Raw genomic sequence first — 115,343 nt, forward strand, 5'->3', positions numbered from 1 at the left:
CGGATACACCGCGCGCGGGGAGCGACTCGATCGGGTCGGCTGATGTTACCGCCTAGTAGCAGTGCGGAAGCCGGGAGGGAAGACGACGATGGAGAGTCGTACACCCCCGAGTACGAGCACCACCGGCTACAACTTTTCGCAAGGAGACCCCTTGGCCCCGCAGAACGACGGCGCCTCCGGCAAGGAGACCCCGGCACGCGTACGCGTAATCCGTGACGGATTGGCTGCGCACCTGCCCGACATCGACCCGGAGGAGACCGCCGAGTGGCTGGACTCCTTCGACGAGGCGCTGGCCAGGGGAGGCCAGCAGCGGGCCCGGTACCTGATGCTGCGCATCCTGGAGCGCGCTCGTGAACGCAACGTCGGTGTGCCCGCGCTGACCTCGACGGACTACGTCAACACCATCCCCACCGAGAACGAACCGTGGTTCCCCGGTGACGAGGAGATCGAGCGCCGCTACCGGGCCTACATCCGGTGGAACGCCGCGATCATGGTGCACCGGGCGCAGCGCCCCGGCGTCGGCGTCGGCGGCCACATCTCGACCTACGCCTCGTCCGCCGCGCTCTACGAAGTCGGGTTCAACCACTTCTTCCGCGGCAAGGACCACTCCGGCGGCGGCGACCAGATCTACATCCAGGGGCACGCCTCCCCCGGCATCTACGCCCGCGCGTTCCTCGAGGGCCGGCTGTCCGAGCAGCAGCTCGACGGCTTCCGCCAGGAGTACTCGCACGCCGGTGAGGGCGGCGGCCTGCCGTCGTACCCGCACCCGCGGCTGATGCCGGAGTTCTGGGAGAACCCCACGGTGTCGATGGGCCTCGGCCCGATGAACGCGATCTACCAGGCGCGGTTCAACCGCTACCTGCGCGATCGCGGCATCAAGGACACCAACGACCAGCACGTCTGGGCGTTCCTCGGCGACGGCGAGATGGACGAGGCGGAGTCGCGCGGCCTGATCCACATCGCGGCCGGCGAAGGCCTCGACAACCTGACCTTCGTGATCAACTGCAACCTGCAGCGGCTCGACGGCCCGGTGCGCGGCAACGGCAAGATCATCCAGGAGCTGGAGTCGTACTTCCGCGGCGCCGGCTGGAACGTCATCAAGGTCATCTGGGGCCGCGAGTGGGACTCGCTGCTGCACGCCGACCGCGACGGCGCACTGGTCAACCTGATGAACGTCACGCCGGACGGCGATTACCAGACGTACAAGGCCAACGACGGCGCCTTCGTCCGGGAGCACTTCTTCGGCCGCGACCCGCGGACGAAGGACCTGGTCAAGGACCTCTCCGACGCCGACATCTGGAACCTCAAGCGCGGCGGCCACGACTACCGCAAGGTGTACGCGGCCTACAAGTCGGCGCTGGAGCACCACGGCCAGCCGACGGTGATCCTGGCCCACACCATCAAGGGCTACGGCCTGGGCCCGGCGTTCGAGGGCCGCAACGCCACGCACCAGATGAAGAAGCTCACCCTCGACGACCTCAAGCTGTTCCGCGACTCGCAGCGGATCCCGATCAGCGACGAGGAGCTCGAGCGCGACCCGAAGCTGCCGCCGTACTACCACCCGGGCAAGGACTCGGCGGAGATCGAGTACCTGATCGGCCGCCGCAAGGCGCTCGGCGGCTTCCTGCCGGAACGCCGCCCGAAGTCGGCGAAGGCGCTCGTGCTGCCCGGCGACAAGGTCTACGAGGGCGTCCGGAAGGGCTCAGGCAAGCAGGAGGTCGCCACGACGATGGCGTTCGTCCGGCTGGTCCGCGAGCTGGCGAAGGACTCCGAGATCGGCAAGCGCGTCGTCCCGATCATCCCGGACGAGGCCCGCACGTTCGGCCTCGACTCGATGTTCCCGACGGCCAAGATCTACAACCCGCACGGCCAGACGTACACGTCGGTCGACGCGAGCCTGATGCTGGCCTACAAGGAGTCCGAGAAGGGCCAGCTGCTGCACGAGGGCATCAACGAGGCGGGCTCGACCGCGTCGTTCACCGCCGTCGGCACGTCGTACGCGACGCACGGCGAGCCGATGATCCCGATCTACATCTTCTACTCGATGTTCGGGTTCCAGCGGACCGGTGACGGCCTCTACGCCGCCGCCGACCAGATGGCCCGCGGGTTCGTCATCGGCGCCACCGCCGGGCGCACCACGCTGACCGGTGAGGGCCTGCAGCACGCCGACGGGCACTCGCTGCTGCTGGCGTCGACCAACCCGGCGGCCGTGGCGTACGACCCGTCGTGGTCGTTCGAGATCGCGCACATCGTGAAGGACGGCCTCCGCCGGATGTACGGCGAGACCGGCCCGGACGGCAACGGCGAGAACGTCTTCTACTACATGACGATCTACAACGAGCCGTACCAGCAGCCCGCCGAGCCGGAGAACCTCGACGTCAACGGCCTGCTGAAGGGCCTGTACAAGTACGCGGACGCCCCCGAGGGCGACGGTCCCGAGGTGCAGATCCTGGTCTCGGGCGTCACGATGCCGGACGCGCTGAAGGCGCAGAAGCTCCTCGCCGAGGAGTGGGGCGTGCGGGCGGCCGTGTGGTCGGCGACGTCGTGGACCGAGCTGCGGCGCGAGGCCGTCGAGATCGACCACGACAACCTGCTCTACCCGGGCAGCGAGCCGCGCGTGCCGTACGTGACCGAGGCGCTTTCGGGCACCAACGGCCCGGTCGTGGCGGTGTCGGACTGGATGCGCTCGGTGCCGGACCTGATCCGCCCGTACGTGCCGACCGACATGCTGACGCTCGGCACCGACGGGTTCGGGTTCTCCGACACCCGGCCCGCGGCGCGGCGGAAGTTCCTGGTCGACGCCGAGTCGATCACCGTCGGCGCGCTGTCGATCCTGGCCAAGCGCGGCGAGGTCGACCAGGCGAAGGTCCTCGAAGCGGCCACGAAGTACCGGCTCGACGACGTCGCGGCCGCCGGGCCGCAGACGTCGGATTCCGGCAGCGCGTGACCTGGTGCTAGAAAGGGACCCGGCAGACATCCGATGTCTGCCGGGTCCCGTTCGCCGTGCAGGCTGTTGAGGGAGTTGATGAAGGTGACGAAGCGCCGACTGCCGAAGCCGGACGAGCTGAAGCAGCTCCTGCGGCCCAAGCCGATCGTGCTGAACCCGACCGACCGGCGGCTCGGCAACGCGCACACCATCGCCGACCTGCGAATGGCCGCACGCAAGCGGACCCCGCGGGCGGCCTTCGACTACACCGACGGCGCGGCCGAGCTCGAAGACAGCCTGCTGCGCGCCCGCCAGGCCTACCGGCGGGTCGAGTTCCACCCGAACGTCCTGCGCGGGGTGTCCGATGTGGACACCACGCGGGAGATCCTCGGCAAGACGTCGGCCCTGCCCTTCGCCTTCGCCCCCACCGGTTTCACCCGGATGATGCAGCACGAGGGCGAGAGCGCGGTGGCCCGCGTCGCCGAGCGCAACGGCATCCCGGTGGGGCTCTCGACCATGGCGACGACGTCGATCGAGGACCTCGCCGCCGCCGCGCCCGGGGCCCGCAAGTGGTTCCAGCTCTACGTCTGGCGCGACCACGGCGCCGGCGAAGATCTGATGAATCGCGCGTGGGAACACGGCTTCGACACGCTCATGCTGACCGTCGACACCCCGGTCGGCGGCGCCCGGCTGCGTGACGTCCGCAACGGCCTGACCATCCCGCCGGCGCTCACGCTCAAGACGTTCCTCGACGGCGCGACGCACCCCGCGTGGTGGTTCAACCTGCTCACCACCGAGCCGCTGAACTTCGCCTCGCTCAGCCACTTCGACGGCACCGTCGCCGAGCTGCTGAACAAGCTGTTCGACCCGACGCTGAACTACGACGACCTCGACTGGGTGCGCCGCACCTGGCCCGGGAAGCTCGTGGTCAAGGGCGTGCAGAACGTCGACGACGCGCGCGACGTCGTCAAGCACGGCGCCGACGCGGTGCTGATCTCGAACCACGGCGGCCGCCAGCTGGACCGCGCGCCGACACCCTTGGAGCTGCTCCCGGCGGTGCTCGACGAGATCCAGGGCGGCGCCGAGGTCTGGATCGACACCGGCATCCTGTCCGGCGGCGACATCGTCGCGGCCATCGCCCGCGGCGCCGACGCCGTCCTGGTCGGCCGCGCGTTCCTCTACGGCCTGATGGCCGGCGGCGAGCGCGGCGTCCAGCGCTGCGTGGACATCCTCCGCACGGAGATGGTCCGCACGATGCAGCTGCTGGGTGTCCGCACCCTCGCCGACCTCAAGCCGTCACACGCGACCCTGCGCTGAGTCCGGTCAGACCTGCGCCTGGCCGCCGTCGACGAAGAACTCGACGCCGTTGACGAAGCTTGCGTCGGCCGACGCCAGGAACAGTGCCGCGCCGGCGATCTCCGAGGGGGCGCCGACGCGGCCGAGCGGCACGGCGGCCGCCATCCCGTCCAGCAGCTCCTGCTCCGCGCCCGGGTCGGCCAGGCCCAGCAGGCCCGGCGTGTGCGTCGGTCCCGGGCTCAGCACGTTCACCCGGACGCTCTTGCCGGCCAGGTCGAGGGCCCAGGTGCGGGCGAAGTTGCGGACGGCGGCCTTCGTCGCGGCGTAGATGCTCATGCCCGGCGCCACGCGCGTGGACGTCGTCGAGCCGGTGATGATGATCGACGCGTTGTCGTTGAGCAGCGGCAGGGCCTTCTGCACGGTGAAGACGACACCCTTGACGTTCGTGGCGAACGTGGCGTCGAGCTGTTCCTCGGTGATCTCGCCGAGCAGCTGGCTCACGCCGCCGCCGGAGTTGGCGACGACGACGTCCAAGCCCTTCCCGCGCTCTTCGACGGCCCGGTAGAGCGCGTCGAGGTCGGCGGGCTTCGAGGAGTCGGCGCGGATCGCCTGCACGCTGCCGCCGATCTCGGCGACGGCGTCGTCGAGGACCTCCTTGCGCCGCCCGGTGATGAACACGTGCGCGCCTTCGGCGGCGAACCGCTTCGCGATGGCGAGCCCGATGCCGGTGCCGGCGCCGGTCACGACGGCCGTCTTGTCCTTCAGTGTGCTGGTCACGATGCTCCCCTGGTCGAGTTCTTGACTGTCTCGTCCAGAACCTACGCCGTTATGGACGAGACAGTCAAGAATGGGTACGCTGAGGCCATGGCACGACCCCGGAGCTTCGACCAGGACGCGGTGCTGCGCGCCGCCAGGGACCAGTTCTGGGCGACCGGTTACGCGGGCACGAAGATCGACGACATCGCCGCCGCGACCGGCCTCGGCAAGGGCAGCCTCTACGGCGCCTTCGGCGACAAGCACGCGTTGTTCCTGCGCGTCTTCGACGACTACTGCACCGAGTCCGCCGAGGCGACGCGCCGCGCGCTCGAAGGTCCCGACAGCGGCGCCCACCAGCGGATCCGCGACTACGTCATGGGGATCGCCGAGTCCACGGCAGCGGACCGGGACCGGCGCGGCTGCATGCTCGCGAAGGGCACCGCGGAGTGCGCGGAGCACGACGAAGCCGTCGCGGCCCGCGCCCAGCGCGTCTTCCGCGAGCTGCGGGAGCAGCTGACGGCGGCCATCGCGGCCGCCCAGCGCGCGGGCGACATCGCCGGCGACCAGGACCCGGCCCACCTCGCGAGCCTGCTGCTGGCCGTCACCCGCGGCATCGAAGCCCTCGGCAAGGGCGGCTCGAGCCCCGCCGAGCTCCGCGCGATCGCGGACACGGCCCTCGCCGTCCTACCCCAGCCGTAACCCGCGTGATCAGAACGCCAACTCGCGTGATTGGCACGCCAACTCGCGTGATTGGGAGGTCGACACGACTCCCGAGCCCGCCTGCGCCGTGTCGACTTCCCAATCACGCGTGTCGACCCTCCAGACACGCGTGTCGACCCTTGGATCACGTGAGGCTCTGACTCGTTGGGCCGTGTGGCGTCAAGTTCTTGACGTAACGCCTGGTTTGTGAGGAGGATCACGGGCACTCCGCCGAAAGGCCGTTTTCGCATCGTGGAAAACGGAGGTCGCCCGTGTTCGTGCAGGCCCTGTTCATACAAGACGTGACTCCCCTCGGCTCGCTGGGCCTGTCCGCGCTCGTCGCCGTGCTGCCCCTGGCCACCGTGCTCGTCCTCCTCGGCGTCGTCCGGATGAAGGCGCACCACGCCGCCCTGATCGGGCTGCTGGTCGCGCTGGTCGTCGGGATCGCCGCGTTCGGGATGCCGATCGTCCAGGCCGTCTCCGGCGCGCTGTCCGGCGCCGCGTTCGGGCTGTGGCCGATCATGTGGATCGTCGTCAACGCGCTGTGGATCTACCGGCTCACCGTGCGGACCGGGCACTTCGACGTGCTGCGCCGCTCGTTCGGCCGGATCTCCGACGACCCGCGCATCCAGGCGCTGATCATCGCCTTCTGCTTCGGCGCCCTGATGGAGGCCCTCGCCGGCTTCGGCGCGCCCGTCGCGATCAGCGCCGTGATGCTCGTGGCCGTCGGCTTCCACCCGGTGAAGGCCGCCGTCGTCGCGCTGGTCGCGAACACCGCGCCGGTGGCGTTCGGCGCCATGGGCACGCCGGTCGTCACGCTCGCCCAGGTCACCGGGCTGCCGCTGGAGCAGGTGTCCTCGATCGTCGGGCGCCAGACGCCGTTGCTCGCCCTGGTCGTGCCGCTGCTGCTGGTGATCATCGTCGACGGCAAGCGCGGCCTGCGCGACACGTGGCTGCCCGCGCTGGTCTGCGGTGTCGCGTTCGGGCTCGTGCAGTTCCTCGCGTCCAACTTCGTCTCGCCGCAGCTGGCCGACATCGGCGCCGCGCTCGCCGGCGCGGCCGCGCTGGTCGCGCTGCCCCAGACCCGCCGTCCGGTGCCCGAAGCCGTCCGCGTCGGGATGGGCGGGACGACGACCACCGAAGCGCCGCCGGAGGATGCCCGCGGCGACGTCGTGAAGGCGTACCTGCCGTACGCGCTGATCATCGTGATCTTCTCGCTCGGCCAGCTGCCGCCGATCAAGGCGCTGCTGGACAAGGCGACCTGGAAGTTCCACTGGTTCGGGCTGAACGTCGCCGCGCCGAACGGGAAACCGGTGTCCGGCAACACGTTCTCGCTGCCGTTCCTCAACACCGGCGGCACGCTCGTGCTGATCGCCGGGATCGTCACGGCGGCGGTGCTGGCCGTGTCCGCGAGCGGCGCGCTGAGCGAATGGCTGGCGACGGTGAAGGAACTGCGCTTCGCGATCCTCACCGTCACCGGCGTGCTCGCGCTGGCCTACGTGATGAACCTGTCCGGTCAGACCAGCACGATCGGCACGTTCATCGCGGCCGCCGGCGCCGCACTCGCGTTCCTGTCCCCGGTGCTCGGCTGGTTCGGCGTCGCCGTCTCGGGGTCCGACACGTCGGCGAACGCGCTGTTCGGCGCGCTGCAGGTGACGGCGGCCCACCAGACCGGCCTGCCCGCGGACCTGCTCGCCGCGGCCAACAGCTCCGGCGGCGTGCTCGGCAAGATGGTCTCGCCGCAGAACCTCACCATCGCCTGCGTCGCGGCGAACCTGCCCGGCGAAGAGGGCAAGCTCCTGCGGAAGGTCCTGCCGTGGAGCCTCGGGCTGCTGCTGGTGATGTGCCTGATCGTGCTCGGGCAGAGCACGCCGGTGCTCAGCTGGATGCTGCCATGACCCCGTGGTCGCGGGCCGCGACGCGTTGCTTGGCCGAGCGGTTCCAGGTCCACCAGCCGTGCACGACCAGCCCGGCGAACACGATGTAGATCGCGGCCGAGAAGTAGAGCCCGGACGAGATCTGCAGCGGCACGCCGATCGCGTCCACGACCAGCCAGACCAGCCAGAACTCGACCAGCCCCGCGCCCTGCGCGCCGAAGGCGACGAGGGTGCCGACGAAGATCGCGGCGTCCGGCCACGGCGCCCACGAGGCGTGCAGCGCGTCGAGGACCAGGGCCATCACGGTGGTGCCGGCGACGAACGTGCCGAGCATGACGAGCCGTTCGGTGAGCCGGCCCTGGCGCACGACAACGCCGAACACCGGGTCCTTGCGGCGCGTCCAGGCCCACCAGCCGTAGACGGAGATGGCGAGGATGGCGACCTGCCGGGCGGCGAGCCCGCCGAGGTGCGCGGAGGCGTAGACGGCGAACAGCAGCACCGTGGCGCCGACCTGCACCGGCCACGTCCACAAGGTGCGACGTTGCGCGAGGAACACCACGGCCAGCGCGAACACCTGCCCGGCGAACTCGGCGATGGAGATCCGCTGTCCGAGCACCCGGAAGCCGTGTTCCAGCAGGTAGTTCACGTGACGCCCCTTTCGTCCTACCGGTCACCAACATGCTCCGGGAGGGGCGCATTCCCTAGGGACTGTGAGGCGCGGAACATCCCACGTCGTGGACGTCGCCGACGCGGACGGTGCCACCGCGGACGACGCGCGCGTGCACCCCGAGCGTCAGGTCGTTGGTGTCGGCGATCGTCTTCAGCAGACCGGGCGCGGCCGCGAGGCCGTCCCACGGCAGGCCGACCATCACGCAGCGCACGGCCCGGCGCAGGATCTCCAGCTCGACCCCGCCGATCCGGACCCGCTCCCCCAGCCAGGCCTCCTCGGCCAGCTCCGGCACCGGACCGGTGTCGAGCAGCAGGTTCGGCCGCAGCCGCCGCGCGTCGATCTCGACGCCGGGAGCGCGCTCGGCCAGCCAGGCCAGCGACGACGTCGTCACCAGGTGGACGGCGGCCTCGTCGTGGTGCGGGATTTCGGCTTCCCGGACCAGCCGGACGTCCGGGCGGCCCAGCGCGGCGGCGATCGCCTCGTGGGCGGCGTCGCCGCGGACCGTGCGCCCGTCCGGGAGAGTCACGACCGGCACGTCACCGTCGTACCGCGCGGCGAACTCGTGCAGGCCCGCCATCCGGCGAAAGCGGCGGGTGTTCTTGCCGCTGCCGAACTTCCCGTCCGGATCGCGGACCGCGTACAGCCGGTCGCCGTCGAGACCGCGAGCGCCGAACTCACCCTCGGCCAGCCGTTCCCCACGCATCGACTTCACCGGATAACGCCACAGCGCCGTCACGACCCCCATGCGCATCAGCGTAACGAAACGGGCCCGGCAGCTTCCTCGTCTGCCGGGCCCGTCTCGTCACTCCGCTGCTCAGATCTGCGGGCGCGGGGTCCCGACCGGCGGGGTCGGGGTGTTGTCGGCGCCGACCATCGCGTGGGGGGCCTCGCTGCGGCCCATCTCGCCCGTGCGCTGCTGCGGCGTCTCCGCCAGCTGCTGCTGCATGTTCGCCATCCAGCCGCGCCAGCGGTCCTGCGCCGGCTTGATCAGGCCGCCGCCGAAGCCGACGACGATGACGCCGCCGATGGTGGCCAGCACGGCGATCAGCACCGGGCCGGTGATCGCGGTCGCGATGTTGACCTGGCCGAGCGCGGCGATGATGCCGAACGCCATGATCAGCCAGTAGGCGCCGGTGGCCAGGTACCGGCCGGCCGGGCGGCCCGACATCGCCGACGTCACGACGTCACGCACGACCTTCGCGATGGCCGCGGCGACCACGATCAGCACCAGCGCGACCACGATCCGCGGCAGGAACGCGATGATGTCGTTGAGCAGCTGGCTGACCGGGTTGGTCGGCCCGAACACGCCGAACGCCAGCTGCAGCGCGATCAGCAGGATGAAGTAGTAGACCAGTTTCACGAGGATCCCAGTCGCGTCGATCTTCTGCTGGCCGATGCTGGCGGAAAGGCCGGTCTTCTCGATCAGCTTGCCGAACCCGACCTTTCCGAGAACGAGGCTCAGGCCCTTGGAGACGGCCTTCGCGATCAGCCAGCCGATCAGCAGGATGATCAGGAAACCGACGAGTTTCGGGACGAACGTGGCCACGAGGTTCCACGCTTGTCCCAGTCCGTCCTTGAGTTGCTGGCCCATGCCGACTCCCTCTTGATGTTTCGCACCGAATCGCGCCGCGATTCGGGTGGTGCCGCTGTTGTGCACCGGATCGTCGATCAGGTACCCAGCGGCGGCAACTCGTGCGCCCCACGATCGAGTGAGACGACTGGCGCGCAAAGATCGTTGGCAGCCATACTGGTTCTACCGGTGGGGACCGGGGAGACGAGGCCGTCCGGCGCAGCGTAAACCGCAAGCGCCGGGCGGCCTCGAGCATGTGGGGGAATCCCGGTGTCACGGGCCGAGAACAAACCGGCCCCCGGACGCCGAAGCGGTCCGAGGGCCGGATGAACAACCGGGAAACGTCAGGCGGCGCGCAGCGCGTCCCGCAGTTTCACCTTCGCGCCACTGCGCATGACGGCGTTGCGGTAGATCCGCGCGGCGAGCCAGATCAGCACCGGGATCATCAGCACCACCAGCCCCACCGACAACACGGCTTCCCACACCGGCACCCCGCCCATCGCCAGCCGCATCGGCATCAGGGTCGGCGCGAACACCGGGATCACGGAAAGCACTTCGGCGAACGTGTTGCCCGGATCCGACGGCAGCACGGAAATCCCGACCACGTACCCGGCGATCACGAACATCAGCGCCGGCATCACCGCGCCGCCGACGTCCTCCTGCCGGGACACCAGCGCACCCAGCGCGGCGAACACGATCGAGTACATGAAGAACCCGAGCAGGTACCAGACGATCAGCCAGACGACCGTGCCGACGGCCGCCGAAACGGACACCGTGAGCACGCCCGTGGCCAAGCCGGCGATCACCCCGCCGGCCCCGATGACAACCATCTGGATCAGCCCGACCACCCCGATGCCGAGCACCTTCCCGGCCATCAGCTGCCACGGCTTGATCGTCGAGAGCAGCAGCTCGACAACGCGGGACGTCTTCTCCTCGACGACGCCCTGGGCGACGCTCTGGCCGTTGATCATCAGCGAGAGGTAGATCAGGATGCCGGCGACGATGCCGAGCACCAGCTGCTGGCCGTTGTAGTCGTACGGCTCTTCCAGCGGCGGGTCCTCGACGAACTTCGCGGCCGAGACGGTGGCCTCGAACTGGGCCGGGTTGCCGCCGAGCGTGGTGATCTGCTGGTCGAGCGCGACCTGGCGGGACAGCAGCTGCAGCACGTTCGCGAGCTTGCCGTCGAGGTCCTTCTTCACCTGGACGTGCACGCTCTTGCCGTCGCCGGTGAGCAGCGCGTCGATCGAGCCGTCGGCCAGCTTCGCGCGCCCGGCGGCCTCGTCGGCGACCTGGGTGACGTCGATGCTCTGGTCGACGGCCTTGCCGGTCGCCTGCAGCGGCGCGCTGAACCCGGCGGTGGCCGGGGTGTAGCCGATCGTCGCGTCGGCGCCCCCGCCGCCCGAGATCAGCTTGATCACGACGATGCCGACGACGATCAGCAGCAGCATGACGACGGTGGTGACGCGGTAGGCCTTGGAGCGGACGCGGGTGCCGATCTCGCGCGAGGCGACCAGCCCGACGGCGCCCGCCGCGCTCATCCGGACGTCCGGAACCGGGGTACTCATGCGGGGACCTCCTCGGTCGTCACGACGGAACGGAACAGGTCGGCCAGCGTCGGCTGCTCGCGGGCGAACTCGCGCACCGGCCCGGTGGCCAGCGCGGCCTGGAGCACGGCCTGGTCGTCGGCGCCGTCGGCCAGCTCCAGCTCGGTCGCGGTGCCCTTCCGGCCGAGCACCTTGACGCCGGCGAGGCCGTCGGCCCAGTCGTCACCGGCTCCGGGCACGTCGACGCGCAGCCGCACCGCACCGCCGGAACGCAGCTCCTCGACCGTGCCGACCTCCACCATCTGTCCACTCCGGACGATGCCGACGCGGTCGCAGAGCCGCTCCACCAGGTCGAGCTGGTGGCTGGAGAACACGACCGGCACGCCGTCGCCGGCCTTCTCCTTGAGCACCTGGCTCATCACGTCGACCGCGACCGGGTCGAGGCCGGAGAACGGCTCGTCGAGCACCAGGATCCGCGGCTCGTGCACCAGCGCGGCGGCCAGCTGGACGCGCTGCTGGTTGCCGAGGCTGAGCTTCTGCACCTCGTCGTCGCGGCGCGCGGCCACACCCAGCCGTTCCGTCCACTTCTCCGCCGACGTCTTGGCGTCGGACGCGGACATCCCGTGCAGCCGGGCCAGGTACGTGAGCTGCTCCCCCACCTTCATCTTCGGGTACAGCCCGCGTTCCTCGGGCATGTAACCGATGTGGCGGCGCGTTTCGTGCGTCACGGGCTCGCCCGCGTAGCGCACTTCGCCGGCGTCGGCGGAAAGGACGCCCAGCGCGATGCGCATGGTCGTCGTCTTCCCGGCGCCGTTGCTGCCGACGAAGCCGAACAACTCGCCCGGCCGGACGTCGAACGTCATTTCGCGCAAAGCGACCACGTCGCCGTAGCGTTTGGAGATCGCGTCGATCTCTAGACCGGTCATCCCGGTGCCCCCATTTCCTCCGCTTGGCTGCGATCGTAGGCAGCCGGTACACGCGCCGCATAGCGACCCGCGTTGCCATCGCGGGCTACGAAAGTTGCGGGCCACGTAGGATCGCGTCGAAATGGCCGAACCCACCACACGGCGTGTGCCGAAGCACCACGGACTGTCCGCGAAGACGCTCCGGCGGCTGGAGCACGCGTCCGGCAGCCTGGCGAGCGCCAGCATCGCCGTCATGGAACAGCGGCTGCCGTGGTTCGCCCGGCTGCCCGCCGACCAGCGCGCGAGCGTCCTGCTGATCACCCAGGCCGGCGCGGCGGGGTTCGTCGGCTGGCTGCGGGACTCCAAAGAGGCCTTGAAGCTCACGACCGAGGCGTTCCGCGACGCGCCGGCCGAGCTGTCGCGGTGGGTCAGCCTGCGCCAGGCCGTCGGCATGGTCCGGCTCGCCATCGAGGTTTTCGAGGAGCAGCTGCCGGCCTTCGCGGCGAACGAGGCCGAGCGGGCCGCGCTGATCGAGGGAATCCTGCGCTACGGCCGGGAAATCGCCTTCGCCGCGGCCAACTCCTACGCCGCCGCGGCCGAGGCGCGCGGTGCGTGGGACGCCCGGCTGGAGGCCCTGGTCGTCGACGGCATCGTCCGCGGCGACGCCGAAGAGTCCGTTCTCTCGCGCGCGACGGCGCTGGGCTGGGACCCGACCGCCGCGGCGACGGTCCTGGTGGGCAACCCGCCGTCGGAGGACCCGCCGACGGTCGTGTTCGAGGTCCGCAGCCGCGCCGCCCGCGTCGGCCGGCCGGTGCTGCTGTCCGTGCAGGGTTCGCGACTGGTGGTCGTCATCGGCGGCGCGACCGAAGGCGGGGTGAAGGAACGCGAGATCCTCGGCCGGATGTCGGTGGCCTTCGCCGACGGCCCGGTGGTGGCCGGCCCGACGGTCCCGACGCTCGCGGAGGCGCACCACAGCGCGACGGAGGCGTTGTCCGGCCTGCGGGCGGTGGTCGGCTGGCCGGGCGCGCCCCGCCCGGTGCGCTCGGCGGACCTCCTGCCGGAACGCGCGCTCTCGGGCGATGCCGAAGCCGAGCGGCTGCTGGTCGACACCATCGCCCGCCCGCTGGAGGAGGCCGGCCCGACGCTGCAGCGCACGGTGGAGGCCTACCTCGAGAGCGGCGGCGTGCTGGAGACGTGCGCGAAGACGCTGTTCGTCCACCCGAACACGGTCCGCTACCGCCTGCGCAAGGCGGCGGACCTGACGGGCTGCCAGCCGACCGACCCCCGGGACGCGCTGGTGCTGCGGATCGCGCTGGCGGTGGGCCGGCTGGCCCGCGCCCGCGGCCTCTGGTGACCGGCTCCCCACGCCGTCCGCGACCCTCTCACGAGAGCCCCGTCACGTGATGGACTTAACAGCGAAAGGTGATTGAACCCGACAAGGCTTCCGGGTTACGCGCGAGGTGGTGCGGCGCGTCTTTGGAGGTTTCCGACAAAGACGCCGGGCAGACACTGTGAGCGTCGGCATCCCGCGAAAGTGCCCGCTCCGTGTTGTCTTAGAGGGTGACGTCAGCAGTGCTCGCTCCCGGCCAGGGATCCCAGGCCCCCGGTATGTTCACGCCCTGGCTCGACCTCGACGGCGCGCGCGAGCGCGTCGCCCAGTGGTCCGAGCGCGCGGGGCTCGATCTGCTGCGCCTCGGCACGGAAGCCGGCGCCGAGGAGATCCAGGACACCGCGATCGCGCAGCCGCTGATCGTCGCGCTGTCGCTGCTCACCTTCGAACACCTCCAGGCCACCGCGCCGGTCCCCGATGACGCGCCGGTCGCCGGGCACTCGGTGGGTGAGCTGGCCGCCGCCGCGATCGCCGGGGTGCTGAAGCCCGAAGAGGCCATCGCGCTCGCCGCCGTCCGCGGGGCCGAGATGGCGAAGGCGTGCGCGATCGAACCGACGTCGATGGCCGCGGTGATGCTCGGGGACCCCGAGCAGGTCGTCGCGTGGCTGGGCGAGCGGGGCCTGACCGCGGCGAACCGCAACGGAGCGGGGCAGATCGTCGCCTCCGGCGCGGCCGACGCGATCGCGAAGATCGTCGCCGAGCCCCTCGAAGGCACGAAGATCCGCGCCCTCAAGGTCGCCGGCGCGTTCCACACGCGCTACATGGCGCCCGCCGAAGAGGCGCTGCGCGCCCACGCCGCCGAGCTGACGCCGGCCGATCCGACCCGCCCGCTACTGTCCAACGCGGACGGCGCCGTCGTCACCAGCGGGGCCGAGTACCTGGAGCGGCTCGTCGCGCAGGTCACCCGGTCGGTCCGGTGGGACCTGACGATGGACGGCCTGGTCTCGCTCGGCGTCACCCGCACCGTCGAACTCGCGCCCGCGGGCACGCTGACCGGCCTGGTCAAGCGGCAGCTCAAGGGCGTCGTCACCACTACCACCGCGCTGAAGACGCCGGCCGAACTGGCGGCGCTGCGCCAGGAGGACGCCTCGTGACCGACCGACCGGCCCTGAGCCTCAACCCGGGCTCCCGCGGCAGCCGCGTGCTGGGCGTCGGCAGCTACCAGCCCGAGCGGATCGTCAGCAACGACGACCTCTCGAAGACCATGGACACCAACGACGAGTGGATCCAGACGCGCGTCGGCATCATCGAGCGCCGCTTCGCCGAGAAGGACGAGCTGCTCACCGACATGGCCGTCGCCGCCGGCACCGCCGCGCTGGCCGACGCCGGGGTCGACCCGTCCGAAGTGGACACGGTCATCCTGCCGAACTGCACGATGCCGACGCAGATCCCGAACGCCGCCGCGCAGGTCGCCGCCCGGATCGGCATCCCGAGCCCCGGCGCGTTCGACCTCAACGCCGCGTGCGCCGGGTTCTGCTACGGCCTGGGCGTCGCGTCGGACCTGATCCGCGCGGGCTCCGCCAAGAAGGTCCTCGTGATCGGCGCCGAGAAGCTCACCGACTCGGTGAACCCGACCGACCGCGCCAACGCGATCATCTTCGCCGACGGCGCGGGTGCCGCGGTCGTCGGCGCGTCCGACGAGCCGCTGATCGGCCCGGTCTCCTGGGGCAGCGCCGGCGACCTCGTCGACCTGATCGGGATGACCGAGGACAAGTTCATCTACCAGGAGGGCCAGTCGGTCTTCCGGTGGGCGACCACCCAGATCGCGCCGATCGCGCTGCGCGCGCTCGAGGTCGCCGGGCTGAAGGCGTCCGATGTGGACGTGCTGATCCCGCACCAGGCCAACCTGCGCATCGTCGAGGCGATCGCGAAGAAGCTGCGGGCCAACGGCGCCCGTGACGACATGGTCGTCGCCGACGACATCAGGTACTCCGGCAACACCTCGTCGGCGTCCATCCCCCTCGCGCTGGACCACATGCGCAAGGCCGGGACGGCGAAGTCCGGCGACGTGGTGCTGGCCGTCGGGTTCGGCGCGGGCTTGTCCTACGCCGGGCAGGCGTTCATCTGCCCCTGACCGTTACGCTCCCGGCGGGCACTCGCCCGCCGGAACAAGAACCCCAAGTAAGACCGAGAAGGGAACTACCCCATGGCTGACAACGCTGAGATCCTCGCCGGCCTCGCCGAGATCGTCGAAGAGGTGGCCGGTGTGGCTCAGGACGACGTCACCGCCGAGAAGTCGTTCGTGGACGACCTGGACATCGACTCGCTGTCGATGGTCGAGATCGCCGTGCAGGCCGAGGACAAGTTCGGCGTCAAGATCCCGGACGACGAGCTCGCCAACCTGAAGACCGTGGGCGACGCCGTCAACTACGTGTCGGCCAACTCGAAGTAAGTCCTCTTCCCTCCTTGAGGAGACACCCATGAGCAACATCGACGTCGTGATCACCGGTCTCGGCGCCACCACACCGCTCGGCGGGGACGTGACGTCCACCTGGGACGGTCTGCTGGCCGGGCGGAGCGGGGTCCGGACGATCGAAGCCGACTGGGTCGAGGAGCTGCAGCTGCCGGTCAAGATCGGCGGCATGCTGGCCGTCGATCCCTCGGAAGTCCTGCCGCGGGTCCAGGCCCGCCGGATGGACCGCTGCGAGCAGGTCGCGATGATCGCCGCCCGTCAGGCGTGGGCCGACGCCGGCTTCACCGAACCGACGGACGAGCACACCGACGTCGACCCCGACCGCCTCGGCGTGTCGATCGGTACCGGCGTCGGCGGCCCGGTCACCCTGCTCACCCAGAACGATCTGTTGCACCAGCAGGGTCTCCGCAAGGTGTCGCCGCTGACCGTGCCGATGCTGATGCCGAACGGCCCGGCCGCGCACGTCGGCATCGACCTGAAGGCACGGGCCGGGGTGCACTCCCCGGCGTCGGCCTGTGCCTCCGGTGCCGAGGGCATCGCGAGCGGGGTCGAGATGATCCGCTCCGGGCGTGCCGACGTCGTGGTCGCCGGGGGTGCCGAAGCGTGCATCCACCCGATCACGCTCGCCGGGTTCGCCCAGGCCCGCACGGTGTCCACGCGCAACGACGACCCGGGGGCCGCGTCGCGGCCGTTCGACGCGAACCGGGACGGCTTCGTCCTCGGTGAGGGCTCGGGCGTGGTCATCCTGGAGCGCGCGGACCTGGCGAAGGCCCGCGGGGCGCGCGTCTACGCGACGATCGCCGGGCACGGCATCACCTCGGACGCCTACCACATCACGGGCAACCACCCCGAGGGCATCGGCCAGATCGCCGCGATGCGCGCGGCGATGAAGATGGCCGGCGTCAGCCCGGCGGAGGTCGGGCACGTGAACGCGCACGCGACGTCCACTGTGGTCGGTGACATCGGCGAGGCGGCGGCGATCCGCAAGGCGGTCGGCGACCACGCGATCGTCACGGCACCGAAGGGTTCGATGGGTCACCTGGTCGGCGGGGCCGGCGCGGTCGAGGGGATCATCACGATCCTCTCGCTGTACCACGGCATCGTGCCGGCCACGATGAACCTGACCGACCTGGACCCGCGGGTGCAGCTGGACGTCGTGTCGGGCGAGCCGCGCAAGGTCGAGCTGACCGCGGCGATCAGCAACTCGTTCGGGTTCGGCGGGCACAACACCGCTCTGCTGTTCACCCCGGCGGCCTGAGCACGCTGACAAAACGAGAAGGGGCCCGGCTTCGGCCGGGCCCCTTCTCGGTTCAGCACTTCTGGTGTTCGGGGGGCGGGCCGTTGTCGACGGCGGCGATCTTCAGCGCGGACTTCTCGATGACCATCGGCAGCACGAGCCGCCACTGGATGCACGGCTCCGGGAACCAGGCCGGGGCGTCTTCGACCGCCTGGCGGCTCCGGAAGCCGACCAGGACCCGCAGCGACGTGCCGGAGCCGCGCTCGATCCGGTAGACGACGGCGTCGCTGTCCTTTGTGGTCTTGATGCCGTCCTTCCACGTGCCGAGCGGCTGCTGCGCCACCCGCTCCGTGGTGACCACGGTCATCCATCTCGAGTACTGCTGGGTGTTGATGGCCGAGAAGTACGTCTCCAGCACCTTGCGCACCTCGTCGGCCCGCGGGTGCGACTGCGCGTCCGGCGTCATCCCGACAATGTCGGCACCGGTCGGCTGGCTGCCGGTCGCCGACTGGGGCACCGTCACCGGCGCCGAGGTGTCGCCGGCGGGCTGGTCGGGACGGCGGTAGAGCTCGCGCGCGAGCAGGCCGCCGCCCACGGTCACGGACAGCACCACGACCACGACGGGCACCAGCCAGCGCTGGCGGGGGCTGGAGGCGGGGGTCGTCACGCGGAAGAGCGTACCGGCCCCGCCACCGGTCCCGTGCTGCCGGAGTCCGGTGTCAGCCGACCTGGTGCAGCCAGGTCACCGGAGCACCGTCACCGGCGTGACGGTACGGCTCGAGCGCTTCGTCCCAGCTCGCGGCCAGGAGTTCGTCGAGCTTGTGCGCCAGCGACTCGCCGCCGCGGGTCATGCTCACGAGTGCGCGCAGCTGGTCCTCGCCCACCACGATGTCGCCGTTGGCGCTGGTCCGTCCGTGCCACAGGCCGAGCCCGGGCGCGAAGCAGAACCGCTCGCCGTCGACGCCCGCGCTGGGCTCTTCGGTGACTTCGAACCGAATCATCGGCCACGCCTTGAGGGCCGCCGCCAATCTGGCGCCGGTGCCCGCGGGCGCGCGCCAGCCGCATTCGGCGCGAAGCTGACCCGGACTGGCCGGCTGCGCCGTCCACTTCAGGTCGACTCGGGCGTTGAGGGTGCCCGAAATAGCCCACTCGACGTGCGGACACACCGCAGACGGCGACGAGTGGACGTACACCACACCTCGGGTGCTGCCACGGGTGCTCACTGCTACCTCCGCTTGCTCGACGAGGGACGTCTTCCCCTACGCCCTGAAATCGAGCTGCGTGGCCTCAGTGCGGCTCCCGAATACCGCCTCCGATGCGTTGTAGCACATTCTGCACCCCAACCGTGCTGTTTGGCCACATGAACACCACAAGTCACCCGCAGCACCACTTTCGGTGAGACGCGGCCGCGTCGTCCCCGTGTCGCGCCTCGGATACGACCGGGCGCGCTAGCGTGATGCTCCGGAACGACGAGCAGGGGAGATTTCGGTGCGACTGGTGCGCCTCGAGCGGCAGCAGTCCCGGGTGGCGGACGACATCCGGGCGGCACTGGCGTCCCTGGGCCGCGGCAGCACCGTCGTCGGCGGGATCGCGCTGATCGGCGTCGGGACGGTGACGGATCGCCCGGTCGAGGCGGTGGTTCTGCTGCCCCACGGCGTGATCATCGTCATCGGCGTCGACCTGCCGGACCCGGCGCTGCGGCTGGAAGCCCCGCTGGGCGCGGAATGGAAGGCCGACGGCTGGCCCTTGGTGGCCGACGACGACGCGATCAACCCGGCGACGGAGGCCCTGGACCTGTCCCAGGTGTGCGAAAGCCGCATCGCGGAACTGGTCCCCGGCACGGCACCGGTGGGCACGATCGTGGCGGTCGGCCCGTACGTCGAGACGGTCGACCAGCCCGCGAGCGACCTGGCGGGCCCGGTACGGGTCCTGCACCCCACCCCGACGACGATGCTGGCAGCGGCCGTCTCCTTGGCGACGGCCCACCGCCCCCGCTCGGTCGACCAGGTGCGCGCGCTGATCCGCGGCCTGGCCCCCGACGCGCCCGACTTCTCCGACGAAATCCTGCTGGGTGAGAGATTCAGCCGGTTCAGTGACGACACGCCGCCGGAGTCCCTTTGGGACACTGCGCCGCGGTCGCCCGGAACCCTGACCACCGCCCGCCAGCCAGCGGGCTGGCGAACCGAGACCCCGGTAACGCCGACTGCAAGTGGCCGAACGCAACTGGCCGACCCACCGGCAGCGGTCGTCGAAACCGATCACGTCCTGGATCACGCGAGTTCCGGCCTGGATCACGCAAGTTCCGCCCCCGATCACGCAAGTTCCGGCTTGGAGCCCGCGGTTGTCCCGCCGGAGGCCGTGGTTGCCAAGCCGGAGCCCGAGAGTTCCGGACCAGACCTCGCGGTAGTCGAGCCGGAGCAAGCGAGTGCCGAACCAGACCTCGCGGTGGCCGAGTCGGACCCCGAGAGTTCCACCCTGAATCAGGCGAGTGTCGAGCCTGATCACGCGACTTCCGCCCTGGATCACGCGAATGTCGAGTCGGAGCCCGCGAGTGTCGAGCCTGATCACGCGAGTTCCGCCCTGGGTCACGCGCCGAGCCCGGGTCTCGCGGCCGAGACCGACACGGCCGCCAACCTCGCCGCAGGCGAAGACCTTGGCGCGCTTGGCATCCCAAAGCCCGCCGAGCCCAGCGTGCCCGCGGATTCCGCCCCGGTGAAGGCTTCCGCGACGGCTTCGGAATCGGCGATCCTTCCCGGCACCACGGAATCCGCGGCCGAGACCGACACTTCGGCTAGTTCTCCCCCGGCACGGACCCTTGCCGAGGCCCAGAACAAAGCGGCGGCGACCAGCACAGCCACTGATCCCGCTCCGACGCAGGTCTCCGCGATGGTTTCGGACACCGCCGCCAAGGCCGGCACCCTCGCCCCGGCGCAGACTCCCGCCGCGGCTCAATACACCGTCGCGGCTGTCGGCGCCACAAAATCTGCCGCCGAGCCCAGCGCCGCCAACGGTTCCGTCTTGGCGCAGTCCTCTGTCGCCGCTCAAAACACGACCGTGGCCCCTGGCGCTGCGCAGGCCACCGGAGCGAGCACCGCACCGGACGCCGCTCAAAAGGTGGCCGCGACTTTTGCCGGCGCCACGGACTCCACGGTTTCCATTCCGGTGCCCACCGCGGCGACGATTTCGAGTGGCGCAACCCGCACCGGCTCCACGAAATCCGCCGAACCCGGGACCTCTTCGGATTTCACCGACTTCGAACGCACCGAGACCCTCGTCAAACCTCCCACGGCTCTGCCCGTCTTCCCCGGAGCCGACCAGATCCCGCCCTACCGTCCGGCTGCGGACACCGAGCGGACCGAATCTCTCGAGCTACCCAGCAGCACCAGCACCGAGACCCTCCCGCGCCCGACGGCTGCCCCGGCGGAGTCCTACCCGCACTCCCGGCCGAGCCCCGCCCCGCGGCAGAAACCCCCGGCACCCACCTCGCGGACCGTCCGGTGGCTGCCGTTGGGGGCGATCGGGTTGCTGGTCGTGCTGGTCGTCGCCGCGGTGGTCGTTGCCACTCGCGGGGATGACACCGCCGCCGCGCCCGTCACCTCGCCGCCCGCTCCCGTCAGCCGGCCGGTCTCGCAGCAGCCGGCCAGTGTCGCTCCCGCGCAAAGCCTGCAGTTCTCGCTGCGCGCCGCCGACGGGGACCAGCGGTGCGCGTCGCACGCCTTCGGGGACGCGCAGGCCAGCCTGCAGCAGACCAGCTGCTCCGGCGTGCGGCGGGCGAGCTACGCCACGACCGTCGACGGGCGGGCCGGCGCGGTGACCGTCGGCATCGTCGCCTTCCCCGACGCCGCGCAGGCCGCCGCCTTCAAGGCCGTCGCCGACACTCCGGGCGGTGGCGGGATCCTCGACCTCGCCGCCGAGACCGGCAAGTGGGGCACGCCGGCGCCGCGGTTCGAGAACGCCGCCTACACCAGCCGGCTCGAAGGCACGTCCGTCCGGGTGGTGCAGGCGGTGTGGGTGCCGGGACCGTCCACTGCGGACGATCCCGGCCTGGTCCGGGCGGCCAAGGCCGCGCTGGACCTGCCCGCGCGGTAGCTCAGAGCCCGTAGGCCTCCAGTAGCCGCAGCCACACCTCGCTGATCGTCGGGAACGCCGGCACCGCGTGCCACAGCCGGTCCAGCGGCACCTCGCCGACGATCGCGATCGTCGCCGAGTGCAGCAGCTCCGAGACGTCCTGGCCGACGAACGTCACCCCGAGCAGCACGTTCCGCTCGGTGTCGACGACGATCCGGGCCTTGCCCTGGTACCCGTCGGCGTGCAGCGACGAGCCCGCCACCGCGATGTCGATGTCGACAACGCGGTCGTTCGAGCCCTCACGGGCGTCCGACAGGCCGACGGAGGCGACCTCCGGGTCGGTGAACACCACCTGCGGCACGGCGTGGTGGTCGGCGGTCGCGGTGAACGGGCTCCACGGCGAGGTGTCGACCTTCTCGCCCTTCGCCAGCGCCGCCACGGTGTCGCCCGCCGCGCGGGCGCCGTACTTGCCCTGGTGGGTCAGCGGGGCGCGGCCGGTGACGTCGCCGGCGGCGAACAGCCAGTCACCGTCCACTGCGGACGCCTTGCCGGTGTCGTCGACGGTGAGCGGGCCACCGGCCTCGACGCCGAACTCCTCCAGGCCGAGCCCGGCCGTGCCGGGACGCCGTCCGGTCGCCACCAGGAACTCGTCGACGACGAGCACCTCGCCGTCCTTCAGCGTCAGCTCGGTGCCGCTCTCGCCCGCGGCGACGCGCTCGACACCCGACATCGTGTGGACGAACACGCCTGCCTCCCGCAGGCCCGCCAGCACGAGGTCGCCGACGAACTCCGCGTTGCGCGGCAGCGGGCGCTCGCCGGTGATCACCAGGTGCACCTCCGCGCCGAGGGTCGCCCAGGCCTGCGCCATCTCGACGCCGACCACGCCGCCGCCGAGGACGCCGAGCCGGGCCGGCACGGCCGAAGCCGACGTCGCCTCGCGCGAACCCCACGGCCGGATCGTGTCGATCCCCGGGATCTTCGGGGTGTTCGGGACGCTGCCGGTGCACACGATCACCGCGTGCCGCGCGGTCAGGACGCGGTCGCCGTCCACGGTGACCTCGCGCTCACCGGTGAGGACGCCGTGCCCGCGGACCGGCTCGATGCCCGCGCCGCGGGCCCACTCGACCTGGCCCGCGTCGTCGCCCTTGCCGGTGAACCAGTCCCGGCGGGCGAACACCTGCGCCGGGTCGACCGCGTCGCCGACGGGCACCCCCGGGATCCGTTTGGCCGCGGCGAGGAGATTTCCCGGCCGCAGCAAGGCCTTGCTCGGGATGCAGGCCCAGTAGGAGCACTCGCCCCCGAAGCGTTCGTGCTCGACGAGCGCGACCTTCAGGCCCCCGCGAGCCGCTCGCTCGGCGGCCACTTCGCCCACCGGGCCCGCGCCGATCACCACTACGTCAAAAGTCTGTCCGGACATGGCATCAGCGCACACCACCACGCGGGATCACGCAAGCCAACGGCTATCCTCGTCAGGAAGCCGCAAGCTGTCGGCGGCCCCGGAGCGTCGCCGGATCCCGGGTGCCGCGCATCACACGTTCGAGTAACGGGAGGTTTGTCGTGGCCAGGAACACGGCTGTGCGGGTGCTGGATGACCTGACCGGCGAGGCCGCTGGGGAGACCGTCGGGTTCGCGCTGGACGGCATCGACTACGACATCGACCTCTCCTTCGCCAACGCCGAGGCGCTGCGCGTGCTCTTGCAGCGCTACGCCGACGCCGGCCGCCGCAGTGGTGGCCGCAAGCGCCGGCCGCGGCTCGTGCCGGGCGCGAAGAAGCCGCGCGCCAAGGCCGTCCCGAAGACCGCGAAGCCGGTCGCCGGACGTCGCACCGCCGTCGTCACGAAGGCCGCTCCGGCACGCGCCACCAAGGCGACGCCTAAGGCCGCCGCGGCCAAAGCCGCCCCGGTGAAGGCGGCCACCCGCGCGAAGACCACGGCCGCCGAGCCCGCGAAGACCACTCGCACGCGGAAGGCGGCGGAGCCGAAGAAGACGACCCGCGCGTCCGCCCGCAAGGTGCCGACCGTGACGTTCTCGGCGGCCGAGAAGTAAGTCCACAGTAGACGGAAGGTCCGTGAAGGCCTCCTTACCGGCTCTTAAGGCCGGGAAGGAGGCCTTCACGGCTTTCAGGCCGCGCGCTGGGCGCCGTCCGCGTGCCAGGACGGGTAGCGGTAGCGGGTGTGCAGCAGCGCCCGCTGCCGGGTCAGCTCGGCCGCGGACGGCGGGCGCGGCACGAACGTCCCGAGCAGCTGCGACGCCGCCGCGCGCACCGCGGCTTCGACCGCCGGGAAGCCGGGCCGCAGGCCGTGCTCGGCCAGCGACGCGACCGGGCTACGGTGGGAGTCGAGCGGGCGCGGGTCCGGCGGCGCGCTCGTCAGGTACCGGCCGACGAGGGCGGCGGACGTCTCGACCAGCAACGTCGAGTGGGCCAGCAGCCCGCCCTTGGTGCGGAACACGGCGAAGCCGCACAGCTTCGCGTCCTCGACGAACAGGCCGCGGTCGCCGATCCGCGGCACCAGCCCGAGCTGGTCGACGGCGGCGCTCATAACCTGACCGAGCGCTTCGAGGGGCCGCTCGGGCGGACCGGGCAGTGACATTCGGGGCTCCGCCCCGGCCGGGGGCTCCGCCACCCGGACCCCCGAAAACGGCAGCACCAGCGTGACGTTGAGGTTGCCCGGGTCGTGGAACACGGTGCCGCCGCCGCTCGCGCGCCGCAGCACGGGCACTCCGTCACGCTCGCACGCCTCGACGTGCACCTCACGCGCGATCCGCTGGCCGCGCCCGACCACGACGCACACCGGGTTGCGCCAGAGCCACACGACCGGTGACTCCGGCGCGACCCGGAGGAGTGCTTCGTCGAACGCGAGGTTCTCGGCCGGGTCGGTGAACGCCGCACGCACATCCGACCCGCTCGTCATAACGCCTTGAGTTCCTCCACGATCTCGCCCACCGACGTCTTGGCGTCGCCGAAGAGCATGCTGGTCTTCGAATCGTAGAACAGGTCGTTGTCGATCCCGGCGAAGCCCGAGCTCATGCCGCGTTTCAACACGATCACGGACCGGCTCTCGTTGACCTTGAGGATCGGCATCCCGTAGATCGGCGAGGTCGGGTCGGTCTGCGCGGCCGGGTTGGTGACGTCGTTCGCGCCGATCACCAGCGCGACGTCGGTCTGGGCGAACTCGGAGTTGATCTCGTCCATCTCCTTGAGCTGCTCGTACGGCACGTCCGCCTCGGCGAGCAGCACGTTCATGTGCCCGGGCATCCGGCCGGCGACCGGGTGGATCGCGTACTCGACCGTGATGCCCTTCTTCTCCAGCAGCTTCGCCATCTCGCGGACGGTGTGCTGCGCCTGCGCCACGGCCATGCCGTAGCCCGGCACCACGACGACCTTGCTCGCGTACGCCATCTGGATCGCCGTGTCGGCCGCACTCGTCGAGCGCACCGGGCGCTCTTCCTTCGCGCCACCGCCGGACGCCACTGCCGGGCCGCCGCCGAAGCCGCCCGCGATGATCGCCGGGATGGACCGGTTCATCGCCTTGGCCATCAGGTTGGTCAGGATCGAGCCGGACGCGCCGACGATCATCCCGGCCACGATCAGCGCGGTGTTGTCCAGCGCCAGGCCCATCGCCGCGGCCGACAGCCCGGTGAACGCGTTGAGCAGCGAGATCACGACCGGCATGTCCGCGCCGCCGATCGGCAGCACCACGGTGAGGCCGAGGATGCCCGCCGCGACGAGCAGCCCGACGATCAGCAGCCAGGAGTCGCCGCCGGCGACGATGACCACCGCGCAGCCCAGCGCGATCAGCAGCAGCAGCGCGTTGATCGGCTGCTGAAGCTTGCCCATGCTGATCGGGCGGCCGCTGATCAGCTCCTGCAGCTTGCCGAACGCGATGTTCGAGCCCCAGAAGGAGATCGACCCGATGATCGCGGCGAACAGCGACGCGATCGCGATGTACGTGGGCTCGTGCGCGTACCCGTCCGTGGAGTTGAACTCGACCCACGCGATGAGCGCGACCGCGCCGCCGCCGACGCCGTTGAACAGCGCCACCATCTGCGGCATCGCGGTCATCTTGACCTTGCGCGCGGACGGTACGCCGACCAGCGCGCCGATCGCGACGCCGAGGACGATCAGCAGCCAGTTGCCCATGCCCGGGGTGAGCAGGGTGGCGAGCACCGCGACGCCCATGCCGACCGCGGCGATCCAGTTGCCGCGGACCGCGGTGCGCGGGCCGGTGAGGCCCATCAGGCCGTAGATGAAGAGGGCGAACGCGACGATGTAGAGGATCGCGACGAAGTCGGTCACTTCTCGTCCTCCTCGTCGGCGGGTGCGGGCTTCTTGGCCTTGAACATCGAGAGCATCCGGTCGGTGACCAGGAAGCCGCCGACGACGTTGATCGTGCCGAAGGCGATCGCGATCACCAGCAGGATCTTGTTGAACACGCCGTCGACGCCGAGGCCGAGCACGACCAGCCCGCCCAGCAGCACGATCCCGTGGATCGCGTTGGTGCCGGACATCAGCGGCGTGTGCAGGGTGTTGGGCACCTTCGAGATGACGGCGAAGCCGACGAACCCGGCGAGCACGAGCACCGCCAGGTTCTGCACGAGTGGGCTCACGCGACGCTCCCTTCGCGCCCGGCCACGCAGGCACCGGCGACGATCTCGTCCTCGAAGTCCAGCTTCAGCTCGCCTTCCTTCGTCACGAGCAGTTCCAGCAGCTCGGTGACGTTGCGGGCGTAGAGCTCACTGGCGTGCGAAGGCATCTCGGCGGGCAGGTTCAGCGGGGACGAGATGGTGACGTCGTGCTCCACGACGTCCTCCCCCGGCTTGGTCAGCTCGCAGTTGCCGCCGCTTTCACCGGCCAGGTCGATGACGACAGACCCGGCGGGCATGCCCTTGACGGCGTCCGCGGTGACCAGGGTGGGCGCCTTGCGCCCGGGCACCAGCGCCGTGGTGATCACGACGTCGAACCGGGTGATCGCCTCGGTGAGCCGGCGTTGCTGCTCCTCGCGCTCCTCCGCCGTCAGCTCGCGGGCGTACCCGCCTTCGCCGACCGCTTCGATGCCGAGGTCGAGGAACTGCGCGCCGAGCGACTTGACCTGCTCGCCGACCTCGGGCCGGACGTCGTAACCGGTGGTCTGCGCGCCGAGGCGCTTCGCCGTGGCCAGTGCCTGCAGCCCGGCGACGCCGGCGCCGAGCACCAGCACCTTCGCCGGGGGCACGGTGCCGGCCGCGGTGGTGAGCATCGGGAAGAACCGCGGGAGTATCCGGGCCGCGAGCAGCACCGCGCGGTAGCCGCCGATGCTGGCCTGGGACGACAGCGCGTCCATCGCCTGGGCGCGGGAGATCCGCGGGACCGCCTCCATCGCGAACGCGCGGAGACCGGCCTCCTCGAGTTTCGCGAGCCCTTCCGGGTTGCCGCGCGGGTCGAGGAAGCCGATGAGCACGGTGCCCCGGCCCAGCTTCGCGACCTCCCCCGGCGCGGGTGGGTTCACCTTGACGACGACAGGTGCGCTCCAGGCGTCGCCGAGTTCGGCGCCGGCCTGGATGAACGCGTCGTCGCTGAGGTACGCCCCGGCCCCGGCACCCGGCTCGACGAGGACGCGCAGCCCGCGTTGCGCGAGCCTCCCGACGAGTTTCGGCACCATGGCCACCCGGCGCTCCCCGGGGCGTGACTCGGTGACCACACCCACGGTGAGCTGCTGATGCTGTTCGCTGTCCGCCACACGACCTCCTCATCGGCGAGGAACGATCCGTGGGTTGTACCACGCCGGACCGACAGTCCCCACTGACCTGAGTCGGAAGTCTCGCAGTTGTCCGGTAATCCGGGCGTTGTGCGGAAAATGTTCAGCGAGTCTTCCAGTGTGGAACGCCCAGCAAGATCAAACGCAGCCGTTTTTCCGCCATTCCGGTGATTTTCGGATCTTCACCGGGCCGTGCTTCCAGCAGTTCGACAATCGTCGCCAGCATCACGGAAACGATCAAGTCGGCCAGCATGTGCAGGTCGTCGGTCGTCCAGGACCGCAGCGTCGCGAACCGGGCGAGGTCGATCGCGAGGTCGCCGGAGAACATCCGCAGCTCGACGCCGATGGCCCGGGCGAGCGGGCCGCCGCCGTACCGCTCGCGCGTCAGGAACCGGAAATGGTCCTCGTGCGCGCGCACGAATTGGTGCAGCGTGGCGACCGAGGCGCTGATCATCCCGTGGTAGGTGTCCGGGTCGGTGCGCGCGGACCGGATCATGCCGCGCAGCGTGCGGGTGGCCTCTTCGACGAGCGCGACGCCGAGTTCCTCCATCGACGCGAAGTGGCGGTAGAACGCCGTCGGCACCAGGCCCGCGCCTTTCGCGACCTCGCGCAGCGAAAGGCTGGCGAACGGGCGGTCGGCGAGCAGTTCGAGGGCCGCGTCCAGCAACGCCTGGCGCGTGCGCTGCTTGCGCTCTTGACGACTTACGGGCTCCTCGGGCACGTCGTCCAGCGTACGGATGTCCACCGCGTTGCTCACGTCACATCCTCCGCCTCTCGCGTTGACAGGTCGTCCACTCATGCCGTGCACTGTTGAGTGTACAGTCGTTCACTGTAATCGAGGAGGTCCGATGACGGCGCTCTTGCCCAAGCGGGTCCGCCGGCTCGCCTCGCTCGCCGAGGCGCTGCTCACGCCCCACGGAATGGACCGGTATCTCGAGCTCGTCGACCCGATGCTGGTCCGCCGCGAGGTCCGCGGGCTGGTCACGGCCGTGCGGAAGCAGACACCCGACAGCGTCACCCTCACCGTGCAGCCGAGCCGCGCGTGGCCCGGCTTCACCGCCGGCCAGTACGTCCGGCTGCAGGTGTCGATCGACGGCGTCCGCCGGACGCGCTGCTATTCGCCCTGCGGGTCGCAGTACACCGGCGAACTCGAGTTCACGATCAAGGAGCAGGGCCTGGTATCCGGGCACCTGAACCGCGAGATCGGCGTCGGGTCCGTGGTCGGACTGTCCACACCGGACGGGACGTTCACCCTGCCCGCCACCCGGCCGGAGCGGGTGCTGCTGATCGGCGGCGGCAGCGGGATCACCCCGGTGCTCGCCATGGCGCGCACCCTCGTCGACGAGGGCCACCCCGGCGAGATCGTGTTCCTGCTCTACTCGAACGGCCCGTCCGACGTGCTCTACCGCACGGAGCTGGCCGAGCTCGCCGCCCGGCACCCCGGGCTGCGGGTCGTGCACGCCTACACCCACGCGAAGACCGGCGGCGACCTGCGCGGGTTCTTCTCGCCGGCGCACCTCGAAGCGGCCGCGCCGTGGTACCGCGACGCGGAAACGTTCGTCTGCGGCCCGAAGCCGCTCATGGACGCCGTCCGCGAGCAGCTCGGTGAACGCGTGCACACCGAAGAGTTCACGCCGCCCGCGTTGACCTTCGACACGGGGAACGCCGAGGGCCAGGTGCGCTTCAAGCGCAGTGGCCGCGAGTGCGCCAACTCCGGGAAGCCGTTGCTGGAGCAGGCCGAGGAAGCCGGGCTCTCGCCGGAGCACGGCTGCCGGATGGGCATCTGCTTCTCCTGCACCCAGCTCAAGACCGCCGGCCGCGTCCGCAACGCCAAGACGGGCGAGGTTTCCGGCGAAGAAGACGAAGAGATCCAGCTCTGCATCTCCGTCCCCGTCGGGGACGTCGAGATCGACGCTTAAGGAGTACCGCCATGACCGGTCTGCAGGACCGACTCACCCCGGCCCAGGTCGAGGAGTTCGGCCGCGAGCTCGACGCGCTGCGCCAGCGGGTCGTCGAGGACCTCGGCCAGGAGGACGTCGACTACATCCACAACGTCATCAAGACCCAGCGCGGCCTCGAGGTCGCCGGCCGGGCGCTGCTGTTCGCCGGGTTCTTCCCGCCCGCGTGGCTCGCCGGTGTCGGCGCGCTGTCGCTGGCGAAGGTCCTCGACAACATGGAGATCGGCCACAACGTCATGCACGGCCAGTACGACTGGACGCGCGACCCGGCGCTGAGCTCGCAGCGCTTCGAGTGGGACAACGTGGCGCCCGCCGAGAACTGGCGGCACTCGCACAACTACATCCACCACACGTATACGAACATCCTCGACAAGGACCGCGACATCGGTTACGGCGTCCTGCGGATGGACCCCGCCCAGAAGTGGCACCCGTACTACCTGGGCAACCCGGTGTACGCGGTGGCGCTGGCGGTGTTCTTCCAGTGGGGCGTGATGCTGCACGACCTGGAGTTCGACCGGATCGTCAAGGGCGAGCGCACGTGGTCGGACACCACCGGGGTCGTCCGGAAGATGGTCAAGAAGGCGTCCCGGCAGGTCGGCAAGGACTACGTGCTGTTCCCGCTGCTGACCGGCCCGCTCGCGCCGCTGACCTTCGCCGGCAACGCGACCGCGAACCTGGTCCGGAACCTCTGGTCGTTCTCGATCATCTTCTGCGGGCACTTCCCCGCCGACGTCGAGAGCTTCACCGAGGAGGAGACCGAGAACGAGTCGCGCGGCCAGTGGTACCTGCGCCAGATCCTCGGCTCGGCCAACATCACCGGCGGCCCGCTGTTCCACATCATGAGCGGGAACCTGTCGCACCAGATCGAGCACCACCTGTTCCCGGACATCCCGGCCCGCCGGTACCCGGAGATCGCCGGCGAGGTGCGCGCGCTCTGCGAGAAGTACGGCCTGCCGTACCACACGGGCCCGCTGCACAAGCAGCTCTGGTCGGTGGCGAAGAAGCTCACGAAGCTGGCGTTGCCGTGGAACGGCGCCCCGCGCGCACGCGCTACGGTAGAGCGCGACCAGGAACTCCGCGCGGCATAGAAGGACGATGCTCATGGTCGGGCAGTTCGAGAGCGGCAAGGACACGGTCCAGGTGATCACCGAGTCGGCCGCGACCCACATCGGCAACATCGCGACCATCATCACCGGCGCGGTGCGCGACATCGCCCGCGAAACCGGTGACTGGCTCACCGACGTCATCGAGATGCGCGAAGCGGCGCAGAAGGCACGCGAAGACCGCGAAGAGCCGGAACTCGACGTCTGAGAGTTTCCGCGAAAGCCGCTTTGAGGGCTGCAGGGTCCTCGAAGCGGCTTTCGCGCGCTTCACCAAAGCCGTGAGGGGCACCTTCAGGGACCTAACGTCCCTGAAGGTGCCCCTCACGGCTTTCCGGCAACCGGAACCGTCGGTGCCGCCGGGTAGCGTGGAATTCGGGGGCGCCCCCGCCGGGCATGGGGGAAATCCGGATGGGCAGCGCGGTGCGGACCGGTGAGACTGGAGCCGTGACCAGCCTTGATCTGCCTCGTCCCCACCTGCTGCGGCGGGTGTTCGGGCCGCTGGCCGCGCGGGACTTCTGGGCCGAGTACGCGTGGCTGTGGCTCTCCGGTCCGCTGACGCTGTTCTCCCTGGTCAGCGTGCTCGTCGTGCTCGTGCTCGGCCTGTGGCTGACGCCCGTGCTCATCGGGTTCCTCGTGCTCGCCGGCGCCCTGCTCTACGCCCGTGGCCTCGGCGCCGCCCACCGCGGGCTGGCGCGGGTGCTGCTCGGCGTGAGCGTGCCCGCCCCGCGCCGTCCCGAGCTGAAGCCCGGGCTCTGGAGCTGGGTGAAGGCGCGCGTCGGCGACCCGGCGGGCTGGCGGACGGCCGGCTACCTGCTGCTGCGGCTCCCGCTGAGCTTCGCCGGCCTGCTCACGGTGTTCTCCGCGACGCTCTTCGGCCTGACCGCGACCAGCTACGCCTTCCTCTGGTTCCCGCTCGGCGAGCGGAACCTGCCGGCCTTCGGCATCCGCGCCGAGGGCTGGGCCGGCGCGCTCGCCTGGTCGGCGTCCGGGCTGCTGGTGCTGGTGGCACTGCCGTGGGTGGTGCACGCCTTCGTCGCACTCGACCGGCTGCTCGTCGTCGGGCTGCTCGGTGAGCGCGTGCTGTCCGAACGCGTCCGCGACCTGGAGGCGAGCCGGGCGACGGCGGTCGAGGACTCGGCGTTGCGGCTGCGGCGGATCGAGCGCGACCTGCACGACGGCGCCCAGGCCCAGCTGGTGGCGCTGGCGATGAAACTGGGACTGGCCAAGGACGAGCTGAAGGCCGACGACCTCGACGTCGCCCAGGTCCGGCAGCTGGTCACCGCGGCGCACGCCAACGCGAAGCAGGCCCTCACCGAGCTGCGGGACCTCGCCCGCGGCATCCACCCGGCGGCCCTGGACGCGGGCCTCGACGTGGCGCTGGCGACGCTCGTCGCGACGTCCGGGATGGACGCGCGGGTCACCGTCACGCTGCCCCGGCGGCCACCGCCGTCGCTGGAGACGATCGTCTACTTCAGCGCCGCCGAGCTGCTGACGAACGCCGCGAAGCACGGCGGCGCGACGCTGGTCGAGATCCGCGAGGACCGGGACGTGCTGTGGCTGCTCGTCCGCGACGCCGGCGCGGGCGGGGCCCGGGTCGTGCCCGGCGGCGGCCTGGCCGGGGTCGCCGAACGGCTGCGGACGGTCGACGGCGAGCTGGCCGTGACCAGCCCGCCCGGCGGTCCGACCGAAGTGACCGCGCGGGTCCCGCTGCCCCGCTAGGGTCGGCGGCATGCGGATCGTCATCGCGGAGGACTCCACCATCCTGCGCCAGGGCCTCGTGGAACTGCTGACCTTCCGCGGCCACGAGGTCGTCGCCGCGGTCAAGGACGCCGAGACCCTGCGCGCGGCGGTGACCGAGCACGCGCCCGACGTGTCCATTGTGGACATCCGGATGCCGCCGTCGCACACCGACGAGGGCCTGCGGGCGGCGATCGCGTTGCGCGGCGAGCTGCCCGGCTGCGCGATCCTGCTGTTCTCCCAGTACGTCGAGACGAAGTACGCGTCGCAGCTGCTGGCCGACCGCGCGGGCGGCGTCGGCTACCTGCTGAAGGACCGCGTCGCCGAGGTGTCGGACTTCCTGGACGCGCTGCGCCGGGTCGCGGACGGCGAGACCGTCCTCGACCCCGAAGTCGTCCGCCAGCTGTTCGCGGCAACGCGCCAGACGGACGCGCTGAGCGGGCTCACCCCACGCGAACGCGAGGTGCTGGGCCTGATGGCCGAGGGCCGGTCGAACTCCGCGATCGCGGCGGAACTGTTCCTCTCCGCCGGTTCGGTGGAGAAGTACGTGACGTCGATCTTCGGCAAGCTGGGGCTGTCACCGTCCGAAGGGGACAATCGCCGGGTGCTGGCCGTGTTGCGCTACTTGGACTCCTGAGCGAGCATCCCGTCGACGAACGCGCGTAGACCGCGCGCGAAGGTGTCGCGTTCGGCCAGCTCCGGCCAGCGCTCCCCGATCGCCGAGAGGCTGGGGAACCGGGTCTCGTCCAGCTTCTCGAAAACCGTGTCGCGGTAACGCGGCCGGCCCGCCGCGGCGCGGCGCGCGGCGCGCACGCGGACCAGGATCTCCCCCGCCGTGTAGTACCAGATGTTCCGGTACAGCTCCACGGCCTCCTCCGGGGTCCGGCCGCAGCCGATCGCCCCGCCGACGATGGCGTCGACCATCCACAGGGCCGACTCGCCGAGCAGGTCGTCGGCCGTCAGGACCTCCACCGCCTCCGGCCAGGCGGCCAGCGCGGTGTGCATCACGGTCGCCGCGACGACGATCCGCTCGCGCGGGTCCGCCGGCATCTCGGGTCGCTTGAGCCGGGAGGCGTAGTAGTCGAGCAGCTGGATCAGCAGGTCGTCCTTGTCGCGGACGTGGTGGTAGAGCGTCGTCGTGCCGACGCCCAGCTCGGTGGCCAGCCGCCGCACCGTCAGCTTGTGCCAGCCCTCGCCGTCGAGGATCACCCGCGCCGCTTCGAGGATCTGCGAGCGCGAGGTCGTCGGCGGGCGGCCGATGGGTCGTGGCATGCCGTCCATCATGCCGGTCGACACCCGTCCGGCGCGCGTGCTACTTTCGGAACATGTTCGAAAACTACGACCTGTTCAAGACCATGATCCACCTGCGACCCGGCGGCGTCGTCGAGGCGTCCGGCCCGGGCGACCGCCGTGAGGCGCTGGCGGGTGACGCGGCGAGCCTGTGGAGCCTCGGCGCGTTCCACGCCGAGAGCGACACCGCCGTGCACGCCGACTTCTGGGAGCGGCACCCGAACGGGCACGAGGTGCTCTTCGTCTTCGCCGGCGCGCTGCGCGTCTACCTGAGAGACGAGGGGCCCGAGCCCGTGACCACGCTGAGGGCCGGGCAGTCGTTCATTGTCCCGCCCGGCCGGTGGCACCGGCTGGCCGTCGAAGAGCCCGCCGACCTGCTGTCCATCACGCCGCGGTCGGGCACCGAGCACGAACGGGCCGCGGCGTGAGCGCGAACCGGCGAGGCATCCTGGTGGTGTGCCTGGCCGTGTTCGGGCTGATGGCGGGGCAGCAGATGCTGAACCCGATCCTGCCGCCACTGGCCCGCGAGTTCGGGTTCAGCGAGCTGGCGCTGGGCGCCGTGTGGGCCGTCGGCGGGGCGGGCGTCGTGCTGGCGAGCCCGTTCTGGGGGCGCCGCGGCGCGTCATGGGGCCACCGGCCGGTGCTGCTGATCTCCCTGGCCGGCGCGATGATCGCGCTCCTGGCGTTCGCGCTCGTCGCCCGGCTCGGGCTCGGCGGCACCCTGGCGGTGCCGGTGCTGTTCACGCTGGTGCTGCTCACCCGCGGGGTCGTGTTCGGGCTCGCGTGGGCCGCGACACCGGTGACAGCGCAGTCGTACATCGCCGACCTGACGTCGGGGCCCGCCGAGCGGGTGCGGGGGATGTCGATGTTCGGTGCCGCGCAGGGGCTCGCGCTCGCGGTCGGGCCGGCGCTCGGCGGGGCGCTGAGCCTCGCCGGGCTGACCGTGCCGATCTACGTCGCGCCGGTCATCCTGGCCGTGATCGCCGTGCTGGTCGCGATCGGCCTGCCGAAGCCGCCGGCGCGGGAAGTGCGGGCGCCCCAGGTGAAGGTCAGCCCGGCCGACCGGCGGATGTGGCCGTTCCTGCTCATCGGGTTCGGCCTGTACCTCGCGCTCGCGATCGTGCTCATGACCGTCGGCTTCCTGGTGCAGGACCGGCTGGGCCTGGCCGCGCAGGACACGAGCCGGGTGACCAGCCTGGTCATGCTGGCCGGCGCCGGGCTGATCATCCTCGTCCAGGTGCTGGCCGTGCCGCGGCTGAAGTGGGCACCGGTGCGGCTCATCCGGGTGGGCGCGGTCGTCATGACCGGCGGGATGCTGCTGGTGACCGTCGCTTCCGGCGGGCTCCTGCTCGGCGCGGGCGTCGCCGTGCTCGGGGCGGGGATGGGGTTCGCCACCCCGGGGTTCATGTCCGCGCCGACGCTGCTCGCGACACGCGAGGAGCAGGGCGCCGTCGCCGGGCTGGTCGGGTCCGCCAGCGCGCTGGCGTTCATGGGCGGGCCGTTGCTGGGCACCGGACTGTACGAGATCTCGCCGACGGTCCCGTACGCCGCCGGCGCGGTGCTGCTGGCGGGGCTGGCCGTCTTCGCCTTCACCCGCCTCGGCACCTTGACCCGGCAACCCGCGGAACTGGTGGCCGCTCCTTAGGCTGGAGTCCATGTACTCCACCGAGATCGAGGTCCGCACCGGCGCCGAGGCCGTCGTCCACGACCTCACGCACGAGGCCGAGTCGTTCCTGCGCGACGCGGACGCGCACGACGGGCTGCTGCACGTCTGGGTCCCGCACGCCACCGCGGGCTTGGCGATCCTCGAGACGGGCGCGGGCAGCGACGAAGACCTGCTGACCGCGCTCGACGGGATCCTCCCCCGCGACGGCCGCTGGCGGCACCGGCACGGGAGCCCGGGTCACGGCCGTGACCACGTGCTTCCCGCTCTGGTGCCGCCCTACGCGACGGTCCCGGTGCTCGGCGGCGTGCTCGCGCTGGGCACCTGGCAGTCGATCTGCCTAGTGGACACCAACCTCGACAACCCGGTCCGCCGCGTGCGGTTCAGCTTCCTCGCAGGCTGACCGGCCGGGCCAGAGGGCGACCGCGAGCCCGGCGGCCAGCAAGGCGCCGAGCACCCAGACGCCGGTGGTGACGTCGGGCGCGTCCGGCACGCCCTGCAGCAGGCTGCGCAGGCCTTCGGCCGAGAAGCGGAACGGCGTCCACGACCAGAGCAGCGTGCGGTAGGCCGGATTCAGCAGCTCCGGCACCTGCCCGGCGACCGCGGGCGCGACCAGGTAGAGCGGGCCGAGCACGGCCATCGCGCGCAGGCCGAGCAGGCGCAGCAGGCCGGCTTGCACGGCCGCGAACGCCGTCGCGGCGAGGAACACGAAGCCGAGGACGCCGGTGGTCAGCGGCAGCGCGGCGTCCCACAACGCGAAGAACCCGGCGACCACGGCCGTGATCAGCACGCCGGCCCCGGTGATCTGCAGCAGCCGGGCGCCCGCGCCGAGAGTGCGTCCGGTGCGCTTCGCCAGCTGCGTCACCGCGAGCCCGGCGACGAGCGCGCCGATCCAGGCGAGGGCGCTCGCGGCCAGCGGCGCGGTCCGCCCGGCGAGGCTCACCGGGTGCAGCACCTCCTGCTTCGGCGTTCCGGCCAGCGCGCTCGCGGCGCCGGTCAGCGCCTGCTGCGCGACCTGCGTGCCCGCCGGGTTGACCGCGCCCGAGGTGACGACCGTCGCGGACGGCCCGGGCCCGAGTTCGAGCACGCCGTAGACCTGCTTGTCCTCCAACAGCTTCCGCGCGCCGGCCGGGGTCGCGACGGTCCACTCGAGCTGGCCGCCGCCGTGCGCGGCGATGCGTTGCGCGACCTCCGGCGGGGCGGCGACCGCGACCGGGACGCCGTCGGGCGCGACGGTGGCCTGCGCGCCGAAGGTGAGGAACCCGAGCACCACCGCCACCAGCGCGCCGGCCACGGCGGCGACCAGGGCGAGGGCCCCGGCGGGGCGCCGGACAGGACCGGTCATGACAACCTCCACTTATTCTTCATACGTTGAATTAATCTCAAGGTAAGAGCCGCCGCCGAAGAAGTCAACACGTGTTGAATAGTGACGCCGGTAACCTCGGACCCGTGACGAAGACGCGGCTGGTGCTCTGGGACATCGACCACACGCTGGTGGACTACACCGGCCTCGGCGCCGCTTGGTACACCGCGGCCCTGGCCGCGACGACCGGCGCCGAGCTGAAGACCTACCCCGACTTCGGGGGCCGCACCGAGCGGGCGATCAGCAGTGACCTGCTCACCGCGCACGGCATCGAGCCGACCGAGGAGCTGCTCCAGGCGCTCTGGAAGGCGCTGATCGCGGAATCCGAACGTGCCGTCGTCCACCTCCCGACCAGCGGCCGGGCCCTGCCGGGCGCCGCGGCGGCGCTGACCGCGTTCGCCGGGCACGACGAAGTCGTCCAGTCCCTGGTCACCGGCAACCTGCCGGAGATCTCGCGGCACAAGCTCGCCGCGTTCGGCCTGGACGAGCACCTCGACCTGGAGATCGGCGGTTACGGCACGCTCTCGGCGCACCGCCCGGACCTGGTCCCGCACGCCGTCGCGCAGGCGGTGGCCAAGCACGGCGCGCCGTTCGCCGCCGACGCCGTGGTCGTCATCGGCGACACCCCGAGCGACGTCGAAGCCGCGCTGGCCCACGGCGCGATCGCCATCGCCGTCGCGACCGGGCACTACCCCGCGGACGCGCTGCGGGCGGCCGGCGCGCACACCGTGCTGCCGGATCTGGCCGACATCGACGCCGTCCGGAGCGCCGTCCTCGGTTGACGACCCCGAAGGTCATCGTCCTCGGGACCGGGATGACCCTCACTCCGGAGGAGGACTCCCCTAAGGGAAATCTCGCTCTGCCGTCGGATGTCCGGAGCGGCCGCGCTCGCCAGACTTCTGAGCATGACTGAAACAGCGTCGGTGGGCCTGCCCGCCGGAGGGGGACGCATCCGCGGCACGGTCGCGGTACTGAGGCGACGACTGCCGTTCACCAGCAGCGTCGTCCTCGCCATGCTCGTGCTGGCCGTCGCGACCGGGGCGCTCTGGAGCGCCGCCGAAGACCGCGCGGCCTACCCGTTCGTCGCCTACGGGTTGCCGTCGCTGGAGGTGGGCCGCTGGTGGACGATGCTCACCGGGCCCTTCTTCGCCGTCATCCCCTGGTACTACCTCCCGATGGTCGGCAGCTTCGCGCTCTTCGCGGGCTTCGCCGAGTGGCAGCTGGGGACGCGGCGCGCGATGGCCGTGACGATCGGCGGCCAGTTCGTCTCGGTGCTCGTCGCCACCCAGTTCCTCGCGCTGAGCCGCAACTCCGGCTGGCTGTGGGCCGAGCGGATGGCGGGCAGTCTCGACGTCGGGTTCTCCGGCGGCGCGCTCGCCGCCGTCGCGGTCGCCAGCGCGACGCTGCGGCCCCCGTGGCGCCTGCGGCTGCGGGCCGGGCTCTGCGTGTACGCCGGCGTCGCGATCATCTACGTCGGCACGCTCGCCGACCTCGTCCACTTCTTCGCGCTGGCGCTGGCCATCCCGCTCGGGAAGCGGCTCGTCGGCCCGCGCGGCACGACCGACACCGCGGGACCGAACGTGCGGGAGTGGCGGCTGCTGACCGTCGCCGGCCTGCTGCTGCTCACCGTCGCCGAGGTCGTGATGTTCCTGGTGCCCGGCGACGGCCCCTTCGGGTCCGCGGAGGGCGTTTCGCTGACGGCGCCGGAGCTGGCGATCCTCGTCCTGCTGGTGGTGCCGATGCTCAACGGCCTGCGCAAGGGCGGCCGGGTCGCGTGGCGCTGGGCCGTCGCGCTCTCGGTGTTCGTGACGCTGCAAGGACTCGCGACCGCCACCCTGATCGGCCTGGCCGACGTCTTCGGCGGCGACTACGACACCGCCGGCCTGCCGCTGTTCTTCGTGGACAATCTCTTGTGGACGGTCGAGCTGATCGTCCTGATCGCCGGACGTCACGCGTTCCGGGTGCCTTCGCGACGCCGGCTGCGGCGCCACGCCCAGGGCCCGGGGGTCGCGCTGGCCCGCACGCTGCTCGGGCGGCACGGTGGCAGCACGCTGTCGTGGATGACGACGTGGCCGCGCAACACGTACTTCGTCCGTGAGGACGGCCGCTCCTACCTCGCCTACCGCAAGCACGCGGGCGTCGCCGTCGCGCTCGGCGACCCGATCGCGCCGGACGGCACCGCGGCCGCGACGGTCACTGAGTTCGCCGCCATGTGCGAGAACTCCGGCCTGGTGCCGTGCGTGTTCTCGGCGACCGAAGCGACCGTCGCGGCGACCGGCGAGCTGGGCTGGCAGCACGTCCAGGTGGCCGAGGACAACGTGCTCGACCTCGACGGCCTCGAGTTCCGCGGCAAGGCGTGGCAGGACGTCCGGTCCGCGCTGAACAAGGCCGCCAAGCAGCACATCGACTTCCGGCTGGTCCGCTTGGCCGACCAGCCGGAACCCATCCTCGCCCAGGTCCGGGCGTTGTCGGAGGAGTGGATGTCGGACAAGGCCATGCCGGAGATGGGCTTCACCCTCGGCGGCCTCGACGAGGCGATGGACCCGGCGACCCGCGTCGGCCTCGCGGTGGACGCGGAGGGCGTCGTCCACGGCGTGACGTCCTGGCTCCCGGTCTACACGGGTGCGGGCAAGGTCGGCGGCTGGACGCTGGACGTCATGCGCCGCAGCGCCCACGGCTTCCGGCCGGTGATGGAGTTCCTCATCGCGTCGGCCTGCGTGGCCTTCCGCTCCGAAGGTGCCCGGTTCGTCTCGCTGTCGGGTGCTCCGCTGGCCCGCAGCGCCGACGGGGCGCCCACGCGCACGATCGACCGGACGCTGGAGTCGCTGGGCCGCGTGATGGAGCCGTACTACGGGTTCCGTTCGCTGCACGCGTTCAAGGCGAAGTTCCAGCCCCGCCACGTCCCGCTGTACCTGGCGTTCCGCGACGAAGCCGACCTGCCGCGCATCGGCTTGGCGCTGAGCCGCGCGTACCTGCCGGACGTCCGGCTGCGCGAGCTGGCGAAGCTGGTCAGTAGCTCTCGGGGACGCTGATCCGTTGCGGGAAAAGGATCCTCCGGCGGCTGACGACGTTCTGGTCCTTCTCGATCAGGGCGCCGTCGGTCAGCCGGAGCCAGTGCCCGTTGTGCGAGTCACTGAACGCGACCATCACCCCGGGCGTCAGCTCCGTGCCGAGCCGCGCTTCGGGCACCGCCATGCGCCACTTCCCCGGTGGCAGCACCGCGTAGAGGTATTCGTCGTCTTCGATCTCCGGCCCGCGGTGCAGGGTGGAGCCGGTCATCGGCAGGCTCCGCACGAAGTCGAACGATACGACGACGTGGTTGATCGCCTCCGCATTGGCGTTGGCCACGACCATGCAGGTCCGGTGCTCGACCCGTTCGATCCACGCGGTGACCTTCGCGGCCTGTTCCTGCCGCTCGCGCGCGTCCCGCTGCCGCCGGTCCTTCCGGGCCACCCGTCCGTCCCGGATGGCGATCCACAGTGCGACGGCCACGGCGGCGACGGTCCCGACGGCCCCCGCCCACTGCCCGGCCGCACCCCACCACTCAGGGCTGCGGCTGCGCGTCGTCCAGCCCCAGGCCTTGGCCAGCAGCGGTCCGAAGAGGAGCAGGAACCCGGCGACGCCCAGGACGCCGAACGCACCGGCGCGAAGCCGTGCGAGCCGCTTGTCCATGGGCCCAGCCTGCCGGACCCCGGCGGTCAGCGGTAGGTGGTCGGCGGCGGCGTCATCGTGCCGCGGTCCGCCGCCGGGACGAACCGGTAGCTCTGGAGGATCCGCACCAGGTCTTGGCGGATCGTGGGCCCGGAGCGATCGGCGTCCGCGTACGCCACCACGACACCCGACGTCACGGCGTCGGCGCCGGTGAAGGCCATGGCCGCGACCACCGCGTGCTTCGCCGCGCATTCCCCGGTGTCCGACGGGATCACGTCGGCGACGACGATCCGGGCCGGCGCCTTGGTGCCGTCGGCCTTCGTGACCTGGACGTCCGTGCCCGCGTCCGGCGTCACCGTGGCCAGGGGCCCGTTGTCCGGGCTGTACGCGCTGACGCCGAGGTCGGTGACGGCCTTGCGCGCCGCGGCGCCGGGGTCTCCGAGCGGTTCGGTCTTGACGCCCGCACCGCCGAGGTCGCTCTTCTGGCAGAAGTTCCGGCCCAGGAACGCGCTCGTCACGAGCGTGATGCCCGGGGCCGCGCCGGTCTTCTCCCAGCCGTGCACGGTGGTGGGCGCGGGTTCCCAGTTCGGCGGCACGTCGTAGGCGTACGAGCCGTCCTTGCCCGCGACGGACTGCCAGCCGCTCACCGCGGCGGGCACGGTCACCCGCGGCGACGGCGTCACGACCAGCGGCAGCGGCGCCGGCGTCGACGACGGCCGGTGCGGCTTGCCGACGCCGAAAGCGTTCAGCACCCCGGCGATCAGCGCGATGAGGACCAGCCCGACCCACGGCGCCCGCGACGAGCGTCGCCACTTCGGCGGCTCCGCGGCGGGACGGATCCGCTTCGGCTCAGCACGAGGCGGCTCGATGTGGGGAGTCTCGACGTGCGGCGCTTCGGCCGGTGGAGTCCCGAAGCCGCCGGACGGGAAGCGCGGCGCGTCCGCGGGCTCGTAACCACCGAACCCGCGGAGCGCCGCGTTGTCCTCGTACCCCGGCGTTGTCTCGTCACGCCGCCGGAACAGGCCCATTACGACCGGACGAGCTTGACCAGGTGCTCGACGACGGCGTCGACCGCGATCTCTTCGCGCTCGCCGGTGCGCCGGTCCTTGACCTCGACGACGCCGTTGGCCAGGCCGCGCCCGACCACCAGGATGGTCGGCACGCCGACCAGCTCGGCGTCGGCGAACTTGACGCCCGGGGTCGCCTTGCGGTCGTCGAGGATGATCTCGAGACCGGCCGTGTCGAGCTCGGCGGCGAGCTTCTCGGCGCCGGCGCGCACCGCGTCGTCCTTGCCCGCAATGACGATGTGCACGTCGAACGGCGACACCTCGCGCGGCCAGATCAGGCCGAGCTCGTCGTGGTTCTGCTCGGCGAGCACGCCGACCAGCCGCGAGACGCCCACGCCGTAGGAGCCCATCGTGATGCGGATCGGCTTGGAGTCGGGGCCGAGCGCGTCCAGCTCGAAGGCGTCGGCGTACTTGCGGCCGAGCTGGAAGATGTGCCCGATCTCGATGCCGCGCGCGGCGACCAGCGTGCCGTGGCCGTCCGGCGACGCGTCGCCCTCGCGGACCTCAGCGGCCTCGACGGTGCCATCCGGGGTGAAATCACGGCCGGCGAGCAGGTCGATGACGTGGTGGTCGACCTTGTCGGCCCCGGTGACCCAGGCGGTGCCGGGCGCGATCCGCGGGTCGGCGAGGTAGCGCACGCCGTTGTCCTGCAGCGCCTTCGGGCCGATGTACCCCTTGACCAGGAACGGGTTCGCCTTGAAGTCGGCCTCTTCGAGCAGCTCGACCTCGGCGGGCTCGAGCGACGCTTCGAGGCGCTTCATGTCCACTTCGCGGTCACCGGGGAGCGCGACGCAGACCAGCTCCCACTCCTTCGCACCCGGCTGACGCGCCTTGAGCATGACGTTCTTCAGCGTGTCGGCGGCGGTGAACTCGCGGCCGAGCCCGGCCGCGTTGAGGAAGTTCACCAGCGACTCGATGGTCGGCGTGCCCGGCGTGTGGTGCTCCTGCGCCTCGGGCCGGCCTTCGGTCGGCTGCGCGGCGGGCGCGGGCGTCACAACGGCTTCGACGTTCGCCGCGTAGCCCGACTCGGTGCTGCGGACGTAGGTGTCCTCACCCGTCTCGGCGACCGCGAGGAACTCCTCCGACGCCGAGCCGCCCATCGCCCCCGACGTCGCCTTGACCACGACGTACTCGAGGCCGAGGCGGTCGAACAGCTTGGTGTAGGCGGCGCGGTGCGCCTGGTAGGACCGCTCGAGGCCCTCGTCGTCGAGGTCGAAGGAGTACGAGTCCTTCATGACGAACTCGCGGCCGCGCAGGATCCCGGCGCGGGGGCGCGCTTCGTCGCGGTACTTCGTCTGGATCTGGTACAGCGTGACGGGGTAGTCGCGGTACGAGCTGAACTCGCCCTTGACCGTCAGCGTGAACAGCTCTTCGTGGGTCGGGCCGAGCAGGTAGTCGGCACCCTTGCGGTCCTTCAGGCGGAAGAGGCTGTCGCCGTACTCGGTCCAGCGGCCGGTCGCCTCGTAGGGCTCCTTCGGCAGCAGTGCGGGGAACTGGATCTCCTGCGCGCCGATGGCGTTCATCTCGTCGCGCACGACGGCCTCGACACGGCGCAGCACGCGCAGGCCCAGGGGCAGCCACGAGTACCCGCCCGGGGCGACCCGGCGGACGTAGCCGGCGCGTACCAGGAGCCGGTGGCTCGGTACCTCGGCGTCCGCCGGATCCTCGCGCAACGTGCGAAGGAACAACGACGAAGTCCTGGTGATCACTGCGGGGCTCCCTGCGCCAAGCGGGTGTGAAAGTCCCGCTCAGGGTAGTCACTCCCCCCACCGTGACTCCAACGGGTTAGCCGAGCGCCCGTTTTTGTCGGTGGTGATCGCTAGCGTTCCGGTCATGAAACTTCGCATGGCCATGATCACGATCGACTGCGCGGATCCGCGCGGGCTGGCGGAGTTCTGGACGGCGGCGCTCGGCACGACCGTCGCCCAGGACTTCGAGGGCGAGTTCCTGTTCCTCGCCCCACCTGAGGGCGGGCTGTCGCTGGGGCTCCAGCGGGTGCCCGAACCACGCGTCGGCAAGAACAGGGTCCACATCGACCTCGGTGCCGAAGACCGGGAACAGGAGGTGAAACGGCTGGTGGCGCTCGGCGCGACCGAGCAGGCGCAGCACGAGGTACCGGGCTTCGCGTGGACGGTGCTCTCGGATCCCGAGGGCAACGAGTTCTGCGTGTCCGGTTCGCACGACGGGTAGTTCCCGCCTGCCGGTCTACCCGCGCCGCCGCGGCGGCGCGGGTAGAACTGGCGGCATGAGCGCTCGCGTACTGCTGCCGTGGACCGACATCGAAGTGCCGGAGGGGATCGAGGCCGCGTATTACGACGGCCTTGGCGCGCCTCCGCCGGCCCTCGACGGTGTCGAGTTCTACGTGCTGCCGTACGACCGCGGACCGGAGCCACCCCGCCTGATCAAGGACCTGCCCTCGTTGCGCGTGGTGCAGGCCCTGTCGGCCGGGGTGGAGGCCCTGGTCCCGCTGCTGCCCGCCGGCGTCCGCCTGGCCAATGGACGCGGCCTGCACGACCTGAGCGTCGCCGAGCACACCCTGGCGCTGATCCACGCGAGCCAGCGGGACCTGCCCCGCTGGTTCGCCCAGCAGGAGCGCCGGGAGTGGGTTCGCGAGCACACGCGGTCGCTCGCGGACAGCCGGGTGCTCCTGGTCGGCTACGGCTCGATCGGGCAGGCGATCGAGCGCCAGCTGCTGGCGGCCGAAGCGCTGGTGACCAGGGTGGCGAGCCGCGCGCGTCCGGACGCGGGCGTGCACGGCGTCGCCGAGCTGCCCTCGCTGCTGCCCGAGGCCGACATCGTGGTGCTCGTGCTGCCCGACACCCCGGCGACGCGCGGCCTGCTCGGAGCCCCCGCGCTGGCCGCGCTCCCCGGCGGCGCCCTGGTGGTCAACGTCGGCCGCGGCACGGCGATCGACACGGAAGCCCTGCTGGCGCAGACGCGAGCCGGGCGGCTCCGTGCTGCCCTCGACGTCGTGGACCCGGAGCCGCTGCCGGCCGACCATCCACTGTGGACGGTGCCGGGCGTCGTCCTGACGCCGCACATCGCGGGTGGCTCGGCGTCGTTCTACCCGCGCGCCAAGAAGCTGGCCGCGGACCAGCTGCGGCGGTACGCGCGGGGCGAGGAGCTGCTCAACCTCGTGCCACCGGCTTGACGTACACGTGCCATTCGTCTTCGACGCGGAACCCGCACCGCTCGTAGACGCCGAGCGCCCGGTGCGCGTTGTCGACGTCGACGTTCAGCGCCGACCGCTCGAACCCGGCCGCCTTCGCCGCCAGGACGGTGTGGCCGAGCAGCCCGGAGGCGACCCCGCGGCCGCGCAGCGCGTCCCGGGTGCCCACCCAGGTCGCGTAGTGCTCGCGGATGCCGGTCGCCTCGGCTTCGGACGCGTAGAAGTGGCTGAGCACGAAGGCCAGGACCTTCTCACCGTCGAGCACGAGGAACGACAGGTCCGGCCGGAAGTCCTTGGAGCCGGTGACGAGGTGGCGCCAGGCGCCGGGCTCGTAGACGGTGCTGCCCCAGTGGTCGCCGAAGGTGTCGTTGCGGGCGTCGAGCGTCGCGAGGTCGTACGCGAAATCGAACGGCACGGGCTCGACGCCGTCCGGCAGCGGCGGCTGCGGCGGCAGGTCGGCGAGGCCGACACGCATGTCCACCATCGTCCGCTGGTGCTCGTAACCGGCCGCGGCGAGCACCCCGGCGATCCAGCGCTCGTTCTGGTGGCTGCCGTGGTGCAGTTCGAGCGGCGCGCCCGGGAAGGCGCGTTCGTGGACCTCGCGACTCGTCCGGGTGAACCACTCGGCCAGGTGCGCGCCGACGGCGTCGTCGCGGTGGTCCGGGTGCACGACCGACTGGAGCCGGATCATGTGCACCGGGTTCGCGGCGTCCCGGCGGCGGACGAGGCCGTAGCCGACGAGCCGATCGCCCGCCCAGGCGCCGGTGCTGGCCGTGGCCAGGTCGATGTTGGGGCCTTCGAGCTCCTCGCGGAGGTCTTCGGTGCTGAAGTGCTCACCCGTGCGGTCGACCTCCTCGGCGGCGGCGTAGAGCCGGGCGAGGGCCGCGTCGTCGTCGAGCGTGAGGGGACGCCAGGTCAGGTCCATGCGCCGAGGCTAGGCCGGGCGGCACCGGCCACGCATCCCGATTTACGCTCAGTGCGTGCTGGTGCTCCTCCCCCCTTCCGAGACCAAGGCCGACGGCGGCCGCGGCGCCCCGCTGGACCACGCCGCCCTGTCGTTCCCCGAGCTGAACCCGACGCGCGCGAAGCTCGCCGACGCGCTCGTCGAGCTGGCGGGCGACGTCCCGGCCAGCATCGCGGCCCTGGGCATCACCGAGCGCCAGGCCGGCGAGGTCATCCGCAACGCGCAGCTGTGGACGTCCCCGACGATGCCGGCCCTGCGCCGCTACACCGGCGTCCTCTACGACGCGCTCGACGTCAAGAGCTTTACGAGGGCCGGGCTGGCGAAGGCCCACCGCCGGCTGGCGGTGACGTCCTCGCTGTTCGGCGTGGTCTCGGCGACCGACCCGATCCCGGCGTACCGCCTCTCGGGCGGCAACTCCCTGCCCGCGCTCGGCACCATCCGCGCCATGTGGAAGCCGGTGCTAGAGCCGGTGCTGCAGAACATCGACGACCTGGTGGTCGACCTCCGCTCGGGCACGTACTCGGCGTTCGCCAACCTCCGCCCGGACGCCGTGACGGTCCGCGTGGTCACCGAAAACGCCAACGGCGAGCGCGGAACGGTCAGCCACTTCAACAAGGCGTACAAGGGCCGCCTGGCCCACGTGCTGGCGGTCACCCGCGCCGAACCGTCCACTGTGGACCAGCTGGCCAAGGTGATCCGCAAGGCCGGCCTGGTGGTGGAACGCACCGGCGACCACGCACTGGACCTGATCACCGAAGGCTGACGCTCCCCGCCGGCACCGGACCACGCCACAGCGCCGATCGCGGCACAGCACGGTCGTGTCTCTGCCACGACGCCCGCTGGCTCATTCCGGACCTGCCCTCAACCCGGCGCCGCCCATCCGACCCGCACCGGAACCGGCCGCGACTCGACGCGGCCGTCCCGACCCACACCGGAACCGGGCGCGACTCAGCGCGGCCGTCCCGACCCGCACAGAACCCGCGACTCAGCGCGGCCGATCGCGAGCCGGAACGGATCCGTCGAGAGCCGCCCGGTCGGGTACCGCCGGCCCGCGGGTGAAGCGTTCAGGACCGCAAGCGGTCCGCGATCTGGCCGTGCATGGGCTGGGCTGGGGCCAGTCCGCAGACTGAACCAGCCCGCAAGAGAAAGCAGTCCGCAGGCGGACGCAGTCCAGGGCTAGAAGCGGTCCAAGGCGAACGGGCTCAGGTCGAAGCCCGGATCCTCGCCCAGCGCCACCGCCGCCACCAGCTTTCCGGCGTACGGGGCGTTCGTCAGGCCGCCTGCGCCGAAGCCCGTCGCGATCGTCAGGCCCGGGCGGATGCTGCCCAGCACCGGGAGGCCGTCCGGGGTGCCCGGGCGGAAGCCCACCCGGGTCTCGGCGAGGGTGGCGTCCGCCAGGCCGGGTGCGATCGTCAGGGCGTTGTCCAGCACCTCACGCTGGCCGGCGGCGGTCACCCGGTAGTCGAAGCCGGACTCCGTCTCGCGTGTCGCGCCCGCGACCACCCGGCCGCCGCCGAAGGCCAGCAGGTAGTGGCTGGTGCGCGGCAGGACCACCGGCCAGGCCGACGTGTCGGTCCCGGGCAGGTCGAAGTGGCTGATCTGGCCGCGGTGGGGTGTGACCGGCACATCGACGCCCAGTGGCGCCAGCAGCTCGCGGCTCCACGCGCCCGCCGCGACCACGACGCTGTCCGCTTCGAGCGGGCCCGCCTCGCCCGCCACCGTGCCGTCGGCGCGGAAGGCGACCTCACCCTCGACGAACTTCGCGCCCTTCCGCTCGGCGGCGGCCAGCAGGGCCCGGCGCAGCTGGTGCCCGTCGACGCGGCCGGCGCCGGACAGGTGCACCGCGCTCAGCCCGGGCGCCAGCGCCGGGAACAGCTCCCGGGCCTGGGCCGGGTCGAGCGAGCGGACCTCGCCGATCTCCGGCGCGTCCGCCGCCCGCGCGGCCAGCCGCTCCCGCGCCTCGGCGAGCTCGGACTCCTCGGCCGAGACGATCATCCCGCCGACGACCTCGAACGACGACTCCTCGCCCAGCTCCGCCAGTTCCGCCGTGAACTCGCGGTAGTACCGGCCCGCGGCCGCCGCGAGCGGGTACACCGCGTCCTCCCAGCGTGACGTCCAGGGACTGACGATCCCGGCGCCGGCCTCGGTGGCCGTGCCGGGACGGGCCGCATCCGCCACGATCACTTCCGCACCCCGGCCCGCCAGGTGGTAGGCCGTGGCGGCACCGCCGATTCCGCTTCCGATCACGAGCACTCGCATGCTCCCCACCCTGCCCGACCGTGCCGCGCCGGGGCGACCCGGATTCCGCCGCGCGGGCACCCGGACCGCCGTATGCTGCGCGCCATGCCGAGCCGTGCCGAGCGGTATGTCGCCCATCTCGACACCCTGACCGGGAGTACCGACCCCCGGCTGCAGCCGATCCCGTCCACCCACGCCGGGCTCGACGACGTCATCTCGCTCGTCTACGCCGGCGAACCCGAGCCGCGCTACCTGACGGGCGCGACCTACGGCCTCTCCCTCGCCGACCACGCGGAGTGGCACGGGGTGAAGCCGGAGCTGTGGATCAGCGTCCGCTCGGACGACCCGGTCTGGGCCCTGGCCATCGGTTACCTGGCCGAACACCTGCGCGGCACCTGCCCGTTCGTCTACGGCGACACCATCGACTTCGGCGAGCCGATCGCGCCGGAGTCCGACATGACCGCGTTCGCCGTCTCGGCGCCCGCCGGCCTCGACGCGGACCAGTACACCCTGCTCGACTGCGGTGGCGCGCCCATCAGCATCGCCGGCTGCTTCCCGGTGCACGACATCGAGCGGGAGTACATCCGCGAGCACGGCATCGACGCGTTCTGGCAGCTGGACTGGGACCTCTACGACGTGCGCCGCCCGCCGGTGGTCTAGCGCGCACCGGCCGTCGGTGCGGGTCGCGGGTCAGGAACCCTTTCCCAGCAAGGCCATCGCCGCGTTGTGGCCGGGGATGCCGCTGACACCACCTCCTCGCACCGCTCCCGCGCCGCACAAGAGCACGCGCTCGTGCGGCGTCTCGACGCCCCAGCGGCCGGCCTGCGCCGGGTCCGCCGCGAACGGCCACGCCAGGTCCCGGTGGAAGATGTGCCCGGCCGGCAGCCCGAGCTCGGCCTCCAGGTCCAGCGGCGTTTTCGCCTCCACGCACGGTTTCCCGTCCGGCCCGGTCAGCAGGCAGTCTTCGATCGGCTCGGCGAGCACGCTGTTCAGCGACGCCATAGTCGCGCGCAACGCCTCTTCGCGCGCTTCGTCGTTGCGTCCCTCGAACAGCCGCGCGGGCATGTGCAGGCCGAACAACGTCAACGTCTGGACGCCGGCCGCCCGCTCGGCCGGACCCAGGATCGACGGGTCGGTCAGCGAGTGGCAGTAGATCTCGCACGGCGGCAGCGTGGGGATCTTCCCCGCCGCCGCCTCGCGATACGCCGTCTCCAGCTGCGTGAAGGTCTCGTTGACGTGGAACGTGCCGCCGAACGCCTCGGCCGGGTCGCCGCCCGGGTCCCGCAGCTTCGGCAGCCGGGACAGCACCATGTTCACCTTCAGCTGCGCCCCTTCCGGCCGGTCGGCGCTCTCCTCCCCCAGCAACCGCGCCAGGGTGGGCGGTGCGACGTTCGCCAGGACGTGCCCGCCGCGCACGATGTGCTCGGCGTCGGCGTGCCGGTAGCGCACCTCGCCGCCGGGGTCGATCGCCAGCACCTCGGCGCCGGTGACGAGCTTCGCGCCCGCCGCGGAAGCCACCGCGGCCAGCGAGCCGGTGACCGCGCCCATGCCGCCGACCGGCACGTCCCAGTCGCCCGTCCCATTGCCGATCACGTGGTAGAGCAGGCAGCGGTTCTGCCGGAGGTCCTCGGCATCGGCGGCGGCGAACGTGCCGATCAGCGCGTCGGTCAGCACCACGCCGCGCACCGTGTCGTCGCCGAACCACGAGGTGAGCGCTTCGCCGATCGGCCGCTCGAACAGCATCGACCACGCTTCGGCGTCACCGACCCGGGCCCGGAAGTCCACTTCGGACAGAAGAGGCTCGGTGAGCGTGCCGAAGGTGCGTTCGGCAACTTGCCCGGTCAGCTCGTAGAACCGGCGCCACGCCGCGAAGTCCGCGGCGGAGCCGGTGAGCGCCCGGAACGACTCGGCGGTCCGACCTTCGTCGCCCGTGTCGACAAGGAGACCCGAGTCGCCGGACGGCGTGTACGACGACATACGGCGCCGCCGCAGCGTCACGTCCAGGCCGAGGTCCGCGATGATCTTCCTGGGCAGCAGGCTGACCAGGTACGAGTAGCGCGACAACCGGACGTCGACGCCGTCGAACGCGCGGAACGACACCGCGGCGCCACCGGTCTCGCCCCGCCGCTCCAGCACGAGGACCGACCGGCCGGCCCGCGCCAGGTAGGCCGCCGCGACCAGCCCGTTGTGCCCGCCACCGACGACCACGACGTCGTACGCATCCATCCCGCTCCTCCTCGTTCGGCCTGCCTGATCATCGTGACCACCGCGACGGCCGGAATTCAAGGAAAGGGCACGAACGGACCGTTCGCGCAATTCGGTTGCGCGGCGCCGGGGCGGCCGGGCAAGCTGGGAGACGTCCGGCAGGGAGCCGGGGTGTGAGCGAGCGGGGAGGTGCCTGTGGTGATGACTGTGCGGGCCCGTCTGCGCCCAAGCCCACCCGCCCCCCGAGGCTGATCACGCGCCCGGTGGGGCATCCCTGAACCAGGAGAACCCACCAGTGCGCTTGCACGACTTCGAAGATCACGACCGATTCGACGAACGACCTCCGCGCCGCCGCGAGCGGTTCGGCGGCGACGACCACCACCGCACCCCGCTCCTCTCGCGGTTCGCCGACGAAGGCGACCGACTGCCCTCGCGGCTCGACGAGGAGCCCGACTGGCAGTCCTCGGACCGCTACACGCCGTTCGAGGACGAAGACGACCTACAGCCCTCGCGCCGCCGAGCGCGGGTCGGGGACGAAACGGACCAGCGGGTCTCCCGGCGTGCTCGGTTCGACGACGAACCCGAACCCACCCGGCGCGGGCGGCTGACCGAAGGCGAACGCGTCCGGCTCGCGAAACTGCGGGACGACGCCTACACCGAAAACCAGCTGCCCGACGGCGCCGATCGCTGGTCGACCTGGGACGACGCCGAGCACGGCCCGCTGCCCCGGCCGGACTGGGTCGTCACCGAGCTCGCCGCGGTCGACACCGACCTCGGCGTCCTCAAGACCGGTAAGGAGGCCGATGTCCACCTGCTGCGGCGCGGGCTGCCCGGCACTCCCGGCGGGCTGCTCGCCGCGAAGCGGTACCGCAGTGACGAGCACAAGCTGTTCCACCGTGACGCGGGCTACCTCGAAGGACGGCGGATGCGCCGCTCCCGCGAGACCCGGGCCATGGCCCAGCGCACCGCGTTCGGCCGCAACCTGATCGCCGAGCAGTGGGCCGTCGCGGAGTTCGCCGCGCTGGGTCGCTTGTGGACGATCGGGGCGCCGGTGCCCTATCCCGTCCAGCGCAACGGGACCGAACTGCTGCTCGAGTTCCTGGGCGAGGACGACGGGACCGCGGCTCCCCGGCTGGCCCAGGTCCGTCCGGAACCGGACGAACTGAAGGACCTGTGGTTCCAGGCCACCGCGGCACTGGAGCTGCTCGCGTCCGAGGGGCTCGCGCACGGTGACCTCTCGGCGTACAACCTGCTCGTGCACCGGGGGCGGCTGGTGGTGATCGACCTGCCCCAGGTCGTCGACGTCGTCGCCAACCCGGGCGGGGTCGACTTCCTGGCGCGTGACGTGCGCAACCTGGCCGGCTGGTTCCACTCACGGGGCCTCGGCGAGCACGTCACCAGGCCCGATGAGCTGCTGGCGGAACTCGTGTCCGACGCCGGGATCGGGTGATCGCGGGGCGGCGTCGCGGATGTGGTGTGGAACACGTCTGCGACGCCGCCCACAACAGGTGACCTCAACGAGTAGTCCCGACCCCACCTCGGGTACAGTAAGCACAGACCGCAACCGGCGGCGTGGATGAGTTGGTGTCCGTCGCCTCCAGAGCCACCGAATGGCTCGCGGTGATCCGTAATCCCAAAGCGGCTCGCAGTGTCGTAAAGCGACAAGACACAGTGCGCCGGGGTCCGTCCCTGTGAACGCCCACCGCACACCATCTTGCCCTGCCTGCGCGCGGGGAGCCCGGGCCTCCTTGTGACGAACCATGTCCGAGAGGCATTTGTGACAGTCACGTTCAACTCTGGTACCACCTCGACGTCCGCGCACGCGGACCGTCCCGACCGCCGGCCGCGTCAGCGCCCCGCCGGTGGGGACACGCTGCGTGATGACGCAGTCGAGACCGTGGAGACCAGGACTTTCGCCGAGCTGGGCCTGCCGGAGCCGCTGCTCCGCGCGCTGGCCGAGGCCGGCATCAACAGCCCGTTCCCGATCCAGTCCGCGACCATCCCGGACGCCCTGGCCGGCCGCGACGTGCTCGGCCGCGCCCAGACCGGTTCCGGCAAGACCCTCGCCTTCGGCCTGGCCATGCTGGCCCGGCTCGCCGACGGCAAGGCCCGCCCGAAGCGCCCCCGCGCGCTGATCCTGGTGCCGACCCGCGAGCTGGCCATGCAGGTGGCCGACTCGCTGACCCCGCTGGCCAAGTCCCTCGGCCTGTGGTGCCGCACCGCCGTCGGCGGCATGGCCTTCGCCCGCCAGGCCGACGCGCTCGCCCGTGGCGTCGACCTGCTGATCGCCACCCCGGGGCGGCTGTCGGACCACGTCCGGCAGGGCACCGCGCACCTGGGCGACTGCAACTTCATCGCCCTCGACGAAGCCGACCAGATGGCCGACATGGGCTTCATGCCGCAGGTCCGCGAGATCATGGACCTCACCCCTCCGGGCGGGCAGCGGCTGCTGTTCTCGGCGACGCTCGACGGTGACGTCAACCGCCTCGTGCGGCAGTACCTGAGCGACCCAGTCACGCACTCGGTCGCGCCGTCGACCGCGAGCGTCACCACCATGGACCACCACGTGCTGCAGGTCTCACACCAGGACAAGCAGGACGTCATCACCCACATCGGTGCCCGTGAGGGCCGCACGATCATGTTCGTGCGCACCAAGCACCACGTGGACCGCCTCGCCGAGCGCCTGCGTGAGCAGGGTGTCAACGCGGCGGCGTTGCACGGTGGCAAAACCCAGGGTCAGCGCAACCGGGTGCTCGCGGACTTCAAGGAAGGCCACACCCCGGTGCTGGTCGCCACGGACGTCGCCGCGCGCGGCATCCACGTCGACGACATCTCGCTGGTGCTGCACGTCGACCCGGCGGCCGACCACAAGGACTACCTCCACCGCGCGGGCCGCACGGCGCGCGCCGGGGCGTCCGGGGTCGTCGTCACGGTGGTCACCAACGACCAGCGCCGCATGGTCAAGCGGATGACCGACCGGGCCGGCGTCCGCGCCGAGTCCACGATGGTCCGTCCGGGTGACGACGCGCTGACCCGCATCACCGGTGCCCGCGAGCCCAGCGGCGAGCCGGTCATCGAGCGTCGGCGCGAGAGCCCGCGTCGCGGTGGCGGCGGCGGTGGCTTCCGCGGCGACCGCGGCAGCTTCGGCGGTTCGAGCCGTGGCGGTTACCGCGGCGGCAGTGGCGGCAGCAGCAGCAGCAGCCACGCCGGCAGCGGTGGCGGCTACGCCGGCGACCGTGACCGCGGTGGCGACCGTGGCGGCTACAGCCAGGGCTCGCACGAAGGCCGCTCCGGTGGCTTCAGCGGCCGTGGCCGTCAGCCGCGCTCGGGCGGCGGTGGCGGCTACGGCCGGCCGAGCCGTGGCCCGCGTCGCGGCTACGACAGCTGATTTCTCCCGGAGGCCCCGGGCCGGCACTCGCCGGTACGGGGCTTCCGGCGTTTCCAGGCCCGCTTCACGGCCGCGCGAGGCCCGGGTGGGAGACTGCGGGATGTGACTACGCCGCCGACACTTCCGCCCGACGAGGTTTTCGACTGGCTCGACGTCGAGGCGGAAAAGCGTGCGGGCGCGGGACTGGTGCGGCAGTTGCGGCCACGCCCCGCCAAGACCGACGAGCTGGATCTCGCCGGCAACGACTACCTCGGGCTGGCGCACGATAAGCGCGTCGCCGGGGCCGCCGCGGCCGCCGCGCTGCGGTGGGGCGCAGGCTCGACCGGCTCACGGCTGGTGACGGGCTCGACCGAGTTGCACACCGAGCTGGAGATGGAGCTCGCCCGGTTCTGCGGCGTGCAGGCCGCGCTCGTGTTCTCGTCGGGCTTCACGGCCAACCTCGGCGCGGTGACGGCGTTGTCCGGCAGCGAAGCCGCGATCGTCACCGACAAGTACATCCACGCGTCGCTCATCGAGGGCTGCCGGCTGTCGCGGGCGGACATCGCCGCCGTCGCGCACGCGTCGCCGTCCGCGATCAAGAACGCGCTGGCGACCCGGCGCAAGCCGCGGGCCCTGGTGGTGACCGACTCGGTGTTCTCGGTGGACGGCGACCTCGCCCCGCTCGACGAGCTGGCCGGGATCTGCCGCGAACACAGCGCCGGCCTGCTGGTCGACGACGCGCACGGCTTCGGCGTCCTGGGTGAAGGCGGGCGCGGCGCGGTCCACGCCGCCGGGCTCGCGGGCGCCCCCGACGTCGTCACGACGTTGACGCTCTCGAAGGCCCTCGGCGCGCAGGGCGGGGCCGTGCTCGGGCCGCGTCGCGTGATCAAGCACCTCATCGACACCGCGCGCAGTTTCATCTTCGACACCGCGCTCGCGCCGGCCAGCGCCGCCGCCGCGCTCGCCGCGTTGCACGCGCTGAAGGAAGAGCCGGGGCTGGCGGAGAAGGTCCAGGAGAACGCCGGGAACCTCGCGATGCAGCTGAAGGCGGCGGGGCTGAAGGCGAGCGTGCCGGACGCCGCCGTGATCTCGGTGCAGGCGCCGTCCGCGGAGACGGCCGTCGCGTGGGCCGCGGCGTGCGCCGAGCAGGGCATCCGCGTCGGGTGCTTCCGGCCGCCGTCGGTGCCGGACGGCATCTCACGGCTGCGGCTGACGGTGCGTGCCGACCTCACGGAGTCCGATGTGGACCGTGCCGTGAAGGTGATCACGGCGACCGCGCCGCGCGGTGCGACCGACTGAGCCGTACCGGAACGGTCGGTTCGCGTACCCAGAGGGTCGGCTCGCGTACCTGGAGGGTCGGCTCGCGTACCTGGAGGGTCGGTTCGCGTGCTCCAGCGGGCATCACGCGTGATTGGAGAGGCATCACGCGTGATTGAAGGGTCGACTCGCGTGATTGCGAAGTCGACACTCGCGTGATTCGGGACGTGAGTCGCGTGTCTGGGGGCGGGACTCGCGTGATTGGGGGCGGGACTCGCCGTTAGGCGGGGCGGCGCATGCGGATGTGGGGGATTCCGTCGTCGTCCGTGTACTCGGGGCCTTCTGCGGCGAAGCCGTAGCGCGCGTAGAAACCCTGGACGTACGTCTGGGCGTCCAAGACGTACTCGGCGGGGATCGTGAGGGCCGCGTCCATCAGGCGGGCTGCCAGGCCCTGACCTCGGGACTGGGCGGCCGTGACCACCCGGCCGATGCGGCGGATGCCGCCTGGGTCCAGCAGGACTCGCAGGTAGGACGTAACCCCGTTGTCGTCCGAGAACCAGAGGTGGCGGGTGTCCGGCAGCAGGTCGCGGCCGTCCAGTTCCGGGTACGCGGCCTTCTGCTCCACCACGAAGACGTCAACCCGCAGGCGCAGGATGTCGTGCAGCTGGGCAGCGGTCAGCTCCGGGCCGGTCGCGTCGTGCAGGGTCGGCATACCCCTGCTTACCACGCTCAGCCGAGCAGGCGCGGGTTGGCCTGTTGCTGGATGTCGTTGACGTACGCCGAAACCCGCGTGTAGACGCCCGGCTTGCCGGCCTTGCCGCAACCGTCGCCGAAGGACACCAGGCCGATCAGGGTGTCGCCGACGACCAGCGGGCCGCCGGAGTCGCCCTGGCACGCGTCCACGCCGCCGTCGGCGTAACCCGCGCACACCATGGTCTTCGGGTCGTAGACGTCGTAGTCGGAGTTGCAGTCCTTGTCGCCGATCACCGGGACCTGGGCGCTGCGCAGGTAATCGGACCGGTCGCCGCCGTCGGCGACGCGGCCCCAGCCGAGCACCGTCGCCTGCGTGCCTTCGCGGTAGGACGCCGAATCGCCGCTGTCGGGCAGCTTCGCGGGCCGGTAGCCGAGCTGGCCGCGCACGGTCAGCACCGCGACGTCGTTGCCCGCCGTCGGGTCGCTGTACCCCTTGCTGATCCAGATCTTCGACACGCTCAGCACCTGGCCGTCACCGGTGCGCTTGTCCTCGCGCCCGGCCACCACGCGGACGTCCTGCTTCGCCACGGCTTTCGCGCAGTGCGCCGCCGTCGCGACCGCCGTGGAGCTGACGATCACCGCGCCGCAGTACTGGTTCCCGCCCGGGTCAGCGAGGTACACCGCGTACGGGTGGTCGTCGAGCGAAGCCTTGTTGCCGCCGACGATCCGGGGCTGGTTGGCGGACGCCGGGTCCGCCGAAGCCGTGTTCACCACGACCGGGACGGCGACCGCCGCGACCGCGAGGAGCGCGCCGCTCACGAGCAGCAGGGATCGGCGGGAGTTCACGGACATGGGTCGTTCCCCTCTTCGAACACCAGGCAAAGGCACTGCGCACGGCACTCACGCGACTCCACAGCGTGAACAGGTGGCCCTGAATACCCTAATCGGAGTGAGCCCGAAGCGGTGTCACTGAAACGGGTGGACTCCGCGCTCACCGACCGTTTATGTCAAGCTTGCGGAATGCGACGGACAGCGACGGCGGCGCTCGGGACGGTCATGGCCGTCACGCTGGCCGCCTGCACGTCGGAGGTCCCCTCGGCGCCCCAGCCGGTCGCCGCGACGCCGGTCACGACGACCGTGTCCAAACCCCCCTCCCCGGTGAAACCGGCGCCGCCGAAGACGTCGAGCGCGCCCGTTGTCACCTGGCAGGCGGGTGCCCACCCGCTCCCCCTGCGTTCCGACGGCTTCGGCGAGATCGAACCGACGCCACCCGAACTGGTGAATCGGGCACTTCCGACAAAAGACGTTCTTCCCCCGCCGGCCGGGAGCGTCTACGCCTCGACGATCAGCGTCGTGCCCGCCGCCGTCCTCGCGCGCAGCACCTGGCAGGCCGCGTGCCCGGTCAAGGCCACCGACCTGCGCTACCTCACGATCGCGTTCTGGGGGTTCGACGGCCGCGCGCACACCGGCGAGATGCTGGTGAACGCGTCCGGCGCCGCCGGGATCACGAAGGCGTTCGGGAAGCTCTTCGCCGCGCACTTCCCCCTGGAGGAAATGCGCGTGACCAGCCCGGCCGAGCTGACCCTGGCGCCCACCGGCGACGGCAACTCGACCAGCGCGTTCGTCTGCCGCCCGGCGCGCGGCCAGACGACCTGGTCAGCGCACGCCTACGGGCTGGCGGTGGACGTCAACCCGTTCTGCAACCCCTACACCCAGGGCGATCTGGTGCTGCCCGAGCTGGCTTCGGCCTACGTCGACCGCTCGCGGAAACGCCCCGGCATGGTCCTGGCCGGCGACGCCACCGTCCGCGCGTTCGCGGCGATCGGCTGGAGCTGGGGTGGGGCGTGGACCAGCCCGAAGGACCGGATGCACTTCACGGCCAATGGGCACTGAGTACGTAATACGACGTTAAGCACACGCGGGAACACCTGCTCCACGCGGCAGGTTGGCTAGGGTGAACCGACCGGAACGAGCCCGCGGAGGATGAAGTGCCCCACTACGACCTGGTGATCGTCGGGACGGGATCGGGGAACTCGATCCTCGGCCCCGATTTCGCCGGCAAGAAGACGGCCATCGTGGAGAAGGGCACCTTCGGCGGGACCTGCCTGAATGTCGGCTGCATCCCGACGAAGATGTTCGTCTACGCCGCCGACGTCGCCTACACGCCCGCCGAGAGCGCGAAGTACGGCGTCGACGAAGAGCTCAAGGGCGTGCGCTGGCGCGACATCCGCGACCGCGTCTTCGGCCGCATCGACCCGATCGCCGCCGGCGGCGCGGAGTACCGCCGCAGCCACGAGGACAACAAGAACGTCGACGTCTACGAGGGCACCGGGCGCTTCACCGGGACCAAGGAACTGCGCGTCACGTTCCCCGACGGGCGTCCGGACGAGGTGCTGACCGCCGACCGGTTCGTGCTCGCGGCGGGTGGCCGTCCGGTGATCCCGGACATCCCCGGCATCGAGGAAACCGGCTACTACACCTCCGACACGGTGATGCGGCTCGACGAGCTGCCCGAGCGCATCGTCATCCTCGGCGGCGGGTACATCGCGGCCGAGTTCGCGCACGTCTTCGCGTCGTTCGGCGTGCGGGTCACGCTGGTCAACCGGTCCGCGCGGCTGCTGCGCTCGGAGGACGAGGACGTCAGCGCCCGCTTCACCGAGCTGGCGTCGGAACGCTTCGACGTCCGGCTGGAGCGCAAGACCGTGCGGGCGCGCAAGACGGCCGACGGCGTCGCGCTGGACCTCGAAGGGCCGCAGGGCGCCGAGACCGTCGAGGCCGACCTGCTGCTCGTCGCGACCGGCCGCAAGCCGAACTCCGACCTGCTCGACGTCGCCGCCACCGGAGTGACCACAGTGGACAGTGGGCACGTCGTGGTCGACGACTACCAGGAGACCGCCGTCGAGGGCATCTACGCGCTCGGCGACCTCTCCTCGCCGCACGAGCTGAAGCACGTCGCGAACCACGAAGCCCGGGTGGTGCAGCACAACCTGCTGGACCCGGACGAGCGGATCGAGGCCGACCACCGGTTCGTGCCGCACGCCGTGTTCACCCACCCGCAGATCGCGTCCGTCGGGCTCACCGAGCAGAAGGCGCGCGAGCAGGGCGTTTCCTACGTGGTTTCGAAGCAGGACTACGCCGGGATCGCCTACGGCTGGGCCATGGAGGACACCACCGGCTTCGCGAAGCTGCTCGCCGACCCCGCCACCGGGCAGCTGCTCGGCGCGCACATCATCGGACCGCAGGCGTCGAGCGTCATCCAGCCGCTGATCCAGGCGATGAGCTTCGGCCTGGACGCGCACGCGATGGCGCGTGGGCAGTACTGGATCCACCCGGCCATGCCGGAGCTGATCGAGAACGCCCTGCTCAACCTGCCCCTGGACTGAGTCACCACGGGCCGGGCGGGGTGACCGCCCGGCCCGCGGGAGCCCCTAGAGCGTGATCGACCAGGTGTCGAGGGTCCCGGTGTCGCCGGGGCCGTAGTCGGTCACGCGCAGCTGCCACTTGCCGGCCGCCGGGGACGACGCCGTCGCCGGGACGGTGAACGTCCGGGCGCCGCTCCACGGCGTGCAGGTGCTGCCGCCGCTGTACTTGAGCGCGTACGCCTTGCCCTTCGGGTCCAGCAGCGTGATGCCGAGGTCTTCGGCGCACGTGTGGCGGATGGTCAGCGAGACGCCGATCGAGGCGGCCGCGCTGCCGGTCAGCGTCGAGCTGATCGGGCTGAGCACCTGCTGGTAATCACGGATCGCGTAGTCGGTGTCGTTGGTCAGCGTGCGGGAGCCGCCGCCACCCGCTTGGGTCCGCGCGCTGACAGCCGCGCTGGCCGCGGACGCGTTCCCGGCGGCGTCCTTCGCCTTGACCGTGAAGGAGTACGCCGTGTCCGGGTTGAGCCCGGAGACCGTGGCGCTGGTGCCCGCCACGCTCGTGGCGAGCGCGGAACCGTTGTAGACGTCGTAGCCGGTGACGCCGGTGTTGTCCGTCGACGCGTCCCAGGCGAGCGAAACGCTGCTCGACGTCGTGCCGGTGGACCGCGGGTTGCCCGGCGCGCTCGGCGCCGTCGTGTCACCGGTGCCGCCGCTGGTGACCAGCGAGAGCTGCCACTTGTTCAGCGCCTCGATCACCGGCTGGAACAGCGACATGTCGCCGTCGCTCGGGTTCTGGACGCACTGCGACGGGCCGCCGTCGTGCAGGCCGGTGGCCTTGCTGCCGAGCAGCCAGCCGCCGCCGGAGTCGCCGCCGAGCGAACACGCCGTCGTCCAGGTCAGGTCGCCGATGATGAGGCCGTTGCCGTAGTCGGCGGACTTGTGCGTGTACTTCACTTCGCCGCACTGCCAGTGCGAAGTGTTGCCGGAGTGGCAGACGCTGTCGCCGACCATGGCCTCGGCCGCGCCGGAGAGCGTGACCGCCGGCTGGCCCCAGGTGTTGACCGACGCCGAGAGGTTCCAGCCCGCCTCCGTCACCGCGACGAGGCCCATGTCGCCTTCCTGGCCGTTGACGCTGTGCGTGCCGCCGACGTTCGACGTACCGACCTTGTTCTGCTGGCCCGAAGCGCCGTAGGCGGCCTGGTTGCTGTCGTTCGTGCAGTGCCCGGCGGTCAGGAAGTGCTTGGCACCGCTGGAATCCGTGACGGGGAAGCCGACCGAGCAGTTCGATTCGCTGCCCGGCCACCACGGGTTGCCGGTCTGGATCGTGCCCGACTGCTGCTTCGGCGACGTCGTCGTCTCGGTGATCCGGACGCCGATTTCCTTGACGCTGGAGAGGAAACTCTCCGTCGCGGCCGTCTTCTTCGTGCGGTCGACGGAGACGCCGACCTCGTTGTTCCGGACGTCGACGCCCCAGCCGTAGACGCCGGGCACCCCCTTGCCGACCAGCGCGCGGACGGCCGCGTCGGTGCGGTCCAGCTCGGCCTGGCTGCGGGCCACGACCTGCGCCGCGGCCCCGGTGGCGCGGACCTGGTCCGCGGCGGCCGGCGTCGTGACGGCGACGGTCAGCTTCCCGGCGGCCGCGTCGAACCACTCCCCCGCCGACTGCTGCCGGACGGCGGTCGGCAGCGCGGCGGCCAGGCGGTGGGCGTCGTCCTGGGCGGCGAGGCGGGTCCGGGCCTGGTCCGCGGACAGGCCGAACGCGGCCGCGACGCCGTCGACCTCGGCCTGCGGATGGGCCGGCGGTGCCGGTGGCGCGGCTTGAGCGGGCTGGAAGCCCAGTCCCAATGCGGCGAGCGCGGCGACACCCGCGACGGAAACCAGTCTGCGCATGAGGTTCTCCTCGGATCGGGATTCGATTCGCCGACGGTAGATCCCGGAGAACACCGAATTGAAGATCCGCAGGGCCTTAACAGTTAACTGGCGTCCCATTCCCAATCGAAACCGTAACGGCCGGGCCCGAAAGTGAGCGCGACGCCGTGGACCGCACCGGATTCCGGGACGACGTCGGTGTATTCGGCCGGCTGGCCGTCGTGTTCCACGATCCGCCGGCACACCGCGGGTACCGCCGCCGGGTCGAAGCGGATTTCGAGCACGTATTCGCGGACCGGGAGCCGGAACTTGCGTTCGTAGTTCGTCGCCAGCGGATGCGGCGCGCGATTCACGAGCGTGTGCTCGGTGATCACCGTTTCGCCTCGGACGAGCGGCCGGCCGAAGAGCAGTTCGACGACGAGCAGGCCGTCTTCCGGCTTGTGCACGCTGCGCCCAGCCTGGCAGCCGCGCAGGGAACGCACCTCCGGCAGCGGCCGGTCGTGCTCGTCGAGGTGCAGGATGACCACCCAGCGGTCCGGGCCGTCCGCCTCGGCGCGCAGCACCTGCCGCGAATGGAACTCCAGCTCCTCGCGATCCGGGCCGACCGTCACGACGTCGTGCTGGCTGATCCGGGTCAGCCGCTCGTCCCACCGGGTGTCCACATCGGACACCGCGGCGTCGATGCGCCCACCGTCCGGCCAGAACCGGCCCATCTCGGCGGCCGTGGACCGGCGTGACCGCGGCGAGCCGAGCAGCGCGACGAGCGACCCCGGCGGCACGTCGAGGACGACTTCGAGCTGCCGCACCCCGCGCACCGAGTCCCGCCGCTGCGGGCGGCTGCGCCCGGACTGCCAATAGCTCAACGTCGCCGTCGTGACCGAGACGCCGCGGGCGTGCAGGTGTTCGCGCAGGCGGTCGAGACTCAGGCCGCGGGCGCGGATCGCCGCGCGCAGGGCCGCATCGAACGGGCCGGTGCGCAGCAACGTCCCGAGGGCCGGCGACGGAACCGCCATCGAACGATCTTAAGCCGCCGAACGGCCGAGAACGGTATTAACTGTTAAGAATCAGACGAACCGGTGGCGTCCCGCGAGTGCGCCGAAGCCCATCTGCACCACGAGCAGGCCCAGCAGCATCGCCAGCGGCACGGTCCAACCGCCCGCGAGGTCGTGCAGCAAGCCGAAGAGGAACGGGCCGAGCGCGGCGAACAGGTAGCCGAAGCCCTGGGCCATCCCGGACAGCCGGGCGGTGTCGCCGCCGGTCTTCGCGCGCAACGCGATCACCGTCAGGGCCAGCGAGAAGACGCTCATCCCGAGGCCGATCAGCACGCTCCACAGCAGCGGCGACCACGCCGGGGCGAGCATCAGCCCGGCCGTCCCGGCCAGGCCGAACACGCCGAACGCCACGATCCACGCGCCCTGGCCGCGCTGCCGGGCCGCCATCGGCGCCACGACCAGGCTGATCGGCACGGCGATCAGCGAAACCAGGCCGAACAACAGGCCCGCGTGGTCGCGCGAGACACCGGCGTCCATCAGCACCTGCGGGAACCAGCCCATCGCCGCGTAGGCGTAGAAGGCTTGGAGGCCGAAGAAGGCCGTGACGATCCAGGCCAGCCGGTTGCGCAGCAGCGAGCGGCCGCCCTCGGCGGCGTCGGCGTGACGCGGTGCCCGGCCGGTGCCGCGGGCTGCGAGAATCCACGCGGCGAGCGCGACGACGGCCACCACCGCCCAGCTGCCGAGCGCCGGGCGCCAGCCGCCGAAGGCGTCGCCCAGCTGCGGGGTCACGGCCGACCCGAGCGCGCCGCCGCCCTGCAGAGCGGCGGTGTAGACGCCGGTCATCAGGCCGATCCGAGCCGGGAAGGAGCCCTTGATGACGACCGGGATGAGCACGTTGATCAGGGCGATCCCGGCGGTCGCGACGAGCGTCCCGCCGAGCACCACGTACGGGCCGTCGAGCACGCGCAGCACGAGCCCGGCGGCGATCGCGGTCAGCGCGACCGCGATGGCGGCGCCGATCCCGGCGCGACGGGCGAGCAGCGGCGCGGCGAGCCCGGCGCCGGCGAAGCAGAGGGTCGGCAACGTCGTCAGCACGCCCGCCCAGAGCACGGACGCGCCCAGGCCGGCGCGCATTTCGGCGAGCATCGGGCCGACTCCGGTGATGGCCGGGCGCAGGTTGAGCGCCGTGAGCACCACGGCGACCGCGAGCAGCGCGCCGCCGGCGACCACGCCGGGCGTGCGCGTCTCGATCGCGCCGTCCAGCTCGGGTTCGAGTGCTGATTCACGGGATTCGACGGGCATACGAGCTACTATCTCATACGTAGGATGATTGGATGAAGGGATAATTCCTGTGCCTCTGGCCACCACCCGGCGGACAGGCTTGGTCGACCAGGTCATCGAGCAGCTGCGGACCGCCGTCACGCAGGGCGAATGGCCGATCGGCGAGCGCATCCCCACCGAGGTCGAGCTGGGCGACCAGCTCGGCGTCGGCCGCAACACCATCCGCGAGGCCGTGCGCGCCCTCGCGCACACCGGCATCTTCGAGGTCCGCCAGGGCGACGGCACTTACGTGCGCGCGACCAGCGAGGTCTCCGGCGCGATCCGCCGGCTGTGCGGCGACGAACTGCGCGAGGTGCTGCAGGTCCGGCGCACCCTCGAGGTCGAGGGCGCCCGGCTCGCCGCAGCCGAGCGGACCGACGAAGACGTCGCGGAGCTGCGCGCGCTGCTGGCCCGCCGCGAGGTCGAGCTGAGCGAAGGTCGCTGGCCGGACTTCGTGCGCACCGACGCCGAATTCCACTGCGCGGTCGTCCGCAGCGGCCACAACCGGCTGCTCACCGAGCTGTACCGCGGGCTGACCGAGGTCATCACGGCGAGTGTCGCGGCGACGTCCACCATCACGCCGGGCGCCGGACACATGCCCGAGATCGGCCACGAAGGCCTCGCGGACGCCATCGCCGAGCGCGACGCGGACCGGGCCGCCGCCGAAGCCTGCGGCTTCCTGGACGAGCTGCTGGAGCGCATCGAACCGGCCTGAGCTGGGCTTTTACTCATTTGGCACCACTTCTGACCCCTAAGGGTGCCAATTCAGGGTTGTCGTGGTGCCACGATGGCGCCATAGTTGTGCCATGGACCTGACGCCCTTCGTAGACGAACTCCGGCGGGAGCTCGCGGTCGCCGCCGAGTCGGCGGGCGAAGAAGCCGTCGCCCTCGCCGAGCGGCTCACCGCGCCGCTCGAGTCGGCGATCCGGCTGACCCTGCTCGACGCCCTGTCGGCCGCGGCCGACGAGATCACCCGCGACCTCGCACCCGGCTCGGTCGAAGTCCGCCTTCGCCGCCGGGACGCCGAATTCGCCGTCTCGCTGCCCACCGCACCCGAGCCGGCGCCCCAGCAGACCCCGCCGCCGCCGTCCGAGCCGGACGACGGCACCGTCTCCCGGATCAACCTGCGCCTGCCCGAGCAGCTCAAGCAGCGCGTCGAGGAGGCGGCGAACCGGGACCGGCTCTCCACCAACGCCTGGCTGGTCCGGGCCGCGAACGCCGCGCTCGGTTCCGGGAGCGCCCAGCCCCGGCAGCGGTCGGTCTACGGCGACAAGTACACCGGCTGGGTTCAGTAACCCTTCTTCTTCCTTCACGGCTCCGACCTGCGGAGACGTCACCCGAACTGCCCAGGAGGGCACAGCCATGCCTGTTTTCGCCACCCCCGAACCGATCACCGCCACGATCGACGTCAGCGTCGCCGACGTCCGGATCGTCGCCGGCGAGCGCACCGAGACCACCGTCGAGGTCGAGCCGGCCGACCCGTCCGACAACGACGACATCAAGGCCGCCGGTCGCACCCGCGTCGAGTTCACCGACGGCGTGCTGCTGGTCAAGGGCCCGAAGTACACCACCAAGCTGTTCGGCAAGGGCGGCGCGCTGCACGTCACGGTCGAGCTGCCGGCCGGCTCCCGGGTCCGGGCGGTCTCCGCCATGGGCGACTACCACGTGTCCGGCCGCGTCGGCGACAGCCGCGTCAAGACGTCCGTGGGCAACATCCACGTCGACGAGGCCTCCCGGATCGAGGCGAACACGGCGACCGGCGACATCTTCGTCGGCCGCGCCACCGGGCACGCCGAGCTCGGCACCGGCACCGGCGAGCTGCGGATCCGCGAGATCGACGGCACCGCCGAGCTGAAGAACTCCAACGGCGAGACCCGCGTCGGCGAGGTCACCGGCGACCTGCGGGTCTCCACCGCCAACGGCGACATCCTCGTCGACCTCGCCCACGCCGGGGTGCACGCGAAGACGGCCGCCGGCGACGTCCGGATCGGCGAGGTCATCCGCGACGCCGTCGTGCTCGACACCGCGGTCGGCGAGATCGAGGTCGGCATCCGCGAGGGCAGCGCCGCGTGGCTCGAGCTCAGCTCGCTGACCGGGGCCGTGCGCAACTCGCTCGCCGCGTCCGACGGGCCCAGCGGGACCGCCGAGACGGTTCAGATCAAGGCCCGCAGCTACACCGGCGACATCGTCATCCGCCGCGCCTGAACTTTCGTTGAAACAGAAGGGGAATCCGATGCCAGACGCCATCGTGGCCGAAGGACTCGTCAAGAAGTACGGCGGTGTGACCGCGCTCGACGGCATGTCGCTGCGGGTGCCGGAAGGCACCGTGCTCGGGGTGCTGGGGCCGAACGGCGCCGGGAAGACCACCACCGTCCAGATCCTCACGACGCTGCAGAAGCCGGACGCCGGCCACGCCACGGTCGCCGGGTTCGACGTCGTGCGGGACGCGCACGCGCTGCGGTCGCACATCGGCGCGTCCGGGCAGTACGCCGCCGTCGACCTGGAGCTGACCGGGGCCGAGAACCTCGAGATGGTCGGGCGGCTCTACCACCTCGGCACCAAGCGCGCGAAGGCCCGCGGCCGGGAGCTGCTGGCCCGGTTCGACCTCGAAGCCGCCGCCGACCGCCCGGTGAAGGGCTACTCGGGCGGCATGCGGCGCCGGCTCGACCTGGCCGGCGCGCTCGTGGCCAACCCGCCGGTGCTGTTCCTCGACGAGCCCACGACCGGGCTCGACCCGCGGGCCCGCACGGACCTGTGGGACGTCATCACCGAGCTGGTCTCGGGCGGCACGACGCTGCTGCTCACCACGCAGTACCTCGAGGAGGCCGACCGGCTCGCCGACAGCATCGCCGTCGTCGACCACGGCCGCGTGATCGCCCGCGGCACCTCCGACGAGCTCAAGGACCTCGTCGGTGGCGAGCGGATCGAGCTGACCGTCGGCACCCACGACGACGTCGCCCGCGCGCGGGCGACGCTGGCCGGGCTGGGCGGCGGCGAGCCGCAGGCCGACGGGTTCCGGCTCACCGTGCCCGTGACCCACGGCGCGAAAGCGCTTACCGAAGCGCTGGCCCTGCTCTCCGCCGACGGCGTCGACGTCCGCGACGTCGGCCTCCGGCGTCCCACCCTCGACGACGTTTTCCTCACCCTCACCGGTCATGACGTGACCGAACCCGCGAAGGAGGCCGTGTGATGAACGCGGTGCAACTGGCCGTGACCGACGGCGTCACCGTCGCCAAGCGGAACTCGATCAAGATCGTCCGGTCGCTGGACCTGCTCGGGTCCATCGTGTTCCTGCCGGTGATGTTCGTGCTGCTCTTCGGTTACGTGTTCGGCAGCGTGATCGACATCCCCGGCCTGTCCTACCGCGAGTTCATGCTGCCGGGGATCTTCACCCTCGCGGTGGCCATGGGCAGCATCGTCACCGGCTACGGCCTGACCGACGACCTGCAGAAGGGCATCATCGACCGGTTCCGCTCGCTGCCGATGTCCCCCGCCGCGGTGCTGATCGGGCGGACCACCGCCGACCTGATCCTCAACGTGACGAGCCTGCTCATCATGGGCCTGGTCGGGCTGCTGGTCGGCTGGCGCATCCACACCGGCGTCTTCGAGGCGCTGGGCGGCGTGCTCCTGCTGCTCGCCTTCGCCTACGCGCTGTCGTGGGTGATGGGGACGATCGGGCTGGCCGTGCGCAAACCCGAGGTGTTCAACAACGTCTCGAGCATCGCGATCTTCCCGCTGACGTTCCTGGCCAACACGTTCGTCGACAGCGGCCGGCTGCCCACACCGCTGCGGGTGATCGCCGACTGGAACCCGATCTCGGCGATCACGCAGGCGTCGCGGGACCTGTTCGGCAACACGAGCCCGGCCCTGCCCCCGCACGACGTCTGGCCGATGCAGCACGCGGTGCTGGCGTCGGTGCTGTGGATCGTGGTGCTGCTGGCGGTCTTCGTACCGCTTTCGGTGCGCTGCTACCAGAAGGCGACGAGCCACTGACCCCACGGCTCGTGAGTGTTTAGGGCGGTTCTAACCGCCCTAAACACTCACGAGGGCTACGGCAGGGTCAGGATCTCGGCGCCGTCGGCCGTCACCACGAGGGTGTGCTCGAACTGGGCCGTCCACTTCCGGTCCTTCGTGGTGACGGTCCAGTCGTCGGCCCAGATGTCGTAGTCGATGGTGCCGAGGGTGATCATCGGCTCGATCGTGAAGGTCATGCCCTCCTCGATCACCGTCTCCACCGTGGGCTCCTCGTAGTGCAGCACGGTCGGCGCGGTGTGGAACGACGGGCCGACGCCGTGGCCGGTGAAGTCGCGGACCACGCCGTAGCCGAAGCGCTTGGCGTACGCCTCGATGACCCGGCCGATCACGTTGAGCCTGCGGCCCGGGCGGACGGCCTTGATCGAGCGCAGCGTCGCCTCGCGGGTGCGCTCCACCAGCAGGCGGACCTCCTCGGAGACGTCACCCGCCAGGAACGTCGCGTTCGTGTCGCCGTGCACGCCGCCGATGAAGGCGGTGACGTCGATGTTGCAGATGTCGCCGTCCTCGAGCACCGTCGAGTCCGGGATGCCGTGGCAGATGACCTCGTTGAGCGAGGTGCAGCACGACTTCGGGAAGCCGCGGTAGCCCAGCGTCGAGGGGTAGGCGTGGTGGTCGAGCAGGTACTCGTGGACCACCTTGTCGATGTCGTCGGTGGTCGCGCCCGGCTTGACGGCCTTGCCGCCCTCCTCCAGCGCCTGCGCCGCGATCCGGCTCGCGATCCGCATCGCCTCGATCACCTCGGGCGTGCGCACGCCGTTGCCGGTGTCCCGCTTCGGTGCCGGCTTGTCCACGTATTCGGGACGGGCGATGGAAGCGGGGACGTCACGGCGCGGCGTCTGGACGCCGGGAACCAGGGGGGCACGAACGGACATGCCTCCACCTTACGACGGCCGCGTCAGCCGATCGCCGCCAGGAACCGGTGTGCCGCCTGAACCGCCGGTTTGGAGGACCCCGCCTCGGTCAGCAGCACCGCGAACGCCAGGTCGCCGCGGTAGCCGACGAACCAGCCGTGGGAGCGGGAGCCGTCGCCGAACTGGGCGGTGCCGGTCTTGCCCGCGACGTCGGGGATGTCCCGCAGGCCGGTCGCCGTCCCCGACGTGACGACCTCGCGCATCATCCCGCGCAGCGCGTCGAGGACGTCGTCCGACGGCGCGTCACCGACGTTCTGGGTGGTCGCCGGGCGTCCCATCACCAGCGACGGCGTCGGCACCTTCCCGGCCTGCACGGTCGCCGCGACCAGGGCCATGCCGAACGGGCTGGTCACCACCGTCCCCTGGCCGAAGCCGTTCTCCGCGCGCTGGACGGCGGAGTCGGTGGCCGGGACCGCGCCGGTGACCGTGGTCAGGCCCGGGACGACGAAGTCGGCGCCGATGCCGAACGACTTCGCCGTGTCGGTCAGCGCCGACCCCGGGAGCCCGGCCGCGAGCCGGGCGAAGGTGGTGTTGCAGGACTTCGCGAACGCCGTCTTCAACGAGACCCGGCCCAGGTCGAAGCGGCCTTCGTTCGGCACGACGCGGTTCTCGACCGTCGTGGTTCCGGGGCAGTCGACCGGACTGCCGGCCTCGACGTCGCCGTCCGCCAGCGCGGCCGCGGCGGTGATGATCTTGAACGTCGAGCCCGGCGGGTAACGCCCGGACAGCGCCAGCGAGCCTTCGGCGTCGGCCGCCTCGTTCTGCGCCACGGCCAGGATGTCCCCGCTCGACGGCTGGATCGCCACCAGCGCGGCCGGGTACTCGGCCGGTACGAGGGCCTTCTCGGCGGCGTCCTGGATCCGCGCGCTGAGCGTGCTGGTGATCGCGGGCCCGGGCTTCGGCGGCTCGGCCCGCAGCTCGGACACCTCGCCGCCGGTGACGTCCTGGGTGACGATCCGCCAGCCCGCCGCCCCGGCCAGGTCCTGCTCGACCAGCGTGCGGATGGCCGGCAGCACCTGCGTCCCGGACCCGCGCGTCACCGGCAGCAGCCGTTCCTGGCTGGCGAACCGGACACCGGGCAGGTCGTAGATCACCGGCTTGACGCGCTGGTAGTCGCCGGCGCGCAGGGTGATCACCGGGAACGTGGCGCCGGGCTTGGTCTTGCCCATCCCGTCCAGCAGCGAGCGACCGGTCACCGACGGCTCGTACCGGTGCAGCGCGGCGGCGAGCGACTTGGCCACCGCGCCCGCGTCGCCGGTCTTCGCCGGGTCGACGACCACGCCGATCACGGTCTGCGGGCGCATCAGCGGCACGCCGTCGCGGTCGAGCACCGGCGCCGTCTCCGGCAGCTGCGGCAGCACGCCGAGGGTCTGGCCGACCGCGAGCTGCGGGTGCACGACCGTCGGCTGCCAGTGCACCTGCCAGCCGTTCTCGGCCGCGCGCAGCTGGGCGTCGGCGCGGTAGGTCCAGGTGCGGCCGTGCGGGAGGTGCCAGGTGAGCTGGTAGCCGGCCGTGACGGTGTCGCCGTCCGCCGGCTCCTTCACCTCTTCGTCCTCGACGTCCAGGGACTCCGGGTCGAGGGCCCCGCGGACCTGCGTCAGCACGGTCTTCGCCGCGTCCGGTGAGTCGGTGCCCGCCGCGGCGGCGGCGATGTCCCCGGACGCGACGGCGTCGAGGAACGCGGAGAGGGCGTCCTCGGGGCCGTCGCCCGAACAGCCGGCCGCGGTCGAGGCGGCGAGCAGCAGCACCGCGAGCACGGCACCGCTTCGACGTGCACTCATGGCCGGATGATGCCCTGGTCAGGGCGGTGCGGCGGGGCTGAAACGCCGCCACGGAAGAGTGCTAGAACAGCACCGTCGCGTACTGGCCGACCTGCTGGAAGCCGACCTTGCGGTAGGCCGCGAGGGCGGGTTTGTTGTAGCCGTTGACGTAGAGGCTCGCGGTGCGGCCGAGGCCGCGCACGAGCCGGTTCACCACGGCGGCCGTACCCGCGGTGCCCAGGCCGTCACCCCGGCGTTCCGGGTGCACCCAGACGCCCTGGATCTGGCCGACGGACGCCGACATCGCGCCGATCTCGGCCTTGAACACGACCTCGCCGTGCTCGAACCGGGCGAACGCGCGCCCGGCGCCGATCAGCTCGGTGACGCGGGCGCGGTAGCTGGCGCCGCCGTCGCCGCTGCGCGGGTCGACGCCGACCTCTTCGATGAACATCGCGACGGCCGCGGGCAGGTAGCGCTCGATCTCGTCCGGGCGGACCGCGCGGACCCCCGGGTCGGCTTTGATGAGCGGCAGCGTGTCGAGCGCCATCAGCGGCTGGTCGTCACGGACTTCGCGGGCCGGGCCCCACTCGTCGGCCAGCTCGTCCCACAGGCCGAGGACCTGCTCGGCCGGGCCGACCAGCGACGAGCAGGTGCGCTGCCGGCGCAGCGCGCGGTCGGCGAAGGAGCGCAACGCGGGCGCGTTGCCGCGCAGGGGGATCAGGTTGGGACCGGAGAAGCACAGCCCTTGGAGCCGCCCGGCGCGCACCGGGCGGTTGTCGGCGGCCCAGAGCTCACCACCGAGCCGCCAGGGATCGAGGCCCGCGGCCTCCACCCTGGCACTGACCATGCAGCTGCCCACCGGGTCGGCGGCGAGCGCCCCACGGACCGCCGGATAGTCCCGATCATCGAGCAGCCGTGCACCTGCAAGCCGCAACACGGACTCCAGGGTGCCAGATGAACAGCCGAAACGGAACGCGAGCCTCTCGACACGCTCAGATGAACAGCCGGTGTCCGGCGAACCGGGCAGAATCGAAGACATGCAGCGCTACGCGTACAAGGTCGTCGAGGTCCGCGAGAAGCTCCTGGGCGGCAAGATGTCCGGGGACAAGCTCGAGAAGCTGCTCAACGACCACGCCGGGGACGGCTGGCAGCTCAAGGCCATCACGTCGGCCGAGGTCAAGGGCCGCGTCGGCCCGGGCGGGGTCGAAGGCCTGCTGGTCACCTTCGAGCGCCCCGTCCAGTAGGGCAGCGGCGGTGCGGGCGCGGCCAAGGCGGCCGCGCCTGATCGCCGCGCCGCGGATCAGGCCCGGTAGGCCGGGTTCGACCGGCCGCCGTGGGCGCGGCCGGGTTCGGCCAGGCAGCCATGGCGCGGCCAGGGGATTCAGCCCGCCGTCACGAACGCGGCCGGGTTGGTCAGGGTGCGCCGCGGTAGGTGCCGAATGTCCAGGCGTTGCCCTCCGGGTCGCGCAGGCTGAACGTGTGCGAGCCGTAGTCCGTGTCCGTCAGCTCGGCGGTGATCTCGGCGCCGGCGGCCTTCGCCTTCGTGTGGATGTCGTCCACGTGGTCCGACACGACGTAGACCGCGCCGGTGCCGGGCTTCATGGCGTCGTGGACGCCGTCGGGTGGCCGGACGCTGCCCAGCATCACGGCGCCGCCCTCGGGCCAGCGCAGCTCGGCGTGGGCGACGAGGTCGCCGTCGGGTACCACCAGCGTCTCGGTGAAGCCCAGGACGTCGACGAGGAAACGGACCGCGGCCGGGGCGTCGTCGTAACGCAGGGCCGGCCAGACGTTCGGTGCGGGAGTCATGCCGGTGAGTCTTGCCCGGCGGCGGCCTCCCCGTCTTGGAGGAACGGGAGCTCCTCGGCGATCCACGTGCCCGGGGTGCACCCGGCCAGCGCCCGCCACTCGTTGCTCAGGTGCGCCTGGTCGTAGAAGCCGCATTCGACGGCGAGCGCGGCCAGGTCGGAGTGGCCGCCACGCAGCAGCCGCCCGGCCCGCTCGAACCGCAGCACGCGCGCCGCCTGCTTCGGTGCCAGCCCCAGCTCCGCCCGGAAGCGCTCGCCCAGGTGCCGCCGGCTCCAGCCGACCTCACCGGCGAGGTCCGCGACGCGGACCCGGCCGTCGGCGCCGCGCATCCGGCGCCACGCCTCCCCCAGCTCGGGCGGCGGCCGGCGCGGGTCCACCGCCCGCGCCGCCAGGACGTCGTCGAGCAGGGCGAACCGCTCGGGCCACGTCGGCCGCTCCCGCAGCCGCTCCGGGAGGTCGCCGAGGCCGAACTCGGCCAGGTCCACGACGGCACCGCTCAGCTCGGCCGCTGTCACGCCGAGCAGGGTGCGCACGCCCAGCGGGTCGAGCTCGAGCTGGAGGCCCTCCTGCGTGCGGTCCTGCTCGATCAGCACCGCGCTCGTGTGCAGCCCGCCGACCAGGGCCTGCAGCCGGTGCCCGGCCATCCGGACGGGCGCGGCCAGGCTGATGACGAGCGTCACGTACCGGGACGGCAGGCCGCGGTGCACGGCCAGCGTCACGTCGTCCTGCGCGTACCCGATGTAGCGCGTGACCAGGGGCCGCACCACCGGGTGCGGCTCGCCGACGGCCCAGCCCACGCTCACGGACGCCAGCGTAAACGTCACCACCGACAGTTCCGGTTTCTGCTAACACGGAGGTGCGTCCCCCACCGCGGAAGGAACCACCGATGACGATCCAAGAGCAGGCGCAGCAGCTGGAACTGCTCGCCGACCAGGTGCCCACCGGCATCGCGCTCGCGACGAAGAGCGACCTCGAAGACCTGCAGGCCCAGGTCATGGGCCTGCTCGGGGAGACGTCGACCGCGACCGCGATCCAGGGCTCGATCCAGGGCTCGATCCAGCTGGCGTCCCAGCAGATCGACGAGGTCGCGGCGGCGCTGGAGAACGTCCGCCTGCAGATCCGCGACGCCGCCCAGCACCACCTGCAGGGGTGAGCGCCCTCAGCCGGCGGTGACGACCGGGGCACCCTCGCCGAGGCCTTCGCCCGCCTCTTCGGCGATGCGCATGGCCTCCTCGATCAGCGTCTCCACGATCGCGTGCTCCGGCACGGTCTTGATGACCTCGCCCTTCACGAAGATCTGGCCCTTGCCGTTGCCCGACGCCACGCCCAGGTCGGCCTCGCGGGCCTCGCCCGGACCGTTGACGACGCAGCCCATGACGGCCACGCGCAGCGGGATCTCCATGCCCTCGAGCCCGGCCGTGACCTGCTCGGCGAGCGTGTAGACGTCGACCTGCGCGCGCCCGCACGACGGGCACGACACGATCTCCAGCTTGCGCTGCTTGAGGTTCAGCGACTGCAGGATCTGGATGCCGACCTTGACCTCTTCGACCGGCGGCGCGGACAGCGAAACGCGGATCGTGTCGCCGATCCCCTGCCGCAGCAGCGCGCCGAACGCGACGGCCGACTTGATGGTGCCCTGGAACGCCGGGCCGGCCTCGGTGACGCCGAGGTGCAGCGGGTAGTCGCACTGCTCGGCGAGCAGCTCGTAGGCGCGGACCATGACGACCGGGTCGTTGTGCTTGACCGAGATCTTGATGTCGTGGAAGTCGTGCTCGGCGAACAGCGACGCCTCCCACAGCGCCGACTCGGCCAGCGCTTCCGGCGTCGCCTTGCCGTACTTGTCCATGATCCGCTTGTCGAGCGAGCCGGCGTTGACGCCGATCCGGATCGGGGTGCCGTGGTCCTTCGCGGCCTGCGCGATCTCCTTGACCTGGTCGTCGAACTTCCGGATGTTGCCCGGGTTCACGCGCACCGCGGCGCAGCCGGCCTCGATCGCGGCGAAGACGTACTTCGGCTGGAAGTGGATGTCGGCGATGACGGGGATCTGCGACTTGCGCGCGATCGCGGGCAGCGCCTCGGCGTCGTCGGCCGACGGGCAGGCGACGCGGACGATGTCGCAGCCCGCCGCCGTGAGCTCGGCGATCTGCTGCAGGGTCGCGTTGACGTCGGAGGTGAGTGTCGTCGTCATCGACTGGACGGAGATCGGGAAGTCGCTCCCCACACCGACCGAGCCCACCTGGAGCTGGCGGGTCTTGCGGCGCTCGGAGAGGACGGGCGGGGGCAGGGCGGGCATACCGAGTGCGACGGTCACGGTCTTCAGCGTACCTACCCCGAGTGGGCCACCCGCACCATGTCAACCGTCACGGTGAGCAGCATTACGGCGTGTGTGCCACGCCACGGAGGGGCCGCGACCCCTCCGTGGCGTGGCGTTACTGCAAGCGAATCGGATTGACGATGTCGGCCGTCACCGTGAGTAGCGTCACCGCGCCGCCGATGAGGACCAGGACCATCGTGAGCCCGGACAGCTTCGTGTAGTCCACCGGACCGCCCGCGGCCTTGCCCCGCAGGCCGCGGATCCAGTCGCGGATCCGCTCGTACCAGACCACCGCGATGTGCCCGCCGTCCAGCGGGAGCAGCGGCAGCAGGTTGAACACGCCGATGAAGAAGTTGAGGCTGGCCAGCAGGAAGAAGAACAGCACCCAGATGCCCTGCTCGACGGCCTCGCCGCCGATCCGGCTCGCGCCGACGACGCTGACCGGGGTGTTCGGGTCGCGTTCGCCGCCGAAGATCGCGGAGACGACGGCGGGGATGCGCTCGGGGAACTGGACGAGCCGCTGCGCCGTCTCGGCGAACATCGTGCCGGTGAAGCCGAACGTGGCGCCGACCGCGGCGACCGGGCCGTACTGCGTGGTGATCGCGGGCGTCACCGGCGACGCGCCGATCATGCCGACCTCGCGGACGCCCGCGCTGCTCCATCGCTGCACCTTCGGCACGTCGACCACGAGCGCCAGGTTCTGCCCGTTGCGGACGACGTCGAACTCGGTCGGGCCGCTGGTGGCCTGCACGGCTGCGAGCATCTCCGTCCAGCTCGCGACCGGTTTGCCGCCGACCGAGAGGATCTTGTCGCCGGCCAGCAGGCCGGCCGCCTGCGCCGGGCGCAGCGCCCCCGGCGGGCAGGTGGTGTCCTTGGCCTGCTCTTCGGTCGTCGCCGACCGCGCGCAGGACGTCGAGGCCAGCACCGGCGACGGGTCGGCGGCGGTCAGGTTCGGCAGCCCCATCGTGACGGCCATCAGGTAGAGCACCACGAAGCCGAGGATGAAGTGCGTGATCGACCCGGCGCACATCACGACGGTGCGCTTCCAGGTCTTGAACCGCCACATCGCGCGCGGCGCCTCGTCCGGCGTGACCTCGTCGAGCGCCGTCATGCCCGCGATGTCGCAGAACCCGCCGAGCGGGATCCACTTCAGGCCGTATTCGGTCTCCCCGCGGCGCCAGGAGAACACCGTGGGCCCGAAGCCCACGAAGTACCGGCGGACCTTCATGCCGAAGGCCTTCGCGGTGACCATGTGACCGGCTTCGTGCAGTGCGACGGAGATGCAGATCCCCAGCGCGAAGAGCACCACACCGATGATGTAGGCGAGCACCCGCTACTTCCCCTCGATGATCGAACCGGCCCGGGCGCGAGCCCAGCGCTCGGCCGCGAGAACTTCCTCGACGTCGCGAGGTTCGCGACGCCATTCGTCGGCGGCTCCCACCACCTCGGAAACAGTGTCCACTATCGACGTGAAGCGGGTGTTCTGCGCCAGGAAGGCGGCGACGAGCTCCTCGTTCGCGGCGTTGTAGACGGCGGGCAGGCAGCCGCCGACGGTGCCGCAGTGCCGGGCCAGCTCGACGGCCGGGAAGGCCTCGTCGTCCAGCGGCTCGAACGTCCAGGTCGCGGCCGTGTCCCAGGCGCACGCGGCGGCGGCGTCGGGCACCCGGTCGGGCCAGTGCAGCGCGAGCGCGATCGGCAGCCGCATGTCGGGCGGGCTGGCCTGGGCGATCGTCGAGCCGTCGGTGAAGGTCACCATCGAGTGCACGATCGACTGCGGGTGCACGGTGACGTCGATCTTCTCCGGCGGGACGTCGAACAGCAGCGCGGCTTCGATCAGTTCGAGGCCCTTGTTGACCAGGGTGGCCGAGTTGATGGTGATCAGCGGGCCCATCGACCAGGTCGGGTGGGCCATCGCTTGCTCGACGGTGACGTCGGCGAGATCGGCCCGCTTGCGGCCGCGGAACGGCCCCCCGGACGCGGTGAGCACGAGCCGCGCGACCTCGTTCTTGTGCCCCGCGCGCAGCGCCTGCGCGATGGCCGAGTGCTCGGAGTCGACCGGCACGAGCTGCCCGGGCTTGGCCGCCGCGAGCACGAGCGGCCCGCCGGCGATGAGCGACTCCTTGTTGGCCAGCGCGAGGGTGGCGCCGGTGGCGAGCGCTTTGAGGGTCGGTTCGAGGCCGCGGGAGCCGGGGAGCGCGTTGAGGACGGTGTCGACCTTCACGGCGTCGATCAGCTCGGTGACGGCGTCGGAACCGGCGAAGAGCCGCGGGAGCTTGAAGTCGCCCCGGGAGTAGCCGCGCTTCTGCGCTTCGGCGTACAGCGCGAGCTGCAGGTCTTCGGCGGCCGTGGCCTTGGTCACCGCGACGGCCTCGACGCCGTGCGCGAGCGCCTGCGCGGCGAGGGCCGCGGGATCGGCACCGCCCGCGGCGATCCCGGCCACCCGGAACAGGTGCGGGTTGCGCGCCGCGACGTCGAGGGCCTGCACTCCGATGGACCCGGTCGAGCCGAGCACGAGGACGCTTCGCGAGGTAGTCATCGCGGGCCATTGTCGCGCGGGCCGTGTCCGCGGCGCACGCGGAGGTTCCCTGGCCGTGCGGACCGTCCCGGCGGGTCGCGCAGCCCGCGTGCGCGGAGGCCCCTCGCCGCCGGAGCCGCGGCCTCCGCACGCCCGGACGTCCGCCGCGATCGCCTCGCGACCGGGAGACACAAGCCATGCGGGCCGTGTCCGCGGCGCACGCGGAGGTGTGGGATCATCGCGGGGTACGTGGTTCATGGGTCTTGAGGGAGTTCATCGTGGCAGGCAAGGCGGTCGAGAAGCGGCCCGAGGTCGACCCCCGCGACGAGCCGTCCGCGGCCTGGGGCTGGCACGGCTCCTTCCCGAAGGGCACCCGGATCGCCGGCTGGGTCAGCGCGGTCATCCTGCTCGTGATGATCAAGGGCAACCACGAGAACAACACCGAGAACGTCTGGCTGGTCGGCCTGGCGGCGTTCCTCGTCCTGCTGCTGGTCCTCGACATCCGCAAGCGCCGCACGGCCTGGCGCAAGTAGTTGGTGACCCGCTAACCTCCCGGCCCATGAAGCTGCGCTGGGGTTTGGCTCTCGTCGGTGTCCTGGGTGCCCTGCTGGTGGCGCCGGCCGTCCCGGCCTCGGCGTCCTCGATCGTGGTCCCGTGCCAGTTCACGCCGACGCCCGCGAACCCGGCGGCCCGTCCGGTGATCCGGCCGCTGCCGTTCGCGTTGACGCGCGGAACGGTCGACGTCACGTTCCGCTTCAACTACGGCCCGGTGACGGTCCGCCTGGACCGCGCGGGTGCAGCCCCGTGCGCGGTCCACAACATGGCATCCCTGGTCTTGCAGCGGTTCTACGACCATTCCCAGTGCTGGCGCCTGTCGAACTCGGCCCGGCTGGGCGTCCTGCAGTGCGGCGACATCTACGAAGTGGAAAAGGGCGGCCCGGGGTACAAGTTCCCGGACGAGGTGACCGGCGCGGAGACGTACCCGCGCGGGACGATCGCCATGGGGAACCAGGGACCCGGGACGAACGGGTCGGAGTTCTTCATCGTGCATTCGTTCGCGAACATCCCGGCGAATTACTCGGTGCTGGGTCACGTGGTGAGCGGAATGTCGGCGATCGACCACATGGTGGCGGACGGCATCATCCCGACGGATCCGAACGGGCCGCTGGACGGCGCACCGGCCAAGCCGGTGAAGATCCAGCGGGCTTCGCTCGGCCGGTAGGTCGACGCAGTCATCCGCCGTCGGCGAGTTCTTTAATGAGCGCACCCAGTTCTTCGGTTGCGGCAAGGCAGGATCGCTGAGACGTTTTCTTGATCCGAGTCAATGCCTCGACGTCTTGCGGATCGGCGTCCCGCAAGCCCGATCGCACAAAGTTCGGATCCAGGGTCCAATTTCGCGAAACCGTGTCCAAGCGCCATTCAAAAGACCCTCCGAACCCCGCTACAACCCCATTCAACCGATCACCAAGGCCAGCAGGTGGATCGCCGTACCTCCAGACCACGAACGGTGGCCGAACGAAGCCGTCCACAGGGTCAACGCCCACGGAGATCCGCGCCCAGGCAACCGCCCCGCGAGCCGAAAGTGTCTCCAGGATCGAACTCGAATCAATCATGAGAACTGCCCCGCGAATCCCGGGCTTCCCCACCGCAAGCCGTCATTAAGAGACTTCAATTTCCGCACGTAGTCTCCCCACGGAATCGCGTTCATGCTCAGACGCGGGTCGTAAGCATACTTACCGTCAGTGTACACATGGTGGAAAGTATACTCGACCGTACTCGAACCCTCCGGGACCAGGAGAAGATCTCCCTTTCCCTTGAACGCGATGATCTTTCCTTCTCGACCTGCCGCAACGAGCAGGTTTTCCGATATCTCGGAGCAGTCGAACCCGCAGACGTTGATCGGCTGCTGTTTCATGGCAGCCAAGACACGTTGGTCGGGCGGAAATCGGTCGTTGGGCAACCGGAATCCGTTCGAATCCCGAGAAGACGACCGCCCGTCGCGGACGTCGGCAAGTGACTCGCCGCTGTCGCAGCCGAATCCCGTTCTCCGGGTCCCGCCGTTGAAGTCGTCCCGCAGGACACCGCCGCCGCAGTTATCCCAAGCCGAAGCCTGCGCGGGCAGCAACGGGGACGGGATCGGCGGATCCACGTCGTGGACCACCGGGTTCTTCGGGTCCAGGATCTGGTTGAGGAAGCCCTGGTAGATGTTGACCAGGTCTTGCAGGCCGCCGAGGAGGCCTGCCACCATGCTCGCCGGCAGGTTGGGGTCCGACGAGACTCCGCCCCCGCCGAAGTACGGGTTCTGGGCGCCGTCCGGGATGGGGTCGGCGACGTTGCGGGCCTTCTCGTTCTGGTCGATCCGTGCCTGGATGCCCGGCGGTGGGGGCGGAGGCGGAGGCGGGCACCAGCAGCCCCCGGGAGGTGGTGGCGCACACACCTGGCAAGCGCCGGGCCCGGGCGGGTTGCCGGGTTGCGTTGCAGGACCCGGGCGCCAAGACGGGTTCCAGCCGCGGTCACTCGAGAAATCGGTGTAGTAACCGATCCGGCCCGGCTGGGGCGATCCGCCCCTGGACTGAACCTGGAACAGCCATCCCCACGGGACGTAACCGGCGATCGTGTTGTACGTGTCCCAGCCCACAGATCCGGTGGAGCGCGCCCCACCGAAAACGAGGCCCAGTAGCCCACCGATGCCCTTGCTCACTCCCCGTCCGGAAGTGGTGGTCCCCACGCCAGGAGGTGTCAGAGTGTCCGTCGAATGACCGTCCCGGTCGATCCCGTTGACCGGGCTCGCGTTGCCGTAGGTGAAGCGGTTCGCGGCTGCTGAGGGAAGGTCTGGGAGCGATACGCCGTCCCGGGCGCCGAACGTCCCCGTACCCGGTGAGTACCAGCGGGCGCCCATGTCTACCGCGCCCGTGGCCGGGTCCGTGTAGTCCGACTGGAAGCCCAACGGTGACGTCGCGCCCGACTGGGCCACCTTCGCGCCGAACGGGTCGAAGCTCGCCGAGCCGGTCAGTGCGCCCGAGGGAGCGAGACCGCCGACGACGTCGGAGTGCTGGTCGGTGATCGCGACCTGCGACGCCCCGCCGGTGCTCTGGGCCTGCAGGTCACCCTGCGTACCCCGGGCGAAGTTCGACGTGCCGTCCGAAGTCAGGTCCAGGCTGGGACCGTCGTAGGTCAACGTCTGGTCGTTGCGCGACGACGCCCGGTCCAGACTGTCATACGCGTACGTGACCGAGCCCTGCTTCACCGCCCGGTCGAAGGCGTCGAAGCCGGACGTCACCGTTCCCGCCGGGCCGGTGCGCGCGTCCAACGTTCCCCGCGCGCTCCACGTCAACGTGTCGGTGCCGTCGGTCAGCTGGCGGTTGCGCTCGTCGAACGTGGCCGTGCGGCCGCCCGCACTGACTCGGTTGCCCGACGCGTCCCACCCGTACCCGGTCGTCTGGGTGCCGGCGGTCCACGACGTCAGGCGGCCCGCTTGGTCATAGCCGTAGGAGTTGTCCCCGGCGCCGGCGACTCCCGATGTCTTCTTGCCGGTGAGGCGGTCGTCCAGGTCGTAGCTGTAGGCCATGGCGGCGAGCGACACGCCGCCGGTGCCCTTGAGCTCGTCTCCGGTCTGGCGGCCGAAGTCGTCGTAACCGTAGGTGCGGACGTGGCCGGCGCCGTAGTCGATCGAGCCGACGTTGCCCGCGTCGTCGTAGCCGAGCGTCTGCTTGACCCCGGTCAGGCCGTCCTGCTGGGTCGAGAGCCTGCCCTTGACGTAGCCGAACGTCGCCGTGCCCGCGCCGTCGACGCGCTGGGTGAGCCGGCCCGCCCCGTCGTAGGCGTACGTCGAAGTGCCCGACAGCGGCCCGCTGCTGGTCAGCAGGTCACCACGGTCGTCGTAGGTGAACGTCTTCTCGCCGTTGGGCGCGTTCACCGCCAGCAAGCGGCCGGCCGAGTCGAACCGCTGGACGCGATCCGGCGTCGGCTGCGCGGCTCCGGTCCCCGTCTCCAGTGTGAGCCGGCCGAGCGCGTCGAAGGTCCGCTGGCGGACCACGCCGCCAGGAGCCTGGATGCGTACCGGCCGGCCAGTGGGGTCGTACGACGTCGTCCAGGTGCGGTCGGCCGCGGCCGGGTGGGCCGCGGTGGCCGGTTCGATCGCCGACTCGGGCAGGCCCAGCACGTTATACGTCTGGATAGTGGCGTTGCCGCGGCCGTCGGTCGACCGGGTCCGGTTCCCGGCCGGGTCGTAGCCGAACGACGTCGTGATCGACGACGTGTCGGTGACCGGCTCCTGCTGCCGGACCAGGAGGCCGCGGGAGTCGTAGTCGAACCGGGTGGTGCGGTTGAGCGCGTCGGTCGCGGACACCTTGTTGCCGTCGGCGTCGTACCCGAGCGCACTCTTGCGCAGGACGTGCTCGTCCGGGGCCAGGCTGTAGAAACCGGTCGCCCGGCCCGCCGGGTCGTAGCTCACGTAGCCGGTCCGGCCGTGGCCGTCGGACTGCCGCACCTGGTGCCCGGCGAAGTCGTAGCCGAAGCGCGAGACCACACCCGCCGGATCCGTGGTGGTGGTCAGCTGCCCGAGCACGTCGTATTCGTTCTTGGTCAGGTCACCGGTCGGCGACGTCGACGAGAGGAGGTTCCCGGCGTCGTCGTACCGAAGCTTCGTGGTGTACGCCGCCGGGGCCGGACGCCGTTCCAGCCGGGTCGCGGTCGCCTGACGACCGAGGTCGTCGTAGGTGGCTTCCACCCGGGAACCGGTCGGGTCCGTGGTCGAAAGCAGCTCGCCTTCGGTCGTGTAGCCGTACTGCCACACCCCGCCGGCCTGGCCGCCCGCCGCCGGATCGGGATCGACGCGCTCCACGGGCCGGTTGAGCTGGTCGTACCGGTAGCGGGTGACGACGCCGTCCGGGCCGGTCACGCTCAGGACGTTGCCGAGCGCGTCGTACTGGTTGACCGTCGCGACCTTCGCCGCGGTGGTCTCGCCCGGCTTCCGGTAGTCCGGTGACGCCGTCTTGACGACCCGGCCGGCCCGGTCGTAGGTCACGGTCCCGACGTTGCCGTTCGGGTCGCGGGTCTCGGTCTGCTCACCGAAGCTGTCGTAGCCGCTGAGGACCTGGGGGCGCACCGCGGCCGCGGCCGCTCCCCCGGACTCGGTGGCGACGAGTGGCTGGGTGGTCCGGGTCAGCTGTCCCAGCTTGTCGTACGTCAGATCCGTCGTGAACGCGACCGGATCGGCGTCGCGGGCGTTGCCGCGCGGTGACGTGACCGAGGTGGTGAGTCCGCGCTCGTCGTACCGGTAGGTCGTGGTCAGCTTCTCGGTCGCGCTCTTGACGACGGACTGGCTGGTCTGGCGGCCGGCGACGTCGTAGCCGTACTCGATCGTCTCGCGGTTGCCCAGATCGAGCCGGGTGCTGTTCGAACTCTGTCCGGTGTGGACGGTCTTGAGGACGTCGCCGCCCGGGCCGTAGGTCCACTCCGTCCGGTTCGCCAGGCCCGCGGGATCGACGGTCTGCGCCGTGCCGCGCCCCGAAGCGTCGTATTCGAACGTCGTGACGCGACCGCCGGGCTCGGTCAGCTTGGTCTTCTGCCCCGCGGCGTCGTAGGCGTACTCCTGGAGCGTGACATCACGCTTGGGCGCCGCCGGGTTGAAGGGATCGCGCAGGTCGTGGGCGATCACCTTCCAGATCTTTCCGTCACCGAAGTACTGGTAGCGGGTGGTGCGGCCCATCGAGTCGGTCTCGCGGACCCGCCGGCCGGCGAGGTCGTACGCGTAGGAGGCGAGCACCAAGGTCGGGGCCGACGTCGTGTCACCGCCGCCGTCCGTGTCACCGCCGCCGGTCGAGGGATCGGTGGCCTGGCCGTTCCACGCCCGCAGCCGTACTTCGGCCAGTGCGTTGCGCGCCGTGTAGCCGTATTCGTACTTGTTGCCGCCGGCGTCGACCATCCACGTGCGGTTTCCGAAGCCGTCGTAGCCGGACGAGGTCACCCCGCCTTCGGCGTCGACGACCCGGTTCGGCCTGCCGAAGTCGTCGTATTCGGTGGTCGTGACCCGTGCGGTGTCGCCGCCGGTCAGGTCGCGGTTTTCGGTCCGCACGACATCGCCGTCGGCGTCGTAGCCGGTGAGCGTCTGCGCGGTGTGCGTGACGCCGGTGACGGAGTTGACCGCACCGGGACTCGTGGCCACGGTCTGGTGCGACCGGGCGTCGTAGGCGTAGGTCGTCGTCGCGCCGGCCGGATCGGAGGCGCTGCTGCGCGTCTCCGTCTTCTTGCGACCGAAGACGTCGTAGGTGTACGAGGTCGTCAAGCCCGCTGGGTCGACGACCTTCGCGAGATCGCCGTTGCGGTAGTAGGAGTAGCTCGTGACGCCGTTGCGCGGGTCGGTCGTCTGCAGGAGCAAGCCGGCCGGGACGTTGCCGCCGCCCACCGCCGCTTCGGTTCCGTCCGCGTGCTGGTGGCGGGTGACCGCGCCGTCGGGGGTGGTCTCCGTCAGCAGCAGACCGCGGACGCCCACGTCCGTGTAGGTGTACGTCGTCGCGTACGCCGGATCGGCCGCGTTCGCCGAGCGCGCGTCCGAAGAGGACAGCAGCTTGTCGTTGCGGGCGTCGGTGACGTCGGCCGCGTTGAGGTAGTAGCTGTAGTACGCCGTCTGGCAGTCGCCGGGCGCGACGCGGCACGTCTTGCGCGCGACGACGTTGCCCCGCTCGTCGTTGGTCAGGACCACGACGTTGCCGAGCTCGTCGCCGATGGTGGTCTGGAAGCCCTTGTCGTCGTAGTCGTAGGTCCGCACGCCCTGGCCGTTGACCGGCCCGCCGACCCACGTGCCGTCGCCGCCGACCGGCCCGCCGCAGTACGACGGGTCGCCGGGGTTCTGCGGGACCGAGGGGTCACAGGTCGGGTTGTCCGGGGGAAGCGGGTTCCCGTCGCCGTCCCGCCGGTCCTCCGGGCGGATGCCCTGACCCAACGGCGCGACGTAGCGCAGGATCCGGCCGCGCACGGGGTCGTAGTCGTAGAAGTGCGGCCGGTTCCCGGGATCGCTGACCTGAGTCGTGCGGATGAGGTTGGTTTCGGTGCCTGTGACGACCGGACGGCCGAGACGCCAGTGCCCGCCGTTACGGTCGACGACTTCGGTGAGCCGGTCGGCTGCGGTGTCGTAGCTCAGTTGAGCGGCGATCCGGCCGCTGGGCAGGGTGATCTTCGCGAGCGAACCGGCCGCCGCCCGCGCCTGGAAGTGTGCCGCGGCGGTCGTCGGCCCGACGGCGTACTCGTAGAACGCCGCCTCGGCGATCTGGCCGGAGAAGAAGCGGCGCGGGTCCGTGCCCCAGCCGGGCCAGGCCGACGGCGGGACGGTGTACGCGGCACCGATCTGGTCGTAGACGACGTCGTCGTGCGCGATCTCGCCCTGGGCGCTGCCCACGGCCTGCCCGTCGAGGTACAGCGTCTGGGTGGCGAGCGCGCCGGAGAGCACGACGTGGTGCCAGGCGTTGTCGTTCACCGTGGTGGCCGACGTGATCGGTGCCGCGGTGCCGTTCCAGAACTGCCCGCGCAGCTTGCCGTCCGTGCCGACGTAGAGCACGGGCACGGCGCTCGTGGGCGTGCCGCTGATCGGCGCCTTCTGGTAGCCGAACAGCGGACCGCCCGACGCGGTCTTGAACCACATCTCGACCGCGAGGTCGCGGTTCTTGCGCACCAGGCCGTCAGGCAGGGTCACCACGGACGACGTGCCGTTGAACGTCGCCGCGGTCCCGGTGCCGGCCAGCGGCCCCGGCTGCCCGAGGACGACGTCCTTGTAGGTTCCGGCGTCCTTGCCGAGCTTGAGCCCGTTCTCGCTGCCGGCCGTGGTGCCGGACGTCTCCGCGAACCGCCAGTAGGACGACGGGCGGGCGTCGACGACGGAGCTGCGGTAGTGCGAGGCCGGGGTGTAGCCGTAACCCGTGCACCCGTTGTCGGGGTCGCAGACCTTCGTCAGCCGGTCACCGTCGTAGGAGTAGGTCCAGGTGAGCTGCTTGCCGTCGATCGGGTCGGTGCTGACGGACGTGACGTGGTTCCCGGTCCACTTGAAGTACAGGATCCGGTCGCTCGTCCGGCTGATCGCCCGCCGGAGGTGCTCCGGGGTGCCGTAGTCGAGTTCGACGTGGTGGCCGGCCTGGTCGTAGATGTCGATGAGCCGGCCGTCGGGACGGAACCGGTAGAGGGTGGAGGCCTTGTCGGTCAGCACCCAGCCGCCGCCCGCGGCCTCGACCTCGATCCGGAAGTTCGCCTGACGGCCCGGAGGCGGTGCGAAGGTGCCGTCGCTGTTGCGGCCGAACCGCACCTGCTGGCCGTCCGGGTAGGTCACCACGACGTTGCCCGAGCCGTCGTTGTCGGGCACGACCCGCATGTCGTACCGCGTCGACCAGCCCGCGCCGAACGTCAGGTCGGTGCGCGGGTCGAGACTGTTGTACGTGCGGGCGACGGTCAGCTCCGGCCCGGTCACCTGCAGTGCCGCGTCGACCGCACTGGAGAAGTAGTTTCCGGTCTGCGGGTCGAAGTCCTGCTGCGCACCGCTGTAGGGCGCGTTCGCGAGGTGGGACGTGATCTCCGGCTGCGGGACCGCCGTCAGGAGGTGGCTGGGGGTCAGTTTCTCGCTCTCGGCGTTCCCGTCGAAGGCGAAGACCCGCCACTGGTAGTCCTTGCTCCAGCGCAACGCGCCGACCAGGACGGTCCACGTCCGTTTGGCCACGTAACCCGAGTCCACACAGGACACTCCGGACAGGGTGCCGTCCGGCTTGGTGACGTAGTTCTCGCAGACCTCGAAGCGGTACTTCAGGTTCGACGAGACCGGCGCGTCGACGTCCACCGCGTCGGCCCAGAGCTGCGGGGTGAGGGTGGGCGCCGAGTAACCGTTCGGCGGGTACTGCGCCTTGACGATCGGGGGAACGTCGAACACCGTCATCGACAGCCGCGTCGGCGGGATCTGCTCGTCGGTGAACCACGCGCCGCCACGGCGCAGCATGCTGAAGTCGAAGAGGTAGTTACCCGGCTCGATGGCCTTGATGGTCGCGTCGAGCGTCACCGAGTCGCCACGCGGGACGTCCCGCGGCAGCGAAGCCGCTTCGAGCGCACCCACCGGCGCACCGGCGGCAGTGAACGCGCGGTAGCCGAGCGCGTAGTCCGCCGCCGTCCAGGTGTCCGCGCCCCGGTTGGTGACGGTGATCTTGACCTTGCCGGCCTGGGTCCGGGTCACGGGCGGCGTGGGAACCCCGTTGTCGACGCGGTATTCGGCGTCGTAGGGCGTGTGCGTGACGAACAGCCGGGGCGGGTTCGCGGTCCGGTTCCCGGTGAACTTCTTCCAGCCGTAGGGATCCGTCTCCGAAGCACGGACGGCGAGGCCGTAGTTGGGCTGCGCACCGGTCACCCAGCGCTGCACGAGGTCGCGGCCGCCCGTGCCCAGCGGGATCAGCTCGGTCGCCGACGGACAGCTCGAAGCGTGCTGGGAGAGCGCGATGTACCCGTGCGCGAAGGATTCCTGAGCCAGCGCGGGACCGTAGGCGGGGCCGGGGAAACCGGACGCGCTCGTCCACGGGGCGGTGACGCCGTGCACGGTCACCGGCCGCGGCTGGCAGGACCAGGACCAGGTGCTCTTCAGCGTGAGCTGGGCGCCGAGGATCTTGTGGTTGCGGAGCCGGTTCTCCACACCGCCGAAGGACAGGTAGCTGGCGGCTTTCAGCGCGCCGGTCGTCCCGATCTTGAGCTCGGTCGATCCGTCGAGACGGGAGCCGTTCTGGAACACCGCGCCGCCGTCCGACGCGGTCGTCTCCACGCTGGGGTCGACCTCGACCGGGTAGGCCCGGGCCGGATCGGCCAGCCAGTTCGCGTCCAGTTCGACGCGCAGCACGAACCCGCCGTCCCGTTCCAGGAGCCGGTAGACCACCCCCTCGGAACGAGCGGGCTCACCGGTCGCGGGATCACGGCGGGCATCGGTCATGAACCCGGCGGGGATCCGGGCGCGCTCGTGCCCTTCGGCGTCCGAGAGCGCGATCCGCCCGTCCACGAGCGACGGCCGGAGTCCCCTCAACCGCAACGGGAACTCCCACGCGGCCGGCGCCTGGGGCGAGTTCAGGACCAGCGTTTCCTTGACGCCGCCGGGCACCACGTCGAGGCGCAGGTCGGCCCCGGCGCGCACCCCCGGGTAGACGATCCGGCTGCCGGACGCCACACCGGCCGCGGGCGTGGCGCCGGCGACACCGAACCCGAACTGGTGTCCGTCGTCGAGGCCGACCCCGACGACCTGGTCCGAAGCGGCGTCCGGCGCGAAGACGAGCCGCTCGGCGTCGGCCGCGTTGCGCCACCCGGCTCCCCCGTCGTTCGGCACGACGGTCGGATCGATCGGCTGGTAGGCGCCGTCGGCCGCGCGGTAGTTGATCGGCTCCTGGCCGAACTCGGTGGTGAGGGTCCCGTCGGTGTTGGCGAAGGTCCGGTCGGTCGCCGTGCGCCGGTCCGGGAGCTCCTTGCTGGTCTTTTCGTCGAACCCCGTCCCGTGGACGGGTGCGTTCCCGACCCGGACCGCGTTCGCGCGGACGTTCTCCGCGCCGGCGGCGACGGCCGGGTACTTCGACTGCAGCGACTTCGGCGCGGCAGCGTTGGCCTTGCCGCCCGCTTCGTCGCCCTGCTCCCCCGCGGTGCCCGCAGGCTGCTGCGGGGCGAGCGCCATCGCCTGCCGCAGCAGGTCCGCGTCCGTGTCCGCGCCCGGGCCGTCCGGGATCGACGGTCCGACCACTCCCGCCGTCAACGCGACGACGAGGACCAGCAACGCGGCCCGGCTCGCGTGCCCGGACTTGCGTCGGGGAGAAAACATGGGAAACCCGCCCTCGTCGGTCGAACCACAGCACGGCAAAGGAGCAGCACCCGGCCGGGGCGGGTGCCGCGAACCGCGTCACACCCGCCCCGTACGGGGATCCGTCAGAAGGACGGCTTGGGCAGCGGACCGCCGCTGAACGTCGTCGAATCCGGCGCCGTGCGCGCACTGCGCGCGGCCGCTGCCGGGGCACCCGAGCCGTAGGCGTAGGTGACGCCGTCGCTGTCGCGGTAGGTCACCACCACACCGCCGCCGGAGAGAGCGACGAAGGACGGATCCGTCGCGGACTGGTAGGCCGCTCCGGTCCGGGAGTCCACCAGCCGCTGCCAATCCTTGTACCCGGTGCTGCCCGGTGCCTTCTGCTCTGTCACGTAGACGAAGCCGTCCGTCGCCCGGACGGCCACGTGCACGACACCGCCCGTGTCGACCGCGGCGGCGGGTGACCCCTGCGCGGTGACTCCCGCGAGCGGCTTCCAGGTCCCGGTGAAGCCCGCGGCCTGCTCGCGCTGGTTGACGACGACGCCGTCCGGCTGGACGGCGAAGGCCTCGAGGTTCTGATCGGGGTTCGCGGTCGCGGCGAGCTTCCCGGTCCAGCCGGTGCCCGGCACCGGGATCCAGGAGCTCAAGGTCCCGTCGACGTAGATGGCCTTGGTGTAGGACCCTCCCGTGGTCCTGGCGACGAGGTCGATCCCGTCCGGCTGGACGACCGCGGTCAGGTCCGCGGTCAGCCCGGACGACGGCAGGACGCGCCACGGCAGGTACTGCTTGCTCGCCGGGTCCTGGGGGCGGACCATCAGCCGTCCCGCCCCGTCGACGGCGAACGCGCTGCCGACGCCGGAACGCTGCACCAGCACGGCCGGTCCGGGGGTCCAGCCACCGAACCCGCTCGCGGTCGCCCAGGTGGTGGTGGCCGGGGCCTGGGTGCTGTTCCGCGTCTCGCTGTCCTGCCCGAGCGCCGTCACGGTCAGGCTGTCGTCCGCGAGCCGCAGGGCACTCGGGGTACCGGTGTACTGCTGGTAACCCGGCACGACGGCGAAGTCGACGACAGTGATGTCACCGGACCGCTGCCGGCCGTGGACGAGCCGGCCGAAACCGTCGACGTAGAAGTGCTGCAGTTTTCCGCCGGCCCCTTCGATCACCGCGCTGGGCGCGTCGGCACCGTTCGGCACGGCCGGGCGGACCGGAAGGCCGGGATCGACCAGCTTGCAGTCGTCGGTCGTGACGCTCAGCTGGTAGTCCGTGCCGATCGTGCCGACCACCTTCGGGCCCGTCCAGCTGCCGGCGCCGAGGTAGCGGTACCACTTGATCTGGCCGTTGCTCTTGTCGAGCGCGTAGAGCACGTCGCCGCCCGCGGAGGCGATCTGGGCGAAGTTCTGCCAGCCGCCGCTGCCCACCAGCCGCGCGTACTCGAGCCACCGCTGGCTGGCCGGGTCGTACTGGAACCGGTAGAGGTCGCCGGCGGGCGTGCGGGCGTAGAACACCCCGGCGCCCGCGCCGACGATCAGGTCGTACTTGGCGGCCGTCCAGCCGGTGTCGATCAGGCGGTTGGTCCAGGTCTTGGCCGTCTCGTCGTAGCGCATCCAGGCGAGGATGTTGTCGTGCGTCCAGTAGAAGTCGCCCGTCGAGTCGACGGTGATCCGGTTGCGCTGGGAAGCCAGCGTGACGCCGAACCAGCCGGTGGCGATCTTCTGGCTGACCCCGCCGTTCTCCCAGCCGGTGGCCAGCCGGCGCTGCCTGTTGACGTCACCGTTGTCGAGGATGGAGTAGATCCGGCCGTCGGTGCCGGTGAGGGTCTTGCCCGTCCACGTGTTGCCGATCGTCGTCCGACCTGTCCAGGAGGTGGCGCCGGTCTCGGGCTCGTTGTGCCGGTCGAGGTCCAGGTGGGTGTCGGGGAGCGTGTAGAAGACCGCGGCGTTGGCGCGGCAGGTGATCGTGTCGGCGGCGGTGGCCACGTTCGTCCCGGCCACGGCCACCGTCGCACCGAACGCGATGGTGAACGCGGAACACAGGACCACGGGTCTTGGGACGGACCGTCTCTGGCGCATGGACTTCCCTCGTCTGAAGATCGTGAAAGCGTTTGGGCAGCATCGATCGCCCCACCGCCCGAGGGCAGCCGGTGATCGTGAAAGCATGAGCGGCGCCGGTCGGCCGGGACCGGCAGCGTTCCTCCCCTGGGCGCGATTCAACGCGCCGCGCGATGACGAGCTCGCCCTCCCGCGAGCCGTTCGATCTTCACATCGATCTTCTGACGAACCCGTTACTCGTTCTTTTGCAGTTGCGCCGTTCGGCCTACTTCTCACGTCGGGCACAGCAAAGGGCCGGGTGTCACCGATCGGTGACACCCGGCCCTTCGGGTGTGGCTCAGCGCTCGACGGCCGGTGCCACCAGTTCGCTCGGGCCGGTGCCCGACTCGCCGGCCACCGCGGCCAGTTCCTCGCCCACCGACTGGCCCTTCGGCTTCTTCGTGTCCTTCGTCAGCAGCGATGCCACCGCGCCGATCAGGCAGACCACGATGGCGAAACCGAACGCCACCGCCAAGCCCGACTGGAACGGGCCCGAGATCAGGTTGGGGAAGAAGCTGCGGCCCGTGAGGAACTGGGCCTGGTCCGGCGGCAAGGACGACAGCTGGCCGCCCAGGAGCTGCTGGATCGGGTTGTAGCCCAGGAATGCCGCGAACAGCACCGCCACCGCCGGGAGGTGTGCGACCTGGGTGGCCGCCGCCTCGGGGACGCCGTGGGCGATCAGGCCGTCGTGCATCGTCGACGGGAGGCTGCTCGACAAGCCCGAGATGATCAGGCTGAAGAAGAAGCCGATCGACAGGACCATCGCCGCGTTCTGGAACGTCGTCATCATCCCGGCGCCCGAACCGCGGGAGTCGGCCGGGAGGCTGTTCATCACCTCGGCGCGGTTGGGCGAGGAGAACATGCCCATGCCGATGCCGTTGATCAGCAGGATCGCGGCGAACGCCCAGTAGTCGAAGTTCACCGGCAGGATGATCAGCAGCAGGAACGTCAGCGCCGTGATCGCCAGGCCGGTGGAGGCCAGCATGCGGCTGCCGATCCGGTCGGCGAGGATGCCCGACGTCGGCGCGGCCAGCAGGAACCCGACCGTCATCGGCAGCATGTAGATGCCCGCCCACAACGGCGTCTGCTCGAACGTGTAGCCGTGCTGCGGGAGCCAGATGCCCTGCAGCCAGATGATCAGGATGAACTGGAGCCCACCGCGGCCGAGCGATGCCGTCAGGTTCGCGATGTTGCCCCAGGTGAACGACCGGATCTTGAACAGCGAGAGCCGGAACAGCGGGTTGTCGACCTTGGTCTCGATGACCACGAAACCGATCAGCACCGCGACGCCGCCGATCAGGCACGAGAGCACCATCGGGCTGCCCCAGCCGGTCGCCGAGGTGCCGTAGGGCTGGATGCCGTAGGTGATGCCGACCAGCACCGAGATCAGGCCGACGGCGAAGGTGATGTTGCCCCACCAGTCCATCCGCGCGTGCTTGCGGACGCCGGTGTCGTGCAGCTTGAGGTACGCCCAGATCGTGCCGATCACGCCGAAGGGCACCGAGACCAGGAAGATCAGGTTCCAGTCGATCGGGGCCAGCACGCCGCCGACGACCAGGCCGAGGAACGAGCCCGCGATGGCCGCGACGCCGTTCATGCCGAGCGCGAGGCCGCGCTGGTTGGCCGGGAAGGCGTCGGTGAGGATCGCCGAGGAGTTCGCCATCAGGAAGGCGCCGCCGACGCCCTGCACGATCCGCCAGCCGATCAGCCACAGCGCGGCCGCGTCACCGTCGAACCAGGTGATGGCCAGCATGACGGACGAAACCGTGAAGACGGCGAAGCCCAGGTTGTACATCCGGGCGCGGCCGTACATGTCGCCGAGCCGCCCGAAGCTCACCACCAGCACGGCGGTGACCACGAGGAAGCCCATGATCATCCACAGCAGGTAGCTGGTGTTGGCGGGTTCCAGGGGGTTGATCCCGATGCCCTTGAAGATGTCGGGCAGCGCGATGAGCACGATCGACGAGTTGATCGTGGCGATCAGCATGCCCAGCGTCGTGTTGGACAGCGCGATCCACTTGTACCGAGGCCCCAGTTCCTCGATCGAATACGTCCGGCTTTTCGCCACTGTGTGCAAACCTTCCACTCGCAAGTCCCTTAGCTAGGCTAAGCAACTTGCTTGCGTATGGCAACCATCACGAGGGATCGCCTGCGAGAGCATGATCACATCGTCATGAATATCCTTTGTGGACTCTTTAAAGTGGCGCCGCGAAGTGACGTCGCCGTAACCCCGCGCTAACGGAGAAGCCGCCCCAGCACGCCCACGCCGTCGGCGATCTCCCCTGCCGTGCGGGCCGCGTAGCCCATGACCAGGCCCGGCCGCCCCGGCCGCTGCCGGTGCCACGACAACGGCTGGACCTTGACCCCCTCCGCCAGCGCGGCCGCCGCCAGCGCGACGTCGTCGAAGCCCGGCTCGAACGTGATCGTCAGGTGCAGGCCCGCCGCCGCGCCGTGCACCCGCGCGGCCGGGAGCGACGCCGTCACCGCGCGGATCATCGCGTCGCGGCGACGGCGGTGGCGGGCCCGCACCGAGCGCAGCTGGCGTTCCAGCTCGCCGGTCTCCATCAGCCGGGCCAGCACCAGCTGGGCCAGCACGGCGTTGCCCAGGTCGGCGAACCGCTTGGCCGCGACGAGGTCCTCGCGCAACGCCGGCGGCGGGAGCAGCCAGCCGACGCGCAGGGCCGGGGCCAGCAGCTTCGAGACGCTGCCCGTGTAGCAGACCTCCGGCAGCATCGACCGGACCGCGGGCACCGGCGCGCGGTCGTAGCGGTGCTCGGCGTCGTAGTCGTCCTCGACGACCAGGCCGCCCTCGCCCGCCCAGCGCATCAGCTCGCGACGGCGCTCGCCGCCCAGGACCACGCCCGTCGGGAACTGGTGGGCCGGCGTCAGCAGGACCGCCCGCGCGCCGCTCGCCCGCAGCTCGTCGACGCGCAGGCCGTCGTCGTCGACCGTGATCGGCGGGGTCGCCAGGCCGTTGTGGTGCAGGTGCTGCCGCGCGCCGAGCGAGCCGGGGTCCTCGACGGCGATCTCGTCGACGCCCCGCTGCCGCAGCACCTCGCCGAGCAGCGTCAGGCCCTGCGCCACCCCCGACACCACGATGATCTCGCCCGGGTCCGCGCGGATCCCGCGGCTGCGCGCCAGCCAGCGCGACACCGCCAGCCGCATCGCCGGCGCCCCGCGCGGGTCGCCGTAGCCGAAGTGGGCCGGCTCCAGCTCGTCCAGCACCGCGCGCTCCGCCCGCAGCCACGCCGCGCGCGGGAACGCCGTCAGGTCCGGCACGCCCGGCGTGAGGTCGATCCGGGCCGGGGTCGCGCGGACCTCGTCGAAGACGTCGGCGCCCGGCAGCGCCGTGATGACCTTCGCGGGTACCGGCCGCCGCACCGGCGCGGGCGCGAGCACCGGCGCCGCGACGACGACCGTGCCCGCCCGGCCGCGGCCCGCCGCGTGGCCGTCGTCGATGAGCCGCTGGTAGGCCTCGGTGACCACGCCCCGCGACACGCGCAGCTCGGCCGCCAGCACCCGGGACGCGGGGAGGCGGCCGCCGACCGGGAGCCGGCCGTCGGCGACCGCGGCCCGCAGCTGCCCGGCGAGCCAGTCCGCGAGGCCGCCCGGCGGCGCGGCCCGGACGTCGAGCTGCAGGAAGTCGGAGCCCGCGGTTATGGTCCCTTCCGCCGGGTCTGGTTTGGCCCTGTCCATCGGACCATTGTCGCAGCACGCTGGGTTCATGGACACCAGTTACGTGCACGGATACGCCGAACCCGAGGCCTGCCGCCTCGGCGACCAGGCCGACACCCTGGCCGAGCTGCTGCACGCCGGGACGGCCTACCCCGCGGGCAGCCGCGTCCTGGAGGTCGGCTGCGGCGTCGGCGCCCAGACCGGCCATCTCGTCGCCCGCAGCCCGGGCGCGCACCTGACCGCGATCGACGTCTCGGCGGCGTCCCTGGCGCAAGCGAAAGCGAAGGTCGGCGCCGACGTCGACTGGCGGCGGGCCGACCTGTTCGACGTCGACGAGACCTTCGACCACATCTTCGTCTGCTTCGTGCTCGAACACCTTCCCGAACCCGGGAAAGCGTTGGCGCACCTGAAAACCCTGCTCCGCCCGGGCGGCACCATCACGGTGATCGAAGGCGACCACGGCTCGGCGTTCTTCCATCCGCGCAGTGATCACGCCCAAGCCGCCATCGACTGCCTCGTCCGGCTGCAGGCCGACGCCGGCGGTGACGCGCTCCTCGGCCGCCGCCTGTACCCGCTGCTCGCCGGTGCGGGGTTCGACGACGTCGCCGTCGAACCCCGGACCGTCTACGTCGACGCGTCCCGGCCCGGCCTGGTCGCCGGGTTCACCCGGGACACGTTCATCGCGATGGTCGAAGGCGTCGAGGAGAACGCCATCGCGCGGGGGCTCACTACGGCATCCGAGTGGAACCGCGGTGTAGCCGATCTTTACCGCACCACAAGGGAATACGGGACGTTCCATTACGCGTTCTACAAGGCAACAGCACATCGAACTCCGGGAGGAGCGTCATGATCATCGCCGTTCTCGTCGCCGCCGGACTCCTCGTCTGGGCACTGGATCACGCTTACCGCCGCCGTCCGTACCCGCGGAACCGGCTGGCCGGCAGCATGGACGTCTACGACCGCGACGCCCAGCGTCTCGAAGGCGACCTGGTCGCCGAAGAGCGGCACTACTCCGCGACGCGGGCCAGCCGCTCCCGGACCAGGATCGCGCCGGGAACCCGTTCCGCGGCGTAACAATCCGCGGCGCGGGCCCAGTGTTCGCGCGCGGCGTCCGGGTCACTCAGTCCACAGTGGACGTCGCCGAGCCCGCGGTGGGCCCGGCCCTGTTCCGGCAGGCAGCCCGTTTCCTTGGCCGCCGCAAGGGCTTCGCGGTGGTACGTCAACGCCTGGTCGTCGCGGCCACGCGCGATGGCGACGAAGCCGAGACTGTTCAGCACGCGGGACTGCACACCGAGATCCCCGCATTCACGAGCGATGCCCAGTGCCTCTTCGAGGTGCTGGGCCGCTTCGTCGTGCCGGTCTTGCCCGAGCCGGACGTCACCCAGGTGCTTGAGCGCGACACTGCGGTTGGTGGGACTGCCGGTCTCCTGCGCGAGTTCCAGCGCCCGCTCCAGGTACGCCTCGGCCTCGGCGTACCGGCCGCGCGCGTGCTCGATGTCGCCGAGGATGCCCAGCGCGTACCCCTCGCTGACGCGCACGCCCATCGCGCGGAAGTGCTCCAGCCCCGCCGAAATCGAGGCGACGGCCTCGTCGTAGCGCCCTAGCGCCGAAAGCGCGTCGCCGATGTTCACCAGCGCGTAGCCCTCGCTCGTGCGGTCGGCGATCTCCCGCGCGAGGTCCAGGGCTTCACCCAGGTAGCCGATCGCTTCGCCGTAACGGCCGATGCCGCGGCACGTGCAGCCGAGCACCACCAGGACCAGGCCTTCGCTCGTCTGATCGCCGGATTTTCGCGCCAGGGCCAAGGCTTCCGTCGAGTAGCCGATGCCCTCGGCGAACCGGCCCAGCGCGCGGCAGGCCAGGCCGAGGGTGTTGAGCACGTGGATCTCCGTCACCCGGTTGCCGGACTCGCGGACGATCACGAGCGCTTCTTCCAGGTACCGCACGGCTTCCCGGGACCGGCCGACCCGCCAGTGGCCCAGCGCGATGAGCGTCAGCGGGTCCGCTTCGGCGGCCCGGTCGCCGGAGTCCTGGGCCAGCACGGACGCGTGCGTGTGCAGCACCAGCGATTCCTCGTGGTACCCGCCGACGTCGAGGTAGTGCCACAGGATCCCGGACAGCAACCGCAGGTGCTCCGGCCGGCCGTGCCGGGTCGCGTGCGCCGCGACGGCCAGCAGGTTGCGACGCTCGGCCTCCAGCCACGCCGGCGCGTCGAGCACCTTGACGTCGGGATCCGGCACCTGCGGGCGCAGGTGGCGTTCCAGCGGCAGGACGACGTCCATGGCCTGCGCGGCCGACCGGACGTAGAAGTCGAACAGCCGCTCCTCGGCATCGTGGCTCTCGCCCGGCTCCTCCGCCGCCAGCTCGGCGGCGTAGACGCGCAGCAGGTCGTGCAGCTGGACGCGGTCGTGGCCGGTCTCCTGCGCGAGGTGGGCCCGCACGAGCGAGCCGGTCAGCCGCTCGGCCTCCGGCAGCGGGAGCCGCGCGAGCGCGGCGATCGCGGCGGGCGTCAGGTCGCGGCCCGGGTGCAGGCCGCAGAGCCGGAACACCCGCGCGGCGTCGGCCGCCAGGTGCCGGTAGGACCACGAGAACACCGCGCGGACCGCCGTCAGCGGGTCACCGCCGCCGTCGAGCAGGTCCAGCCGCCGCCGTTCGTCGGCCAGCTCGGCTTCCAGCGCCGCCAGCCGCTCCCCCGGGCGGCTCAGCGCCAGCTCCGCGACCAGCCGCAACGCCAGCGGCAGCCGGGCCGAGTAGCCGATCAGCGCCGAGGTGGCCGCCTGTTCGTCGTCGACGCGCCGGCCGACCAGGGTCCGCAGCAGGTCCCGGGCCTCGGTGTCGGTCAGCAGGTCGACGAGCACGCGGCGGGCGCCGTCGCGGGCGACCAGCCCGGGCAGCGCGTCCCGGCTGGTCACGAGGACCAGGCAGGACGGCGAGCCGGGCAGCAGCGGCCGGACCTGGCCGACCGACCCGGCGTTGTCCAGCAGCAGCACCATCCGCCGGCCGTCGAGCACCGTGCGGAACTTGGCGGCCCGCTCGTCCGGCTCGGCGGGGATGTCCGCGCCGTCGACGCCGAGGGCGCGCAGGAAGCCGGACAGCGCGTCGCCCGGCTCGACCGGCCGGACCGTGCCGTACCCCCGCAGGTCGACGTACAGCTGACCGTCGGGGAACTCCGCCCGCGCCCGCTGCGCCCAGCGCACGGCCAGCGCCGTCTTGCCGACGCCCGCCGTCCCGGACAGCACGGCGATGCGCGCGCCGGTGTCGGCCTCGCCGCGGCGCAGGAGCGCGTCCAGCTCGCCGAGCTGGGCCGTGCGGCCGCGGAACCCGTGGACGTCGGCGGGTAGCTGCGCGGGCACCGAGGCCGGCTGCTCGGGGGCGCCGAAGTCCTGCCGCAGCACCTGGCGCTGCGCCTCGCGCAGCTCCGGGCCGGGTTCGATGCCCAGCTCGTCGGCGAGGCGCCGCCGGACCTCGTCGAAGACGCCCAGCGCGGCGGCCTGCCGCCCGGACGCGGCCAGCGCCAGCATCAGCCGGGCGTGCGCCGACTCGTTCAGCGGCTCCTCCGCGGTCAGCGCCCGCAGCTGCACGGCCGCGTCCTCGGGGTGGGCCGCCGCGGCTCCGGCGTAGGCCAGCACGGCCTGCGCCCGCCGCATCGCGAGCGCCAGCCGGACCGGGTGCTGACGGAGCCGTTCGACGTCGGCGAGCGCCGGGCCGCGCCACAGCGCCAGCGCGTCGCGGTAGGCCTCTTCGGCCGCCTCGGGCTCCCGCTCGGCCCGCTCCACCAGCGCGTCGAAGCGCAGGAGGTCGAGCTCGTCCGCGCCGACGGACAGCCGGTAGCCGCCCTTGTCGGTGGTGATCAGACCGGCCGGGCGCAGCGCCCGCCGCAGCCGCGCGACGTAGGTGTGGACCAGCTCCAGGCACGACGGCGGCGGCTCGTCCCAGATGACGTCGACGAGGTCCTCGCGCCGCACGGTCCGGTTCGGCTGCAGGGCCAGCAGCGCGAGCAGCAGGCGCTGCTTCTCCGCGCCGATCTCGACCGGACGGTCACCGAAGCGGACGGCCAGCGGCCCGAGCACGTCGATCCGCACCGGCTCCGGCGGCGCCTCGGCCAGCGCTTCCCGCAGCCGCCGCTCGGTCTCCGGCCGGGGCCGCCGGACCCTGCCGCGCTCGGCGTTGCGGATCGCGCGCAGGCTCAGCCCGGCGCGTCCGGCGAGCTCCGCCTGGGTCAGCCCGGCGCGCACCCGCTCGTCGCGCAGCCATCCGGCGAACGGCAGGCCATCGTCCACAAGCGTCCTTCCCCGCGTGCCCCTCGCGCCGAACGTACCCCTCCAGCATCGCCAACGTGCCGGTTGCGCTGTACCACCGAACGGCGAAGATCCCTGTTTCCGCAGGTGACAGGGGGTTACCGCGCATCCGGGTCGAGTACAGCCGTTCGTCCACCGAGCCTTTCTAGGCTGTGCGGGTCCGGTGGTGGCGAGGGGTTCGCGGTTCAGCCGTCGCGTGGGGTACGACGGCTGCACCCGGGCCTCAGACGCCGAGGCGCTCCAGCACCGCGCGCACGGCGGCCGGGTCCTCGACGTGGGCGTTGTGCCCCAGGCCGGCGAGGGTGACCGAGTCGGGGTCCAGGGCGCGCAGCTGCTCCGGGCGGCTCATCGGGTCGTGCTCGCCCGCCGCCAGCACGACCGGGCACCGCGCCGCGGCGAGCAGGGCAGGCATGTCCGGAGCGCCCACGCCGAACGCGGCCGGGTCCATCGCGAGACGCCAACCTCCCTCCGTCTCGCGGAGCCCGGCCGGGTCGGCGGGCGCGATCCCGAGCAGCCCGGAGACCTTCAGGTACGCCTGGTCGGCGTCGGCCTGGGTCTCGAACACCCGCGGCGGCCGCACGGCGAACGACGCCGCCCGCCCCAGGTCGTCCTGGCTCCACTCGACCTTCACGCCCAGCGCCAGCACCCCGGTGACCTCGACGTCGTACTTCCCAGAGGCGAGCTCGAGCGCGAGCACCCCGCCGAGCGAGTGCCCGGCGACGACCAGCGGATTCTTGTCGGGCAGCGCCCGCGCGACGGCGGCCGCGAGCGTCTCGAAGCTGTAGTGCGGCAGGGGCGCCGAGAGGCCGTGGCCGGGCAGGTCGGGCACCAGCACGCGCCGCGGGACCGCTTCGGTCAGGTGGGCCCACACGGCGCCGGTCGCGCCGAGCCCGTGCAGGAAGAGGATGGCCGGTTCGCCCTCGCCGCCGGTGCGCATGTTCAGCGTGTCCATCGCAGCAGCCTCCCCTACGTCGTGGCGCCGGGCTAGGGTCGGGCGCGTGGGGATCACCGATCCGGACGGCTACGTGCGGGGCGTCCCGTACGACGAGCTGGCGCGGCTGCGGCGGGAGACGCCGGGGGTGCGCGTCGACGACTTCTGGGCCGTGCTGGGCCACGCCGACGTCCGCACGGTGCTGCGCGACCCGGCGCTGTTCTCCTCGCAGCTCGGCGGGACGCAGATCCGGGATCCGGCCACCGAGGCCGACCTCGCGTACGTGCGCCGGATGATGCTCAACATGGACCCGCCGGAGCACGGCCGGCTGCGCGGGCTGCTGACCAGGGCGTTCACCCCGCGTGCGATCGCGAAGCTGACCGAGCAGATCGAGACGTCGGCGCGGGAGCTCGTCGCGGACGTCGCCGATCAGGGCGAGTGCGACTTCGCGAAGGTCGCGGCGGACCTGCCGCTGCGCACGCTGGCCGCGGTGTTCGGCGTGCCGGAGCGCGACCGGCGGCTGATGTACGACTGGAGCAACCGCGTGATCGGCTACCAGGACGCCGAGTACGCGGTCAGCGCGACGGTCGACCCGGCGGAGGTGACCGATCTGGCGCGGGCCGCCCTTGCCGTCCGGCCGGCACCGGGCCCGGACGGCGTGATGCCGGACCCGCGCACGCGCGCCGGGATGCCGGACCTCTACGCGTACGCGAACGCCCTCGGCGAGTACAAGCGCGAGCACCCGGGCGACGACGTCATGAGCACCCTGATGCGGCACGTCGGCGACGACGGCGGCCGCGTCTCACTGGCCGAGTTCGAGAACCTGTTCTGGCTGTTTTCCGTGGCGGGCAACGAAACCCTGCGCAACGGCCTGCCGGGCGGGATGTCCGCGCTGCTGTCGCACCCGGTGCAGTACCGGCGGCTGCTGGCCGACCGGTCGCTGCTGCCGTCCGCGGTGGAGGAGATGCTGCGGTGGTGGTCGCCGGTGATGAACTTCAGGCGCACGGCCACTTCCGACGTCCGTCTGTCCGGTGTGGACATCCGGGCCGGGGACAAGGTCGTCGTGTGGTTCTCCTCGGCCAACCGTGATCCGGCTGTGTTCGACGATCCGGACGCGTTCGACATCGCGCGCACGCCCAACGACCACCTGACCTTCGGCCACGGCCCGCACTTCTGCCTCGGGGCGCAGCTGGCCCGGGTGCAGCTGCGGGCGATGTTCACGGCGGTGCTGGACCTGCTGGGCGAGGTCTCGTCGGCCGGGGAGCCGGTGCGGCTGCGCTCGACCTTCCAGAACGGGCTGAAGTCACTGCCGATCGCCTGGACGCGCTGATGGAGCTGCGCGAGATGCGGGCGTTCGTCGCCGTCGCCGAGGCCGGCACGCTGTCGAAGGCGGCACGCGAGCTGCACGTCAGCCAGCCCGCGCTGTCCCAGACGATCACCGCGCTCGAGCGGCGGCTCGGGGTGCAGCTGCTGGTGCGGGCCAGCACCGGCGTGCGGGCGACCGAAGCCGGGACGACGTTGCTGACCGAGGCCCGCGCGGTGCTGGCGCGGCACGACCAGGCCCTGGCCGCGCTCGCCCGCCACACCACGGCCGGCGGCGGCGTGCTGCGGGTGGGCGTCCCGCTGGAGCTGCCGTCGGAGCTACTGCCGACGGCGCTCGCGGCGTTGGCGGACGCCTGCCCGGACACGCGCGTGCGGGCCCGGCACCTGTCGACCGCGGCGCAGGTGGCCGCGCTGCGGGCCGGCGAGCTGGACGTCGGGCTGGTGCGCGAGCGCCCGCCCGGCCCGGACCTCGACGCGGTGCCGGTCGTCTCGGAGAAACTGGGCGTGCTGCTGGCCGCGGACCTGGCGGAGAAGCTGGGTGAGCCGGTCCGGCTGGAGGCACTGGCCGGGCTGGACTGGTTCGGCTTCGCACGGTCGGGCAGCCCGGCGTGGTTCGACGAGCTGACCGCGATCCTGCGCAGCCACGGCCTCGACCTCGGGCCGGACGTCCCGGCGGAGCGGACCCTGATCGTCGAGCTGAAGCTGCCGGCGGTCGCGGCCGGCGGCGCGTTCGCGCTGGCGCCGCCGGAGTGGCCGTACCCGCTGCCGGAGACGGTGACGTGGGTGCCGCTGGCGGGGCACCCGATCGTCCGGCGCACCTGGGCGGTCTGGCCCGCCGCGTCGCACCGGCGCGACCTCGGGAAGTTCGTGGCGGCCCTGGAAGACGCCGGGCATCGAACCGGCCGATAGCCGCCATAAGCACTGCCGAACGCCGATCCGGAAGGCCGCGCGGCCGCTCCCGCTTGAACCCGGGGAATCACCCGAACGAGAGCAGGAGACGAGACCATGACTGCACAACTGTCCGGCACCACGGCGCTGGTGACCGGCGGAACCAGCGGGATCGGCCGGGCGACGGCGGTCGCGCTGGCCGGGCTCGGCGCCCACGTCGTGCTGTCGGGCCGGGACGCCACGCGCGGTGCCGAGGTCGTCGAGCGCATCCGCGCGGCGGGCGGCAAGGCCGACTTCGTCGCGGCCGATCTGACGGACGCCGCGTCGGCGCGGGCCTTGGCGGCGCGGGCGCGGGAGGTGGGCGGGCAGGTGGACGTGCTGGTGAACAACGCCGGGGTCTTTCCCTTCGGCCCCACCGGATCCGCGACGGAGGAGGAGTTCGACGGCGTCTTCGCGACCAACGTGAAGGCGGCGTTCTTCCTGGTGGCCGAGCTGGCCCCGGAGATGGCCGAGCGCGGGCACGGTTCGATCGTCAACGTGTCCACGATGGTCGCGAAGATCGGCCTGGCGGGCATGGCGCTCTACGGCGCGTCGAAGGCTTCGCTGGAGCTGCTGACGAAGGCGTGGGCGGCGGAGTTCGGCCCGTCCGGGGTCCGCGTGAACGCGGTCAGCCCCGGCCCGACCCGCACCGAGGGCACGGCCGCGATGGGCGACGCCCTGGACCAGCTGGCGTCGGCGGCGCCGGCGGGCCGGGCGGCGTCCCCGGAGGAGATCGCGTCGGCGATCGCCTTCCTGGCGGCGGAGGGCTCGAGCTTCGTCCACGGCGCGGTGCTCCCGGTGGACGGCGGCCGGGTAGCGGTGTGAGCCCGGTGGGACGGCGTCACCGCAGGAAGGTGACGCCGTCCCGCGGTCGCTCGTCCACCGACAGCGCGAAGACGTCCGGCCGCGCGTAGTGGCCCGAGACGTCGAGGCTGTGGCGGGCCGTCACGACGTCCTCGAGGTCGATCTCCGCCGTGATCAGGCCTTCTCCGGTCCTCAGTGGACCGGCCAGGACGTCGCCCGTCGGGCCGACGATCACGCTGCCGCCGCGGAACGGGTCGTCGCCCGACTCCCCGTACAGGCACGCCGAAATCACGAAACAGCGGCCCTCGTCGGCGATGTGGCGCATCGAGGCCTGCCAGACGTCGCGGTCGTCGGCCGTCGGGGCGCACCACAGCTCGACGCCCTTCGCGTACATCGCCGCGCGCAGCAGCGGCATGTGGTTCTCCCAGCAGATCGCCGCGCCCGCGAGACCCGCCGCCGTCGGGATCGCCGGCAGGGTCGAGCCGTCGCCGCGGCCCCAGACCAGGCGTTCGCGCGCGGTCGGGACCAGCTTGCGGTGCTTGCCCACCAGCCCGAGCGACGGGTCGAGGAACACGACCGTGCTGTACAGCGTCGAGCCGTCCCGCTCGATCACGCCGACGGCCAGGCTCGCGCCGGTCCGCGCCGACAGTCCCGCCAGCGCCCTGGTCTCCGGCCCGGGCACGGTCACCGACGCGCGGAAGTAGTCCGCGAACGGCTCCCCGCGCGGGTAGCCGCCGAGGACGGCTTCCGGCAGCACCACCAGCGCCGCGCCCGACGCGCGGATCTCGTCCTCCCGGCTCAGCAGCCCCTCGAGGCCCACGGCCCCGGTCTGGAGCGCGGCGACGACCGACGTCGTCACCCGCGGACCCGCTCGCGCTTGGGCGGCCACGGCACCACCGCGGACGTGCGGCGCTGGTAGTCCGCGTACTCCGGGTAGCGCCCCAGCGTGATGCTCTCGGTGAACTTCGTCGACCCCACGAACAGCAGCGTCAGCAGGACCGCGCCCAGCACCGTCCACGTGAGACCCGCCGCGACCACGCCGAACGCCGCGATCACCCACCACTGGGCCTGCTCGAAGAAGAAGTTCGGGTGCCGCGAGTAGCGGAACAGGCCGTCCTGGCGGAAGCGCGTCGCCGCCCGGCCCGCGTGCTTCTCGTGGTGGAACGTCCACTGCTGCTGGTCGGCGACCGTCTCCCCGACCAGGAACGCCGCGAAGATCACCGCGACGACGACGTCCCACACCCCGAACGCGCCCTGGTGGTCCAGCGCCGTCATCGCGGGCAGCGTGATCAGCAGCAGGATCGCGTTCTGGTAGAGCGAGATGAAGAAGAAGTTGAACACCTGGAACTGCCAGGGCGCGAGCTTCTCGCGCAGCACCGCCCACCGGTAGTCCTCGCCGCCGCGGGCGTAACCACCCTTCCGGGCGAAGTTGAACGTCAGCCGGACGCCCCACGCCAGGACCAGCGCGAACATCACGTCCAGACGGGCGTCGGCGAACCCGGCGGCGCCGGCGAAGATCCCCAGGTAGGCCACCGGAACGATCGACCAGATCCGGTCGACCCAGGAGTACTCCCTGGTCAGCACCGACAGCAGCCACGTGCCGAGCGTCACCCCGGCGAAGACGTACAGGCAGACCCGCAGCGCGTCCATGTCCTCACCATAAGACCTAGGATCGATCACATGAACCTGCCGCTGCGGGACCGGAAGATCGACATCTTCTTCGCGGTGCTGTTCTCGGCCTTCACGATCACCTCGCTGATCAGTGATCTGCTGCCGACCGTGGGCGTCGACTTCTCACAGCCGTCGGACAACTTCTTCGTCAACTCGAACTGGTGGTACGCCCACGACGCGGACCCGCTGTTCATGCACCCGCCGGACTGGATGCGGATCGTCACCGGGCTCTCGGCGTTCGTCTACATGCCGTTCTACGTCGTGCTCGTGTTCGCGCTGCTCGGCGGCAAGAACTGGATCCAGCTGCCCGCGGTGGTCTACGCGACGATGATCGTCACCCTCACCGGGGTCGTCGTGTTCGGCGTCGAGTTCTTCGGTGACCCGGCCACACGCACCGGCAACCCGGTGAAGTTCCTCGCGTTCAACCTGCCCTACGTCCTGGTGCCGCTCCTGCTGCTGATCCGGATGCGCGCGCCGAAGCCGTTCACCCGCCGCTTCTGACGCTTCAGACGCTTCTGACCGGAGGCACCGTGCCGTACTCGTTCCTCAGCCACCTCGAATGCTCCCGGACCGGCGAGCGCCTCGACGCCGACGTCGTCCAGGGCGTGTCCCCGGCCGGCGCGCCGCTGCTCGCGCGCTACGACCTCGACGGCGTCCGCGAAGCCGTGTCGCCGAAGGAGATCTCCGGGCGCGAGCCGACGCTGTGGCGCTACCACGAGGTGCTGCCGGTGCGGTCGGCCGAGCACGTCGTCAGCCTCGGCGAGGGCATGACGCCGTTGCTGCGCCTGCCGCGCTACGGCCGTGAGCTGGGCCTGTCCCGGCTGTGGATGAAGGACGAAGGCCTGGTGCCGACCGGCTCGTTCAAGGCGCGGGGCGCCGCGGTCGGCGTCTCGCGGGCGGCCGAGCTGGGGGTGCGCGGGATCGCGATGCCGACGAACGGCAACGCGGGCGCGGCGTGGGCGTTGTACGCGGCCCGCGCCGGGCTGACGAGCTTGATCGCGATGCCGGACGACGCGCCGTCGATCACCATGCGCGAGTGCGTCGCGGCCGGCGCCGAGCTGTACCGGGTGGACGGGCTCATCGGCGACGCGGGGAAGCTCGTCGCCGCGGCGGTCCGGCGGCGTCCGGACGTGCAGGAGGTCTCGACGCTGAAGGAGCCGTACCGCATCGAGGGCAAGAAGACGATGGGCTACGAGATCGCCGAGCAGTTCGGCTGGCGGCTGCCCGACGTGATCCTGTACCCGACCGGCGGCGGCGTCGGGATCATCGGGATCTACAAGGCGCTGCTGGAAATGCGTCAACTCGGCTGGGTCACGGGCGCGCTGCCCAAGCTGGTCGCGGTGCAGGCCACCGGGTGCGCCCCGATCATCGAAGCGTTCTCACGCGGTGACCGGGAGAGCGTGCCGTTCCCGGACGCGCGGACCGTCGCGTTCGGCATCACCGTGCCCAAGGCCCTGGGCGACTTCCTCGTGCTCGACGCCGTCTACGCGACCGGCGGGACCGCGGTGGCCGTCACCGACGAGGAACTGCTTGCGGCGCAACGGGAACTCTCCGAGCGCGAGGGCACCTTCGTCTGCCCTGAGGGCGGAGCGTGCTTCGCCGCGTTGCGGCACCTTCGCGAGTCCGGCTGGCTCGAAGGCGACGAAGACGTCGTCGTGCTCAACACCGGCGCCGGGATCAAGTACCCGGAGACGGTGCCGCTCGACGTGCCGCTGCTGGCGAAGACCGACTCGATCCCTTAAAGGACCGACTGCACCGCTTCGGGGGTGCGGGCGACGACGGTCGTGCCGTCGTCCGCGGTGATGATCGGGCGCTGGATCAGCTTCGGGTGCGCGGCCAGGGCGTCGATCCAGCGCGTGCGGTCGGCCGGGGTGCGGCCCCATGTCTTGAGGCCCAGTTCCTTCGCGACCGGCTCGGTGGTGCGCGTGATGTCCCACGGCTCCAGGCCGAGCCGCTTCAGGACGGCCTTCAGCTCCTTCGCGGTCGGCGGGTCGTCGAGGTAGCGGCGCACGGTGTACTCCGCGCCGGCTTCGTCGAGCATCGACACCGCTGACCGGCACTTCGCGCACGCCGGGTTGACCCAGATCTCCACCGGCGCAGCCTACCGCGATGGTTTTGGAGCACGCGTTCTGTTACGGTCGCGGTATGCCCCGCCCCCGCGTCCACGACCTCGACGCGCTGCTCGACGTCGCCGAACGGCTCGTCGCTTCGTCGGGATACCAGAACGTGACGGTGCGCGGCCTGGCCGCGGCCGCGGGCGTGCCGAACGGGACGATCTACCACGCGTTCGGCTCGCTCAGCGCCTTGCTGGCCCGGGTCTGGCTGCGCGCGGCGACCGCGTTCCTCGATCTCCAGACCGCGCGCGTGGACCAGGCTTCCTCTCCGGTGGACGCGGTCGTCGCGGCGGCCGACACGCCCGCGGTGTTCGTTTCCGTGCGGCCCGACGGGGCCCGGATGCTGCTGCGGGTCAAGGCGGACCGGCTGTTCGGGCCCGAGCTGCCGGACGAGCTGGCGGACGCCCTGCACGCGCTGGACAAGCGGCTGATCGCGCTGCTGGTCCGGCTCGCGCGGCTGGTGTGGGACCGCGGTGACGGCCTGGCCGTCGAGGTGATCACCACCTGCGTCGTCGACCTGCCGACCGCGTTCTTCCGCCGCGACATCACCGATCCCCTGGTGCGGGAGCGGCTCGCCGCCGCCGTGCGGGCCGTGCTGACCCTACCCCCTCGAGAAAAGGCTCAACCGTGACCGATCCCGTTTCCGTGCTGGACCTCGGCAGCGACGAAAACCGCTTCTCACCGGACTGGCTGCAGCGCGTGCACTCCTTTGTGGACGGTGTCGAGGGTCCGCTGGTGACCACCGGCAGCGGCAAGTTCTACTCGAACGGCCTCGACCTCGACTGGCTGATGGCGAACGGCGACCAGGCCGCGAAGTACGTCGCCGAGGTGCAGGAGCTGCTCGCCCGGATCCTGACGCTGCCGGTGCCGACGGTCGCCGCGGTCAACGGCCACGCGTTCGGCGCCGGCGCGATGTTCGCCATGGCGCACGACTTCCGCGTGATGCGCGCCGACCGGGGCTACTTCTGCTTCCCGGAGGCCGACATCAACATCCCGTTCACGCCGGGGATGGCGGCGTTGATCCAGGGCAAGCTGACCCCGGCCGCGGCGATCGCGTCGATGACCACGGGCCGCCGGTTCGGCGGCCCGGACGCGCTTGCTGTGGGCTTGGTGGACGAAACCGCACCGGAGGCCGACTTGGTGACGGTGGCTTCTTCGCGCGTCGCTGCCTTGGCGGGCAAGGACCGCGGCACGCTGGGCGCGATCAAGGCGACGATGTTCGCCCCGGCCGCCACGGCGCTGCGCACCCCGGCTTAGGGCGCCGCCCCCCGGTATCCAGCTTACCGGGGACCACCGACAGTCCGGCCGGCTTGAAAGCCGTGAAGGCCCCCTTACCGGCTCTTATGGCCGGTAAGGGGGCCTTCACGGCTTTGCGACCCCGGCGAGGCGGCGGCGCTGGTGGGCGCGCGTCCCGGCCGTCGTCGCCCTGCGCGTCCCGGCTGATGTCCTGAAGGGCACCCTCAGGGACTTAAGAGCCCTGAGGGTGCCCTTCAGGGCTTTGCGACTTCGGCGAGGCGGCGGCGCAGGTGGGCGCGTTCCGGTTCCGTGCCCGCCAGGGCGAGCGCGTCGCGGTAGGCCGACGCCGCTTCCGGCAGGCGGCCCAGGCGGCTGAGCAGCTCGGCCCGCGCCGCCGGGAACGGGGCGTAGGACTGCAGGCGGGGTTCCTCGGCGAGGGCGTCGAGGAGGGCCAGGCCCGCGGCCGGGCCGTCGCGCATCGCCACCGCCACCGCGCGGTTCAGCTCGACCACCGGGGACGGCGCCAGGCCGCGCAGGACGTCGTAGAGCGCGACGATCTGCGGCCAGTCCGTGCCCGCCACGTCCGGTGCCTCGTCGTGCAGTGCCGCGATCGCCGCCTGGACGCCGTAGAGCCCGGGCGGGCCGCCGGTCAACGCCACCTCCACCAGCGAGGTGCCTTCCGAGATCAGCGCGTGGTCCCAGCGGCCGCGGTCCTGGTCGTCGAGCAGGACGACGTCGCCGTCGCCGCCGGTCCGGGCGTCGCGTCGCGCGTGGACCAGCAGCATCAGCGCGAGCAGGCCCGCGACCTCGCGCTCCGCCGGCAGCAGCCGGCGCAGGATCCGGCCCAGCCGGATCGCCTCCTCGGCCAGGTCGAGCCGCTGCAGGTCCGGGCCCGAGCTGGCCGCGTACCCCTCGGTGAAGATCGAGTAGACGACCTGGAGCACACCCGGCAGCCGGCCGGGCAGCTCGGCGGCGTCCGGCACCCGGAACGGGATCCGGGCCGTGCGGATCTTGTTCTTGGCCCGCACGATCCGCTTGCCCATCGTCGCGCTGGGCACCAGGAACGCGCGCGCCACCTCCGGCGTCGTCAGCCCGGCGAGGCAGCGCAGCGTCAGCGCCGTGCGGTCCTCCGCCGGCAACGCCGGGTGGGCGCAGGTGAAGAACAGCTGGAGCCGCTCGTCGGGCAGCTCGCCGTCGGACGACGGGGCGGGCGCGGCGCGGTCGGCCTCGACCTGCAGCACCGCGAGCCGGGCCGCGTAGGCCTGGTCGCGACGCAGCCGGTCGACGGCCTTGCGCCGCGCCGTCGTCATCAGCCACGCGCCCGGCTTCGGCGGCACGCCGTCGACGGGCCAGCGCACCAGCGCCGCCTCGATCGCCTCCGACGTCACCTCCTCGGCCAGGTCGAGGTCGCCGAACCGGCGGACGAGCGCGGCGAGCAGCAGCCCGCGCTCCTCCCGGAACACCGCCTCGACCGACGTCTCCACCTGCTCCGGCACTTCAGTCCCCGTAGGACGCGAGCGGCCGGACGACGATCGAACCGCCGTCACGGGCACCGGGGCAGCGCGCCGCCCACTCGAGCGCGACGTCGAAGTCCGGCACGTCGACGACGAAGTAGCCACCGAGGACCTCGCGGGACTCGGCGAACGGCCCGTCGGTGACGATCCGCTCGCCGTGGTCGTCGACGCGGACCGCGGCGGCGGTGGTGAAGTCGGCGAGCGAGTTCCCGTGGACGTGGACACCGGCGTCCTTCATGGACTTGTCGAACAGCATCCAGTCCTCGGGTGTGCTGCAGCCGGTGGGCGCGCCGTCCGCGTCGAGCGAGGCGTTGATCAGCATCAGGTACTTCATGGTGTTCCTCCGTCGTGTCGCGGCCCGGTTGCCGTACGCCACCACTACGAACGGCCCGCGGCGCCTTGGACACCCTCGCCGGAGATTCTGCCTCTCGTGCTCAAAATCCGCCGCGGTGCTCCTTCAGCCGCTTGATCCGGTCGATGTGGGCCGGGTGCCCGGCCAGCAGCCGGGCCCACAGCCGCCGCTCGTCGCCGCGGTGCAGGACGATCCACTCCTTGAGCAGCCCGATCAGCTCCGGGCCGTAGCCCAGCCGCGCCGCCACCCGGTCGGCCCGGTACTCGCCGAGCCGTTTCGACCAGGCGAGCACCGGGCCGAGCAGCGGCGCCAGCAGCAGCCACGGGTCGAGGAACGCGAGCGCGGTGAGGATCCCCAGGCTCAGCAGCACGGTGACGAGCACGGCGACCGCCCGCCCGAAGGCCGCGAACGCGCGCCCGACGTACGGCACGACCAGGGCGAGCAGCCGGACCAGCCGGGTCAGGATCCGGGCCGGGAGCTCCAGCCACCAGATCAGCAGCGAGATCCGCGTGTGCCCGGCGAGGTGGTGGCCGAGTTCGTGCGCGAGGATCGCTTCGAGGCCGGCCGGGGGCAGGTCGAGGGCGGTCCGCGTCACCGCGACGGTCCGGCCGCCGGCGGCGAAGGCGTTCAGTTCGCGGGAGCGTTCGACCCACAACCGGTACCGGCCGCCGTCGACGCCCGCGGCCGCGCAGACCGCCTGCCAGCAGGGCGTCAGCCGGGCCAGTTCGCGGGCAGTGGGCGAGCGCATCCCGAACATCAGCGGCAGCAGGAAGTGCTCGAACGCGGGCACGAACGTGATCCCGCCGGCGACCACCCACCCGGCGGGTACGACCCAGAAGTACGCGGGCCAGACGAGCTTCCCGAGCAGGACCAGCACGAGCCCGCTGCTGGCGACGACGGGCACGGAAAGCACAACGCTCACGACGGCGGACAGGTCCGGCCGTGTCCTGGGTCGCGCACCTTCGCCCACGTCCGCTCCCCCGTCCCGGCTGACCGCGCACCCACCTTGGCGTGCTGCCGGGCGAAGCACAACGGCCGTCCGGCGGCGGGTGGAGCGGGCCCGCCGCCGGGCACAGGCGTCAGCCGGGGATCTCGTCGAACTCGACGACCTGGCGCACCTCGACCTCGATCTCGGCTTCGAACAGCTCGGCGTACGACTTCGCGAACTCGACGGCGTCCGCCCGGTCCTCGGCGTTGATCAGCGCGAACCCGCCGATGACCTCCTTGGCCTCGGCGAACGGGCCGTCGGTGACGCGGACCGCGGCGCCGCGCGGCTTGCGGACGAGCGCGCCCGTGTCCGACCGGTGGACGCCCTCCGCCGTGATCAGGCGGCCGTTGCCCATCGACTCCTGGATGAACGCACCCATCTTCTCCATGAACTCCGGGCTGGGGTTCCACGCCTCGGGGGCGCTCTCGTCGAGACGGTGCATCATGAGGAAACGCATGGCTGACTCCCTGGTTCTCTCGGCCGGGGTCCGGTTCTCTCGGACGCGATGACCGGCCTTCACCCCCGCGTCGATCGGGCGCTCGCGGCGTTCGACATTTCCCCGGGAAGATCTTCCGCAGACTACTGTGTGACCTGCGTCACTCCGGCCCGTGCGCGCTTCACGTCCGTGCTGACCAGGGCCAACACGACGAGACCGGCCCCGAGCCCGGCCTCCACCCAGCCCACGCCGGGCACCGCGCCGGCGATCGCGACGCCCAGCGTGGTGCCGGTCTGCCGCCCGGTCGAGGCCAGGCCGGCCGCCACCCCGGCCATCGAGCCCGGCATCCCGGCCATCGCCGTGGTCGTGATCGGCGGGTTGACCGCGCCGAGGAAGACGCCGAAGAGCAGCGAGACCGCGAGCACGGCGACCAGCGGCGTGGCCGGCCCGAGCCAGGCCGACGCGACACCGCCCAGCGTGAGCGCGCTCCCGGCCACGACCAGCGGCAACCGCGGCCCGCGCGTGCCGACCAGCCGGCCGGTGACCGGCGACAGCACCAGGACCAGCGCCCCGACCGGGAGCAGGCACAACCCGGCGTCGAGAGCCGACAGCCCGCGGACGTCCTGCAGGTACTGCGTCGTCACGAACAGGAACGCACCGAAGCCGCACAGCGCGAAGACCGCCATCACGATCGCCGCGCTGAACGGGACGCTGCGGAACAGCCGCAGTTCGAGCAGCGGATCCGCACGTCGCGGCTCGTAGACGACGATCCCCGCGACGCCGAGCGCGGCCACGGCGAGCAGGCCGAGGACCACCGGCGACGACCAGCCGAGCCCCCGGGACCCGATGATCGCGGCGACGACGCTGCCAAGCACGAGGACCACCAGGACCTGCCCGACCGGGTCGAACCGGCGGGCACGGGCGGCGCGGGACTCGGGCACGAACCGCGCGGTGGCCACGATCGCGGCAACGACGATCGGGACGTTGACCCAGAAGACCGCGCGCCAGCCGAAGCCGTCGACGAGGAGGCCGCCGAGGATCGGCCCGAGCACCAGTGCCAGGCCGGACATGGCGCCGAAGACGCCGATGGCGCGGGCCCGCTCGGCCGGGACGGGGTAGGCGGTGGCGACGATGGCCATCGCGACCGGGTTGAGCATGGTGCCGCCGGCGGCCTGCAACGCGCGTGCCGCGATCAGCCACCCGATGCCCGGCGCGAGCCCGCACAGCAGCGACCCGGCGCCGAAGACGGCGAGCCCGGTCAGGAAGACCCGCTTGCGGCCGACGCGGTCGGCGGTGGACCCGGCGAGCACGAGGAACCCGGCCAGCACGAGCGTGTAGGCGTCGATCGTCCACTGCTGCCCGGCCAGAGAGGCGTGCAGATCGCGGCGGATCGACGGGAGGGCGACGTTGACGACGGAGATGTCCATCACCACGACGACGATGCTGACGCAGCAGATCGCCAGCACGAGTCCCCGGTTGACTGTCGGAGCGTTCATGGGTTCCGACGCTAGGATTTAGAGCGTGCTCGAAGTCAAATCACCGCCCATCCCGGCGGCGGGGCTGACGATCGCCGACGCCGCCCGCCGCACCGGGGTCAGCGCGCACACGCTGCGCTACTACGAACGCGCCGGCCTCGTGGTCACCCGCGTCGACCGCACCGCCGGCGGCCGGCGCCGCTACCGGAAGCTGGACCTGGACTGGATCACGGTCTGCACCCGCCTGCGCGCCACCGGCATGCCCATCAAGACGATCCGCGAGTACGCCGAACTGGTGGCCGCCGGGCGCGGCAACGAGCAGGACCGGCTGGCGCTGATGGAAGCCCACCGCGCCGAGGTGCTGGCGAAGCTGGCCGAGCTGCAGGAGAACCTGCAGCTGATCGACCACAAGATCGACGTCTACCGGGGCCGCTTGGAAGCCGGGGACGCGGACCGGCTGTGGGCGCCTAGGGGGTGAGCGTCCGGTCCACCAGCTCGAGCCCGAGGTCCGGCGTCACGCCGTCCGGGTTCGTCAGGCGCAGGTCGCGGTACCAGGACTCCGGCGCCTCCGGGTGCGGGCCGACCACGCCGACGCGGCCTTTTCCGTACGGTGCAACCAAAGCGGCGATCTTGTCGTTCGTGTACCGCGCGAGCACGGTCGCCTGCGCACCGGACCGCAGGACGAAGTCCGGGCCGTCCTGGAAGTACATCCGACGGCGCTTTCCCTGCCAGTCCACCGGGATCACCGTGTCCCGGGTCGAGCGCACCTCGGCCCCCGACGTGCCGATGTACTGCTCGGTGTCGCCGGGCAGCAGGGTGAACCCCGGCGTCGCGCCCGCCAGGTAACCGCCCAGGCAGAACCCGAGGTAGCGCCCGCCGCCGCGGACGTAGCCGGTGATCACGTCGGCGTAGCGGCGCATCGCGCGCCAGCCGTCGTCGAGGGAACCACCGCCCGGCTGGGCGTACACCGCCGCCGTCGCGAGCGCCGCGGCCGTCAGCGGGGTCTTCTCGTCCGGTCCGCAGAACTCGACGCGCAGGCGCGTGCGCAGCAGGTCCGCGACGGCGTCCGAGCAGGCGCCGGTCGACGCCTTCCCGCGGTAGACCAGCGCCAGCGGCCGGGTGTCCGGCGCGGGCGCGCCGCACGCCGCGAGCAGCCCGGCCGCGACGGCGCCCGTCAGGACCAGCCGGCGGGAGACCGTCACGTCGCGACCCGCAGCCGGGGCGCGGCCGCCACCCGCCGTTTCGCGCGTGTGGCCAGCGCCGTGACCAAGGCTTCCAGCGGGCCCTTCCCGGCCGTCGCCCGCCAGGCCAGGCCCACCACGAGGACGCCGGCGACCTGCAGCGCGTAGCCGACGCCGGAGGTGTAGACGTCGTAGTCGGAGTTCAGGAACATGATGTGCGCCGTGTAGAAGGTGAGCGTCATGCTCCCGGCCGCGGCCAGCGGTGCGAAGACGACCTTCGCCACCCGCAGGCGGCCGAGCAGGAGCAGCAGCCCGAGCAGGCCCATCGCCGCGCCCGTGGTGCCGATCAGGTCGGGTGCGGTGCCGGTGTGCGGCCCGTCGACCGCGAGCCACCAGGCGGTCGACGTCGGCGTGGTGCCGTCGCCGCCCAGGTTGAGCAGTTCGGTGGTCTCCGGCGCGGTCAGGACGCTGCCCGGCTGCGCGGCCCAGATCGCCGCCAACCCACCGAAGCGGTTCAGCAGCACCCACGACACCGCGGCGGCGCCGACGGCCATCGTGACCCCGGTGACCAGCAGCGTGACCGCTACTTTGACGCGGCTGAGCGTCAGCCGGCCGATCACGATCCCCGCGCACAGGTAGGCCGTCCACGAAAGCGCCGGGTACTCCCCCGTCAGCGACAGCTCGGTCAGCAGCCGCACGGGATGCTCCGCGGCGTAAGCGAAACCGTTGTTCAGCAGGGTCGGCTCGGCCAGGTGCGGCTGCAGCAGGTGGGTCAGCGGCGGGACGCCGGCCACCACCGCCACGCCCACCCCGGCGACCGCCCAGCTCGGCAGCAGCACCAGCGGGATCGCGAGCAGGAACAGGATCGCGTAGTACGGCAGGATGACGACGGCGAGCTCGGCGTCGGTGTACCCGAGCGCGAGGCCGATCGCGCCGATCGTCAGCCCGCGCACGGCCAGCATCGCCGCGGTGGGCCCGAAATCCGCCCGCGACACCCGGCGGCGGCCGGTCATGAACGCGATCCCGAGCCCGGCCAGCACGGCGAACGTCGCCGCCGCGCGGCCGCCGAAGATCGCGAACGCCGTCGACGGGTGGCCGGGCGAGCTCTCCTCGACCAGCGAGTGCACGGCCATCATGCCGAGCAGCGCGATCCCGCGGGTGGCGTCGACCGCCGTCAACCGGACCTTGGGCGCCGGGGCGGTCATCGGGCCATCACCGAGTCGACGAGGTCGAGCCCGAGGTCGTGGCCGTACCGCAGCAGCGGCGGCCGGAGACCGCCGTCGGCGTACCAGTCGCGGGTGGCCTCCGGGTGCGGTCCGACGACGCCGACCCGCCCGGCGCCGAACGGCGCGACGAGCGCGGCGACCGTGCCGTTCGGGTAGGTGGCCAGCACGTCGGCGGCGTCCGGCTTCTCCAGCACGAACACCGGTCCGTCCTGGAAGTAGAGCTTCCGCGTGCGGCCGCGCCAGCGGACCTTGACGACGGCGTCCTCGTCGTGGTCGACCGTCGCGTCCTCGGTGTCGATGTAGCGGTCGGTGTCGCCGGGCAGCAGGCCGAACCCCGGCGTCGCGCCGGCGAGGTAGCCGCCCAGGCAGAACCCGAGGTACCGCCCGCCGCCCTCGACGAACGCGCGGACGTCGTCGCGGTGGCGGCGCAGTTTCCGGTACGCGCTCCCGAGGGTGCCGCCGCCGGGCTGGGCGTACAGCGCCGCTCCGGCCAGGGCTGCTTCGCCGAGCTTGAACTTCTCGTCGGGACCGGTGAACCGGACGTCGAAGCCGTGCTTGCTCGACTTCAGCAGGTCGGCGACGGCTTCCGGGCAGCCCGGCAGCGAAGCGGGACCGCGGTAGACGAGGGCGAGCGGCCTCACGCCGTCCGCTCCGGGTTGTCGAGCGTCAACGCGGTGCACCGCACGCCGCCCCCGCCCTTGCGCAGCTGCGTCGTCTCGAGTTCGACGACGGTCAGCCCGCGCTCGCGCAGGGTCGCGGCCAGCTCCGGGACGCCGCTGGTCATCGTGACGGTGGTGCCGTCGCTGACGAGGTTCAGCGCGAACCGCTCGGCCTCGGCCTCGGTGACCTCGATGAGCGTGCCGCCCAGCTCGCGCAGCCGGGCCTGGCTCGGCTCGTCGAGCGCGGCCGGGCAGTACGCGAGCACGTCCGGCGTGACGACGGCGACCGCGAGGTCCAGGTCGTACCAGCGCGGCCCGGTCGTGCGCAGCGGCATGATGTCGTAGCCGAGCGCGTCGGCGACGACGTCGTGCGCGCGGCGGTCGGTGCGCTGCCCGTAGCCGGCCAGCAGCAGGTCGCCGTACGCCAGCGCGTCACCCTGGCCGCTGAACGCGTACGGGCTCTCGACGACCTCGAAACCCTTGGCGCGGAACCACTCCCGGTGGTACGGCGTCTCGTCGCGACGCTCCGGCGGCAGGTTCGCCAGCACGGCCCGGCCGCCGCGCACGACGGCGGCGTTGGCCGTGTAGACCATGTCCGGGCACTCCGGCGCCGGGTCGAGGAACTCGACCTTGCGCCCGGCGGCCAGGTGCGCGGCCACGAGCGCGTCGTGCTCGGCGACGGCGGCCGCGACGTCCGGCTGGACCGCCGTGTCCATGTACGGGTTGATCTCGTAGTCGACGCGGAAGTGGTGGGCACCCGACATCAGCAATGCGGTGTTCATGCCGGAAGTCCTTTCAACGTAAGGAGTTGCGCGGGAATGCCGCGCCAGGAGGTGCGCGAGCCTAGGTGCTCGCCCTTCATCAGCAGCGACAGCGACCCGAGCGAGACGCCGTCGCCGACGACCGCGTCGTAGAGCACGATCGCGCGGGTGCCCACGGTCGCGCCGTCGCCGACGGTCACGACGGACATCTTCATCACCCGGTCCTCGAACAGGTGAGTCTGCAACGAAACCTCGGTGCCGATCGTGGCGTCGTCGCCGACGCGCACCAGGTCGAACTCGGTCAGGTAAGTCGTGCCGAGCCACGTCCGCCGCCCGATCCGGGCGCCGAACCAGCGCAGCAGCGGCGGCAGCATCGGCGTCCCGACGAGCATGCCGAGCCCGGCCGGGACGGCGGCCGACTCGTACAGGCCGGTGACGAACTCGCTGCGCCGCACGAACGGGCTCCACAGCGGCTCGACGCGTGCGGTGTACTCGCCGATGACGTTGCGCTTCGTCGCCGCGCAGAACCCGATCACGCCGAGCCCCGACGCCATCGCGACCAGCGGCGACACCAGGGCCGGCACCGGCAGGTCCCGGCCGAACGCGAGCCCCGACAGCGTCAGCAGGAACAGGTAGAAGCTCAAGGCCAGCAGCGACGCGGGCAACGTGGCGCGCGCGAATTCGATGGCGAGCCGCTGCCGGACCACACGACGCGGCGGGCGGAACGTCTGCTCCTCCGGGAAGTCGCCGCTGTCCTGCCGCCGCGGCAGGTGCATCGCGGGCGAGCCGAGCCACGACGAGTCGCCCGGCACGTGCTGCCCCGGCGGCACCGTGCCGACGCCGACCAGGGAGCCGTCGCCCAGCTCCGTCCCGGCCGGGACGACCGACGCGTTGCCGACGAACGCGCGCCGGCCGACGTCGGTGGTGAGGAACGCGACCCGGCCGCGGGCGAAGGTCGCCGCGCCGACGGTCGCCATGTCCGCGACGAAGCTTTCGCTGCCCAGCGTGAGCAGGTCCGGGTCGAGGTGCCCGGCGGTGGACACCTCGGCGCCGCGGCCGACCCTCGCGCCCAGCAGCCGCAGCCACGGGACGGTGTAGAGCGTGGCGTACAGCGAGTTCGTGAAGGTCAGGCTGAACTCGAGGAGCTTGTCCGCGACCCACTTGCGCACCCCGAGCTCGGACCGGACGGGGTGGACCCCGA

Annotated in this window: 103 protein-coding genes (1 of these 103 only partly in view); 49 read left to right on the forward strand and 54 right to left on the reverse strand. The window is 71.7% G+C overall.

What is annotated here, in order from left to right:
* Positions 1-151: 151 nt before the first annotated feature.
* A complete protein-coding gene (gene aceE / locus OG570_RS00265; protein ID WP_326955145.1) occupies positions 152-2,947 on the forward strand; it encodes a pyruvate dehydrogenase (acetyl-transferring), homodimeric type in 2,796 nt (931 codons plus the stop codon).
* An 84-nt stretch (positions 2,948-3,031) separates the two neighbouring features.
* Entirely contained in the window at positions 3,032-4,243 is a 1,212-nt protein-coding gene (locus OG570_RS00270; RefSeq protein ID WP_326955146.1) for an alpha-hydroxy acid oxidase, read from the forward strand.
* A gap of 6 nt (positions 4,244-4,249) precedes the next feature.
* On the opposite strand, the gene OG570_RS00275 is transcribed toward OG570_RS00270, so the two are convergent.
* Positions 4,250-4,999 carry an SDR family NAD(P)-dependent oxidoreductase gene (locus OG570_RS00275; protein ID WP_326955147.1) on the reverse strand — a complete coding sequence of 250 codons (750 nt, stop codon included), beginning with the start codon at positions 4,997-4,999 and terminating at the stop codon, positions 4,250-4,252.
* 87 nt (positions 5,000-5,086) lie between these two features.
* On the opposite strand from OG570_RS00275, the gene OG570_RS00280 reads away from it, so the two are divergent.
* Both OG570_RS00280 and OG570_RS00285 read left to right on the forward strand, forming a co-directional pair.
* A complete protein-coding gene (locus OG570_RS00280) occupies positions 5,087-5,677 on the forward strand; it encodes a TetR/AcrR family transcriptional regulator (RefSeq protein ID WP_326955148.1) in 591 nt (196 codons plus the stop codon).
* A gap of 287 nt (positions 5,678-5,964) precedes the next feature.
* Positions 5,965-7,575, forward strand: coding sequence for an L-lactate permease (locus OG570_RS00285; protein ID WP_326959816.1), 1,611 nt, complete (start codon positions 5,965-5,967; stop codon positions 7,573-7,575).
* Here OG570_RS00285 and OG570_RS00290 read toward each other — a convergent pair.
* The 5 genes from OG570_RS00290 to OG570_RS00310 all read right to left on the reverse strand — a co-directional run bounded on the left by OG570_RS00290 (position 7,556) and on the right by OG570_RS00310 (position 12,264).
* Complete coding sequence (locus OG570_RS00290) at positions 7,556-8,200, reverse strand: nicotinamide mononucleotide transporter family protein (protein WP_326955149.1); 645 nt, start codon at positions 8,198-8,200, stop codon at positions 7,556-7,558. The genes OG570_RS00285 and OG570_RS00290 overlap by 20 nt on opposite strands.
* A gap of 55 nt (positions 8,201-8,255) precedes the next feature.
* Entirely contained in the window at positions 8,256-8,969 is a 714-nt protein-coding gene (locus OG570_RS00295) for an MOSC domain-containing protein (RefSeq protein ID WP_326955150.1), read from the reverse strand.
* A gap of 69 nt (positions 8,970-9,038) precedes the next feature.
* The gene (locus OG570_RS00300) at positions 9,039-9,815 is read right to left on the reverse strand and encodes a mechanosensitive ion channel family protein (protein ID WP_326955151.1); all 777 of its coding nucleotides are present in this window, start codon (positions 9,813-9,815) and stop codon (positions 9,039-9,041) included.
* Between the two features lie 323 nt (positions 9,816-10,138).
* Positions 10,139-11,359, reverse strand: coding sequence for an ABC transporter permease (locus OG570_RS00305; protein ID WP_247062572.1), 1,221 nt, complete (start codon positions 11,357-11,359; stop codon positions 10,139-10,141).
* Positions 11,356-12,264 (reverse strand): ABC transporter ATP-binding protein, encoded by a 909-nt coding sequence (locus OG570_RS00310; protein WP_326955152.1) that lies wholly within the window; start codon positions 12,262-12,264, stop codon positions 11,356-11,358. The genes OG570_RS00305 and OG570_RS00310 overlap by 4 nt, the downstream gene beginning before the upstream one ends.
* A gap of 121 nt (positions 12,265-12,385) precedes the next feature.
* Between OG570_RS00310 and OG570_RS00315 the strand changes: the two genes are divergently transcribed.
* The 5 genes from OG570_RS00315 (at position 12,386) to OG570_RS00335 (ending at position 17,304) form a co-directional block, all read left to right on the forward strand.
* Positions 12,386-13,597 carry a PucR family transcriptional regulator gene (locus tag OG570_RS00315; RefSeq protein ID WP_326947270.1) on the forward strand — a complete coding sequence of 404 codons (1,212 nt, stop codon included), beginning with the start codon at positions 12,386-12,388 and terminating at the stop codon, positions 13,595-13,597.
* 206 nt (positions 13,598-13,803) lie between these two features.
* Positions 13,804-14,727: an ACP S-malonyltransferase gene (locus tag OG570_RS00320; RefSeq protein ID WP_326955153.1), complete on the forward strand. Its 924-nt coding sequence runs from the start codon at positions 13,804-13,806 to the stop codon at positions 14,725-14,727.
* The gene (locus OG570_RS00325; RefSeq protein WP_326955154.1) at positions 14,724-15,707 is read left to right on the forward strand and encodes a beta-ketoacyl-ACP synthase III; all 984 of its coding nucleotides are present in this window, start codon (positions 14,724-14,726) and stop codon (positions 15,705-15,707) included. Before OG570_RS00320 ends, OG570_RS00325 begins: the two co-directional genes overlap by 4 nt.
* 72 nt (positions 15,708-15,779) lie before the next feature.
* Entirely contained in the window at positions 15,780-16,025 is a 246-nt protein-coding gene (locus OG570_RS00330; RefSeq protein WP_004559006.1) for an acyl carrier protein, read from the forward strand.
* A gap of 28 nt (positions 16,026-16,053) precedes the next feature.
* Entirely contained in the window at positions 16,054-17,304 is a 1,251-nt protein-coding gene (locus tag OG570_RS00335) for a beta-ketoacyl-[acyl-carrier-protein] synthase family protein (RefSeq protein ID WP_326947267.1), read from the forward strand.
* Between the two features lie 52 nt (positions 17,305-17,356).
* Here the strand turns inward: OG570_RS00335 and OG570_RS00340 are convergent, their stop codons facing one another.
* Positions 17,357-17,950, reverse strand: a complete 594-nt coding sequence (locus OG570_RS00340; protein ID WP_247062567.1) for a hypothetical protein — start codon at positions 17,948-17,950, stop codon at positions 17,357-17,359.
* Between the two features lie 52 nt (positions 17,951-18,002).
* A complete protein-coding gene (locus OG570_RS00345; protein ID WP_247062565.1) occupies positions 18,003-18,506 on the reverse strand; it encodes a DUF3145 domain-containing protein in 504 nt (167 codons plus the stop codon).
* Between the two features lie 265 nt (positions 18,507-18,771).
* Between OG570_RS00345 and OG570_RS00350 the strand changes: the two genes are divergently transcribed.
* The gene (locus OG570_RS00350; protein WP_326955155.1) at positions 18,772-21,372 is read left to right on the forward strand and encodes a hypothetical protein; all 2,601 of its coding nucleotides are present in this window, start codon (positions 18,772-18,774) and stop codon (positions 21,370-21,372) included.
* A 1-nt stretch (position 21,373) separates the two neighbouring features.
* Here the strand turns inward: OG570_RS00350 and OG570_RS00355 are convergent, their stop codons facing one another.
* Entirely contained in the window at positions 21,374-22,768 is a 1,395-nt protein-coding gene (locus OG570_RS00355; protein ID WP_326955156.1) for a dihydrolipoyl dehydrogenase family protein, read from the reverse strand.
* A 140-nt stretch (positions 22,769-22,908) separates the two neighbouring features.
* On the opposite strand from OG570_RS00355, the gene OG570_RS00360 reads away from it, so the two are divergent.
* Entirely contained in the window at positions 22,909-23,397 is a 489-nt protein-coding gene (locus tag OG570_RS00360; RefSeq protein ID WP_326955157.1) for an Lsr2 dimerization domain-containing protein, read from the forward strand.
* Between the two features lie 74 nt (positions 23,398-23,471).
* On the opposite strand, the gene OG570_RS00365 is transcribed toward OG570_RS00360, so the two are convergent.
* The 5 genes from OG570_RS00365 to OG570_RS00385 form a co-directional block, all read right to left on the reverse strand.
* A complete protein-coding gene (locus tag OG570_RS00365) occupies positions 23,472-24,263 on the reverse strand; it encodes a lipoate--protein ligase family protein (protein ID WP_326955158.1) in 792 nt (263 codons plus the stop codon).
* A complete protein-coding gene (locus OG570_RS00370; protein WP_326955159.1) occupies positions 24,260-25,648 on the reverse strand; it encodes an NAD(P)(+) transhydrogenase (Re/Si-specific) subunit beta in 1,389 nt (462 codons plus the stop codon). The genes OG570_RS00365 and OG570_RS00370 overlap by 4 nt, the downstream gene beginning before the upstream one ends.
* Entirely contained in the window at positions 25,645-25,959 is a 315-nt protein-coding gene (locus tag OG570_RS00375) for an NAD(P) transhydrogenase subunit alpha (RefSeq protein ID WP_247062553.1), read from the reverse strand. Before OG570_RS00375 ends, OG570_RS00370 begins: the two co-directional genes overlap by 4 nt.
* Entirely contained in the window at positions 25,956-27,068 is a 1,113-nt protein-coding gene (locus tag OG570_RS00380; protein WP_326955160.1) for a Re/Si-specific NAD(P)(+) transhydrogenase subunit alpha, read from the reverse strand. The genes OG570_RS00375 and OG570_RS00380 overlap by 4 nt, the downstream gene beginning before the upstream one ends.
* Before the next feature lie 121 nt (positions 27,069-27,189).
* Positions 27,190-27,843, reverse strand: a complete 654-nt coding sequence (locus OG570_RS00385; protein WP_326947260.1) for a TetR family transcriptional regulator — start codon at positions 27,841-27,843, stop codon at positions 27,190-27,192.
* 91 nt (positions 27,844-27,934) lie between these two features.
* Between OG570_RS00385 and OG570_RS00390 the strand changes: the two genes are divergently transcribed.
* The 5 genes from OG570_RS00390 (at position 27,935) to OG570_RS00410 (ending at position 32,521) form a co-directional block, all read left to right on the forward strand.
* Positions 27,935-29,005: a ferredoxin reductase gene (locus OG570_RS00390; RefSeq protein WP_326955161.1), complete on the forward strand. Its 1,071-nt coding sequence runs from the start codon at positions 27,935-27,937 to the stop codon at positions 29,003-29,005.
* A gap of 11 nt (positions 29,006-29,016) precedes the next feature.
* Positions 29,017-30,132 (forward strand): fatty acid desaturase family protein, encoded by a 1,116-nt coding sequence (locus OG570_RS00395; RefSeq protein ID WP_326947258.1) that lies wholly within the window; start codon positions 29,017-29,019, stop codon positions 30,130-30,132.
* A 13-nt stretch (positions 30,133-30,145) separates the two neighbouring features.
* On the forward strand, positions 30,146-30,355 hold the full coding sequence (locus OG570_RS00400) for a hypothetical protein (protein WP_247062530.1): 210 nt from the start codon (positions 30,146-30,148) through the stop codon (positions 30,353-30,355).
* Between the two features lie 200 nt (positions 30,356-30,555).
* The gene (locus tag OG570_RS00405; RefSeq protein WP_326955162.1) at positions 30,556-31,866 is read left to right on the forward strand and encodes a sensor histidine kinase; all 1,311 of its coding nucleotides are present in this window, start codon (positions 30,556-30,558) and stop codon (positions 31,864-31,866) included.
* A gap of 10 nt (positions 31,867-31,876) precedes the next feature.
* Positions 31,877-32,521 (forward strand): response regulator transcription factor, encoded by a 645-nt coding sequence (locus OG570_RS00410; protein ID WP_326947256.1) that lies wholly within the window; start codon positions 31,877-31,879, stop codon positions 32,519-32,521.
* On the opposite strand, the gene OG570_RS00415 is transcribed toward OG570_RS00410, so the two are convergent.
* Positions 32,506-33,156 carry a TetR/AcrR family transcriptional regulator gene (locus OG570_RS00415; RefSeq protein WP_326955163.1) on the reverse strand — a complete coding sequence of 217 codons (651 nt, stop codon included), beginning with the start codon at positions 33,154-33,156 and terminating at the stop codon, positions 32,506-32,508. The two genes, OG570_RS00410 and OG570_RS00415, sit on opposite strands and share 16 nt — an antisense overlap.
* A 53-nt stretch (positions 33,157-33,209) precedes the next feature.
* Here OG570_RS00415 and OG570_RS00420 point away from each other — a divergent pair, with 53 nt between their 5' ends.
* Genes OG570_RS00420 through OG570_RS00430 form a run of 3 tightly spaced genes read left to right on the forward strand, consistent with a single transcriptional unit; the run spans position 33,210 to position 35,240 of the window.
* On the forward strand, positions 33,210-33,602 hold the full coding sequence (locus OG570_RS00420; protein WP_326947255.1) for a cupin domain-containing protein: 393 nt from the start codon (positions 33,210-33,212) through the stop codon (positions 33,600-33,602).
* Entirely contained in the window at positions 33,599-34,819 is a 1,221-nt protein-coding gene (locus tag OG570_RS00425; protein WP_326955164.1) for an MFS transporter, read from the forward strand. Before OG570_RS00420 ends, OG570_RS00425 begins: the two co-directional genes overlap by 4 nt.
* A gap of 10 nt (positions 34,820-34,829) precedes the next feature.
* Complete coding sequence (locus tag OG570_RS00430; RefSeq protein WP_326947253.1) at positions 34,830-35,240, forward strand: secondary thiamine-phosphate synthase enzyme YjbQ; 411 nt, start codon at positions 34,830-34,832, stop codon at positions 35,238-35,240.
* Here the strand turns inward: OG570_RS00430 and OG570_RS00435 are convergent.
* Positions 35,178-36,182 (reverse strand): ABC transporter permease, encoded by a 1,005-nt coding sequence (locus tag OG570_RS00435; RefSeq protein WP_326955165.1) that lies wholly within the window; start codon positions 36,180-36,182, stop codon positions 35,178-35,180. The two genes, OG570_RS00430 and OG570_RS00435, sit on opposite strands and share 63 nt — an antisense overlap.
* 104 nt (positions 36,183-36,286) lie before the next feature.
* Here OG570_RS00435 and OG570_RS00440 point away from each other — a divergent pair, with 104 nt between their 5' ends.
* Together OG570_RS00440 and OG570_RS00445 are read left to right on the forward strand one after the other, a co-directional pair.
* A complete protein-coding gene (locus OG570_RS00440; RefSeq protein ID WP_326955166.1) occupies positions 36,287-36,982 on the forward strand; it encodes an HAD family hydrolase in 696 nt (231 codons plus the stop codon).
* Between the two features lie 123 nt (positions 36,983-37,105).
* Complete coding sequence (locus OG570_RS00445; protein ID WP_326955167.1) at positions 37,106-39,232, forward strand: bifunctional lysylphosphatidylglycerol flippase/synthetase MprF; 2,127 nt, start codon at positions 37,106-37,108, stop codon at positions 39,230-39,232.
* On the opposite strand, the gene OG570_RS00450 is transcribed toward OG570_RS00445, so the two are convergent.
* The 3 genes from OG570_RS00450 to OG570_RS00460 are packed head-to-tail and all read right to left on the reverse strand — an operon-like array spanning position 39,210 to position 42,627.
* Positions 39,210-39,872: a hypothetical protein gene (locus tag OG570_RS00450; protein WP_326955168.1), complete on the reverse strand. Its 663-nt coding sequence runs from the start codon at positions 39,870-39,872 to the stop codon at positions 39,210-39,212. The two genes, OG570_RS00445 and OG570_RS00450, sit on opposite strands and share 23 nt — an antisense overlap.
* A gap of 26 nt (positions 39,873-39,898) precedes the next feature.
* Positions 39,899-40,879, reverse strand: a complete 981-nt coding sequence (locus OG570_RS00455; RefSeq protein WP_326955169.1) for a hypothetical protein — start codon at positions 40,877-40,879, stop codon at positions 39,899-39,901.
* On the reverse strand, positions 40,879-42,627 hold the full coding sequence (locus OG570_RS00460; RefSeq protein ID WP_326947247.1) for a proline--tRNA ligase: 1,749 nt from the start codon (positions 42,625-42,627) through the stop codon (positions 40,879-40,881). The genes OG570_RS00455 and OG570_RS00460 overlap by 1 nt, the downstream gene beginning before the upstream one ends.
* Before the next feature lie 124 nt (positions 42,628-42,751).
* Here OG570_RS00460 and OG570_RS00465 point away from each other — a divergent pair, with 124 nt between their 5' ends.
* Entirely contained in the window at positions 42,752-43,108 is a 357-nt protein-coding gene (locus OG570_RS00465; RefSeq protein ID WP_326955170.1) for a VOC family protein, read from the forward strand.
* A 55-nt stretch (positions 43,109-43,163) separates the two neighbouring features.
* Positions 43,164-44,069 carry a 2-hydroxyacid dehydrogenase gene (locus tag OG570_RS00470; RefSeq protein ID WP_326955171.1) on the forward strand — a complete coding sequence of 302 codons (906 nt, stop codon included), beginning with the start codon at positions 43,164-43,166 and terminating at the stop codon, positions 44,067-44,069.
* Here the strand turns inward: OG570_RS00470 and OG570_RS00475 are convergent.
* Positions 44,047-45,012, reverse strand: a complete 966-nt coding sequence (locus OG570_RS00475; protein ID WP_326955172.1) for a GNAT family N-acetyltransferase — start codon at positions 45,010-45,012, stop codon at positions 44,047-44,049. The genes OG570_RS00470 and OG570_RS00475 overlap by 23 nt on opposite strands.
* Before the next feature lie 55 nt (positions 45,013-45,067).
* Here OG570_RS00475 and yaaA point away from each other — a divergent pair, with 55 nt between their 5' ends.
* Complete coding sequence (gene yaaA, locus OG570_RS00480; protein ID WP_247062505.1) at positions 45,068-45,814, forward strand: peroxide stress protein YaaA; 747 nt, start codon at positions 45,068-45,070, stop codon at positions 45,812-45,814.
* Between the two features lie 413 nt (positions 45,815-46,227).
* Here yaaA and OG570_RS00485 read toward each other — a convergent pair whose 3' ends face one another.
* Positions 46,228-47,310, reverse strand: a complete 1,083-nt coding sequence (locus tag OG570_RS00485) for an NAD(P)/FAD-dependent oxidoreductase (protein WP_326955173.1) — start codon at positions 47,308-47,310, stop codon at positions 46,228-46,230.
* A gap of 84 nt (positions 47,311-47,394) precedes the next feature.
* Here OG570_RS00485 and OG570_RS00490 point away from each other — a divergent pair, with 84 nt between their 5' ends.
* Positions 47,395-47,949 carry a suppressor of fused domain protein gene (locus OG570_RS00490; RefSeq protein WP_326955174.1) on the forward strand — a complete coding sequence of 185 codons (555 nt, stop codon included), beginning with the start codon at positions 47,395-47,397 and terminating at the stop codon, positions 47,947-47,949.
* 30 nt (positions 47,950-47,979) lie between these two features.
* Here the strand turns inward: OG570_RS00490 and OG570_RS00495 are convergent, their stop codons facing one another.
* On the reverse strand, positions 47,980-49,515 hold the full coding sequence (locus OG570_RS00495; protein WP_326955175.1) for a phytoene desaturase family protein: 1,536 nt from the start codon (positions 49,513-49,515) through the stop codon (positions 47,980-47,982).
* 403 nt (positions 49,516-49,918) lie between these two features.
* Here OG570_RS00495 and OG570_RS00500 point away from each other — a divergent pair, with 403 nt between their 5' ends.
* From OG570_RS00500 to OG570_RS00510, 3 genes are all read left to right on the forward strand, one after another.
* Positions 49,919-50,944 (forward strand): serine protein kinase RIO, encoded by a 1,026-nt coding sequence (locus OG570_RS00500; protein WP_442788306.1) that lies wholly within the window; start codon positions 49,919-49,921, stop codon positions 50,942-50,944.
* Between the two features lie 327 nt (positions 50,945-51,271).
* Entirely contained in the window at positions 51,272-52,882 is a 1,611-nt protein-coding gene (locus OG570_RS00505; RefSeq protein WP_326955177.1) for a DEAD/DEAH box helicase, read from the forward strand.
* Positions 52,883-52,984: 102 nt separating this feature from the next.
* On the forward strand, positions 52,985-54,160 hold the full coding sequence (locus tag OG570_RS00510) for an 8-amino-7-oxononanoate synthase (RefSeq protein WP_326955178.1): 1,176 nt from the start codon (positions 52,985-52,987) through the stop codon (positions 54,158-54,160).
* A 238-nt stretch (positions 54,161-54,398) separates the two neighbouring features.
* On the opposite strand, the gene OG570_RS00515 is transcribed toward OG570_RS00510, so the two are convergent.
* Both OG570_RS00515 and OG570_RS00520 read right to left on the reverse strand, forming a co-directional pair.
* Positions 54,399-54,830 (reverse strand): GNAT family N-acetyltransferase, encoded by a 432-nt coding sequence (locus tag OG570_RS00515; RefSeq protein WP_326955179.1) that lies wholly within the window; start codon positions 54,828-54,830, stop codon positions 54,399-54,401.
* A 17-nt stretch (positions 54,831-54,847) separates the two neighbouring features.
* Entirely contained in the window at positions 54,848-55,663 is an 816-nt protein-coding gene (locus OG570_RS00520) for a S1 family peptidase (RefSeq protein WP_326955180.1), read from the reverse strand.
* Between the two features lie 168 nt (positions 55,664-55,831).
* Between OG570_RS00520 and OG570_RS00525 the strand changes: the two genes are divergently transcribed.
* Complete coding sequence (locus tag OG570_RS00525) at positions 55,832-56,704, forward strand: M15 family metallopeptidase (protein WP_326955181.1); 873 nt, start codon at positions 55,832-55,834, stop codon at positions 56,702-56,704.
* Between the two features lie 95 nt (positions 56,705-56,799).
* A complete protein-coding gene (locus OG570_RS00530; protein WP_326955182.1) occupies positions 56,800-58,194 on the forward strand; it encodes a mycothione reductase in 1,395 nt (464 codons plus the stop codon).
* 45 nt (positions 58,195-58,239) lie between these two features.
* On the opposite strand, the gene OG570_RS00535 is transcribed toward OG570_RS00530, so the two are convergent.
* The 3 genes from OG570_RS00535 to OG570_RS00545 form a co-directional block, all read right to left on the reverse strand.
* Entirely contained in the window at positions 58,240-60,063 is a 1,824-nt protein-coding gene (locus OG570_RS00535; protein WP_326955183.1) for a proprotein convertase P-domain-containing protein, read from the reverse strand.
* A gap of 83 nt (positions 60,064-60,146) precedes the next feature.
* Positions 60,147-61,055 carry an XRE family transcriptional regulator gene (locus OG570_RS00540; RefSeq protein ID WP_326955184.1) on the reverse strand — a complete coding sequence of 303 codons (909 nt, stop codon included), beginning with the start codon at positions 61,053-61,055 and terminating at the stop codon, positions 60,147-60,149.
* A gap of 51 nt (positions 61,056-61,106) precedes the next feature.
* Complete coding sequence (locus tag OG570_RS00545) at positions 61,107-62,336, reverse strand: CynX/NimT family MFS transporter (protein WP_326955185.1); 1,230 nt, start codon at positions 62,334-62,336, stop codon at positions 61,107-61,109.
* Between the two features lie 49 nt (positions 62,337-62,385).
* On the opposite strand from OG570_RS00545, the gene OG570_RS00550 reads away from it, so the two are divergent.
* The 5 genes from OG570_RS00550 to OG570_RS00570 all read left to right on the forward strand — a co-directional run bounded on the left by OG570_RS00550 (position 62,386) and on the right by OG570_RS00570 (position 66,347).
* A complete protein-coding gene (locus OG570_RS00550; protein ID WP_326955186.1) occupies positions 62,386-63,069 on the forward strand; it encodes a FadR/GntR family transcriptional regulator in 684 nt (227 codons plus the stop codon).
* 91 nt (positions 63,070-63,160) lie between these two features.
* Positions 63,161-63,649: a hypothetical protein gene (locus OG570_RS00555; protein WP_326947230.1), complete on the forward strand. Its 489-nt coding sequence runs from the start codon at positions 63,161-63,163 to the stop codon at positions 63,647-63,649.
* A gap of 67 nt (positions 63,650-63,716) precedes the next feature.
* Positions 63,717-64,559, forward strand: coding sequence for a DUF4097 family beta strand repeat-containing protein (locus tag OG570_RS00560; protein WP_247062484.1), 843 nt, complete (start codon positions 63,717-63,719; stop codon positions 64,557-64,559).
* 28 nt (positions 64,560-64,587) lie between these two features.
* Positions 64,588-65,544, forward strand: coding sequence for an ATP-binding cassette domain-containing protein (locus OG570_RS00565; protein WP_247062482.1), 957 nt, complete (start codon positions 64,588-64,590; stop codon positions 65,542-65,544).
* Complete coding sequence (locus tag OG570_RS00570) at positions 65,544-66,347, forward strand: ABC transporter permease (RefSeq protein ID WP_247062480.1); 804 nt, start codon at positions 65,544-65,546, stop codon at positions 66,345-66,347. The genes OG570_RS00565 and OG570_RS00570 overlap by 1 nt, the downstream gene beginning before the upstream one ends.
* Positions 66,348-66,403: 56 nt before the next feature.
* Here the strand turns inward: OG570_RS00570 and map are convergent, their stop codons facing one another.
* The 3 genes from map to OG570_RS00585 form a co-directional block, all read right to left on the reverse strand.
* Positions 66,404-67,261: a type I methionyl aminopeptidase gene (gene map / locus OG570_RS00575; protein ID WP_247062477.1), complete on the reverse strand. Its 858-nt coding sequence runs from the start codon at positions 67,259-67,261 to the stop codon at positions 66,404-66,406.
* 23 nt (positions 67,262-67,284) lie between these two features.
* Positions 67,285-69,081 carry a penicillin-binding transpeptidase domain-containing protein gene (locus OG570_RS00580; RefSeq protein ID WP_326955187.1) on the reverse strand — a complete coding sequence of 599 codons (1,797 nt, stop codon included), beginning with the start codon at positions 69,079-69,081 and terminating at the stop codon, positions 67,285-67,287.
* Between the two features lie 61 nt (positions 69,082-69,142).
* Positions 69,143-69,997 (reverse strand): GNAT family N-acetyltransferase, encoded by an 855-nt coding sequence (locus OG570_RS00585; protein ID WP_247062473.1) that lies wholly within the window; start codon positions 69,995-69,997, stop codon positions 69,143-69,145.
* A gap of 100 nt (positions 69,998-70,097) precedes the next feature.
* On the opposite strand from OG570_RS00585, the gene OG570_RS00590 reads away from it, so the two are divergent.
* Positions 70,098-70,304 (forward strand): DUF4177 domain-containing protein, encoded by a 207-nt coding sequence (locus OG570_RS00590; RefSeq protein ID WP_247062471.1) that lies wholly within the window; start codon positions 70,098-70,100, stop codon positions 70,302-70,304.
* A gap of 169 nt (positions 70,305-70,473) precedes the next feature.
* Here OG570_RS00590 and OG570_RS00595 read toward each other — a convergent pair whose 3' ends face one another.
* Both OG570_RS00595 and OG570_RS00600 read right to left on the reverse strand, forming a co-directional pair.
* The gene (locus OG570_RS00595; RefSeq protein WP_326955188.1) at positions 70,474-70,866 is read right to left on the reverse strand and encodes a VOC family protein; all 393 of its coding nucleotides are present in this window, start codon (positions 70,864-70,866) and stop codon (positions 70,474-70,476) included.
* Positions 70,863-71,669: a helix-turn-helix domain-containing protein gene (locus OG570_RS00600; RefSeq protein ID WP_326955189.1), complete on the reverse strand. Its 807-nt coding sequence runs from the start codon at positions 71,667-71,669 to the stop codon at positions 70,863-70,865. The genes OG570_RS00595 and OG570_RS00600 overlap by 4 nt, the downstream gene beginning before the upstream one ends.
* Positions 71,670-71,752: 83 nt before the next feature.
* On the opposite strand from OG570_RS00600, the gene OG570_RS00605 reads away from it, so the two are divergent.
* Entirely contained in the window at positions 71,753-72,019 is a 267-nt protein-coding gene (locus OG570_RS00605; RefSeq protein WP_326955190.1) for a hypothetical protein, read from the forward strand.
* Between the two features lie 6 nt (positions 72,020-72,025).
* Here the strand turns inward: OG570_RS00605 and ispG are convergent, their stop codons facing one another.
* From ispG to dxr, 3 genes are all read right to left on the reverse strand, one after another.
* A complete protein-coding gene (gene ispG, locus OG570_RS00610; RefSeq protein ID WP_247062463.1) occupies positions 72,026-73,177 on the reverse strand; it encodes a flavodoxin-dependent (E)-4-hydroxy-3-methylbut-2-enyl-diphosphate synthase in 1,152 nt (383 codons plus the stop codon).
* A 118-nt stretch (positions 73,178-73,295) separates the two neighbouring features.
* Positions 73,296-74,510 carry a M50 family metallopeptidase gene (locus OG570_RS00615; protein WP_247062460.1) on the reverse strand — a complete coding sequence of 405 codons (1,215 nt, stop codon included), beginning with the start codon at positions 74,508-74,510 and terminating at the stop codon, positions 73,296-73,298.
* Positions 74,511-74,513: 3 nt separating this feature from the next.
* Positions 74,514-75,716: a 1-deoxy-D-xylulose-5-phosphate reductoisomerase gene (gene dxr / locus OG570_RS00620; protein WP_326955191.1), complete on the reverse strand. Its 1,203-nt coding sequence runs from the start codon at positions 75,714-75,716 to the stop codon at positions 74,514-74,516.
* 257 nt (positions 75,717-75,973) lie between these two features.
* Between dxr and OG570_RS00625 the strand changes: the two genes are divergently transcribed.
* A complete protein-coding gene (locus tag OG570_RS00625) occupies positions 75,974-76,228 on the forward strand; it encodes a DUF2631 domain-containing protein (protein ID WP_247062457.1) in 255 nt (84 codons plus the stop codon).
* A 26-nt stretch (positions 76,229-76,254) separates the two neighbouring features.
* Positions 76,255-76,917, forward strand: a complete 663-nt coding sequence (locus tag OG570_RS00630; protein ID WP_326955192.1) for a peptidylprolyl isomerase — start codon at positions 76,255-76,257, stop codon at positions 76,915-76,917.
* 387 nt (positions 76,918-77,304) lie between these two features.
* On the opposite strand, the gene OG570_RS00635 is transcribed toward OG570_RS00630, so the two are convergent.
* The 4 genes from OG570_RS00635 to pdxR all read right to left on the reverse strand — a co-directional run bounded on the left by OG570_RS00635 (position 77,305) and on the right by pdxR (position 92,270).
* Positions 77,305-86,466, reverse strand: a complete 9,162-nt coding sequence (locus OG570_RS00635; RefSeq protein ID WP_326955193.1) for a DNRLRE domain-containing protein — start codon at positions 86,464-86,466, stop codon at positions 77,305-77,307.
* Between the two features lie 149 nt (positions 86,467-86,615).
* The gene (locus tag OG570_RS00640) at positions 86,616-88,556 is read right to left on the reverse strand and encodes a tachylectin-related carbohydrate-binding protein (RefSeq protein ID WP_326955194.1); all 1,941 of its coding nucleotides are present in this window, start codon (positions 88,554-88,556) and stop codon (positions 86,616-86,618) included.
* Positions 88,557-88,872: 316 nt separating this feature from the next.
* Positions 88,873-90,642 (reverse strand): MFS transporter, encoded by a 1,770-nt coding sequence (locus OG570_RS00645; protein WP_326947219.1) that lies wholly within the window; start codon positions 90,640-90,642, stop codon positions 88,873-88,875.
* 167 nt (positions 90,643-90,809) lie between these two features.
* Positions 90,810-92,270 (reverse strand): MocR-like pyridoxine biosynthesis transcription factor PdxR, encoded by a 1,461-nt coding sequence (pdxR, locus tag OG570_RS00650; protein ID WP_326955195.1) that lies wholly within the window; start codon positions 92,268-92,270, stop codon positions 90,810-90,812.
* 28 nt (positions 92,271-92,298) lie between these two features.
* Here pdxR and OG570_RS00655 point away from each other — a divergent pair, with 28 nt between their 5' ends.
* Both OG570_RS00655 and OG570_RS00660 read left to right on the forward strand, forming a co-directional pair.
* Complete coding sequence (locus OG570_RS00655; RefSeq protein ID WP_326955196.1) at positions 92,299-93,099, forward strand: methyltransferase; 801 nt, start codon at positions 92,299-92,301, stop codon at positions 93,097-93,099.
* Positions 93,096-93,323, forward strand: a complete 228-nt coding sequence (locus OG570_RS00660) for a hypothetical protein (RefSeq protein ID WP_247062442.1) — start codon at positions 93,096-93,098, stop codon at positions 93,321-93,323. The genes OG570_RS00655 and OG570_RS00660 overlap by 4 nt, the downstream gene beginning before the upstream one ends.
* Here OG570_RS00660 and OG570_RS00665 read toward each other — a convergent pair.
* Positions 93,257-96,526: a tetratricopeptide repeat protein gene (locus OG570_RS00665; RefSeq protein ID WP_326955197.1), complete on the reverse strand. Its 3,270-nt coding sequence runs from the start codon at positions 96,524-96,526 to the stop codon at positions 93,257-93,259. The two genes, OG570_RS00660 and OG570_RS00665, sit on opposite strands and share 67 nt — an antisense overlap.
* A gap of 241 nt (positions 96,527-96,767) precedes the next feature.
* Positions 96,768-97,496: an alpha/beta fold hydrolase gene (locus OG570_RS00670; RefSeq protein WP_326955198.1), complete on the reverse strand. Its 729-nt coding sequence runs from the start codon at positions 97,494-97,496 to the stop codon at positions 96,768-96,770.
* Positions 97,497-97,542: 46 nt separating this feature from the next.
* Here OG570_RS00670 and OG570_RS00675 point away from each other — a divergent pair, with 46 nt between their 5' ends.
* The 3 genes from OG570_RS00675 to OG570_RS00685 all read left to right on the forward strand — a co-directional run bounded on the left by OG570_RS00675 (position 97,543) and on the right by OG570_RS00685 (position 100,550).
* Entirely contained in the window at positions 97,543-98,805 is a 1,263-nt protein-coding gene (locus OG570_RS00675) for a cytochrome P450 (RefSeq protein WP_326955199.1), read from the forward strand.
* Entirely contained in the window at positions 98,805-99,707 is a 903-nt protein-coding gene (locus tag OG570_RS00680; protein ID WP_326955200.1) for a LysR family transcriptional regulator, read from the forward strand. Before OG570_RS00675 ends, OG570_RS00680 begins: the two co-directional genes overlap by 1 nt.
* Positions 99,708-99,803: 96 nt before the next feature.
* Positions 99,804-100,550 (forward strand): SDR family NAD(P)-dependent oxidoreductase, encoded by a 747-nt coding sequence (locus OG570_RS00685; RefSeq protein ID WP_442788240.1) that lies wholly within the window; start codon positions 99,804-99,806, stop codon positions 100,548-100,550.
* 16 nt (positions 100,551-100,566) lie between these two features.
* Here the strand turns inward: OG570_RS00685 and OG570_RS00690 are convergent, their stop codons facing one another.
* Positions 100,567-101,388, reverse strand: coding sequence for a carbon-nitrogen hydrolase family protein (locus tag OG570_RS00690; RefSeq protein ID WP_326955201.1), 822 nt, complete (start codon positions 101,386-101,388; stop codon positions 100,567-100,569).
* On the reverse strand, positions 101,385-102,179 hold the full coding sequence (locus tag OG570_RS00695) for a DUF1295 domain-containing protein (protein ID WP_326955202.1): 795 nt from the start codon (positions 102,177-102,179) through the stop codon (positions 101,385-101,387). The genes OG570_RS00690 and OG570_RS00695 overlap by 4 nt, the downstream gene beginning before the upstream one ends.
* 30 nt (positions 102,180-102,209) lie before the next feature.
* Here OG570_RS00695 and OG570_RS00700 point away from each other — a divergent pair, with 30 nt between their 5' ends.
* Positions 102,210-102,701 (forward strand): EXPERA domain-containing protein, encoded by a 492-nt coding sequence (locus tag OG570_RS00700; RefSeq protein WP_326947208.1) that lies wholly within the window; start codon positions 102,210-102,212, stop codon positions 102,699-102,701.
* Positions 102,702-102,730: 29 nt separating this feature from the next.
* Positions 102,731-103,942: a threonine synthase gene (locus tag OG570_RS00705; protein WP_326955203.1), complete on the forward strand. Its 1,212-nt coding sequence runs from the start codon at positions 102,731-102,733 to the stop codon at positions 103,940-103,942.
* Here the strand turns inward: OG570_RS00705 and OG570_RS00710 are convergent.
* Positions 103,939-104,292, reverse strand: coding sequence for an arsenate reductase family protein (locus tag OG570_RS00710; RefSeq protein WP_247062431.1), 354 nt, complete (start codon positions 104,290-104,292; stop codon positions 103,939-103,941). The genes OG570_RS00705 and OG570_RS00710 overlap by 4 nt on opposite strands.
* A 53-nt stretch (positions 104,293-104,345) precedes the next feature.
* On the opposite strand from OG570_RS00710, the gene OG570_RS00715 reads away from it, so the two are divergent.
* Positions 104,346-104,945, forward strand: a complete 600-nt coding sequence (locus tag OG570_RS00715) for a TetR/AcrR family transcriptional regulator (RefSeq protein ID WP_326955204.1) — start codon at positions 104,346-104,348, stop codon at positions 104,943-104,945.
* The gene (locus OG570_RS00720; protein WP_326955205.1) at positions 104,942-105,571 is read left to right on the forward strand and encodes an enoyl-CoA hydratase/isomerase family protein; all 630 of its coding nucleotides are present in this window, start codon (positions 104,942-104,944) and stop codon (positions 105,569-105,571) included. The genes OG570_RS00715 and OG570_RS00720 overlap by 4 nt, the downstream gene beginning before the upstream one ends.
* Positions 105,572-105,804: 233 nt before the next feature.
* Here OG570_RS00720 and OG570_RS00725 read toward each other — a convergent pair whose 3' ends face one another.
* The 5 genes from OG570_RS00725 to OG570_RS00745 form a co-directional block, all read right to left on the reverse strand.
* Complete coding sequence (locus tag OG570_RS00725; RefSeq protein WP_326955206.1) at positions 105,805-107,046, reverse strand: RNA polymerase sigma factor; 1,242 nt, start codon at positions 107,044-107,046, stop codon at positions 105,805-105,807.
* 1 nt (position 107,047) lies between these two features.
* Positions 107,048-107,398: a YciI family protein gene (locus tag OG570_RS00730; protein ID WP_326955207.1), complete on the reverse strand. Its 351-nt coding sequence runs from the start codon at positions 107,396-107,398 to the stop codon at positions 107,048-107,050.
* Positions 107,399-107,498: 100 nt separating this feature from the next.
* Positions 107,499-108,329, reverse strand: coding sequence for a M48 family metalloprotease (locus tag OG570_RS00735; protein ID WP_326955208.1), 831 nt, complete (start codon positions 108,327-108,329; stop codon positions 107,499-107,501).
* A 166-nt stretch (positions 108,330-108,495) separates the two neighbouring features.
* Positions 108,496-108,861 (reverse strand): YciI family protein, encoded by a 366-nt coding sequence (locus OG570_RS00740; RefSeq protein ID WP_326947200.1) that lies wholly within the window; start codon positions 108,859-108,861, stop codon positions 108,496-108,498.
* A 122-nt stretch (positions 108,862-108,983) separates the two neighbouring features.
* The gene (locus OG570_RS00745; protein WP_326955209.1) at positions 108,984-110,336 is read right to left on the reverse strand and encodes an MFS transporter; all 1,353 of its coding nucleotides are present in this window, start codon (positions 110,334-110,336) and stop codon (positions 108,984-108,986) included.
* A 25-nt stretch (positions 110,337-110,361) separates the two neighbouring features.
* Here OG570_RS00745 and OG570_RS00750 point away from each other — a divergent pair, with 25 nt between their 5' ends.
* Positions 110,362-110,793 (forward strand): MerR family transcriptional regulator, encoded by a 432-nt coding sequence (locus OG570_RS00750; RefSeq protein ID WP_326947198.1) that lies wholly within the window; start codon positions 110,362-110,364, stop codon positions 110,791-110,793.
* Here OG570_RS00750 and OG570_RS00755 read toward each other — a convergent pair.
* The 5 genes in view from OG570_RS00755 to OG570_RS00775 are tightly spaced (each overlapping or abutting the next) and all read right to left on the reverse strand, a layout consistent with a single transcriptional unit that may run on beyond the window.
* Positions 110,783-111,517, reverse strand: coding sequence for a BPL-N domain-containing protein (locus tag OG570_RS00755; RefSeq protein ID WP_326955210.1), 735 nt, complete (start codon positions 111,515-111,517; stop codon positions 110,783-110,785). The two genes, OG570_RS00750 and OG570_RS00755, sit on opposite strands and share 11 nt — an antisense overlap.
* Positions 111,514-112,701, reverse strand: a complete 1,188-nt coding sequence (locus OG570_RS00760; protein ID WP_326947196.1) for a heparan-alpha-glucosaminide N-acetyltransferase domain-containing protein — start codon at positions 112,699-112,701, stop codon at positions 111,514-111,516. The genes OG570_RS00755 and OG570_RS00760 overlap by 4 nt, the downstream gene beginning before the upstream one ends.
* Positions 112,698-113,363 carry a BPL-N domain-containing protein gene (locus OG570_RS00765; protein WP_326955211.1) on the reverse strand — a complete coding sequence of 222 codons (666 nt, stop codon included), beginning with the start codon at positions 113,361-113,363 and terminating at the stop codon, positions 112,698-112,700. Before OG570_RS00765 ends, OG570_RS00760 begins: the two co-directional genes overlap by 4 nt.
* A complete protein-coding gene (locus tag OG570_RS00770; RefSeq protein WP_326955212.1) occupies positions 113,360-114,163 on the reverse strand; it encodes a dimethylarginine dimethylaminohydrolase family protein in 804 nt (267 codons plus the stop codon). The genes OG570_RS00765 and OG570_RS00770 overlap by 4 nt, the downstream gene beginning before the upstream one ends.
* Positions 114,160-115,343 carry the final stretch of a Pls/PosA family non-ribosomal peptide synthetase gene (locus OG570_RS00775; RefSeq protein ID WP_326955213.1) on the reverse strand. 2,719 nt of this gene lie beyond the right edge of the window, so only the last 1,184 of its 3,903 coding nucleotides appear in the window; its start codon lies beyond the right edge, outside the window; its stop codon occupies positions 114,160-114,162. Before OG570_RS00775 ends, OG570_RS00770 begins: the two co-directional genes overlap by 4 nt.

The sequence above is a fragment of the Amycolatopsis sp. NBC_01286 genome (assembly GCF_035982555.1).
Taxonomy (GTDB): domain Bacteria; phylum Actinomycetota; class Actinomycetes; order Mycobacteriales; family Pseudonocardiaceae; genus Amycolatopsis.

Bases quoted from the DNA above. Each gene is read 5' to 3' on its own strand.
- OG570_RS00280 (WP_326955148.1), top strand. From the start codon at position 5,087: ATGGCACGACCCCGGAGCTTCGACCAGGACGCGGTGCTGCGCGCCGCC.
- OG570_RS00295 (WP_326955150.1), bottom strand. From the start codon at position 8,969: ATGGGGGTCGTGACGGCGCTGTGGCGTTATCCGGTGAAGTCGATGCGT.
- OG570_RS00300 (WP_326955151.1), bottom strand. From the start codon at position 9,815: ATGGGCCAGCAACTCAAGGACGGACTGGGACAAGCGTGGAACCTCGTG.
- OG570_RS00305 (WP_247062572.1), bottom strand. From the start codon at position 11,359: ATGAGTACCCCGGTTCCGGACGTCCGGATGAGCGCGGCGGGCGCCGTC.
- OG570_RS00310 (WP_326955152.1), bottom strand. From the start codon at position 12,264: ATGACCGGTCTAGAGATCGACGCGATCTCCAAACGCTACGGCGACGTG.
- OG570_RS00315 (WP_326947270.1), top strand. From the start codon at position 12,386: ATGGCCGAACCCACCACACGGCGTGTGCCGAAGCACCACGGACTGTCC.
- OG570_RS00330 (WP_004559006.1), top strand. From the start codon at position 15,780: ATGGCTGACAACGCTGAGATCCTCGCCGGCCTCGCCGAGATCGTCGAA.
- OG570_RS00335 (WP_326947267.1), top strand. From the start codon at position 16,054: ATGAGCAACATCGACGTCGTGATCACCGGTCTCGGCGCCACCACACCG.
- OG570_RS00355 (WP_326955156.1), bottom strand. From the start codon at position 22,768: ATGTCCGGACAGACTTTTGACGTAGTGGTGATCGGCGCGGGCCCGGTG.
- OG570_RS00365 (WP_326955158.1), bottom strand. From the start codon at position 24,263: ATGACGAGCGGGTCGGATGTGCGTGCGGCGTTCACCGACCCGGCCGAG.
- OG570_RS00390 (WP_326955161.1), top strand. From the start codon at position 27,935: ATGACGGCGCTCTTGCCCAAGCGGGTCCGCCGGCTCGCCTCGCTCGCC.
- OG570_RS00395 (WP_326947258.1), top strand. From the start codon at position 29,017: ATGACCGGTCTGCAGGACCGACTCACCCCGGCCCAGGTCGAGGAGTTC.
- OG570_RS00400 (WP_247062530.1), top strand. From the start codon at position 30,146: ATGGTCGGGCAGTTCGAGAGCGGCAAGGACACGGTCCAGGTGATCACC.
- OG570_RS00405 (WP_326955162.1), top strand. From the start codon at position 30,556: ATGGGCAGCGCGGTGCGGACCGGTGAGACTGGAGCCGTGACCAGCCTT.
- OG570_RS00410 (WP_326947256.1), top strand. From the start codon at position 31,877: ATGCGGATCGTCATCGCGGAGGACTCCACCATCCTGCGCCAGGGCCTC.
- OG570_RS00415 (WP_326955163.1), bottom strand. From the start codon at position 33,156: ATGCCACGACCCATCGGCCGCCCGCCGACGACCTCGCGCTCGCAGATC.
- OG570_RS00420 (WP_326947255.1), top strand. From the start codon at position 33,210: ATGTTCGAAAACTACGACCTGTTCAAGACCATGATCCACCTGCGACCC.
- OG570_RS00430 (WP_326947253.1), top strand. From the start codon at position 34,830: ATGTACTCCACCGAGATCGAGGTCCGCACCGGCGCCGAGGCCGTCGTC.
- OG570_RS00435 (WP_326955165.1), bottom strand. From the start codon at position 36,182: ATGACCGGTCCTGTCCGGCGCCCCGCCGGGGCCCTCGCCCTGGTCGCC.
- OG570_RS00445 (WP_326955167.1), top strand. From the start codon at position 37,106: ATGACTGAAACAGCGTCGGTGGGCCTGCCCGCCGGAGGGGGACGCATC.
- OG570_RS00450 (WP_326955168.1), bottom strand. From the start codon at position 39,872: ATGGACAAGCGGCTCGCACGGCTTCGCGCCGGTGCGTTCGGCGTCCTG.
- OG570_RS00455 (WP_326955169.1), bottom strand. From the start codon at position 40,879: ATGGGCCTGTTCCGGCGGCGTGACGAGACAACGCCGGGGTACGAGGAC.
- OG570_RS00465 (WP_326955170.1), top strand. From the start codon at position 42,752: ATGAAACTTCGCATGGCCATGATCACGATCGACTGCGCGGATCCGCGC.
- OG570_RS00470 (WP_326955171.1), top strand. From the start codon at position 43,164: ATGAGCGCTCGCGTACTGCTGCCGTGGACCGACATCGAAGTGCCGGAG.
- OG570_RS00475 (WP_326955172.1), bottom strand. From the start codon at position 45,012: ATGGACCTGACCTGGCGTCCCCTCACGCTCGACGACGACGCGGCCCTC.
- OG570_RS00485 (WP_326955173.1), bottom strand. From the start codon at position 47,310: ATGCGAGTGCTCGTGATCGGAAGCGGAATCGGCGGTGCCGCCACGGCC.
- OG570_RS00490 (WP_326955174.1), top strand. From the start codon at position 47,395: ATGCCGAGCCGTGCCGAGCGGTATGTCGCCCATCTCGACACCCTGACC.
- OG570_RS00495 (WP_326955175.1), bottom strand. From the start codon at position 49,515: ATGGATGCGTACGACGTCGTGGTCGTCGGTGGCGGGCACAACGGGCTG.
- OG570_RS00515 (WP_326955179.1), bottom strand. From the start codon at position 54,830: ATGCCGACCCTGCACGACGCGACCGGCCCGGAGCTGACCGCTGCCCAG.
- OG570_RS00520 (WP_326955180.1), bottom strand. From the start codon at position 55,663: ATGTCCGTGAACTCCCGCCGATCCCTGCTGCTCGTGAGCGGCGCGCTC.
- OG570_RS00525 (WP_326955181.1), top strand. From the start codon at position 55,832: ATGCGACGGACAGCGACGGCGGCGCTCGGGACGGTCATGGCCGTCACG.
- OG570_RS00535 (WP_326955183.1), bottom strand. From the start codon at position 60,063: ATGCGCAGACTGGTTTCCGTCGCGGGTGTCGCCGCGCTCGCCGCATTG.
- OG570_RS00540 (WP_326955184.1), bottom strand. From the start codon at position 61,055: ATGGCGGTTCCGTCGCCGGCCCTCGGGACGTTGCTGCGCACCGGCCCG.
- OG570_RS00545 (WP_326955185.1), bottom strand. From the start codon at position 62,336: ATGCCCGTCGAATCCCGTGAATCAGCACTCGAACCCGAGCTGGACGGC.
- OG570_RS00555 (WP_326947230.1), top strand. From the start codon at position 63,161: ATGGACCTGACGCCCTTCGTAGACGAACTCCGGCGGGAGCTCGCGGTC.
- OG570_RS00560 (WP_247062484.1), top strand. From the start codon at position 63,717: ATGCCTGTTTTCGCCACCCCCGAACCGATCACCGCCACGATCGACGTC.
- OG570_RS00565 (WP_247062482.1), top strand. From the start codon at position 64,588: ATGCCAGACGCCATCGTGGCCGAAGGACTCGTCAAGAAGTACGGCGGT.
- OG570_RS00570 (WP_247062480.1), top strand. From the start codon at position 65,544: ATGAACGCGGTGCAACTGGCCGTGACCGACGGCGTCACCGTCGCCAAG.
- map (WP_247062477.1), bottom strand. From the start codon at position 67,261: ATGTCCGTTCGTGCCCCCCTGGTTCCCGGCGTCCAGACGCCGCGCCGT.
- OG570_RS00580 (WP_326955187.1), bottom strand. From the start codon at position 69,081: ATGAGTGCACGTCGAAGCGGTGCCGTGCTCGCGGTGCTGCTGCTCGCC.
- OG570_RS00590 (WP_247062471.1), top strand. From the start codon at position 70,098: ATGCAGCGCTACGCGTACAAGGTCGTCGAGGTCCGCGAGAAGCTCCTG.
- OG570_RS00595 (WP_326955188.1), bottom strand. From the start codon at position 70,866: ATGACTCCCGCACCGAACGTCTGGCCGGCCCTGCGTTACGACGACGCC.
- OG570_RS00605 (WP_326955190.1), top strand. From the start codon at position 71,753: ATGACGATCCAAGAGCAGGCGCAGCAGCTGGAACTGCTCGCCGACCAG.
- dxr (WP_326955191.1), bottom strand. From the start codon at position 75,716: ATGACTACCTCGCGAAGCGTCCTCGTGCTCGGCTCGACCGGGTCCATC.
- OG570_RS00630 (WP_326955192.1), top strand. From the start codon at position 76,255: ATGAAGCTGCGCTGGGGTTTGGCTCTCGTCGGTGTCCTGGGTGCCCTG.
- OG570_RS00640 (WP_326955194.1), bottom strand. From the start codon at position 88,556: ATGCGCCAGAGACGGTCCGTCCCAAGACCCGTGGTCCTGTGTTCCGCG.
- pdxR (WP_326955195.1), bottom strand. From the start codon at position 92,270: ATGGACAGGGCCAAACCAGACCCGGCGGAAGGGACCATAACCGCGGGC.
- OG570_RS00655 (WP_326955196.1), top strand. From the start codon at position 92,299: ATGGACACCAGTTACGTGCACGGATACGCCGAACCCGAGGCCTGCCGC.
- OG570_RS00660 (WP_247062442.1), top strand. From the start codon at position 93,096: ATGATCATCGCCGTTCTCGTCGCCGCCGGACTCCTCGTCTGGGCACTG.
- OG570_RS00670 (WP_326955198.1), bottom strand. From the start codon at position 97,496: ATGGACACGCTGAACATGCGCACCGGCGGCGAGGGCGAACCGGCCATC.
- OG570_RS00680 (WP_326955200.1), top strand. From the start codon at position 98,805: ATGGAGCTGCGCGAGATGCGGGCGTTCGTCGCCGTCGCCGAGGCCGGC.
- OG570_RS00685 (WP_442788240.1), top strand. From the start codon at position 99,804: ATGACTGCACAACTGTCCGGCACCACGGCGCTGGTGACCGGCGGAACC.
- OG570_RS00695 (WP_326955202.1), bottom strand. From the start codon at position 102,179: ATGGACGCGCTGCGGGTCTGCCTGTACGTCTTCGCCGGGGTGACGCTC.
- OG570_RS00700 (WP_326947208.1), top strand. From the start codon at position 102,210: ATGAACCTGCCGCTGCGGGACCGGAAGATCGACATCTTCTTCGCGGTG.
- OG570_RS00715 (WP_326955204.1), top strand. From the start codon at position 104,346: ATGCCCCGCCCCCGCGTCCACGACCTCGACGCGCTGCTCGACGTCGCC.
- OG570_RS00730 (WP_326955207.1), bottom strand. From the start codon at position 107,398: ATGAAGTACCTGATGCTGATCAACGCCTCGCTCGACGCGGACGGCGCG.
- OG570_RS00740 (WP_326947200.1), bottom strand. From the start codon at position 108,861: ATGCGTTTCCTCATGATGCACCGTCTCGACGAGAGCGCCCCCGAGGCG.
- OG570_RS00745 (WP_326955209.1), bottom strand. From the start codon at position 110,336: ATGAACGCTCCGACAGTCAACCGGGGACTCGTGCTGGCGATCTGCTGC.
- OG570_RS00760 (WP_326947196.1), bottom strand. From the start codon at position 112,701: ATGACCGCCCCGGCGCCCAAGGTCCGGTTGACGGCGGTCGACGCCACC.
- OG570_RS00770 (WP_326955212.1), bottom strand. From the start codon at position 114,163: ATGAACACCGCATTGCTGATGTCGGGTGCCCACCACTTCCGCGTCGAC.